Below are 115,343 nucleotides of genomic sequence, written 5' to 3'. Positions count from 1 at the left end.
TGCTTTCACGGCGCACGCGAGCGATACCGTCACCTTCCGGGATGGTGGTCTGTTTGCAGATGCAGGCATCCACCGGCTGGCGGCAATCAGGGCAATGACGACCGGCGTCGGTAGAAAATACCAGGCCGCCCAAGGCGGCGAAGGATGCGGCTTTTTTGGCCACCGGCAATCCTCTTGGGAGGACAAAGACTGGCCGGGCAAAAGTAAGTGCCCCGACCGCGAAGCCCCACTCAGGCAGGGGCAGCGCTACTGGATCGCAGACAGCGATTCAGCTTGAAAAGTCGCGCAGTGTAACGGCAAAAAGCTAACTTGCTAAGGGCCAATCGGCGCCAATTTAGCGCTTCTTTGCGACATCATCGCCATGGGCTCGCAAATAGCGCTCCAGTGCCGCCAGAGAGTCCGGGCAGTAAGGCTTGTGCTGGATTTCATCGAGCACCTGGTCGACCGCCAGGAAACGCGCCTCGAGTACCTCTTCAGGTTGCAGAATCAGCGGCCCGTCCCACACGGCCGAGAACGCCGAGCACCACAGGCGACTGCCGCTGTCTTCGAAATAAAAATGGTCATGGGCCGTCAGTTCGACGCCGCTCACGCCCAACTCTTCCGCCAGCTCTCGAGCCGCCGACTCGGCGTAGGTCTCGTTGGCCTGCACCATCCCGCCGGCCGCCACGTCCCAGAAACCCGGATAGATCGCCTTGCTCAGGGTCCGCCGATGAACGCACAACTCACCGGCAGAGTTGAACAGCATGATGTAGGTGCCGCGTCCGATCAGACCGCGCTCACGCAGGTCCGAACGCACCAGGCTGCCAAGCAGGTTGTCGTCTTTATCGACCCAAGCGATGAGCTCGGCATCCGAGGCCACTCGATGAGCGACCTCCCGCGGGCTTTCTTCCATCTGTCAGCCCTGGTTCAGCAGTTGCCGCAAGTCGATCACCGCCGCGTTGGCGCGGGAAATGTAGTTGGCCATCACCAGCGAATGGTTCGCCAATACACCGAAGCCGCTGCCGTTGAGGATCATCGGGCTCCAGACCGGCTCCTGGGAGGCTTCGAGTTCACGAATGATCTGCCGCACGCTGACCGTGGCGTTTTTCTTTGCCAGCACATCGGCGAAATCCACTTCGATTGCGCGCAGCAAATGCGACAGCGCCCAGGCCTGGCCGCGAGCTTCGTAGAACACGTTGTCGATCTGCATCCACGGGGTTTCGACCACCTCCTCGTCCACTTGCGGTACCTGGCCCGGGGCCGTGACTTCGGTTTTCAGCGAGGTGTTGAGCTTGACCCGGCCCACGCTGGCCGACAGGCGCTGGGACAGCGAACCCAGACGAGTGCCGACATCGCCCAGCCAATTATTCAGGTTATCGGCGCGGGCATAGAACAGCGCGCTTTTCTGGTTCGGATCGGACAGGCGCGCCTGATAGCGGCTCAGCAGAGTGATGCCTTCCTGGTACTCCGACTCACTGGAGGGCAGCACCCAGCTGCGGTTATCGAAGTTGAAGCGCGGCTCGGCCTTGGCCAGGTCGGCGTCCTCGGCGGACTGGGACTGGGATCGGGCGAAGTCCTTGCGCAGAGCGCGGCTCAGGTCGCGTACCTGCACCAGCACGCCATATTCCCAGCTCGGCATGTTGTCCATCCACAGGCCCGGCGGGAACCGGTCGTTGGAAATGTAGCCACCTGGCTTGGTCAGCAGCGTTTCGGCCACGGTCTTGAGGGTCTCGACGGTGGTGTAGCCGATCACCATTTGCCGGCCTTCCTTCTCCGCGGCCGCCTGGGCGTTCTGCTGCACGGGGAACAGGGCGGGCTCCTGGCTCCAGTACCAGCCGACGGCAATGGTCACCAGCAAGTACAGGCCGACCAGGGTGGCCAGTGCCCGGCTGAAAAAAAGCCCACCCAGGTAGCTGCGGGTGGCCGATTTCGGCTCGGCGGCACGTTCAGGCGCGCTGCCCGCGCGGTTTTTCCAGTCCAGCATGGCGATGTCCCTTCAATCACTTGAGTTCACGGTTCGACCACAACCCTACGCCATCGTGCCTGATTTGAAACGCGATAATGCGGCGCAAATCATGCCGACCACGACAGGGCAATCGAACGGCCACTATAAAGGAAGCGCTGTCACCAGCCTACGAAACTGACCGGTCATAAACTGAATACCCTCCCAAGACAGATTATTGACGTATGACACTCATGCGAATGAAAAGAGGTGCTAGCATAGAGCCACCAGTCGATCTCAGCATGCACCCTAACTAGTAGTCAGGATATGACCGAGCCAGAAGACCCCAGCCGTGAGCGCCTCAAGCACCACTTTGCCCAGCGGGTAATTCACCAGGCTCGTCAGATCCTGGAGATCTGGCAGCGCCTGCAACGCAGTGAATGGTCAGGCATCGACCTGTCGGAGCTCAGCGAAGCCAACCTGCGTCTGCTGCGCTTTGCCGAGCGCTTCGAGCAACCGGAGCATTGCCAGCTCGCCCAGGGCATCAGTCAATCGCTGCAAGCGGTGGAAGCCAATCGCGGGCGTCTGAGCAGCCACCTGATCACTGAAATCAATCGACTGATGCAGCGCCTGTCCCGCACCGGCCTGCGCCATGGCGATCAGCTCGAACAGACCTTCCTGCCGCCGCTGCGCAAACCCATCTACGTGATGTTGCAGGACCATGACCGCGCCGAGCGGCTGGCCAAGCAGTTGGAGTTCTTCGGCCTCAGCGCCCAGGCGCTCGACAGCGTGGCGGCGTTTCGGGCTTCGATGGTCGAGCGCCTGCCGGCCGCGATTGTCATGGACGTGGACTTCAGCGGCCCCGGCATCGGCCTGAAACTGGCCGCCGAAGCCCAGGAAGGTCTGGAGCAGCCGTTGCCGCTCTTGTTCTTCAGCCTGCTGGAAACCGACACGCCGACACGCCTGGCGGCGGTGCGCGCCGGCGGGCAGGAGTTCCTCACTGGCACCCTGGAAGCCTCGAGCCTGCTGGAAAAGATCGAAGTGCTGACCTGCGTTGCCCAGTACGAACCCTACAAAGTGCTGATCATTGATGACTCCCGTGCCCAGGCCCTGCACACCGAGCGCCTGCTCAACAGCGCCGGTATCGTCACCCGCACGCTGATCGAACCGATCCAGGCCATGGCCGAGCTGGCGGATTTCCAGCCTGATCTGATCATCCTCGACATGTACATGCCCGCCTGCACCGGCACGGAGCTGGCGAAGGTGATCCGCCACAATGACCGCTATGTCAGCGTGCCGATCATTTACCTGTCCGCCGAAGACGACCTGGACAAACAGCTCGACGCCATGAGTGAAGGCGGCGACGACTTCCTGACCAAACCGATCAAACCCCGGCACCTGATCACCACCGTGCGCAACCGAGCGGCCCGGGCGCGCAACCTCAAGGCGCGGATGGTCCGCGACAGCCTCACCGGTCTTTACAACCACACCCATATCCTGCAATTGCTCGAAGACTGCTGCTTCCGCGCTCGCCGCGAAGGCAAGCCGTTGAGCTTTGCCATGCTGGACATCGACCATTTCAAACGGGTCAACGACAGCCACGGCCACCCCATGGGCGACCGGGTGATCAAAAGCCTGGCGCTGTTTCTCAAGCAGCGTCTGCGCAAGACCGACTTCATCGGCCGTTACGGCGGTGAAGAGTTCGCCATCGTCATGCCGGACACGGATATCGATGCGGCCTATAAGGTACTGGATGAAATCCGCCAGCGTTTTGCCGAAATTCACTACCCGGCGCAGCCCCAGGACCTGTGGTGCACCTTCAGCGCGGGCGTGGTGCAGATGAGCGAAGAGTCCGACAGCCTGATGATGGCCAGCCAGGCGGACGAAGCGCTGTACCGCGCCAAGCACGCAGGGCGCAATCGGGTACAAAGCGCGCGGCAATCAAAGCAAAGTGCCACCTTTTCATCGGAATCCACCGATTCAGTCATAAACCTGTAACCCAAACGCAATAACTTCAAGCACTTACGATTCTGCCCTTGGTAGACCCTTGATGCGCCTGAAGCTGCTGACCAATCTCAATACCCTTCTTTTAGTTGCCGTGTGCCTTGGCCTGGCTTGCACCCTGTGGTGGTCGCAAATCGCCCTGGAGCGCCCCTATCTGTTGATGGAGCGCTACCTGAGCCTGTCGCGGCAGTTCCAGGGCGAGGTGGCGCGCAACATCGAAGATTACCTGGCCAGCGGCGACGCCTTGCGCCTCAGCGCAGCGACCCAGTCCATTGATACCTTGCAAAAGGACCTGGACCAATTTCCGCCCGAGTTGGCCAAGAGCTTGCGCCCAAGCCTGTCCAGCCTCGACGGCTTCAGCAAGACCGATCTGCTGGCCGCCGGTAAGCTGGCGGGCGATCCGCAAGCCCTGCTGTTGCAGGCCGAACGGGAGCTGAGCGCGAGCCTGGACCGCCTTGCGCAATACGCCAATGGCGCCCCGGCCTACCTGCCGCCGTTGTTCGCCGCTTCGCAACATCTGGGCCGACTGTCCCTCGCCCGGGACAAACTGGTCAGCAGCGGACGCAGCGAATTGGCCGCCGATGTCGAACGGGAACTGCAGAGCATCCGCACACAGGCCGAGAGCCTCGACAGCCTGCCGCTGCTGGGCGTGACAGCCAGCAACGAAGCGCAGGGCGATGATTTCGCTGCGCTGATGGGCTTGCAGACCCAGGAAGAAACCGTCGCCGAAGACGCCGGCATCGCCCTCAAGCGCGAACTCAACAGCCTGCTCGGCCGCTACCCTGCCGAACTGGGGCGCACTCGCGCATTGATCCAGAAGCGCACAGAACTGAGCAGCGCCACGCACTTGAAAATCGCCGATGTGCAACAGGCGATCGATGCCATGGAGTCGGCGGTTCGCGCCCAACATGGCCAGATCCAGGGCGAAGTTCGGCTGATTCAGGGATTGATGATCGGCCTGATCCTGCTGATCGCATTGCTCATCGACACCTTGCAGCGGCGCCTGGCCCGGACTTTGACGAATCTGGCACCCGCCCTGTCGACTTGGGCCGAAGGGGATTTCAGCCGCGACATTCATGTGGGCGCCAGCAACCGCGAGTTACAAGACATCCAGGCCTCGCTCAATCGCTTGCGGGCGTATCTGGTGGATCTGGTCGGCACCATTCGCCTGAATGCCGAGCAGGTCGCTGGCAGCAGCCGGGCACTGGCCGAGCTGAGTGGAGAATTGCACAGCGGCGCCGAGCACCAGGCCGGTGACACGGCGCTGATCCGCGACTCTCTCAGCGAACTGGAAGCGACCATTCAACAAGTGGCCGGTGACGCCAGCCAGGCCGCCGACGCCAGCCGTAGCGCCGGGCATGCTGTGGAGCAAGGGCAGAAAGTCATCGGCCTGAGCCTCACCGGCCTGCATGCGCTGGTGGGCGAAGTGCAAGGCAACGCACAAATGATCGAACAACTGGCCGAGGAATCGGCCACCATCGGCGGCGTGCTGACAGTGATTCGCTCGATTGCCGATCAGACCAACCTGCTGGCCCTCAACGCCGCCATCGAAGCCGCACGCGCCGGAGACATGGGAAGAGGTTTCGCGGTGGTGGCCGAAGAAGTCCGCTCCCTGGCCCAACGCACGGCGGGCGCCACTGCCGAGATCCAGGAACTGATCGCCCGCCTGCAACTGGCCGCGCGCCAGTCGGTGGACGGCATGCGCGCCCAGGTCGAACACGCCGAAGCCACCGCCAACCAGGCACAAGCGGCCGACGGCGCACTGGATAAAATCGTCGGGGCCATCCAGACCATTTCCGAAACCGCAGTGCGCATCGCCGACGTCACCGCCCAACAAAGCGGCGCCGTCAGCGAAATCCGCGATCACAGTGAGCGGATTCATCAACTGGGTGGGGATAATCTGCTGCGCATTGGTCAGGGGCGGGAACAGGGCGACAACCTGCTGGTGCTCGGTGGGCGCTTGCACACGGCAGTTCAGGCATTTCGGGTTTAAGCAGCACAGATCCCCTGTGGGAGCGGGCTCGCTCGCGATTGCAGTGGGTCAGCTTGCAGAAATATTGAATCTATCGCCGCCATCGCGAGCAGGCTCGCTCCCACACGGGTTTCGGGTTATTCCCAACATTGATGTTCACCACAGATCCCTGTGGGAGCGGGCTTGCTCGCGATAGCGGTGGGTCAGCTTGCATCAGTGCTGAATGTGCCGCCGCCATCGCGAGCAAGCTCGCTCCCACGCGGGTTTCGGGTTATTCCCAACCTTGATGTTCACCACAGATCCCCTGTGGGAGCGAGCCTGCTCGCGATAGCGGTGGGTCAGCTTGCATCGGTATTGAATGTGCCGCCGTCTTCGCGAGCAAGCCCGCTCCCACGCGGGTTTCGGGTTATTCCCAACCTTGATGTTCACCACAGATCCCCTGTGGGAGCGAGCCTGCTCGCGATTGCAGTGGGTCAGCTTGCAGAAATGTTGAATGTATCGCCGCCATCGCGAGCAGGCTCGCTCCCACAGGGTTTAGCGCAGGCATCCCAGGGGCGGGTGACCGGATCTTGGAGCATGGTCACAAATTTCGCGCAAACATCGGTCATCGTGCTGGCTATTGCAGAGAACTGGACAGTCATAAAGGCTTTGCGGCATAGTCGCCGGGTTCTGACACCTGCTCACAGATAACAAGGAACAGCAGATGGCGACCCTATTGGTCCTGCACGGACCCAACCTGAACCTGCTGGGCACCCGCGAACCGGGCGTCTACGGGGCCGTGACACTGGCCCAGATCAACCAGGACCTGGAACAGCGGGCCCGCAATGCCGGCCATCATTTGCTCTACCTGCAAAGCAACGCCGAATATGAATTGATCGACCGCATCCATGCCGCGCGTGGCGAAGGTGTGGACTTCATTTTGATCAATCCCGCTGCTTTTACGCACACAAGCGTCGCATTACGTGACGCGCTGCTGGCAGTGAGCATCCCATTCATCGAAGTGCATTTGTCCAACGTGCACAAACGCGAACCTTTCCGCCATCACTCCTACTTCTCCGATGTAGCGGTGGGAGTGATCTGCGGCCTTGGCGCCAGCGGTTACCGACTGGCTCTGGAGGCCGCCCTAGAGCAGCTTGAAAGACAGGCAACAGCTTGAACAACAAGCGTTAAACGCCCCTGACCGACCCTTGGGAGTTGATGATTCATGGATATCCGTAAAGTTAAGAAACTGATCGAATTGCTGGAAGAGTCCGGCATCGACGAGCTCGAGATCAAGGAAGGCGAAGAGTCCGTACGCATCAGCCGTCACAGCAAGACCCCGGCCCAGCAGTTCTACGCGCCGGCACCGATGCAGGCTCCAGCCGCCGCGCCTGCTCCGGCAGCAGCGCCAGTTGCCGCCGCTCCAGCAGCACCTGCCGCGCCAACGCTCAACGGCACCGTTGCCCGTTCGCCAATGGTAGGCACGTTCTATCGCAAGTCTTCCCCGTCCTCGCCGTCCTTCGTTGAAGTCGGCCAGACCGTGAAGAAAGGCGACACCCTGTGCATCGTCGAAGCCATGAAGATGATGAACCACATCGAAGCTGAAACCAGCGGTGTGATCGAATCCATCCTCGTTGAAGACGGCCAGCCGGTTGAGTACGACCAACCGCTGTTCACCATCGTTTGAACCGCGGAGAGCCTTTGATGACTGCGAAGTTGGAAAAAGTTCTGATCGCTAACCGCGGTGAGATCGCCCTGCGGATTCTGCGTGCCTGCAAAGAGATGGGCATCAAGACCGTCGCCGTTTACTCCAAGGCCGACAAAGAACTGATGCACCTGGGCCTGGCGGACGAATCCGTCTGCATCGGTCCGGCGTCGGCTGCGCACTCTTACCTGCACATCCCGGCGATCATCGCCGCCGCTGAAGTGACCGGCGCCACCGCCATTCACCCTGGCTACGGTTTCCTGGCGGAAAACGCCGACTTCGCCGAACAGGTCGAAAACTCCGGTTTTGCCTTCATTGGTCCGAAAGCCGACACCATCCGCCTGATGGGCGACAAGGTATCGGCCAAGCACGCCATGATCGCCGCCGGCGTACCTACCGTTCCAGGTTCCGACGGCCCGCTGCCTGAAGACGAAGAAACCGCCCTGCGCATTGGCCGCGAAGTCGGCTATCCGGTGATCATCAAGGCTGCCGGTGGTGGCGGTGGTCGCGGCATGCGTGTGGTACACAAGGAAGAAGACCTGATTTCCTCGGCGAAACTGACCCGCTCCGAAGCGGGCGCGGCGTTCGGCAACCCGATGGTCTATCTGGAAAAGTTCCTGACCAACCCGCGTCACGTCGAAGTCCAGGTGCTGTCCGACGGCCAGGGCCAGGCCATCCATCTGGGCGACCGCGATTGCTCGCTGCAACGTCGTCACCAGAAGGTCCTCGAAGAAGCACCGGCACCGGGCATCGACGAGCAGGCTCGCGCGGAAGTCCTGGCACGCTGCGTCAAGGCCTGCATCGACATCGGCTACCGCGGCGCCGGCACCTTCGAGTTCCTCTACGAGAACGGTCGTTTCTACTTCATCGAAATGAACACCCGTGTTCAGGTGGAGCACCCGGTTTCGGAAATGGTCACTGGTATCGACATCGTCAAGGAGATGCTCAGCATCGCCGCCGGCAACAAACTGTCGTTCACCCAGGATGACGTGGTGATCCGCGGCCACTCGCTGGAATGCCGGATCAACGCCGAAGACCCGAAAACCTTCATGCCAAGCCCAGGCACGGTCAAGCATTTCCATGCTCCAGGCGGCAATGGCGTTCGCGTCGACTCGCACCTGTACAGCGGTTATGCGGTTCCGCCGAACTATGACTCGTTGATCGGCAAGCTGATCACCTACGGCGCAACCCGTGACGAAGCCATGGCGCGCATGCGCAATGCGCTGGACGAAATCGTGGTGGACGGGATCAAGACCAACATCCCGCTGCACCGCGACCTGGTCCGCGACGAAGGCTTCTGCAAAGGTGGCGTCAACATCCATTACCTGGAACACAAGCTGGCTGATCAGGCTTGATGTCCCGAGTGATGTAAAAAAGACCCCGGTCCATTGGCCGGGGTCTTTTTTTGCCTGCCTTTCACAATGGCGGCGAATGACTCAGCTCAGCGCTACCGTAGGGAGTGCCTGTGCTTCGATCTGCGCCCTCGTCGCCGCCCTGCCCTGCTGGGTGCGAACGCTACCGTTGGCATTGGCTACCAACGGCTCACTACGCAAGCGCGTCATGAACCCACGCGCACGCACCGACACCGGGTCGGAACTCTGTTTCGCCCTCGCCAGCACCGGTATGTAGTAGCGCTCAACCTGACTCTGTGATGTCTTGAACACCGACGTCACCCCAGTGCGCAGATCCAGCGACACACCATAGGTATTACCGAAGCAGGAAGAATACGACCAGTGATCCCAGGTTGGCTGCAGCCCCTGGCGCCTCATCACCGATCTGACCGGCTCGCCAATATCAGCGCCTGTCAGCCAATCGCCGCCCACCAGAATGGCGCGAATATCCTTCGCTGCCCCTCCCAAACGCTGCTTCACTTCGCGAACACTGCGCTCGATCAGTGCGCGGATGTTGTGATCGAAATGAATGACCGCCCCGACCTTGGTGGTCGGGTTGTACAACGAAGCGATCACGCATGTCTGGGCGTTCAGGGAGAACAGATAGTTGTCTGCCGCCGTCTCGCTGAACTTGGCGACCACCGCCTCGCCCTGCAACGCGCCCCGCGCCACGTCCGGGAAGACATGCCCGGGAAACGCTTCGCGCAGATCGCTCACTCGCCCAAGGTTGCGCACATCATCATTGCCGCCACTCATTCCAACGGGTTTACGCGCCCACTTGCCATTCGCCATCCTGTACACAGGCGGTTTGTAAAAGGCGCCGGGATAACGGGCATCCACCAGGCACAGACCATCGAAGTAGATATTCCCCCTCACCTGGTAGTACCTGCCCTTGTCGAGTATGTAGAAAGCATTTCGCGGCTGCGTAGCGCTGGACGGGCTCAGATAGGTGCCTTTGAAAGCCCCCTCGGTCACCTGCTGCAAATTCTTCGGCGTTTCCCTGACCGCCTGTTTCGGATCGAAACGGATCGGCTGGATCAGCGGCCCGCTCTCCCTGGCAGCGACTGATGTCACCTGCCTCAGGCGCTGAGCGGCCAAGGACATGGGCCTTACGGCGAGCTTCAGACTCCTGACAGCCTGACCGAGCAGCCGGGTCATGCTCATTGCCCCAAGCATGCCGAACAACGCGCCCCAGGTCGCTTGCAGCCAATGGCCGAGGGCGCGATCGGTGTCGCCCTGCCCATGCGCCTCGATCGCCTGCCTGGAACTGAGGGCAATGAAGCCGGCATCCAGCAACAGGGCAAAGGGCGGGTAAACCATGCACACCGGCGCGGAGGCGAAGAGCAGGCCCTTGAGCACCTGATCCCTGATCACCTCGCCGCGACTTTTCGTGACATCTTCCACGTCCGTGACAGCACGCTCGATGTAGGCATCGAACTGCGACGAGATATCCATTACCCGATTGAATTCGCGCAATACTTCGAGGCCACGGGTCGTGGTCGCCAAAGCCGTCAGCGAGCGCCTTACCGCGGCACGAGCACCAACGGCCACCCGCTCCAGTACGTAATCACGCAGGCGTGCGGCGACCGCCCCGGGGAAGTCCTGGTATGGGCGAAATGTGACGCCGTCGGGAGCGTCGGGCGTGTACAGCCAATAGGCGCCTTTGGGATCAAAGTAGGCAAAGACATAGACGCCCAATACCACATGACCGCCGACGGTAAACCGGATCAGACCTTCGCGCTGCACCACCGCCTGCGAACTCACTGAGCCGATCACCGGCGTCGCCTCACTCAGCAGCGTGATTTGCCGGGTGAGCCACCAGAACTCACGGGCGTTCAACAAGGACTTACCCGTCGCGATCCGCAGGTCGCGATCCATCCGGGTCAGCAACAGGTTGCGGTAGGCATTACGCCGCTTGGTGTATTCGGCAGCGCTGGCATCAAGGAACCTGGCGCGGATCTGCCGCGCATACTGCTCGCCCACGTAGGCCCGTCGGATGTAGGTCGCCAGCTCCGCACTGCGAACCTGCCCCAGGTCCTGCCCGATCGATGAGCGCACGCCTTTTCTGGGGTTGTCGATGCCCGAGTTGTCGTCATACCCATGGATGGCCAGCTCCAGCAAGCTGGCAACCTGGGTCTTGCCACTCGCCAGACCGGGTGTGTAGTCGATGAGCACCGTGGCAGGATCGACCGGTTCCTGCACCCCCTTGCTACGCATGTACGGTGCGATGGCTTGGGTGACGGTACGTTTGGCAAAGTCCACAAAGACCTCATAGCCGGCGATCTGCTCGTTGAAGACCTGCTGATGAACCTGAAGCTCCTGGCTCAAACTGCTGATGATGCGTCGGGAGTCAAGCGGCAGGGCCGCGTACCACCGGGGCGATTCGTCCTGCTCAACCTGCGCCAGGTTGTTGGCCAGGCCCATTGCAACAGACGCCTCAAGGCAGGCTTTGAAGGCCATCGCAGTGCTCCTGAGGTCTTTGTTCAGATCCCATGCCGTCGGCTTGTCCGCCACGCCGGCAAAGTACTCCCGAGCCACATCACGCCCGGCGGCAGAGAGTTGTTGCAACAGGTATTCGCGACCCGCCTGGCTTTCAATCCAGGCGCCTATCTCTGCATTCACGGACCGAAGCGAGGGCAACTCGATCCACTCCTGCCCATCTGGCTTGCCGGGGGCGTACAACAACAGATCACTGACCTCGCCCGACCGGTCCTCGCGGTAGAACAACAGAAGATCGGAACACTTCAGTGCGTTTGGAAGCGCAAGGCAGGCCACACGCCAGGCACTGGCCGATTGCGCCGACGTCTCGTTTGCCCATAAGGTTTTGAGCGCCTCGTGATGGCTCACCTTCAAATGGCCCGCACAACGTGCCACGAACGCGCTTTGCTCCAGGCGCGCCACGAACCAATCGAGCATGGCGTCCTTCAGGTCTGCCCGGCCATATTGGCTGACCAATGCTGCCCCATACCCAGCGGGGGCATCCACGTCTGCCAGCAGTTGGGTAATGAACGCCGGCGAAAGAGGCTGGTTGCGCAGCATGGCGCCATTTTCCACCAGGAACACCGATATAGCGTCCGATCTTATCGGACCTGCCGCCAGCAATTCGCTCAGGCTATGGGTCTGCACCGGCTGGTCAATGATCCCTCGCCACTGCAACTGCACTCGAATGCCGTCAGGCTCGACTTCCATGTCCAGTTCACGCCTGACATAGTCCCTGGCCAGCCGCCGGGCAAACGCCTGCAGCGAGCCCAGGCCGTCGAGCAGCTCATCCACCAGCGCCTGCGCCTGCGAGGTCCGTGCCTCAAAAGCCTTCAACTGTTTACGCTCGACTTCACTCAGCGCCTTCAGCCAGCCAGGCAATTGCCCCCCAGCGATTGCCTGAAGACTCCGCCGTTCCTGAGCGGTTGCCAACGAGGTGATCTGGTTTGTGAGACGCCAGTGCGCCTGAAGGTTTTCAAGCTTCTCCCTCAGCTCATCGACGTCCACCCCCGCCAGTTGCTCCGGCTGGAAAATCCTATCGATCCGGGCCAGGTATTCAGCGAGCCTGTGCTTGACCACCTCCTCAAGAGAGGCGTCGCTCCCGGCCATGCGCCAGTGACGTTGCAGATAGTCTTTGTAGTGATGGGTAAAGCCCGCGGCGCTTGCTTCCACCACCTGCACGATGACTTCCCGACGCTCAACCGCAAACCCCGGATCAGTCCCGCCGGGCCAGCGATAAGGAGCATCCTGTTCTTCATCAAAAGCCACCGGCGTCTGGTCAATCATCCGTTGCAGCACCGCATCGAGCAGGGTGCCGATGAAGTACGGATCGATGTTGCCCTGGTAATAATGGGTGCGCAGTTGGACCAGCAGGTACTCTTCCAGCACCTCCAGCAAGGGCATCTGAGCGTGTAATCGCTGGTCGATAGCCGCCTGCCAACGTGCCAACTTCTCCAGAATGACTTGTGCTGTTTCCGCCTGCGGGGAAGAGACCGTCCCCGCGCCGCTCGTGTTGCTGTGCCGTTCGGCAGTGTTGTCCATCACATTCCTCCCTGTTGTGTGGACCCGCACCTTATCCGTCCTGCATTGCCCCCATGTCATACATATATATATCGAAACACCACGCCGGCGGCACGAGACTCGCTTATCCACTTTGATGGCGACCTGGCGTACACTGCGCGCCTTTGCAGCCCTGCGCTGCCTCCTGTAGATTTTTTTCCAAAGGTGCCCGCCATGCCTTGGCTGCAAGTACGTCTGGCCATCAGCCCGGAACAAGCCGAAACCTACGAAGACGCGTTTCTTGAAGTAGGCGCCGTATCGGTAACCTTCATGGACGCCGAAGACCAGCCGATCTTCGAGCCGGAACTCAATACCACGCCGTTATGGTCCCACACTCACCTGCTGGCCCTTTTCGAAGGTGGCACCGAGCCGGCCAGCGTGCTGGCACATCTGGAGCTGCTCACCGGCAGCCCGTTGCCCGAGCATCACAGCGAAGTGATCGAAGACCAGGATTGGGAACGCAGCTGGATGGATAACTTCCAGCCGATGCGCTTCGGTCAGCGCCTGTGGATCGTGCCGAGCTGGCATGCCGCGCCGCAGCCGGATGCAGTGAACCTGCTGCTGGACCCAGGGCTGGCGTTCGGCACTGGCACGCACCCGACCACCGCGCTGTGCCTGGAATGGCTCGACGGCCAGGACCTTAAAGACTGCAACGTGCTCGACTTCGGCTGCGGCTCGGGGATCCTGGCCATTGCCGCGCTGCTGTTGGGCGCCAAGGAAGCGGTCGGCACCGACATCGACGTCCAGGCCCTGGAAGCCTCCCGCGACAACGCCGGGCGCAACAACATTGCCCCAGAGCTGTTCCCCCTGTACTTGCCGCAAGACCTGCCACAGGTTCAGGCCGACGTACTGGTGGCCAACATCCTGGCCGGTCCGCTGGTGTCCCTGGCGCCGCAGTTGTCGAGCCTGGTCAAGCCGGGCGGACGCCTGGCGCTGTCGGGCATCCTGGCCGAACAGGGTGAAGAAGTCGCTGCGGCCTATGCCGCGGACTTTGATCTGGACCCCATCGCCAATCGCGATGGCTGGGTGCGCATCACCGGTCGTCGGCGCTAGAATGGCCGCCTGTATCAACCGGATTGCCGCATGACTGACAGTTTCGTCACCCAGTGCCCGCATTGCCACACCAGTTTTCGCGTCAGCCATACTCAATTGAGCGTGGCCCGCGGGGTGGTTCGCTGTGGCTCGTGCCTGCAAGTGTTCAATGCCGCACGGCAATTGCTGGAACAGCATACTGCCAAGGAAACCGTCACGCCCCTGACACCGCCAATCAAGACGCCCGCCGCCGAATCCCCGCCCCGTGCGATCAGCCAGAAGCAATGGACCGCCGCCGAGCTGGACCTCGATGATCTGGACAAGGAACTGGCTCGACTGGAGCGGCGTGACAAGCGTGCGCCGGATACCTTCGGCCGACGTCGTGAAGACAACCTGAGCGCGCAACGCGACCCGCTCTCGAACGATCAGGAGCCTTGGTCCGACAGCCTGTACAGCGAATCCGCCAGCGAGCGCGACGAAACGGCCCTACAAACCCCGGTCGAACCGTTCGAGCCCCATGAACCGGCCCGCCCACCGCGCACCGAACCGTCCTTGTCCTTGCCCCTGACCCTGGAACCGCTGGAACCGGACGACGAGCCGGTCACCCCGCTACGCCTGGAGCCGGACGACGAGCCCCACGAACACCTGGAAAGTCTGTCTGCCAGCGATGATCACGATGATCACGACGAAGCACCGTTGCAAGCGGTGCCGACGCGCAAGGCACGCGAGCGCCATGAACCCGGATTACGCGCCGAGGCCCTTCAGGACCTGGATGACGATCCGCTGCAACTGGACTGGCGCAAGCGTCGCTCGCCCTGGGGCCGGCGTTTGCTGTGGGGCCTGTTGATCCTGTTCGCCGCCGCGGCCCTGGCCGGCCAGTACATCGCCTACCACTTCGAAGAACTGGCCCGTCAGGATCAGTATCGCCCGTGGTTCCTGCAGATTTGCCCGACCATCGGCTGCGACGTGCCGTCCAAGGTCGACATCGGCAAAATCAAAAGCAGCAACCTGGTGGTGCGCAGCCATCCGGAGTTCAGCGGCGCCCTGGTGGTGGACGCAATCATCTACAACCGTGCGCCGTTCTCCCAGCCTTTCCCGCTGCTGGAGCTGCGTTTCGCCGACCTCAACGGGCATCTGATCGCCAGTCGCCGTTTCAAGCCCGGAGAATATCTGGGCGGCGATGTCGAAGGCCTGGGGGAAATGCCGCCGCAGACGCCCATTCATATTGCCCTGGATATCCTCGACCCGGGACCTAAAGCGGTGAACTACAGCCTGAGCTTTCATTCACCAGAGTGATGCACACCAGGGCCGGGCGATTGGCGGCAGCTTTCTGACTCAGCGCACCCGAACCAAACCGCTGGCGATAACAAAATAGCTGTTCAGATTTTATCCAATTCGACCTTTATCCAGTCATCGAGAGCGGGTATCATGCCAACCCTTTTTCGAAGTCTCATGATCCGGCCCCACTTCAGGGAAGTCCTATGTCGGCGGTACGCATCGGCCCATATACATTACAGAACGGCCTGGTTCTCGCCCCAATGGCGGGCGTCACCGACCAGCCCTTTCGTCAGCTGTGCAAGCGACTGGGCGCCGGGCTTGTAGTTTCGGAAATGGTCAGCAGCGACATGAGTTTGTGGAACACCCGCAAATCGCGTCTGCGCATGATCCACGAAGGCGATCCCGAGCCCCGCTCGGTGCAGATCGCCGGTGGCGATGCCCAGATGCTGGCGCAGGCGGCCCGGGCCAATGTCGAGCTGGGCGCACAGATCATCGACATCAACATGGGCTGTCCGGCGAAGAAGGTCTGCAACAAGGCTGCAGGCTCGGCACTGTTGAAGGATGAAGCGCTGGTCACCGAGATCCTGCAGGCGGTCGTCGCCGCAGTCGATGTGCCGGTGACCCTGAAGATCCGCACCGGGTGGGACCGGGAGAACAAGAACGGCCTGACGGTGGCCAAGATCGCCGAACAGGCAGGCATCACGGCGTTGGCGGTGCATGGCCGCACCCGTGCCGACCTGTACACCGGCGAGGCCGAGTACGACACCATTGCCGCGATCAAGCAGGCGGTGTCGATGCCGGTCTTTGCCAACGGCGATGTCGACTCGCCCGAAAAGGCCCGGTACGTGCTGGACGCGACGGGTGCCGACGGGTTGTTGATCGGCCGGGCTGCCCAGGGGCGGCCATGGATTTTTCGTGAAATCGAACACTTCCTGCGCACCGGCGAAAAGCTCGCTGCGCCGCAACTGTCCGAGGTGGAACGTATTCTGCTAGAGCATCTGGCCGCGCTGCATGCCTTCTACGGAGAAGTCATGGGTGTACGCATCGCTCGCAAGCATGTGGGCTGGTATCTCGCAACCCTGCCGGGCGCCAGGGAGTTTCGCGCCCGTTTCAATCGTTTGGATGGTACGCAAGCACAATGCGCCGACGTTCAGGCGTTCTTCGCTGAGCGTTACAAGAGCCTGACAGGGGACGAAGGGGTGGCCGCATGACGATGATGACCGAGACTTTAGTGAGTGGAATAACACCCGTGAGCGACAACGTAAATTTGAAACAGCACCTCAATACGCCCAGCGAAGAAGGTCAGACCCTTCGCGGGAGTGTCGAGAAGGCGCTGCACAATTATTTCGCCCACCTTGAGGGCGCTGCCGTCACGGATGTGTACAACCTGGTGCTTTCGGAAGTCGAGGCACCTCTGCTCGAGAGCGTGATGAACTACGTCAAGGGCAACCAGACCAAGGCCAGTGAGCTGCTGGGCCTGAACCGCGGCACCCTGCGCAAGAAACTCAAGCAGTACGATCTGCTGTAAGCATTCAATCAAACCAGAAAGGCGCCCGCGTAAAAAACGGTCGCCTTTTTTGCTGACTTCCCTTGCTTTTGATGGAAATTGAAATGACCGACCAGACCACCCGCCTGCCGATCCGCCGCGCCTTGATCAGCGTCTCCGACAAGACCGGGATCCTCGAATTTGCCCGCGAACTGCAACAGTTGGGTGTCGAGATCCTCTCCACCGGCGGGACCTTCAAGCTGCTGCAGGACAACGGCGTCGCCGCAGTGGAAGTCGCGGACTACACCGGTTTTGCGGAAATGATGGACGGTCGGGTCAAGACCCTGCACCCGAAGATCCACGGCGGGATCCTGGGTCGTCGCGGCATCGACGACGCCATCATGAACGAGCACGGCATCAAGCCGATCGACCTGGTGGCCGTCAACCTCTACCCGTTCGAAGCCACCATCAACAAGCCAGGTTGCGACCTGCCGACCGCCATTGAAAACATCGACATCGGCGGCCCGACCATGGTCCGCTCGGCGGCCAAGAACCACAAAGACGTGGCCATCGTGGTCAACGCCAGTGACTACGCCAGCGTGCTGGAAAACCTCAAGGCCGGTGGCCTGACCTACGCCCAGCGTTTCGACCTGATGCTCAAGGCCTTTGAACACACCGCCGCCTACGACGGCATGATCGCCAACTACATGGGCACCGTGAACCAGGCCGCTGAAACCCTGTCGACCGAAGGCCGCAGCGAATTCCCACGCACCTTCAACACCCAGTTCATCAAGGCTCAGGAAATGCGCTACGGCGAGAACCCGCACCAGAGCGCGGCGTTCTACGTGGAAGCCAAGCCGGCCGAAGTCGGTATCGCCACCGCCACCCAGTTGCAAGGCAAGGAACTGTCGTTCAACAACGTGGCCGACACCGATGCGGCGCTGGAATGCGTCAAGAGCTTCGTCAAGCCCGCCTGCGTGATCGTCAAGCACGCCAACCCGTGCGGCGTGGCCGTCAGCCCGGACGCCGAGGGCGGCATCCGCCAAGCCTACGAACTGGCCTACGCCACCGACACCGAATCGGCCTTCGGCGGCATCATCGCCTTCAACCGTGAACTGGACGCCGAAACCGCCAAGGCCATCGTCGAGCGTCAGTTCGTCGAAGTGATCATCGCCCCTTCGGTCAGCGAAGAAGCCCGTGCCATCGTCGCCGCCAAGGCCAACGTGCGCCTGCTGGCCTGCGGCCAATGGTCGGCCGACCGCGCGCCGGCCTGGGACTACAAGCGTGTCAACGGCGGCCTGCTGGTACAAAGTCGCGACATCGGCATGATCGGCAGCGAAGATTTGAAAGTGGTGACCAAGCGCGCCCCAAGCGAGCAGGAAATCAACGATTTGATCTTCGCCTGGAAAGTCGCCAAGTACGTCAAGTCCAACGCCATTGTCTACGCCAAGAACCGCCAGACCATCGGCGTCGGCGCCGGCCAGATGAGCCGCGTGAACTCGGCCCGCATCGCCGCGATCAAGGCTGAACACGCCGGTTTGCAGGTACAGGGCGCGGTCATGGCCTCCGATGCGTTCTTCCCGTTCCGCGACGGCATCGACAACGCGGCCAAGGTCGGCATCACTGCGGTGATCCAGCCGGGTGGTTCGATGCGTGACGCTGAAGTGATTGCCGCGGCTGATGAAGCCGGCATCGCCATGGTATTCACCGGCATGCGCCACTTCCGTCACTAACAAGACAACGGCCGCACTGAAGCCGGCATCTGCTGCGTTGGAGCCGACCTCGATGATGCTCATTGCCAAAAGGCAACTCCGCTCATCGAGGTCGACTCCGCCTTGCATCTACCGACTTCTATTGCGACCTCCTATGGCGCAAAACGCCCTAGGCTCCAAACAGAATCAGCGTCATCCGAGGTTTTTGAAATGAATGTTTTGATCATTGGCAGCGGTGGCCGTGAACACGCCCTGGCCTGGAAAGTGGCTCAGGATCCGCGTGTGCAGAAGGTTTTCGTGGCACCGGGCAATGCCGGTACCGCCATCGAAGCCAAATGCGAAAACGTCGCCATCGACGTGCTGGCCCTGGAACAACTGGCCGACTTCGCCGAGAAGAACGTCTCGCTGACCATCGTCGGCCCGGAAGTGCCGCTGGTCGCCGGCGTGGTCGATCTGTTCCGCTCCCGTGGCCTGGACTGCTTCGGCCCGACGTCCGGCGCCGCGCAGCTGGAAGGCTCGAAAGCCTTCACCAAGGATTTCCTGGCACGTCACAAGATTCCGACCGCCGACTACCAGAACTTCACCGAGATCGATCCGGCCCTGGCTTACCTGCGCGAAAAAGGCGCACCGATCGTGATCAAGGCCGACGGTCTGGCCGCCGGTAAAGGCGTGATCGTAGCCATGACCCTGGCCGAAGCCGAAGATGCCGTGCGCGACATGCTGGCCGGCAATGCCTTCGGGGACGCCGGTTCCCGGGTGGTGATCGAAGAGTTCCTCGACGGCGAAGAAGCCAGCTTCATCGTCATGGTCGATGGCAATAACGTCCTGCCAATGGCCACCAGCCAGGACCACAAACGTGTTGGCGATGGCGACAGCGGCCCGAACACCGGCGGCATGGGTGCCTACTCCCCTGCCCCGGTGGTCACTACCGAGGTCCATCAGCGGGTCATGGACCAGGTCATCTGGCCGACCGTGCGCGGCATGGCCGAGGAAGGCAACGTCTACACTGGCTTCCTGTATGCCGGCCTGATGATCGACAAGGCTGGTAACCCAAAAGTCATCGAATTCAACTGCCGTTTCGGCGATCCTGAGACCCAGCCGGTGATGCTGCGCCTGCAATCGAGCCTGGTGCTGCTGGTCGAAGCGGCCCTGGCCCAGGCTCTGGACAAGGTCGAAGCCCAGTGGGATCCGCGTCCGAGCGTCGGTGTGGTACTGGCAGCCGGGGGTTATCCGGGCGACTACGCTAAAGGTAATGCGATACAAGGCCTGGAGGCTGCAGCCGGGCTGGAAGGCAAGGTTTTCCATGCGGGGACCGCGCTGAAGGATGGCCAGGTGGTCACCGCCGGCGGTCGCGTACTTTGCGCCACTGCCATGGGGTCCAGTGTCGACGCGGCTCAGCAGCAGGCCTACAAGCTTGCCGCCGAGATCGACTGGGAAGGCTGTTTCTACCGCAAGGACATTGGCTACCGTGCCATTGCCCGCGAGCGTGGCGAAAATCTGGAATAACCCGGCCATTCAGACCGGCAAGCGCCCATGGCCCTTGCCTGTCTGCTCCGGCGCCGCGCATAGTTATAATCTGGCATCAACCTACGAAGGGATTTCGCCGTGCGCTGGCTCAGGATTGCCATAGGTTTAACCGTCACCCTGCTGACACTGCTCTGCACGCTCCCGGCCCAGGCCGCGCCAGGCAGTGGCTGGGCGGTATTGCTCGACGAACAGGGCGACCTGAAGCTGAGCGACATCCGTTCTGCCCGCTACACCAATCAATTCAGCCCCATCGACCTGGACCGCCTGAAGGCCGCCGAGCCGGGTGGGGCATTGTGGTTGCGTTTCCGGCTGGCCCCCGACCCACATGAACAAATACTGCGTATCTTTGCACCCGACCTGTCTCGCCTGAACCTCTATGTGCTGGACGGCGATACCCTGGTGGACCAACAGGTCGGCGGCGATGCCCTGCCCCGTATCGAACAACCCCTGCCCAGCAGCGATTACATGCTGGCCCTGCCGCGCAGCGACAAACAGCTGGACGTCTACCTGCGCCTGGCGTCCCGGCACGAACTGCGGCCCTATGTCACCCTGGAAACGGCGATTCAGGCGGCGGCCAACCAGAACCAGACGCTGATCTACGGGTTGCTGTTCGGCTGCATCGCGATGCTGATCCTGCACAACCTGACCCGCTACGCCTATACCCGCTCACGCAGTTGCCTGTGGCTGGCGGCCTGCGAAGGGTTGTTGATGCTCAGCCTGGTGCTGCTGTTGAACCTGGCTGGAGCCTGGCTGCCCGACTGGCCGGCCATTCAGACGCCGGGGGCCTATCTGGCCCTGCTGCTGACCGCGCCCTGCGGCCTGATGTTCGCCTACCGCTTCTTCGCCCCACTGGGGCCGCACCCGTTGAACCGGCTGCTGCTGGGAGACATCGTGTTCATCACGCTCTGCAGCCTGCTGCTGTTGTTCGTGAACACACTGCCGCTCAATATCATGACCTATGCCCTGGTCGCGCTGGCCGGCCTGAGCATGCTGTTTGTCAGCGCCTGGCACTGGCAAAAGGGCTATCGCCCGGCACGGCTGTTTGTCGCCGCCATGGTGGTTTTCAACCTGGGCACGCTGATCATCCTGCCGGCCCTGCAAGGGCTGACGGAAGTCGCTCCCCAGGGCCTGATCATCACCCTGCTGGGGTTCATCTGCGTCAGCGGACTGCTGATGAGTGTCGCCCTGGGTGAGCGCCAGCGCTCGATCAACGAGAGCCGTTTCAGCATCAGCCGCGACCTGGCGGCGAGCAATGCCGAGATCAATGCCAAGGCCGAGTTCCTGGCCAAGATCAGCCACGAAATCCGTACGCCGATGAACGGCGTACTGGGCATGACCGAACTGCTGCTGGGCACGCCGCTGTCGGTCAAGCAGCGCGATTACGTGCAGACGATCCACAGCGCCGGCAACGAACTGCTGACCCTGATCAACGAGATCCTCGACATTTCCCGGCTGGAGTCCGGGCAGATCGAACTGGACGACGTGCAGTTCGACCTCAATGCGCTGATCGAGGACTGCCTCAGCATCTTCCGCGCCAAGGCCGAACAGCAGAATGTCGAACTGATCAGCTTTATCCAACCCCAGGTGCCGCGAGTGATCAGCGGTGACCCGACACGGTTGCGCCAGGCGCTACTGAGCCTGCTGGAAAACGCCCTGAAAAAAACCGACGAGGGCGAAGTGTTGATCGTCGTGGCGCTGGACGAGCGCAGCAATCAGCCGCGCCTGCGCATCGCGGTGCAGGACAGCGGAACACCCATGGACGCCGAAGAGCGCGACACGCTGATGCATGCCGAATTGCACAGCAAGAACTTCCTCTCGGCCACCCGCCTGGGCGGCAACCTGGGCCTGGTCATCGCCCGTCAATTGATCATGCTGATGCACGGCGAGTTCGGCATCAAAAGCGGCAGCAACCAGGGCAGTACCTTGTGGCTGACCTTGCCCCTGGACCCGGATCGCCTCGAACATCCGACCTCCGACCTCGACAGTCCGCTGCAAGGGGCGCGGGTGTTGATCGTCGACGACAATGACACCTGCCGCAAAGTGCTCGTGCAGCAATGCAGCGCCTGGGGCCTGAACGTCAGCGCCGTACCATCGGGCAAGGAAGCCCTGGCGCTGCTGCGCACCAAGGCGCACCTGCGGGACTACTTCGACGTGGTGCTGCTGGACCAGAACATGCCCGGCATGACCGGCATGCAACTGGCGGCCAAGATCAAGGAAGACCCGAGCCTGAATCACGACATCCTGTTGATCATGCTCACCGGCATCAGCAACGCGCCGAGCAAGGTCGTGGCTCGCAACAGCGGGGTCAAGCGCATCCTCGCCAAACCGGTGGCCGGCTATACCCTCAAGACTACCCTGGCGGACGAACTCAACCAGCGCAACAAAGGCCAGGCGCCGAGCATTCCGATGGGCGCCGGTCCTGTCGTTCCGGTAAAAGTGCCCAGCGACTTCCGCATCCTGGTGGCCGAAGACAACAGCATTTCCACCAAGGTCATCCGTGGCATGCTCGGCAAGCTCAACCTGCAACCCGATACCGCCAGCAACGGCGAGGAAGCCCTCAAGGCCATGAAGGAGCAGCGCTACGACCTGGTCTTGATGGACTGCGAAATGCCTATCCTCGACGGCTTTTCCGCCACCCAGCAACTGCGTGCCTGGGAAATGGGTAACCAGCGAACCCGCACCCCCGTGGTCGCGCTCACCGCGCACATTCTGGCCGAACACAAGGAGCGCGCCCGTCAGGCCGGGATGGACGGCCATATGGCCAAACCGGTGGAACTGTCGCAACTGCGCGAGCTGATCGAACACTGGGTGGCCCAGCGCGACCAGCAGAATCGTACAGCGCAGACGTCCTGAGCCGACAGACACCAAAACGCCTGATAGACTCCCCGACGTCTTTCTCCGCCTTGAGCCTCGACCATGCTTCATGTGTTGTTCAGCGTTTATCTGAAGATGCTGGTGCTCTACAGCCCCTTCTTCGTGCTGTCGTGTTTTATCGGCCTGACTCGCGGCTACTCGCGCAAGGAACAACGGCGCCTGGCCTGGAAAGTCGCGATCGCGACGCTGGTGTCCAGCGTATTGCTGTATTTGTTCGGACGGGTGATTTTCAGCGTGTTCGGCATCACCGTGGATGCGTTCCGAATCGGCGCCGGCAGCGTGCTGTTCATTTCGGCGCTGGGCATGGCCCAAGGCAAATCAGCCGTACAGACAGATAATGTTCAGCAGGACGTGACCATTGTCCCGCTGACCATTCCGTTGACGGTCGGCCCCGGCACCATTGGCGCCCTGCTGGTGATGGGCGTGAGCCAGCCGCACTGGGACGACAAACTCATGGCCATCATCAGCATCGCCCTGGCCAGCTTTACCGTCGGCGTGGTGCTTTACCTGTCCAGCCGCATCGAGCGGATTCTCGGTGACCAGGGCTTACAGATTGTCAGCCGCCTGATGGGGTTGTTTGTCTGCGCGTTGGCCGCGCAGATCATCTTTACCGGGGTCAGAGGCTATCTGGTGCCCTGACACAGCAGCGGTCTGCTTGCGACGTAAGACCCCAGCGCGAATATCGGACCGTGGTCAACTCACCAGATTGCTTTCCTCCTCATACGATACGTGTGACAACTCTTTGAGCGCGACACCGTTGCTGGCATTCTGCAAAGCACCCAACTGCTCAATCAGTGTCGAGACGGTGTAATGCCGGTTTCCTCCAAAGCTGAGCACGACTTCTCCGCGCAAGTTGACATCCGCCGCATACACTTCACGAAAAATCACACTGTGCCCACTGTTCGGGTCGATGATCACCAGATGTTCATGGATGGGGCTCAGCAACAACTGGTCAGGCTCATCGTGCTCCCAGATCAACTTACCGGGGATTGTCTGCGCGCTGCCTAGCGAGTGCCGGCAATCGAGAATGACCGACTTGACTCTCAACCAGGCCGCTTTCGACAACCTGTAACTCACCGCGCCTTGTCCCATGCGCAGGACCAGAGTCGTAACATCGTCCGGCATCAGCGCAAGAAGATCATCAACCTTCATCTGGCCCTCAATAGCCAGAACCTCGGCATCACGCCGGATATAACTGAGTGGCCCAAGATGCTCCATACCCGGCAAGGTCAGCAGCTTTCCGTTCTTGCTTTCATGAAGCAGCACGTTGCTCCGCTGCTGGGTGCCCAATAGTTCAAAGGACTCTGGAATGACCGTCTTGGGAACCCGAATCACACGCTCGGTCTCGGCGACGAACCATTGCAGGTTACCGGGCTCCTCCACTGACAGCAGTGCGCTGCGAAATGGCTGGGCCGCCAGCTGTTTGAGGCCCTCGAGCTTCCGGCCACCTTGTGCGACGACCCATTCGTGAGTGACGCCGGTAATCAACGCCGGCTCCCGGTCTCGCAGCACAACCACCACGCCCTCGAATGTCACGCCACGCAGCCCCACTCCTTCGACCGTCAGTTCGACAAACTGCCAGGGCGCCCACGCACGCTCCGCGGGGGGTAACGCATCAGCCTGCAGCAACTGCGAACCCTGGCCAAAAGCGGACTCCAGTTTCTGCGGATCAATGAATGCCTGGCGATAGACTTCGCCACTCGATACATCGAACAGCCAGGCCGCTTCGCTATCCGGGGTAACGCCGAGCAGGCGCACTTGCTTTGCATGCCCCCATTCAGCCAGCAACAATCGGTTGCCGACGTACCAGGCACACAACCTCGCGTCACCGTTCAAGTGGGTCAAGCCGATCAGGGCAAAGCTGTCGGTTGCGTATTGCCGGGCCAAGGGCTCCAATGCGGACCACCAGTGCGCCCGATCCTTGAGCCACACTTCACTCAAACCGCCCAAGGCCAGTCTGCCCTGGCTCGTCAGGTTGAAGAACAGGCCCTCTGACGTCAGGGCGACGTAGCCGCCGTCAACCGCCATGACGTTTTCCAGCTTCTGCGGGCGCATCCATGTTTCGGACCAGTGTCCCTTTCCCGCCACCTCGGTACGTTGCTTGCGACACAGTTCCTGTCTGAGCCGGTCATAGATGACAAACACATCGCTGTCGCCCGCCGGTGTCAGCAACGTCAGGTCAGTCATGTGCTTGATCGAGTCGGCCCAGCCACGGTGATGGTTGCGGCGGGGTGAGGGACGGATGATCAAGTGATCGCTGCGGCGAACCCAGGCCATGTCCCGCCACTGCGCCTCGGGCTTCCAGCAAACCGAAACAAAGGGGGCAGGCCGCCAGTTGACGGTGATGAAGCTGTCCTTTTCGCTGGCGGACGGGGTAAAGGGGTAGCCGTTACCAAGGATCAGCGACCAGTCGGCCAGTGTTTCGCTGGCACTCAGGACCGACTCCAATGCCAGGTCCAGGTCCCGAGTGATCGAACTGAGCAGCAGTTGCCCCTCATGTATCACATAAACCAGAACATCGCGGGCCTGATCCTTGCGGGTGATTTGCTGAACGACATGAATCACCCCCTGAGCATCCTCCTCGACGCGCTTGATGGTGCTTGCGACATTGCTTGCGCCCCACAGCCAATAACGATGGCTCAACAGCCCGGTCACCGCGTCGACTTGCCAGATGATCAGGTTCTGCGGGTCGTAGAAGTAACAGGAAGCACCCGCCACCGCCCCCAACACAGCGCCATCGACACCCGGCATATCGTCACGGATGTACAGGAAGCGGTCCTCCTTCGCGTCGTACCAGGCCTTAACGTAGCGGGGTTCGTCCGGTGCCTCGAACGGAATCAGATAATGGTGCACCGCCGTATACGGCATCACCAGGCGGTGCTTTTGAGCCAGAGTCTTGAGGTGTCCCTGCAACGCCTGTCGACTCATGCCCGGAGGCACATCCTGCTCGACGAGGGTGAGTTTGCATGCCTGCAGCTCAACCTGAAACACTTGATTGTCGGAGATCTTGAGCACAATTTCATGGCTCCCCGTTCCCGTTAGCGTCACCTGGAGCTCACCGATAAACAGTTTCCCTGAACCCTCGAAACGGATGTCGCTCTCGCCGACCCAAGGGGCGTCCAATACCCAACTGGACTTCTGCGCAGGCCCCGACTCAAGGATCAGGCCCACGCCGGGATTGAGTCCCAACGCGCAGCGTTTTCCGGCACCCCGAATCCGATAGGCAACCTTTGCGTGCCAGACGGCAGGGAGAACGGGCACCACCAGCGAGCGATCGACGGAATCGAGCCACACATCGATCACTGTTGGCCGATAGTCAGGCACCATGCGGTAGAGGATGTAGTCGCTGGGAAACGAATAGAACGAAAACAGGAACAGCCAGCCACCATCCGCTTTCCTTTTTTCCAGACGCCGGGCCGTGTCGAAACCGGTGTCATGGCGCAGGCTCGCGAAGGGCAGCGCCTTGTACTCGTAGCGATAACAGGTTTGCGGTGTGCAAGGCAGGACGACGACCTGGTCTGCCGGCGGCGTGAACTTGACCCGACCTGGCAGATTCAGCTCTCGACGGATATCGATTGCCCGGCGGTAATCGTCATCAAAGGTCGGCACGCCGAAATGATCACGTAGCGGATACAGCCTGGGGCTGTCCAGCACGAGCTCGGAGCGGGTCAGGTCCAGCGTCTGAACGATCAACGAAGAACGCGGCAGCCATGCCCCACTGGGGGCATCAAAGTGATAAGGCTGAAGATGAGCTTTTGTAGCCTCATCGAAGAAAAGCCCGACTTGCTTGGCTTCCTCAGCAATGGTGGCGAAACCCTGGGCCAGCGCGGCCACCCCCACCGCCAGCCCGCCCAGCATCACCGCGGCGCCGCCCAGAAACGCTCCGGCGGTGGTGGCACCGGCGGCGTAAGCGCCTACCGACAACGCCAGACCGGCCGAGTCGAACGCCAGTTGGGTGCCGAACTGCGCGCGTTCCACTTCGTTTCGGGCAGTCGACAACTGATAGATGTCGAAGCCGACATTCGCCAGTTGCAGCAGCCCCCCTGTCGCTTCGCTCACGCTGCTTCCCACCGCCGCCTTCACCACTGGCGCGACGGTACGGGCAATCAGTTTTTCTTCAGCCAGTGCCTGACGCACCAGCCCCACCAGGCCCGCGATATCCACCACGTTGCCGTGAACCAATTGCGCGTAATTGACATAGCCATGCAAGCGCACCGCCAGCGTCAGGGAGCGATCAGGCCCTTCCTGCCGTCTCAATGCATTCATCAATGCCTGTATGGCGAAACCGGCGTTCAGGGTATGGACGCTGCCCACTTCGGTGGGATCGCTGGGCACGGACGGTTTATTGGCCAAGGCTGAAAAACGTTCCGAGAGGTAGCTTTTTATACGCAAGAGTCGATGGTCGTCAGTGACGACCCGTACCAGGTGCTCGGGACTCTCAGGATCGATCAGGCTTATGCGGTACGATCCGTTCGACATGACCTCCAGGGTTTCGAACAACGGCACAAGGCCTGATGCCAATTGACCCGCCTGCTGAAGATGGGCCGTTGCCTGCGCGATCTGTTGCCCCCACCACTGGCCATCCAGCGCGAGCAGACAGTTGCCCAGTCGAGGATTACTCTGCAGCGACTGCCCCCGGGCATTGGCCAGGCGCTGCCTGACCGGGCGCAGCGCCTGCCCGGGCAGCGCGCCGGGTTGCAGCAGTTTGGAAACATCAATTGCACCAGACAATGCCAGGCTCGCCACCTTGGCACCGTCCAGGTCGATGAGATCGAAGGTCGGGCGCGCCGCATCGCCATACGCGGCGTAATAACTGGCCATCTCGTGCTGAAGGAAGAACTGCTCCAAGGCTTGCCTGAAGCGTGTCGCCTGCTGGAACTCGAATACGCCAAAGTTCGGATCGTAGAAGTGATACGTACTGCGCTCCCCCTCTAGGGTCTTGGCCACCAGCATGGCGTGATTGTCGGAGTTGAGCATCAGCGTGCTGGTCGTTGTCCTGGCTTGCAGAATGTCCACCACCGCATTCAGATCCGAGCGCGCCAACCCACGGCCGACGTCGCCGATCTGCACATCGCGCAACGACTCCACGCAGTTGAGGAACGTCTGCGAATCACTGGCCTGAGGCTCGATCACCCCCAGGTAGAACCGCTCACGCAAGGTGTTGACCGCAACCTTGTCCTGCGACAAGGCTGCCGCCATTGCCAGGGCCAAGGGATAACAACGTCCGCCCACCCTGTCGCCATCGCCCTGGAGCAGCAGATCCTGAGGTACAAGCTTGATTGTGTCGGCATCGAAATCGTCCAGGACAGTACCGAGGCGTTCAACGACCCGGACACGGTATTCAAGCTTCGCCACCTGGCGGATCCGCGCGACGTGCTGGCCCCATTGGCACAATGTCAAAGGCTGCTCCAGGGCGTTTTTCTTCAGGGCCAGGGCGGTTTCCTCATGCCCTGGTGGATACTCGGCCGCACTGGCAAGCCCGGCCAGAAAAGCCGGCGCCTTACGTTGGTACAACGCATGCTCGATCGTTGCATAGCCGCCGGCGCTTCCCTGGTTCGCGACGTTGTTGGCCAGGTTATCCAACTGCGGGCGTACCGCATCGAAGCTGCGATTATCCAAGGCCGTCGCACCGGTCAAGCCCCCCAGCAGCAGACGTTGCAGGGGACTCAATTGAGCGACTTCAAAATCACCTTTGGCGAGGCGCTCCAGAAGCTCAACGACGGACAACCGGCGCGTTTGCTGATCGCTCAACGATGCTGGCGGCAACGCACTGGCGCTTTGGGCGAGGATCGACTGACGTTCATCAAAACCCAGCGGTATCGCCTTGTCGAAAATCACCGTCCCGTCATGGCCCAGACTCATCATCTGCATGAACGGCTTACCCAGCTCATCGGCAAGATGCTGCAAAAGCTCGGTGGACAACACATGTCGCCCCTCGATCACCGGCCAGCCTTCATCGAACTGGAGCGTACGGTATTTGAGCAGCTCGGCCATATCGCCGGCATAACGAGCCTTGAAACGGCCCTCTTGCCAGCGTTTTTTCTCGTTAACGAGCCATTGCCCGGTGTCACTTTCGTTTTCCTTCCAGGAGTGATCCAGCTCCTCCTCGGTGGCCCCATTGACGCTGCTGACGGCCGCGATGGCCGCCTCCGCGCGCCACTGCTCGGCGGTTCGCGGGGTGAAATGCGCCCGGTGGTAATCGGCCATCCCCTCGCGCATGGCGGCTGGGCCGGTCAGGTAGATCGTCACTTCGCTCTGGGGGCGGATACCGTCGCTGTAGTAAGTGGCGGCCGCCTCCACCAGAAACGCCGCGGCCATTTCCGCTTCCGGCGACATCTCGTGAAACGCACCGAAAACCTGCGTTGCGGCCTGACGCGCAAGGCCGATCATGCTCTGGGCATCGGTAAGGGCAACGTTTTGCTCATCGGCCAGGCGCGCGGTGGCATCGACGATTTCATAGTTGAGCCTGAAACGCTCAAGCACGGTTTTGAGCATCGCCGCCCCAGGGTGGCCCATCAAAAAAGCGTTGCTCAACGAGTTTCGCGCGGCAACGGCGCGCAGCTCGTACGGACGCGCCAGACGCTCCACCGGCGGGCGAAAAACGCGGTTCAACTCGGGCTGGCTTTTAGCGAACCGCTCCAGCGCATCGCGATGCTGCGACGGGATCGCGTGGAGATAATCCGTGTACTGGCTGCGCAATGCCTGACGGCCGGGCATCCAATCCGGGTTTCGATCAAGCAACAACTGCAACACCCCCAGGCGCGCGTCGGTCTTGAACTCACGAATGTCCACCTCCCCCAGTTTCTCCAGCAAGGGCGGCAGGTGATCGATATCGACATAGCTGCCCCCTTCGGCGAACAGGGCTTCGACACGCACAATGTCGGAGCCCCCGGCAAACATGCCACGCAGACTGATCTCGCGCTCGTAGATATCCCGCAAGTGAAGGGGTGCTTGACCGGCGGCAACGTCGCGCAGGCTCAGGCAACCCTCAGCCAAGGCCGTGAGGCTGAGGCGGTTATCGTTCATCAGGGTATTGAGCCGCGCCTTATCCTGGCCGTAGGCGCGAACCAGCAGATCGATTCGAGCCTCATCGGCACTGCCGCCGTTCTTCACAACCTTGGTGATATGCGCATACATCTGCTGCTTCAGGACGATGGCGCGTTCTTCATAACGGTCGCCCAACTCCAACGGATCGACACTGGCCTGCCCGCCATTGAGCATGGCATCGGCCTTCGCGGCTTCGACAATGATCCGGTTGGTCTCATAGGCCAGCAGCGCGTCGCTGTCATACCAGAGACTGAGGCGATAGCCCTGCGGGCCCATCACCTTTTTCCAGATATTGATGTAATCACGCTGAATCGCCCCGACGCCGCCCCCAAGCCAGACAAAATGCAGGTTTTTCGGCACTTCGGTAGCGGGTAGTTTCAACTGCTCGAAGCTGTTGTGCAGGCGCGCTTCGAAACCCTCGATTTTGTTTTGTATCTGCGCCAGGTTCGCAGGCCCGGCGCCATCGGTGCTCAGCGGCTCCGGCGCACGACGGCGCCGGCTGTTTCCCTGCAAGGTTCCCACCGCCTGCTTGAGCAGCCCCAACGGTTCCAACATGCGCGCAGAATCCAACAGGGCAATACAACCAAAGTAATACCGAAGCACCGAATCATATTGTTCGGAACCCTTGTACGGTATTAAGGCCTGTTCAAGATCCTTTAGTTTCAACAAACTCACAAAATCGACGTAGTCATCCGCCGATGAACGCTCAGGTTCACTCATAAACAATACTTCCATTTATCGTATATAACAGGACAGCCTTGCACGATGACCGCCGACAAGCGCTTCCAAGCACTCGGGCAGCCTCTGCATCAAGTCATCCAAAGAAATACTCTTGTCAGGAGAAGTTGCGTGCTCTCTCCTGCAATAGATAAGTAGCAGCCATCCGCAGTGCGCCCCAACAACAGCGTTCACTCAGGCCGCAAACAGCACTTTACAGTCCCAATCAATTTCAAAGCGGAAGCAAACATAGCCCACACTTCGAACGCTGTTCAACTCACAAGGAATTCAATAAGTTTCCGAACACAATGACTTAGCGCTCGCGCGTCGAATATTTATTTCATTATTCAAACAAACAGGTATTCGCGACGTCTACAGCGTCAAACAGCGGGTCGTCTTGTACCCACGAAGTCTCGAACATGACGAAGTCAGATAGAGGCGGCCCAGGCGGGCCGCCGGGTTTTATCAGAGCGGTTTGCTGCCATACCAACGCGGCGTGTACACCCAGTCGCCCCCTTCGGCGCGCGGGAATACACACGTGGTGGAGGAACCGATCAGCACCATGGTGCGCATGTCCACCTGGTCCGAGGTCAACTGTCCCAATGTCGTGACCCGCAGGGTCTGGCCCGGACGACCGATATCACGCCCCAACACCACCGGCGTGTGCGGCGTGCGATGTTGCGCAACGATCTCCAGCGCTCGCCCCAGCTGCCACGGTCGGGAACGGGAAATCGGGTTGTAGAACGCCAGGGCCAGGTCTGCTTCAGCCGCCAGATCCAGGCGTTTCTCGATGATCGACCACGGTTTGAGATTGTCCGACAGAGACATCACGCAAAAATCATGACCCAGCGGCGCACCGGCCTGGGCGGCGGTGGCGAGGGAAGCCGAGACGCCCGGAAGGATTTGCAGGTCGACGCTATGCCAATGGGCATCCGTCGACTCGTGCAGCGCTTCGAGCACCGCGGCGGCCATGGCGAACACGCCTGGATCGCCGGACGACACCACCACCACGGAACGGCCCTGGGCCGCCAGTTCGAAGGCATGACGGGCACGCTGCATTTCTTCGCGGTTGTCGGTGCAGTGCTGCACCTGATCGGACCGGAAGGGACCGGCCATGCGCACGTAGGTTTCGTAACCCAGCACATCGGTGGCACGGTCGAGTTCGGCGCGCACGGCCGGCACCATCAACTCGGCAGCGCCGGGGCCAAGGCCGATCACGGCAAGACGCCCGCGCGGGCGGCCGATCTGTTCGGGGTCAAGGGGCTGCTCGGCCACGGCGATGGCATGGCTGCCCATGACCTGTAGCGATGCCGGTTGGCCGAGGGCATCGCTCAACCCTGTTTCGAGGTTGCCATTGATTGCGGCAAAACGCAGTGGCACACCCAAGGCCGATGCCGTTTCGTGCAGCTCAGGACGGGCCATGTCGCTGTCCGCCGCCAACAGGCACGCCAGCGACTGCGGCGCGAGGCCGGCCTGCTCCAGTATCGCGCCGATGTCCGCCGACGCCCCTGCACTCAACGCCACCAGCACATTGCGCGGATAAATACGCAGCTCATCCGCCGCCGGTGTACCCGCAGCACTGTCGATACGGATCGCCAACCGTGCCCGTTCATCCTCGGGTAACTGCGCCTGAGCCAGCCACGGCGCGGCGCCTTCGATGCGCACCGATTCACCTGCCAGCAGATCGGATACAAAGCGCTTGCCCTGCTCCAGATCGTCAAGACGGTAACCGCTCGGCGGATTGAGCAGGCAAGTGCCAAAACGCAATTCACCGCTGGTGGTGATCGCCGGGGTGACTTGCAGCGCTGTGGCGATATCACGGGCCATGACATTGACCCCGCCCAGCCCGCCAAGCAGCGGCACCACCGCGCTGCCGTCCTCGGCCACCGCCAGCACCGGCGGCTCGACGCCTTTTTCCAGCAGCAGCGGCGCCAGCGTGCGGATGACGATGCCGGCCGCGCACAGGGCGATGATCGGCGTGTCCTGTTGATAGAGTTCGCGCAGCGTTGTGCCGAACTCGGTGTATTGACGATCCACGCCCTCGACCCGTCCGCTCAGGCCATGAATCAGGGCGTCAGGGTAGCGCTGCTGGATCTGTCGGGCGGTGGCGAGACTGCCCGGGCCGAGGATGACAATGGCCGGCACTTTGGAAGTCATCAACCCTGCCACCGTTCGCCGGGCACGATGATCAGCGAGAAGTACGGCGAGGACATCGGCTCGACGTCGTCCAGCGGCACGATCTTCTGGTTGGCCATGGTTGCCCGCTCGACGTACAACGCCCGACCGTCCAGGCCCAGTTCCTGGAGCACCTGCCGGACCTTGGGGAAGTTACGCCCCAGTTTCATGATGACCGCCGCATCGGCGTCGGCCAGGCGGCGCTTGAGTTCCTCAAAGGGCAGCACGCCAGAGAGCACCGACAGGCTCTGGTTGCGATAGACCAGCGGCGCACCCAGCACCGAGGCGCCACCGAGCATCGAGCACACGCCAGGAATCACCTCGGCGTCATAGCGCTCGGCCAGGCGATCGTGCAGGTACATGTAAGAGCCGTAGAAGAACGGATCGCCCTCGCAGATCACCGCCACATCACGACCGGCATCCAGATGCACGGCCAACTGCTCGGCAGCGGTGTCGTAGAAGTCGGCGATGACCTGTTCATAGGACAGCGGGGCCGGCAGCGCTTCGGTAGTCACCGGATAGACCAGCGGCAGCAACGTCTGCGCCTCCTGCAAATGCGCCTCGATGATGCCGAAAGCGTTGCCCTTCTTGCCCTTGGCGACAAAGTACGCCACCACCGGCGATTCGCGCAGCAGGCGCAGGGCCTTGACCGTAATCAGTTCCGGGTCACCGGGGCCTACGCCGAGGCCGATCAGACGTCCAGGCTGCTGCATCATTCAATCTCCGTAGCGAGGGCGTTGACGGCGGCGGCGGCCATGGCGCTGCCGCCGAGCCGGCCTTGCATGATCACGAACGGCACGCCACGGCTGTTGGCTGCCAGCATCGCCTTGGACTCGGCGGCCCCGACGAAGCCCACCGGGAAGCCCAGGATCAGTGCCGGTTTCGGCGCGCCGGCATCGAGCATTTCCAACAGGTAGAACAGGGCGGTCGGCGCGTTGCCGATCACCACGACACTGCCTTCCAGATGCGGTCGCCAAAGCTCCAGGGCGGCCGCCGAACGGGTGTTGCCCAATTCAAGGGCCAACGCCGGCACGCTCTCGTCGCGCAAGGTACAGATCACCGGATTGTTCGCTGGCAGGCGAGCCCGGGTCACGCCTTCGCTGACCATCCGCGCATCGCACAGGATCGGCGCACCGGCGGCCAGCGCCTGGCGTCCCGCCGTGCCGGCGCCCTCGGAAAACTGCAGGCCATCGACGGCCTCGACCATGCCGCAGGCGTGAATCACCCGCACCGCGAGTTTTTCCAAGTCGGCCGGAATGCGCGCCAGGTTGGCTTCGGCGCGAATGATCGCGAAGGAGTTGCGATAGATCTCCTGACCGTCGCGGATGTAATCAAGCATCAAGGGGGCTCCGGGGGCGAGCGTCGAGCCAGTGGCCGAGCGCTTCAATAGTTAGATCGTGCGCCTGCAACGCGCCGAAACCCGGCAGCGTCGCATCGCGAAAATACAGGTCGTAACGACCGGGGGCGACCGCCAGCAAGGTGGCGGGCGCGACATGGGCCGCTGCGCAGGAACGCGGACAGCCCGAGAGATGGATCTTCAGGGCACGGCCCTGGCGTTGCAGCAGCTCGGCCAATTGACGAGCATCGGCCTTGGTGTCGGCCAGGGCTTTGCCACAGCCACTGGAGCCGGTACACGCGATGAGTTGCGCCAGGGGTTGCTCGAGCGAGCACAACAGCCCCAACTCCTCGAGCCGCGCCAGCACATCGGGCGCATCCTCGCGGCGCACGTTGGGCAGCAACAGGCTCTGCCAGGGGCTGAAACGCAGGCTGGCGTCGCCCTTGTCCCGCGCCAATTGCGCCGCTGCGCGCAGCATGACGGCGTCGAGCCGGCCCAGAGGCGCCGCCGCGCCAACGTAGACCCGGTCGTCGTGCTGGGAATGGATGCCGATGTGCAATCCGTCGATGGACTCGCCCCGCCGCCAATCCGGAGGGGGCTGCAACGCCACGCGGCGGGCCAACTGGACGAGGAACTCACCCCTCGGGATTTCGGCCAGCACGTGACGCATGCGCGTCTGGTCGGGACGGGCCAGGTCGAGAAACAACTCCAGCACCGCCACCACCAAATCATGTCCCTGGGCCAGGCGCACAGCGCCGTCCGGCTTATCCAGCGGGGTGCCGGCCAGCCCGAAGGCCAGCCACGGTTCGCCGTTGCGAACCAGCGCCGAGAGCCACAGGTCATGGTGATGTTCAAGCATCGCCAACCCTTCCCCGCCGTCCAATTGCACGGCGAACTTGGCCGACAGCTCATGGAAGCGTTCATGGGTTTGCAGGGTGAAAAGAATCCGCGCGGCCAACGGACGGGTATCGAGCAGCATCTGCCGGTCGATCCCGGCCGTGGGGCTGAGCATCAGGTTGCGCACGTCATCGCCGGCTAGTTTGCGGGGGCCAAGTCCGGCGTTCAGCAAGGGCTCGATCAACGCATCGTGCTGGGGCCCAATCCCACGGATTTGCAGGTTGGCGCGGTTGGTCGCCTCGATGACGCCACCGGCGAACCGCTCGGCCGCCAACGCCACGGCGTCGGCCTGATCCGCCTGGATGGAACCACCGTCGAGCTTGATCCGGCAGATCCCTCCGTCCAGCGCCTGGACGACACGCAGCAACCCCGGACAACCCGAGGGGCGTATGACGCTGGATGATGGACGTTCGTTCAAGGGCAAACCGGTCGATAAGGCACGCCGCAACGGCGAAGGCCCGCCATTATGCCTGCTTTGCCGGGGGGCATGAAAAGCTTGCTGGTCGGATTGCGGGCATCGCGCTGCGCCAGGGAGCCGATCACGGCCACAAAACGGGGGGAGCGAGCCTGTTCGCGATAGCGGTCCACCTGAAAGGGTGATGTTGAATGTGCCAACGCCTTCGCGAGCAAGCCCGCCAAAGGGGTTCGGTGTCAGGCACGCTGACGTAAGTTTCCGGCGCCTTCCATGTAGGGATTTTTACCTTAAAAACAGGCACATATCTTGGAACACATGCTCATTTGAACAAGCCGCAAAACCCCGCTTTATTCAAAGGGCAGCCACTCACTTCACTTCATGGGAATCTTTGATAAGGACATCAGGATATGCCACACGCATCGAATTACGCCTACACCCCGGAACAGGTCACGACCGCATTCACCGGAATCACCGACACGCTGTTCAATGGCATTACGGTCGAGTCCGTCCCCAAAATGCTGATCGTCGCCGGATCGCAGGGATCGGGTAAAACCTATCTGCTGGAAAAAAGCCTCCTGCCCTCCCAACGCTACGACAATCATGTGCGCCTGTACCTGCCCGAGTACCGGGAAAAACACCCTCACTACGCCGAAATGATCAAACACGGTGTGCTGCATACTTATGAGCATACAGAGGCCTTTGTTCGAGAGGTTTGCTCGAAAATCTTCGCAGAGGCGTTCAGGAAAAAATACAACATCATCATGGAATGCGCGTTCGACAGCATCGATTTCGCGGCCTTCCCGGCGATGGCCGCGGCAGCGGGCTATCAGCTGGAAACTCACATCATCGCCTGCAAAAAAGAGTTCGCTCATCTATCGAGTATCAAAAGAGCCCTCAGAAGCCTGGAAAAACAGGAGCTGGAAAGGTTCGTCACGCTATCGGCGCTCAATGCCAGCCTGGGCAACGCCCAGCCGACCCTGCTGGCTATCGAGACGACGGCCAAAGCAGTCAGCGGCTCGCAGATATACTTGTACGAGCGCGGGTTCGGCCCTTTGAAGGAACGGATCCTGCGCACCCAAAGCACCTATACCCTCGATCCGGACGGGACTTTGCTCATCGCGGGACCGAAGGTGGTGTATGCAAATGCCTTCGAGATCATCACCAACAACCGCCTCCACCTCATCGGCGACCGCGAAGAAATGGTAAAGGAGTGCCACCTGACACTGCTCAAGACCAAGCCCCATGCTGAACACGTACCCGACTCGGTCTACAACGATCTGTATGCCTATATCCTCAAATACGTCTACCGATGAATCGGCTGCCTGCTTGAGAAGGTGATGTTGAATGTGCCGGCGCCATCGCGAGCAAGCTCGCTCCCACAGGGGACCTGTGGCAAACACAGACCTTGTGCCTCCCCCAATCAAAACTGTGGGAGCGAGCCTGCTCGCGATGGCGGTCTGTCTGAATCGGTGCCGCACGCCGGCAGGCTCCCAACGGCCCACGCCATAACCGAAGGCGCACGGTATGATGGCGGCCCGGTTCGCGTGCGCAACAAGCCCGCCGATCAAACCTATCCATTCGAGGAACAGAGATGACCCCCTGGCTGACCGTAGTGGGCATCGGTGAAGACGGCTTCAAGGGCCTGGGCCGAGCGGCTCGCCACGCTTTGCTGCAGGCCTCGCGTATTCTGGGCAGTGAGCGCCAGTTGGCGCTATTGCCGCTGTGCATCCGCGGTGAACGGGAGCTGTGGCCCAGTCCATTTTCCCTCGAACCGCTGCTGGCACGGCGCGGAGACCCCGTGTGCGTGCTGGCCAGCGGCGATCCCATGTTCTATGGCGTAGGCGCCAGCCTCGCCAAACACCTGCCTGGCGAGCAGATGCGGGTCATTCCAGCGCCATCGTCCTGTTCGCTGGCGGCGGCCCGCATGGGTTGGCCCTTGCAGGAGGTGGTCACCCTGTCGCTGGTGGCACGGCCCCTGGCGGCACTCAGCGCTCACTTATCCACAGGCGTCCGGCTGTTGCTGCTGAGCAACGACCGCCACAGTCCTGCCGCCGTGGCGGCGCTACTTCGCGAGCGCGGCTTCGGCCCCAGCCCCATGACCGTGCTCGAACATCTGGGCGGCGCCGCCGAACGGCGGATCGAAAGCTCTGCGGCACAATGGTCCGATCCCACCGTCGCGGACCTGAACCTGATCGCCGTCGAATGCCGCGCCGAACCCTCGGCGTTACGCCTGTCGCGCCTGGCCGGTTTGCCGGACACTGCGTTTGAACATGACGGCCAGCTCACCAAACGTGACGTGCGCGCCATTACCCTCGCCCGTCTGGCCCCGATGCCCGGTGAATTGCTCTGGGATGTGGGGGCGGGCAGCGGCTCCATCGGTATCGAATGGATGCGCGCCCACCCCAGTTGCCGAGCCCTGGCCATCGAGGCCGACGAAGGCCGCCAAGGGTTGATCGAACGAAACCGCGACACCCTAGGCGTGCCCGGTCTGCAACTGATCCGCGGGCGGGCACCGCAGGCTCTGGAAGGACTGGAGCCGCCGGACGCGGTATTCATCGGCGGCGGCGTAACCCGCGAGGGCGTGCTCGACGCTTGCTGGGCTCGACTCAAGCCCGGCGGACGGCTGGTGGCCAACGCCGTGACGCTGCAGAGCGAGATGACGCTGATGAACTGGCGCGAACTTCATGGCGGCGAACTGACCCGTATCCACATCGCCCAGGCCCAGCCATTGGGCGAGTTCGACACCTGGCGCCAGGCATTGCCAATCACCTTGCTCGACCTGGTCAAACCCTTCGATGCGTGACGAAACCGCCGAACAACCCGCGCCCCTGCGCAGCGGCCTGACCACCGGCAGTTGCGCCACCGCCACCAGTCTGGCGGCCGCCCGGCTGCTGCTTTGCGGCATCCAGGCCGATGCCGTGGAGATCGTGCTGCCCAAAGGCAAGCACGTGCAGATGCGCCTGGAATTCTGCCGCCTGACCGAGCAAGGCGCCGAAGCCGGGACGATCAAGGACGCCGGCGATGACCCGGACGTGACCCACGGCGCGCTGCTATTTTCCCAAGTGCGGCTGACAGCCGAGCCTGGGGTGCGCTTCATTGCCGGGCGTGGCGTGGGCACCGTGACGCGGCCAGGATTGGTATTGGACGTCGGTGAGCCGGCGATCAATCCGGTACCACGTAAAATGATCGGCGACCACCTGGGACGGCTGGCCGAGCAAGCCGGGTATGCCGGCGGCTTCGAGGTCACGGTCAACGTTGAGGGCGGCGAAGCGCTGGCGCTGAAAACCATGAATCCCCGGCTGGGGATCCTCGGCGGCCTGTCGATCCTCGGCACCAGCGGCATCGTCCGACCATTCTCCTGCGCGGCCTACATTGCCTCGATCCACCAGGGCATCGACGTGGCGAAAACCAACGGTTACCTGCACATCGCCGCCTGCACCGGCAACGCCAGCGAAGACACCATGCGCCGGGTCTACAACCTGCCGGAAATCGCCCTGATCGAAATGGGCGATTTTGTCGGGGCGGTGCTCAAGCATGTGCGAAAGGTGCCCGTGGAGAAGCTCAGCCTCTGTGGCGGCTTTGGCAAAATCAGCAAATTGGCCGCCGGTCACATGGACCTGCACAGCCGTCATTCAAGTATCGACCTGCCACAACTGGCGCAATGGGCAGCCGCCATCGGTGCCGATGAGGCATTGCAGCAAGGCATTCGCCAGGCCAACACCAGCCAGCAAGCCCTGGCGATGGCCAGCGCCGCTGGCATCGCCCTCGGCGACGCAGTCTGCGAACACGCCTTGGCCTTCGCTCGCGGCATCGTACCAGCCCAGGTCCAGGTCGAAGTCTTCGCCATCGACCGCCAGGGCGGCGTCGTCGGTCACGCCGGAGCTTTCAAATGAAACGCATCCTGCTGCTGGGGGGTGTCACCGAAGCCCTGGCCATCGCCCGCACCCTGGGCCCAACACACCTCTACAGCCTGGCGGGGATCGGCCGCGTTCCCACCGACCTGACCTGTCAGGTGCGCGTCGGCGGCTACGGCGGCGCCGAAGGGCTGACGCAATTCATTCGTGACCAAAGCATCGACCTGTTGCTGGATGCGACCCACCCCTACGCCGCACAGATCAGCCACAACGCCGCCCACGCAGCCCGCGCTTGCGGCATTCCCTGCTGGGCCCTGCGCCGTCCGGCATGGCAACCCCAGGCCGGGGATGACTGGCGCGAAGTGGCCGACTGGGCCGAACTGATCCAGGCCCTGCTGCCGTTCCACCGCCCCCTCTTCACCCTTGGCCGCGAGCCGCTGCAACACCTGCACGAAATCCCGCCCGAGCAATTCTGGACCCTGCGGGCCCTGGAGGTTTACCCCGGTAATGAGCGCTGCGAAGTCATAGGTGCCCGTGGACCGTTTCATATTGACGGTGAGCGCGAACTGTTCGAACGGCGGCGGATCGATGTGCTGATCAGCAAGAACAGCGGCAGCACGGCCACCGAGCCGAAGCTGGAAGTAGCGCGGGAGCGGGGGCTGCCGGTGTTGGTGTTGAAGCGGCCGGTGTTGCCGGGGGTGGATCGGGAGTTTGGGACGGTGGGTGAGGTGCTGCAGGGGCTTCGGCATTTGGTCTGACAGTCCCCTGCACCCAGGGCCGCTTCGCGCCCCAACGGGGATAAATCCCCTCGCCACAAAGAGTGCGCACACCCCTAGATTTTCAAAGGAATGCTATGGCCCTGACACGAAGCTATAAACACATGATGAAGCCCCTACTCTGCTTTTGAACGCAGAGCCGGAGATGATCAAAATCCCTTGCCATAAAAGCACTCCCTTGAAGATCTGTTGCTACTGTTAACCCAAGCCCTGCGACCCTACACCGCACGTGCTCTTTTTACTTATCAACCCCGATCAGGCTAAATACCGCCACCTGATCGACCATCGAGCGGATTGCCCCATGTCCCGACAACGGCTTGCATTTGCCTGGATCGCCTGCTTCGCAGTGCTGTTCAACATGCTTGCCATGCCGCTTTCCGGCAGCGGTGGTGCGATGGCACAGGCCCAGTCGCCAGCCGAGCAATTGCTGTGGGGCAGTTTCTGCTCTTCCAGCGGAACGAAACTGGTGGCGATTTCCCTGGGCAAGTTCGAGCAGAGCACGCCGCAGAACGACGATCACTCGACGATGCAGCATTGCTGGTGCTGTGCGGGGTCGCCGCCCTTGGTGGCGCTCACCGGGCACGAGCCGCAGTTGTACCTGAATGCTCAGCCGGCCCATCGCGGCGCTGCCCACCCACTGCTCGACAGCCCCACACCGCGCCAGCAATGGCCGAGCCTCAATCCCCGCGCCTCACCTCTGGCCTGATTCTTCCCGCATGCCCCTGCGCCCTGAATCGTTCCGGAGAATGACCCATGCTGAACAGACTTATCCTGCTGGCCGCCCTGCTGCTTCCCGTCGGCTTCGCCCAAGCTCACCAGTACAAAGCGGGCGAGCTTGAAATCGCTCATCCATGGTCCCAGGAGTTGCCGCCCAATGCGCCGACCGTGGCCGCGTATTTCGTGATTCACAACAAGGGCACAACCGCCGACAAACTGCTCAGCGTCGATTCGCCGATTGCCGACAAAGCCGAGCTCCACGAACACGTGATGCAAAACGACCTGATGAAAATGCAAGCGGTGCCCGTCGTTGATATCGCCCCCGGTGCGACTGTCACCTTCGCTCCGATGGCTTATCACGTGATGCTGCTGGGGCTGGAGGATCGCAGCCTGCTCAGCGACGGCAAACGCTTCCCTCTGACCCTGCATTTCGAAAAAGCAGGGGATGTCACGGTCGATGTCGCGGTGCAGAAAAAAGCCCCCGACAGCAGCAAAACCCAAACGCACGCCCACTGATCACCTTTGCCCATGCGAACGCCCCGCGCCAGGTCGGTCATGCCCCGCCGTCAGCTGATGAGCCTGACACGCGGCAGCTGGATCAGCCTGTTCGCCATGCTGATGATCTTTATCGGTCCGCTGATTTCTCAGTCGATGCCGATGGATCAGCGCATGTCTTCGTCCATGACCATGAACATGGAAATGGACATGTCGGCGGGCGTTCACGCCGAGCATGAAGCAGCGAAAGCCGAACATTGCCCGCCCCAGAGCGAGCATCACGTACTGTGGGAAAAGTGTGGTTATTGCAGCCTGCTGTTCAATTGCCCTGCGCTGACGGGGGGGCATAGCTTCGCCGTCTTCGATACCCCGCCACCCCACACCTACACCAGCCCCTCACCACGCCTGGGCCATGCCCGAACGTCATTCTTCCCCGGTGCCCGCACCCGCGCACCGCCCCTCGTCGCGTAGACCCCGACACTTACCTCACCCGGTCGCAAAAGACAGCCCCAGGTTGCCCGACCGTGTCGTTTACGTCTGTTCGATGGAATCATCATGTCCAGGTTTTCTGCCGGCATCGCATTGGGCGCAGCCCAGGTTCGCTGCTCCCCGAACGAGCCACGGGTTCGTTTTCGCTACACCGCCACCGCACTGTGCGGCCTGCTGCTGCTCACGCCCTGTGCGCTGGCCGACGAGCATGCTCACCACGAAGCTCAGATCGAAGAGCTGAGCCCGACGGTCATTACCGCCGTCGCTCCCAGCTCGCCCCTGACCGTGGTCACCAACCCCAAGGATCCGCGCCAACCGGTGCCGGCCAGCGACGGCGGCGATTATCTCAAGACCATTCCCGGCTTCGCCCTGGTGCGCAACGGCGGCACCAATGGCGACCCGGTACTGCGGGGCATGTTCGGCTCGCGGCTGAACATTCTCACCAATGGCAGCATGCTGCTGGGCGCTTGCCCGGGCCGGATGGACGCGCCGACGTCCTATATTTCGCCGGAAACCTACGACAAACTCACCGTTATCAAGGGCCCGCAAACCGTGCTCTGGGGCCCTGGTGCATCGGCCGGGACCGTGCTGTTCGAACGCGAGCCGGAGCAGTTCGGCGAACTGGGCACCCGGGGTCAACGCCAGCGTACTGGCCGGTTCCAACGGGCGCTTCGACAAGGTCGTGGATGCGGCCGCCGGCGGGTCTTTGGGTTACGTGCGGGTGATCGGCAACACCGCTCATTCAGACGATTATCGTGACGGCAACAACGACACGGTGCCGTCGCGCTACGACAAGTGGAACGGCGACGTGACGCTGGGCTGGACGCCGGATGCCGATACCCTGCTGGAACTGACCGCTGGCAAGGGCGACGGTGAAGCACGCTACGCCGGACGTGGCATGGATGGCTCGCAGTTCAAGCGTGAAAGCCTGGGCTTGCGTTTCGAGCGTTCGAACATGGGCGATGTGTTGGATACGCTCGAAGCGCAGGTCTACTACAACTACGCCGACCATGTGATGGACAACTACACGCTGCGCACGCCGTCCGGCACCGGGATGATGGCCGGCCCCATGGCGTCCAACGTCGACCGCCGCACCCTCGGCGCACGCATCAAGGCCACCTGGCGCTGGGCCGATGTGCAATTGATCAGTGGCCTGGACGCCCAGACCAACGAGCATCGCCAACGCAGCAGCATGGGCATCGACACCTACAAGGAACGGCCGCGCACCAAGGACGCCGACTTTCATAACTACGGCGTGTTCAGTGAGTTGACCTGGTACGCCGCCGACCGCGACCGGCTGGTCAGCGGCGCCCGCCTCGACCGCGCCTCGGCCAAGGATTACCGCCAAAGCATCGGCTCCGGCATGTCCGTCCGGCCCAATCCCACTGCCGACCAAACCCGCGCCGACACGCTGCCCAGTGGTTTCGTACGCTACGAACACGATCTGGCCGACAGCCCTACTACCCTCTATGCGGGCCTGGGCCACGCGCAACGTTTCCCGGATTACTGGGAGCTGTTTTCGGCCAACGCCGGCCCCGCCGGTTCGCTGAATGCTTTCGACTCGATCAAACCGGAGAAAACCACCCAACTCGACTTCGGCCTGCAGTACAAAACCGAAACCCTCGAAGCCTGGGCGTCGGGTTATGTCGGGCAGGTGCGCGACTACATCCTGTTCGACTACACGCCCGGCATGATGGGCACCACCTCCCGGGCCGAGAACATTGATGCACGGATCATGGGCGGTGAGCTGGGCGCGGCCTACAAGCTGACCGAGCGCTGGAAAGCCGATGCGACATTGGCCTACGCCTGGGGCAAAAACAGCAGCGATGGCAGCGCTCTGGCACAGATGCCGCCGCTCGACGCCCGTCTGGGCCTGACCTACAGCGAAGATCGCTGGAGCGCCGGTGCCCTGTGGCGCGTGGTGGCCGCGCAAAACCGTGTCGACGAGAACAAGGGCAACGTGGTGGGCAAGGACTACGGCAAGAGTTCCGGGTTCGGGGTGTTCTCCCTCAACGGTGCCTACCGCATCAATAAACACTGGAAGGTCAGCAGCGGCGTCGACAACCTGTTCGGCAAAGCCTACGCCGAACATCTGAACCTGGCCGGCAACGCCGGGTTCGGCTACCCGGCGAGTGACCCGCAAGCCATCAACGAACCGGGGCGCACGCTCTGGACCAAGGTGGATATGAGTTTCTGAAAGCATCGCGGGCAAGCCTTGCTCCCACAGGTAGTTCATTGCTGAGGGGCACAACTTGTCCCACTGCACTGACAAGTACTGTGGGAGCAAGGCTTGCCCGCGATCGGTTGCGCAGCAACCGCAAAAAACATAACGATCACATTTGCCCTGCGGAGCGCTTCTAAAATGAGCCAACCGAAACCCAACTTCTACAACCTGGCCTGGCGCTGGCATTTTTATGCCGGGCTGTTCGTGGCGCCGTTCATGGTGATGCTGGCCCTGACCGGCATCATTTACCTGTTCAAGCCGCAACTCGACCCTCTGATGTACGGCAGCCTGCTGAACGTGCCGGCCGGCCATCACACGATGGCGGCGGACGACCTGCTCAAACAGGTCCGCCAGGCCTACCCCGAAGGCCAGGTCAAACAGTACCTGCCGCCGATCAATGCCGAGCGCAGTGCGCAATTCGTGGTGATCGACAAGGGCCGCGAGCTTAACGTGTTCATTGACCCGTACCATGGCGATGTCCTCGGTGAACAGGACGCCAAGGACAACCTGCAAGCCATCGCCCGGGCCATCCACGGTGAGTTGATGATCGGCACCGTGGGTGACCGACTGGTGGAAATGGCCGCCGGCTGGGGCGTGGTCCTGGTGGTGTCGGGCCTGTACCTGTGGTGGCCTCGCGGGCAGTCGTCGGCCGGAGTGTTGTGGCCACGCTGGAGCGCTCGCGGTCGTTTGTTCTGGCGCGACCTGCATGGGGTCGTCGGCTTCTGGGGCGCGGCGTTTCTGCTGGTGATGCTGCTCAGCGGCATGACCTGGACCGGCTTCTGGGGCAAGCAATATGCTGACCTCTGGAACCGCTTCCCGGCTGCCATGTGGAACGACATGCCCAAGTCCGACGTCGCCGCCGGCAGCCTCAACAATGCGCACCGCCAGACCGTACCCTGGGCCGTGGAAAATACCCCGATGCCGATGTCCGGCGACCATGCCGAACACATGGCCCACGGCGGCGCCCATGAAGGTCCCGCCGCGCCGACCATAAGCCTGCAAGCGGTGCAGGACATCGCCACCGAACGCAAAGTGGAACATGGCTACAGCATCACCCTGCCGACCACCGCCACCGGCGTATTCACCATCGCTGTATTCGCCGACGACCCGCGCAACGACGCGACCCTGCACGTGGACCAGTACACCGGCAAGGTCCTGGCGGATGTCCGTTGGGAACATTACGGCGTCGTCGCCCGCGCCACCGAAACCGGCGTGATGCTGCACGAAGGCAAAATGTTCGGCCCGCTGAACCAGATCATCGTGCTGCTGATTTGCCTGATGATCCTGCTCAGCGCCGTCAGCGGCGTGGTGATCTGGTGGAAGCGTCGGCCCCAGGGCAAGTTCGGCGTACCGGCGCTGCGTCACGACTTGCCGACCTGGAAGACCGGGGTGTTCATCATGCTGGCCCTGGCGGTGGTGTTTCCGCTGGTGGGCGCGTCGCTGCTGGTGATGTGGTTGCTGGATCGGCTCGTCACCCGTTTCAATCGCCAGCCTGAGGTGGTTTCATCTTCAAGTTGAAGACAGTGCGTTAACGAAAGACGGCGCGAAACCTCTACAATCGCGCCCGCCTTGCGAATTGTGAACACGGTGTTCCTGTGGGAGCGAGCCTGCTCGCGATAGCGGTCTGTCAGCCACCTCTGCGCAGGCTGATCCAGCGCTATCGCGAGCAGGCTCGCTCCCACAGGGGGCTGTGTCTCGATCCAACCATTTGAGTAGCTGCATGACCGCACTAACCCTCTCCCACCTCGCCTGGACACCCCTGGGCCATGGCCACTGCCATCATCAGTTCCAGCTGCGTGACGCCACGTTGCAGGTGGGTGCCGGGGAGTTTGTCGGGTTGATCGGGCCCAATGGCAGCGGCAAGACCAGTCTGTTGCGCTGCGCCTATCGGTTCAGTCAGCCGGAGGCGGGCGAGGTGAAACTTGACCATCACAACGTCTGGAAACAGTCCTCGCGCTGGTGCGCCCAACGCATCGCTGTGGTGTTGCAAGAGTTTCCCGACGCCTTCGGTCTGACGGTCCAGGAAGTGGTCGCCATGGGGCGCACGCCACACAAAGGCCTGTTCGATGGCGACAATCAGCGAGACCTGAGCCTGGTCAGCCAGTCACTGGAATCGGTGGGGCTGCAAGGTTTCGGCGACCATGCTTTCGCCACACTCTCGGGCGGGGAAAAGCAACGGGTGATCCTGGCTCGCGCCCTGGCGCAGCAGCCGCAGGTGCTGATCCTCGATGAGCCGACCAATCACCTCGACCCGCGTTATCAACTCCAACTGCTGCAACTGATCAAACGCCTGGGGATCGGCACCCTCGCCAGCATCCACGACCTGAATCTGGCCGCTGCGTTCTGTGATCGGCTCTACGTCATCGACCACGGACACATCGTCGCCAGCGGCACGCCCAAGGAAGTGCTGACGGTCACGCTATTGCGCGACGTCTTTGGTGTGCAGGCGCTGATTGACGAACACCCCTTGGCCGCCCACCCCCGAATCACCTGGATAACCCAACCATGATCTTGCGTTCCCTGCTGCTTCTGCCGCTGCTGCTCGGCAGTGCACATGCTTTGGCCGAGGCCACCCGCTACCCATTGACGATCCAAAGCTGCAATCGCGAAGTCACCTTCAACCAAGCGCCGAAACACGCCGTCAGCCATGACATCAACATGACCCAGATGATGCTCGCCCTGGGGCTCAAGTCGCGCATGGTGGGCTACAGCGGCATCAGCGGCTGGAAGTCCGTGACGCCCGACATGGAGAAAATCCTCGATGGCCTGCCGGAGCTGGCGGCCAAATACCCGTCGGTGGAAACCCTGCTCAATGCCAACGTGGATTTCTTCTTTGCCGGCTGGGACTACGGCATGCGGGTGGGCGGCGACCTGACGCCGCAAACCCTGCAACCGCTGGGCATCAATGTGTACGAGTTGACCGAATCCTGCGCGTTCGTGATGAAACGCCCGCCGGCCACCCTGGAAGACACCTATAACGACCTGCGCAACCTGGGAAGGATTTTCGATGTGCAGGATCGCGCCAATGAGTTGATCGCCTCGATGCAGGCCCAGGTGACGCAAGTGCGCAAGCAGTTGCCTGCTGATCAGCCCCGAGTGTTCCTGTACGACAGTGGCGAAGACCGCGCCATGACCTCCGGCCGTCTCGGCATGCCACAGGCCCTGATCGATGCGGCCGGCGGGCGCAACATTCTTGATGACGTGCAGACCAGTTGGACCCGGGTGAGCTGGGAGAACGTGGTCGAGCGCAACCCCGAAGTGATCGTGATTGTCGATTACGGCGAAGTCAGCGCCGAGCAGAAGCAGCAATTCCTGCTGAACAACCCGGCCCTGCAATCGGTGGATGCGATCAAGCACCGGCGCTTCATCGTGATCCCTTACGTTCAGGCCACGCCGGGTATCGATAACGTATTAGCGGTGCAAACCCTGGCAAAGGGTTTTCACCGTCCATGAGCAATCGTCGCTATGGCGCGTTGCTGGTGTGCCTCGGTGCACTGATGCTGGTGTCGTGCGTGGTGTCCCTGGGGTTCGGTCCGGCGCGGGTGCCGGTGGCTGTGGTCTGGGACATCCTGCTGAACAAGGCTTTCGGTGTGGGTGACGTGTATTGGTCGCCCGGCCAGGAACATATCGTTTGGCTGATCCGCGTCCCGCGCCTGCTGCTCGGTGCCTTGGTGGGCGCGGGGCTGGCGTTGATCGGTGCGGTCCTGCAAGCGGTGACGCGCAACCCCCTGGCCGACCCGCACCTGCTGGGCGTCACGTCCGGCGCGACCCTGGGTGCGGTCATTGTGGTGCTGCATGTCGGTGAGATCATTGGTCTGCTGACCCTGCCGCTGGCCGCATTTATCGGCGCATTGTTGAGCATGTTGCTGGTACTGGCCATCGCCAGCCGCCAAGGCCGTCTGGAAAGCGATCGCTTGTTGCTGTGCGGCGTGGCGGTGTCATTCGTGATGATGGCGGCGGCCAACCTCTTGCTGTTTCTGGGTGACCATCGCGCCAGTTCCGCAGTGATGTTCTGGATGCTCGGCGGCCTGGGCCTGGCGCGCTGGGAATTGCTGGCGGTGCCGGCGGCCAGTGTGTTGCTGGGGCTGGGATTGCTGCTGGGCATGGCCCGGCCGCTGAATGCACTGATGGCGGGCGAACAGACCGCCGTGACCCTGGGCCTGAACGCGGCGAAGGTGAGGTTGTGGATTTTCCTGATCGCCTCGCTGATGACCGGCGTGCTGGTGTCCATCAGCGGCTCGATCGGTTTTGTCGGGCTGATGGTGCCGCACATTGCCAGGCGCCTGGTGGGTGCCGAACACCGTCGGCTGCTGCCTGCGTGTGTTCTGCTGGGCAGCCTGTTCCTGGTGTGGGTGGATGTGGCGGCCCGGACCCTGATCGCACCGGAGGACTTGCCCATTGGCGTCGCCACTGCCGCTATCGGTGGCCTGTTCTTCATCGGCCTGATGCGCCGTCGCTGAATCCACCCCTGTTTCCCTGACTTGCAAATAACAGGGGAACTGCAAGCCTTCGCCCCAATGTGGCGCATCTGATCGCACCAGCGCCTAGGCCGCGGTCGCTAGTGGTGCATTCGCACTTTTACCCCAGCGCGCCAACCCCGCATTCTCAATGCCTTTGCTCAACCGGGCACACCCCTTGCAAAAGCCCCTTCAGCGTCCGCATCTGCCATCGAAAAAAACTCATAATTGCACGGAGATCGCACAATGAAGCGTCGTAGCTTGATCAAGGCTTTTACACTCTCGGCAAGCATTGCCGCGATGGGCATGGCCTGGACCGTCCAGGCCGCCGAAACCATCAAGGTCGGCATCTTGCATTCATTGTCCGGCACCATGGCGATCTCCGAGACGTCCCTCAAGGACATGGCGCTGATGACCATCGACGAGATCAACGCCAAAGGTGGGGTCAACGGCAAGCAGCTCGAAGCGGTGGTCGTGGACCCGGCCTCGAACTGGCCGCTGTTCGCCGAAAAAGGCCGTCAATTGCTGACCCAGGACAAGGTCGCGGTGGTGTTCGGCTGCTGGACGTCGGTGTCGCGCAAATCCGTGTTGCCGGTGTTCGAAGAGCTCAACGGCCTGCTGTTCTACCCGGTGCAATACGAAGGCGAAGAGATGTCGCCGAACGTCTTCTACACCGGCGCGGCGCCGAACCAGCAGGCCATTCCGGCGGTGGAATACCTGATGAGCGAAGAAGGCGGCAGTGCCAAGCGCTACTTCCTGCTGGGCACCGACTACGTCTACCCGCGCACCACCAACAAGATCCTGCGTTCGTTCCTGCATTCCAAAGGTGTGGCAGACAAGGACATCGAAGAGGTCTACACCCCGTTCGGCCACAGCGACTACCAGACCATCGTGGCCAACATCAAAAAGTTCTCGGCCGGCGGCAAGACCGCGGTCATCTCCACGGTCAACGGCGACTCCAACGTGCCGTTCTATAAAGAACTGGCGAACCAGGGCCTGAAAGCCACCGACGTACCAGTGGTGGCGTTCTCGGTGGGCGAAGAAGAGCTGCGCGGCATCGACACCAAGCCGCTGGTGGGTAACCTGGCGGCGTGGAACTACTTCGAGTCCGTGGAAAACCCGGCGAACAAGAAATTCGTCGACGCCTGGAAGGCCTACGCCAAAGCCAAGAACCTGCCGGGCGCCGACAAAGCCGTGACCAACGACCCGATGGAAGCCACCTACGTGGGCATCCATATGTGGGCGCAAGCGGTTGAAAAAGCCAAGTCCACCGACGTCGACAAAGTCCGCGAAGCCCTGGCCGGCCAGACCTTCGACGCACCGTCGGGCTACACCCTGACCATGGACAAGACCAACCACCACCTGCACAAGCCGGTGATGATCGGCGAGATCCAGGCCGACGGTCAGTTCAACGTGGTCTGGCAGACCGAGGGCCCGATCCGCGCCCAGCCGTGGAGCCCGTTCATCGAAGGCAACGACAAGAAGCCTGACTATGCGGTGAAGAGCAACTGAGCCCGGGAAGAAGCCCCTAACCCTGCTGATCGTTCCCACGCTCTGCGTGGGAATGCCTCACCGGACGCTCTGCGTCCACCATGGGACGCGGAGCGTCCCGGGCTGCGTTCCCACGCGGAGCGTGGGAACGATCAAACACGCAAGGCCAAGCATATGCCCACCGCCCTCTACCGCCTCATCCTCGCCCTGGTGCTGCTGTTGCCACTGGAGGCCCACGCCGGTGATGCCGAAGATTTCCTCGCCGCCAAGCCGCCCCAGCAAGCCACGCTGCTGGAAACCTGGGCCGCGCAACCGGAACCTGAGCGTGTCGAACTGATCAACGCCTTGCAACAAGGCCAGTTGACCGTCGACGGCCAGCCCAAGACCCTGCGCCTGAACAACCGCTTGCGAGGGTTGATTGAAACCGCCCTGGCCAGCCATCAACTATTGGCCGCCGACGCCAGCGTGCGCCTGAGCGCCGCCCAACAACTGCAAAAAAGCGCCCGCCCGGCCCAACTGGCGTTTCTCGATCGGCAACTGGCCGGCGAGCAGGACGAAGACGTGCATGCAGCCCTGAGCCTGGCGTTGGCGAACCTGCAACTGGTGGACCCCAACCCGTCGGTTCGCCTGGCTGCCGTGCGGCTATTGGGAGAAACCGGCGATCCGTTGGCCCGCACCCGCCTCGAAGGCCTGCTCGAACCCGGCGTTGAAACCGACGCCACGGTACGCACCGCCGCCGAAACCAGCCTCGGCCAGGTCAAGCGCAAGCTGCTGATCGGTGAATTGCTGGGCCAGGCCTTCAGCGGCATGTCCCTGGGCTCGATCCTGCTCCTGGCCGCCCTGGGCCTGGCAATCACCTTCGGCCTGCTGGGGGTGATCAACATGGCCCACGGCGAGATGCTCATGTTGGGGGCCTATTCCACCTACGTGGTGCAGATGCTGTTCCAGCGCTTCGCCCCGAATGCCATCGAGTTCTACCCGTTGATCGCCCTGCCGGTGGCGTTTTTCATCACCGCCGCCATCGGTATGGCTTTGGAGCGCACGGTGATTCGCCATCTCTACGGAAGGCCATTGGAAACCCTGCTCGCCACCTGGGGCATCAGCCTGATGCTGATCCAACTGGTGCGCCTGGTGTTCGGCGCGCAGAACGTTGAAGTCGCCAACCCGGCCTGGCTGTCCGGCGGCATCCAGGTACTGCCGAATCTCGTACTGCCCTACAACCGCATCGTGATCATCGCCTTCGCCCTGTTCGTGGTGGCGCTGACCTGGCTGTTGCTGAACAAGACCCGCCTGGGCCTGAACGTGCGCGCGGTGACCCAGAACCGCAACATGGCCGCTTGCTGCGGCGTGCCCACCGGCCGCGTGGACATGCTCGCCTTCGGCCTCGGCTCGGGCATCGCCGGGCTTGGCGGCGTGGCCCTGAGCCAGATCGGCAACGTCGGCCCGGACCTGGGCCAGAGCTACATCATCGACTCGTTCCTGGTGGTGGTGCTCGGTGGCGTCGGTCAGTTGGCCGGCAGTGTGTTCGCCGCGTTCGGGCTGGGCATCGCCAACAAGATTCTTGAACCGCAGATCGGCGCCGTGCTCGGCAAGATCCTGATCCTCGCGCTGATCATTCTGTTCATCCAGAAGCGTCCGCAAGGCCTCTTCGCGCTCAAAGGACGGGTAATCGACTGATGAACCAGCCCCTGATGCTCACGGCCGCGCAAAAGGCCGGCCCGAAAGTCACCCTCGCCGTCGGCGTGGTGATCCTGGCAGTGCTGTTGAGCCTGCCGCTGCTGTCGCTGTTGGCGGTGGATAACCCGCTGCATGTCTCGGCTTACACCCTGACCCTGGTGGGCAAGATTCTCTGCTACGCCATCGTCGCCCTCGCCCTGGACCTGGTCTGGGGCTACGCCGGCCTGCTCTCCCTGGGCCACGGTCTGTTCTTCGCCCTGGGCGGCTATGCCATGGGCATGTACCTGATGCGCCAGGCCGCCGGTGACGGCTTGCCGGCGTTCATGACCTTTCTGTCGTGGAGCGAATTGCCCTGGTACTGGAGCGGCACCGACAGCTTTGTCTGGGCCATGTGCCTGGTGGTGCTGGCACCGGGGTTGCTGGCGCTGGTGTTCGGCTTCTTCGCCTTCCGCTCGCGGATCAAGGGCGTGTATTTCTCGATCATGACCCAGGCCCTGACGTTTGCCGGGATGCTGCTGTTTTTCCGCAACGAAACCGGGTTTGGCGGCAACAACGGCTTCACCAACTTTCGCTCGATCCTGGGCTTTGGCATCACCGAGCCGGGCACCCGAGCGGTGCTGTTCCTGGCCACGGTGCTGCTCTTGGTGGCGAGCCTGTTCATCGGCTGGCGCCTGGCCCGCAGCAAGTTCGGCCGAGTGCTGACCGCCCTGCGCGACGCGGAAAACCGCCTGATGTTCTGCGGCTACGATCCCCGTGGCTTCAAGCTGTTCGTCTGGGTATTGAGCGCGGTGTTGTGCGGCCTGGCCGGGGCGTTGTATGTGCCGCAGGTGGGCATTATCAACCCCAGCGAAATGTCGCCGACCAACTCCATCGAGGCCGCCGTGTGGGTGGCCCTCGGCGGGCGCGGCACGCTGATCGGGCCGCTGCTGGGGGCCGGTGTGGTCAACGGCATGAAGAGCTGGTTCACCGTGGCCTTTCCCGAGTACTGGCTGTTCTTCCTCGGCGCGCTGTTCATCGTTGTGACCCTGTATCTGCCCAAGGGTGTGATCGGGCTACTCAAGAAAAGGGGCGAATGATGCGAATCACACCCACAGCCGATTTCATGCTCGAACCCATACTGGATCCCAACAAAGACCAAGGCAGCAGTCGCGACGCCATCGGCCTCGGTCAGGCCGCCGGCAAGGGCCTGAACACCCGTCACGGCACCATCCTGACCCTGGAAGACATCAGCGTCAGTTTCGACGGTTTCAAGGCCCTGAACGCTCTGAACCTGTACATCGGCGTCGGCGAATTGCGCTGCATCATCGGCCCCAACGGCGCGGGCAAGACCACGCTGATGGACGTGATCACCGGCAAGACCCGGCCCAGCCACGGCAAGGCCTGGTTCGGTGAAACGCTGGACCTGACGAGCATGAGCGAAGTGCAGATCGCCCAGGCCGGCATCGGTCGCAAATTCCAGAAACCCACGGTGTTCGAAGCCTTGAGCGTGTTCGAGAACCTGGAGCTGGCGCTGAAAACCGACAAATCGGTGTGGGCCAGCCTGCGGGCCAAACTCACTGGCGAGCAACACGAGCGCATCAGCGAAGTGCTGGAGACCATCCGCCTCACGACGTCGGTCAATCGCGCCGCCGGGTTGCTGTCCCACGGGCAGAAACAGTTTCTGGAGATCGGCATGCTGCTGGTGCAGGACCCACAACTCTTGCTGCTCGACGAACCAGTGGCGGGCATGACCGACGCCGAAACCGAGTTCACTGCCGAGCTGTTCAAATCGCTGGCGGGCAAGCATTCGCTGATGGTGGTGGAACACGACATGGGCTTCGTCGGCGCGATTGCCGACCACGTCACCGTGCTGCACCAGGGCAGCGTGCTGGCCGAAGGGTCGCTAGCGCAGGTGCAGGACAATGAGCGGGTGATCGAGGTGTATCTCGGGCGCTGAGGCGCAAAATTGCTTTTTATGTGGGAGCGAGCCTGCTCGCGATGGCGGTGTGTCAGTCAGCATCCATTCTGAATGTTCTGACGCTATCGCGAGCAAGCTCGCTCCCACAGGGGTTCGAGGAGAATCTGGAAAATGCTGCAAGTCGACAAGCTGCACCAATACTACGGCGGTAGCCACATCCTGCGCGGCCTGTCATTCGACGTGAAGGTCGGCGAGGTGACGTGCCTGCTGGGCCGCAACGGCGTGGGCAAGACCACCCTGCTCAAATGCCTGATGGGCCTGTTGCCGGCCAAGGAAGGGGCGGTGAGCTGGGAAGGCAAACCCATCACCACCTTCAAACCGCACCAACGGGTGCACGCCGGTATTGCCTACGTGCCTCAGGGCCGGGAGATTTTCGGACGGCTGACGGTGGAAGAAAACCTGCTGATGGGCCTGTCGCGTTTTCCCGCCGCCGAGGCCAAAGAGGTGCCGGCGTTCATTTACGAATTGTTCCCGGTGCTGCTGCAAATGAAACAACGCCGTGGCGGTGACCTGTCCGGTGGCCAGCAACAGCAACTTGCCATTGGCCGGGCCCTGGCCAGCCGTCCGCGCCTGCTGATTCTCGACGAGCCCACCGAAGGCATTCAACCGTCGGTGATCAAGGAGATCGGCGTGGTCATCAAGAAACTGGCGGCCCGGGGCGACATGGCGATTTTGCTGGTGGAGCAGTTCTACGACTTCGCCGCCGAGCTGGCCGATCAATACCTGGTGATGTCCCGGGGCGAGATCGTGCAGCAGGGGCGCGGAGAAAATATGGAAGCCGAGGGTGTGCGCGGGCTGGTTACGATCTAGTCTGTAGCGCTCTAACGATAATCGGAAATCATGAACCTACCTGTCTCCTTACTGGCGCCTTCGGCCCTGTTCACCCCCAGCTGGCATGCCGAGCTGGAACTGGGTTATGCCCGGTTCGGTGACTGCACGCGTCCGGTGCAGCGCCGCCACAAAGGTCCGCTGCGGGTGCAAAAACACCTGTACGCCGAGGGCCCCGAAGTGTGCCAACACATCATCGTCCACCCGCCCGGCGGGATTGCCGGCGGTGATCGGTTGGACATCGCGGCCCACGTCGGCCCCACTGCCTGGGCGCAGTTGACCAGTCCCGGCGCGGCCAAGTGGTATCGCGCCGCCGGCCCGGCCTATCAGCAACTGAACCTGAGCGTGGCCGCGGGGGCGACCCTGGAATGGCTGCCCCAGGAAACCATCGTCTTCAGCGCCGCCCAGGCCGAACTCAGCACCAGCATCGACCTGCAGGGTGACGGGCGCCTGTTCTACTGGGACATGGTGGCCCTCGGCCGGCCGGCCAGCGGTGAACGATTTGACCTGGGGCACTTCCAGTCGCGGCTGGACATCCGCCGCGACGGGCAGTTGCTCTGGCATGAACGCCAGCGCATTGTGGGCGGTGACGGATTGCTCGACTCGCCCATCGGACTGGGCGGCGATCCGGTGTTTGCCACGTTGTTGGTGACCGGGGAAATCGATAGTGCGTTGCTGGAACAGTGCCGATCTCTGGGCCATGACGTGCGCGGCGACCTGACTCAATTGCCCGGCCTGATCGTGGCCCGGTGTCTGGCGAGCGAGGCGCTGCTGGCGCGGGGTTGGTTGATTGAATTGTGGCGTTTGCTCAGGCCTGCATTGCTTGGAAGAGAGGCCATGCCGCCCAGAATCTGGAGTACATGAATCTGCTTTCCTGTGGGAGCGAGCTTGCTCGCGATGGCGATGGAACATTCAACATTAATGTCGACTGACACACCGCTATCGCGAGCAAGCTCGCTCCCACAAAGGATCTCCCACAAGGAGATCTGTGTTTACAGCAAGAATTTTTTATCCGCCCTTATGGATTGCACATGGACCTGACCCCACGCGAAAAAGACAAGCTGCTGATCTTCACCGCCGGCCTCGTCGCCGAGCGGCGGTTGGCTCGCGGCTTGAAGCTCAACTACCCGGAGGCGATGGCCTATATTTCCGCCGCCCTGCTCGAAGGCGCCCGCGACGGCCAGACCGTGGCCGAACTGATGCATTACGGCACCACGCTGTTGACCCGCGAACAGGTAATGGAGGGCATCCCGGAAATGATCCCGGAGATCCAGGTCGAGGCGACGTTTCCCGACGGCACCAAACTGGTCACTGTCCACCAGCCGATCGCGTGAGGCCGCACCATGACCTATGACATTCGAGACGCCCGCCACGCCGACTTGCCAGCGATCCGTGACATCTACAACGACGCGGTGCTGAACACCACGGCGATCTGGAACGAACAGGCCGTGGACCTGGGCAATCGCCAGGCATGGTTCAGCGCCCGGCAATCGCAAGGCTATCCAGTGCTGGTGGTGGTCGATGACGAGGATAACGTCCTCGGCTATGCCTCGTTCGGCGACTGGCGACCCTTCGATGGTTTCCGGCACACCGTGGAGCATTCGGTGTACGTACGTGATGACCAACGCGGCAACGGCCTGGGCTCACTGTTGATGACGGCCCTGATCGAGCGCGCCAGGGCGTGCGGCAAACACGTCATGGTCGCGGCCATCGAAAGCGGCAACGCCGCCTCGATTCGCCTGCACGAGCGGGCCGGTTTCATCACCACCGGGCAGATGCCCCAGGTGGGCACCAAATTCGGCCGCTGGCTGGACCTGACTTTCATGCAGTTGATCCTCAACCCAGGGGCGCTACCGCCTGCCGTCGACAAGGAGTGATGCCTATGAACCCCGCCCAGTTGCGTCGAGTCCACGCCGAGAGCTTTGCACATTATCGCCAGGGCCTGATCGATCTGTTGCTCGACGCTGTCGGCTATGGCGCCAGCGTGGGGTTCATGGCCGATCTCGATGCGGTCCAGGCACGCGCCTATTTCGATGAGGTTCAGGCCAGTCTCAACCAGGGCCACTTGCTGCTGTGGGTGGTGGTCAAGGATGAACAGGTGCAGGCCAGCGTCCAACTTGCCCTGTGCCAGAAACCCAACGGTCTCAACCGTGCCGAAGTGCAAAAGCTGCTGGTGCGCGGCGAGGCTCGCCGCCGCGGCCTGGGCCAGCAATTGATGAGCGCCCTGGAACTCGGCGCCCGCCAGCACAAGCGCGGCCTGTTGTACCTCGACACGGAGGCTGGTTCCGAGGCCGAGGCATTCTACCGCGCCATGGGCTACACCCGCGTCGGTGAACTGCCCGACTACTGCCAGAGCCCGGACGGGACGTACACCCCGACCGCCATTTACTACAAGACTTTGGGGCAACCGCAATGATTCCAGGCCAATACCAGGTCCAGCCCGGCGACATCGAACTCAACGTCGGTCGCCGCACCCTCACCCTGAACGTCGCCAACAGCGGCGACCGGCCGATCCAGGTCGGCTCGCACTATCACTTTTTCGAAACCAACGACGCCCTGACCTTCGACCGCGCCGCCAGCCGTGGCATGCGCCTGAACATTCCGGCCGGCACCGCGGTGCGCTTCGAACCGGGCCAGAGCCGCGAGGTGGAACTGGTGGATTTGGCGGGGCATCGCCGGGTGTTCGGGTTTGCCGGGCGGGTGATGGGCGACCTGTAAGTCATAGGGTGCCAGCACCGGCCCCATCGCGAGCAGGCTCGCTCCCACAGGGGAATGCGATCAACTGTGGGAGCGAGCCTGCTCGCGATGAGTGAGCGAAGCGAACGGTTTCCACATTCAATTGAATTCCAAGGCAAGCACATGAAGATTTCGAGACAAGCCTACGCCGACATGTTCGGCCCCACCGTCGGCGACAAGGTCCGCCTGGCCGACACCGAACTGTGGATCGAGGTGGAAAAGGACTTCACCACCTATGGCGAAGAAGTGAAATTCGGCGGCGGCAAAGTGATTCGCGACGGCATGGGCCAGAGCCAGCTGCTGGCCGCCGAGGTCGTCGACACGCTGATCACCAACGCGCTGATCATCGATCACTGGGGCATCGTCAAGGCCGATGTCGGTCTCAAGGACGGGCGCATCAAAGCCATCGGCAAGGCCGGTAACCCGGACATCCAGCCCGATGTGACCATCGCCATTGGCGCCAGCACCGAAGTGATCGCCGGTGAAGGCATGATCCTCACCGCCGGCGGTATCGACACCCACATTCACTTCATCTGCCCGCAGCAGATCGAAGAAGCCTTGATGAGCGGTGTCACCACCATGATCGGCGGCGGTACGGGCCCGGCCACCGGGACCAATGCCACCACCTGTACCTCCGGGCCGTGGCACCTGGCGCGCATGCTCCAGGCCGCCGACGCTTTCCCCATGAACATCGGCTTCACCGGCAAGGGCAACGCCAGCCTGCCAGAGCCATTGATCGAGCAAGTCAAGGCCGGTGCCATCGGCCTGAAGCTGCACGAAGACTGGGGCACTACGCCGGCAGCCATCGACAACTGCCTGAGCGTGGCCGACCAGTACGACGTGCAGGTGGCGATCCATACCGACACCCTCAACGAATCGGGTTTCGTGGAAACCACCCTGGCCGCGTTCAAGGGCCGCACCATCCACACCTACCACACCGAAGGCGCCGGTGGCGGCCATGCGCCAGACATCATCAAGGCCTGCGGTTTTGCCAATGTGTTGCCCAGCTCCACCAACCCGACCCGGCCGTTCACCCGCAACACCATCGACGAACACCTGGACATGCTGATGGTCTGCCATCACCTGGACCCGAGCATCGCCGAAGACGTGGCCTTCGCTGAAAGCCGCATCCGTCGTGAAACCATCGCCGCCGAAGACATCCTCCACGACCTGGGCGCGTTCTCGATGATCAGTTCCGACAGCCAGGCCATGGGCCGCGTCGGTGAAGTCATCACCCGCACCTGGCAGACCGCCGACAAGATGAAAAAGCAACGCGGCGCCCTGCCCGGCGATGGCGAAGGCAACGACAATTTTCGCATCAAGCGCTACATCGCCAAGTACACCATCAACCCGGCGATCACCCATGGCATCAGCCATGAAGTGGGCTCCATCGAAGTGGGCAAGTGGGCCGACCTGGTGCTGTGGCGCCCGGCGTTCTTCGGCGTCAAGCCGACCCTGATCCTCAAGGGCGGGGCGATTGCCGCCAGCCTGATGGGCGACGCCAACGCCTCGATACCGACACCGCAACCGGTGCACTACCGACCGATGTTCGCAAGCTTCGGCGGCTCGCGGCACGCCACCAGCCTGACGTTCATCAGTCAGGCCGCCGCCGAGGCGGGGCTGCCCGAACAGCTTGGACTAAAGAAAAGAATTGCCGTGGTCAAAGGCTGCCGGAATGTGCAGAAAACCGACCTGATCCACAACGACTACCTGCCGAACATCGATGTCGATCCACAGACCTACCAGGTCAAGGCCGATGGGGTGTTGTTGTGGTGTGAACCGGCTGATGTGCTGCCGATGGCGCAGCGCTATTTTCTGTTTTGAATGGAGTGAGGACCTGAGAGCAAGACTTGTGGGAGCAAAGCTTGCTCGCGATACAGGTGCCTCAACTCTTGAGAACCGAGTTGAATTCATCGCGGGCAAGCCTTGCTCCCACAGGTTGGCGCTTGTTCATTGAGCGTTTTTTACTCCACCAACCGCCCCAACCGCTGCTTGAGCATGCGGTTTTCGCTGCGCAGTTGCTGCACTTCTTCCAGCAGGTCCAGCGCCAGGGCGACACCTTCCCATTCCAGTTCCAGCTCGCGGCGCAGCTTGGCCGCACGCCGGGCCAAGACCAGTTCGTAATCGGTGAAGCGCCAATCCGCCGGGGCCGCGCCATGGGGTTCGAGAATGCCATGCTCGACGATTTCGATCACATGGACATCCGCCAACGCAGCGGCCTCGCAAAATTCCATCAGGTTCAGTTCAATGATCGGGTTGTTCATGGTCTGCTTCTCCCAATGCTTTAACTGTCGAGTCTAGCGCCTCAAAACAGTCAGAAATTCTCCCGCGGATCGAACGCAGCCTTCTTCGCCAGCTCCGCCCACAACGCCTTGACTGCCTCGTCGCTGGCCTTGGGCATCACGGCCTTGAGCTGTACGAACAGGTAACCGCGCTCGCCGGCCTTGTTGCGCAGGCCGTGGCCCTTGGCGCGCATGCGCTGGCCATTCTGGCTGCCGGCCGGAACCTTGAGGTTGATCTTGCCGGTGAGGGTCGGCACCGCCACTTCAGTGCCCAGTGCCAATTCCCACGGCGCCAGGGGCAAGGTGATGATCAGATCCTGGCCTTCGACGTCGAACTTGGGGTGCGGGGCAAAACGAATGGTCAGGTACAAATCGCCATTGGCACCGCCGCCAATACCCGGCGCACCCTGGCCCTTGAGGCGGATGCGTTCGCCGTCGGTCACACCCAGGGGAATCTTCACGTTCAGGCTTTTGCTGGTATTGCTGACGTGCTGGCCGGCGGCGTTGTACTGCGGCACCTGGAAGCTGACCTTTTTCGATTCGCTCGACAGGGTCTCTTCCAGGAAAATCGGTAGTTCCATTTCCACGTCTTGCCCTCGACGGCCGGTGCTGCGGCCTGACTGTCCGCCACCGAAACCCGGCCCGCGATTACCAAAAATCGAGCTGAAGAAATCCGAAAAATCGCCGGTGTCCTGTCCACCGCCAAAGCCGCCCCGGCTTTGCCAGCCCGGCGGTCCCTGGAAAGGCTGGCCGTGCTGGCCATAGCGACGCAGGTCATCGTACTCGGCGCGTTTGTCGGCACTCTTCAGCGCTTCATAGGCTTCGGAGACGTCCTTGAATTTGGTCTCGGCATCCTTTTCCTTACTCACATCCGGGTGGTATTTGCGGGCCAGTTTGCGATAAGCAGCCTTGATCGTGGCGTCATCAGCCGTCGGCTCCACACCCAGAATCTTGTAATAGTCTTTGAAGTCCATCGAAGGATCACCATCCGTTATCGATATCGCACCGCCACCCGCAGCATGCTCGTGATACAAGTCCTGGGGTTTGACCGATCTCAAGGTTTGTGACCGGGCGGCGCTTCAGAAGTTTATCGGCAGCCGGTGGCGGTTCTTGTACTCGCCTTGTGGCTGCCAGGCCCATGCCAGCAAGTTTGGGGGTGCGACGCTGTCTTTCAAGGCCAGAGTTTACGAATTAGCAGATAACCGGCCTTCGAATCCGTGCCGCACTGACATACACTGCGCGGCCGTTTTTTCAACTGGAATCCGAAAGACATGAAAAACGCATCTCCGGCCCGTGCCTGCGGCATCGACTTTGGCACGTCCAACTCCACTGTCGGCTGGCTGCGCCCCGGCATGGAAACGCTGATTGCGCTGGAGGACGACAAGATCACCCTGCCCTCGGTGGTCTTTTTCAATCTCGAGGAACGCCGCCCGGTGTATGGCCGCCTGGCCCTGCACGAGTACCTGGAAGGCTACGAAGGCCGGCTGATGCGCTCGCTCAAGAGCCTGCTGGGGTCCAAGCTGATCAAGCACGACACCAGCGTGCTGGGCACGGCCATGCCGTTCAAGGATCTTTTGGGACTGTTCATCGGCCAGTTGAAGAAGCGCGCTGAGGCCACCGCCGGTCGGGAATTCGAAGAAGTGGTACTGGGTCGCCCGGTATTTTTCGTCGACGACGATGAAATGGCCGATCAGGAAGCGGAGAACACCCTGGTGGACGTGGCCCGCGCCATCGGCTTCAAGGAAGTCTCGTTCCAGTATGAGCCCATCGCGGCGGCCTTCGACTATGAGTCGACCATCGAGAGGGAAGAGCTGGTACTGATCGTCGACATCGGTGGCGGTACTTCGGACTTCTCCCTGGTACGCCTGTCGCCCGAGCGGCGCACCCATGACAACCGTCACGCCGACATCCTCGCCACCGGTGGCGTGCACATCGGCGGCACCGACTTCGACAAGCAGCTCTCGCTGGCCGGCCTGATGCCGCTGTTCGGCTACGGCAGCCGCATGAAAAGCGGCGCCTACATGCCCACCAGCCACCACATGAACCTGGCGACCTGGCACACCATCAACGCGGTGTACTCGCAGAAATCCACCCTGGCCCTGGGCAGCATGCGCTACGACATCGAAGACACCGGCGGCATCGACCGGTTGTTCAAGTTGATCGAACAGCGCGCGGGGCACTGGCTGGCGATGGAAGTGGAAGAAACCAAGATCCAGCTGACTCACAGCGACCAGCGCCATTTGCTCCTGGACCGAATCGAGGCAGGCCTGAGTGTGGACCTGAGCCGGGAACTGTTTGAATCAGCCATCGACGGCTTGCTGGAGCGGGTGCGCGGCAGCGTCACACAACTGCTCAACGATGCCAACGTACGCGTCGATCAGGTGGATACGGTGTTCTTTACCGGTGGCTCCAGCGGCATCCCGGCACTGCGCAACAGCGTCTCGGCGATGCTGCCCCAAGCGCGGCATGTGGAAGGCAATATCTTCGGCAGCATCGGCAGCGGGCTGGCGATTGAGGCGATGAAGCGCTACGGCACGCAGGTCTGATTCAAGTTCTGCGGCGCATCTATCGCGAGCAGGCTCGCTCCCACATTGAACCGCATTCCCTCTGAAGGAACTCGGTCAACGGTGGGAGCGAGCCTGCTCGCGATGGCGTCAGAACAGGCGACGCCGATCAGATCAAACCATCCCCACCTGCTTCAACTCACTCTTCAAGTAAGCATAATAAATCGGCCCCGCCACCACGCCCGGCAGGCCGAACGCGGCTTCGAACACCAGCATCGCCATGAGCAATTCCCAGGACTTGGCGCTGATCTGCCCACCGACGATGCGGGCATTGAGGAAGTATTCGAGCTTGTGGATCACGATCAGGTAACCCAGCGCCGCCATTGCCACCCAGATCGACAGCGACAAGGCGACGATGGTGATCAGGGTGTTGGACATCAGGTTGCCAATGACCGGCAGCAGCCCCAACAGGAACGTCATGACGATCAGGGTCTTGGTCAGCGGCAGGTGGATGCCGAACAGCGGCAGCACCACCGCCAGGAAAATCCCGGTGAAAAAGGTGTTGAGCAGGGAAATCTTGATCTGGGCGAACACAATGTTGCGGAACGCCTTGACCAACAGGCTCAGACGGTCGAACAGCGCCGCCGCCAGGGGCTTGCGCTTGGTCAGGTCGGGGATGCGCTGCAGGGCGACGATAGCCCCCAGGACCATGCCGATCAACAACGTCACGAACATGTGGGCCGCATCCTTGCCCACCAGTTGCAGGTCGCTCAGGTGCTTGCTCATCCAGTCGCCAATGGCCACCCGGAACTCGGCCGCGCTGGCCGGCAGGTAGGCGTCGATGAACGGTGGCAACTGCCCCCGGGCGCGGTCGACCACCGTCATGAACATGTCCAGGGATGCGCCAGGGTTTTCCGCCTCATGGAGCAGGAAACTGAAGGCCCCGGCGAAAATCAACGACAGCACACTGACCACCAGCGTGCCCAGCAGCGCCACCGCCAACCAGCGGGCCCGCCGGCCCTCGATCAGCCGTTGCAACTGCGGGGTGAGCATGTTGACCAGCTCGAACACCAGCAAACCGGCCAAAAGGCTCGGCAACAGGCGCAGTGGCAGCACCAGCAACAACCCACCAAAAATGATCACCCAACTGATCACCAACAAGACATGACGCTGAGAAAACGTTGGCATACAGCCTCAGAACAAAACGGCGTGAAAGGATCGGCAGTCTGCCAGCGTTCCACCAACAGCACTAGGGATTGTATCGGCTGACCTCGATCACAGTGCAGGTGTTTTTTTGTAGCGCCTTTGCCGGCCCCATCGCGAGCAGGCTCGCTCCCACAATGGACCGGGCAGTGCAAATCAACTGTGGAAGCGAGCCTGCTCGCGATGAGGCCTTCACCGTCTGAAAAAATCCCGGCGGTTATTTTTTCTTCAGACACTCACTCATGAACGCTTTACGCGCATCGCCTTTCAGTGCCTGGGTCGTGGCCGTGGCGTTGCAGGTTTTCATGCGTTCCTGCGGGGTGCTGGCATCGACGGGGGTGGCCTTGAGGCAGTTGCTCATGAAGGCTTTGCGCTCGTCGCCCTTGAGGGCCTTGGCGGTGGCGTCGGCATTGCAGGTGGTCATCTTGTTCTGTTGGGCCGTGGCGGCGAAACCCTGGGAAGACAGCAGCAACCCGATCACCAACAAAGGAACACGCAGCATCTTCATGATGTTTTCTCCTGGCTGCCGCACGATGGGTACGGCGATGAGGTGCAGTGTAGACAACGCCTGTTACACCTTCATCTGCGCGAATTTCCGTGCCTGATTGACCGTCATCGCGAGCAGGCTCGCTCCCACAGTTGACCGCACTCCGCCAGAAGAAACCCAATCCGAATGTGGGAGCGAGCCTGCTCGCGATGACGGACAACCCGACCTGAAGCCCTACACGCCGGCAGCCTTCAACCGCTGCGCATGCTCGACGAACAAGCGAACCGGCTCGGCGCCCTTGCCCACCAGCCCCAGCGACTGGTTGATGATATCGAAGTGATCCAGCGGATAGTCATCGCCGATCACCGTGCCCAAATGCGAGCTGTAACGCCCGACCATGCCGTCGCACTGCCCGGCCTCACGCACGAAAGTGCGGGCGAACAGCCGGCAGCTCCGGTGGGTGCCATCAAACAGGTTACGCCCCCTGTTGGTCTTGCCTGGCTGCAAGGTTCCGGACCAGGAGTAATAACGCACGCCATTGACCACTTCCGGTCCGTTCCCGCCCCACGTTTCTGGCAGGCCCTGGGGATATTGCTGGTTGAACAGGGCCACGCCCGCGGTAGTGAGAGAGGCGTGGGACGCCTGGATATCCACCGGCAACCGGGGCCCGCGATAACCGGTTTCCAGCAGGCTCATTAGGGCGCCGATCAACCGCAGCAAAGCACTGAGCAGGCGACCCTTGGCGCTGTTGGCCGGGTAATGGGCCTGCAGGTAATCAGCCAGCTCGGACCCATGGTTGGTGCCGGCCACCGAAGTGACCGATGCCACCAGGTCCGGGCGCTTGGCCGCCGCGTAGCGTGCCGTGAGGGCGCCCTGGCTGTGGCCGATCAGGTTGACCTTCTGCGCACCGGTTTGCGTGAGGATCTCCTCGATCCGCGCGAGCAACTGCTCGCCGCGCACCTCGGATGAGTGCAGCGGTGACACCTGCACAGCAACCACCACTGCCCCACCCCGGCGCAACGCCGAGACGATCCCGTACCAATACGGATACAGCACCAGACGAATGAACCCGAGCATTCCGGGGACCAGCACCAGCGGGTAACGAGTGGCGCACTGTTGTGACATGGCGACATCCTTGATCAATAGGTGGTCAGCATCGGTATCGATGATGACCAGTCTATGACACCCGCGCCATCAGAACGTCTGCGCCAACCCCAGCAAGCGTTGCTCGGCCTCGGCACAGGATTGGGCGAAACTGCGCTCAGCCGACTCCTCACCTTCGGCGGCAACCACCGTCACATCGGTGATACCGATAAAACCCAGCACGGTGCGCAGCAGCGTGTCGGCGTGGTTCATCCCTTCAAGCTGACCACCCGGCCCGAAACCGAAGTCGCCACGACTGGTCACGATCAGCGCTTTCTTGCCCAGTACCAGCGGTTCGTACTGCGACACACCGTTATCCAGGCTGTGGTTGAACGTCAGCCCGATCCGCACGATCTGGTCGATCCAGGCTTTTACACCGCTGGGCACGCTGAAGTTGTGCATGGGCGCGGAGATGACCAACCGATCATGGGCCTGCAATTCCGTCACCAATGCATCACTGAGTGCCAGATCCGCCTGCATGGTCAACGGTCGGGCTTGCGGTTCGGGGTAGAACGCCGCCGCGATGAACGCTTCGTTGACCGGAGGAATCACGGTGCGCCCCACTTCGCGCCGGCTCAACTGGGAGTGCGGATGGGCCGCCTGCCAGGCCGAGACAAAGCTTTCGGTCAAGCGTCGGGAGTGAGAACGCTCGCCACGAGGGCTGCCATGCACGACAAGAATTTTGCTCATCTGAATCTCCTTGGGTTGCGACTACAATCAATAGAACCTTTCGGCTTAAAGCTTGATGTCCAACGCGGTAGCCGGGCAAATGAGGGCTCGTCACGCAAGATGAGTTAATTTCACCCATGGCACTTCAGGAGATCAGTAATGTTTGCCACGCTGCCCCTCAACGCACTGCGGGCCTTTGAGTCTGCCGCACGGCTGCTCAGCTTCAAGGCTGCGGCGGCGGAGCTGTCGGTGACACCCACAGCGGTTTCCCATCAGATCCGCGCCCTGGAAACCTGGCTAGGTGTGCAGCTGTTCGAACGCCAGCCGCGCCAGGTGCGGCTCACCGACGGCGGCCAACGCTTGTTCCACAGCCTGCACGGGGCCCTGCTGGAAGTGGCGCAAAGCGTCGACACCCTGCGCCCGCAACGCACCAACACTCACCTGACACTGTCCACCACCGCAGCGTTTGCCACCCTGTGGCTGGTGCCGCGCCTGGGCCGGTTTTATGCGCGTCATCCGAATATCAACGTGCGCCTGGACACCCACTGCGAAGTGGTCGATCTGCATCAGGACGCCAGCGTCGATCTGGTGGTGCGCTACAGCCTGGACAGCTACCCGAACCTGTACGGCCTGTGCCTTTTCGATGAACACTTCGGCGTGTACGGCTCGCCGGAACAAGTGGCCCTGGCCGCGCAGAGGCAGCCCACGCTGATCAGCGTGCGCTGGCACAATTCCAAACTGTATGCCCATGGCTGGGAAGCCTGGTGCGCTCAGGCCGGCGAAACCTGGCTGGCCCGGCAACCTTGCATGCGCGAGTACGATGAGGAGCATTACGCCCTGCAAGCGGCGATAGCCGGGCAAGGCCTGGTACTGGCGAGCAACATCCTCGCTTCCGAAAGCCTCGCCAGTGGCCTGTTGGTGGCTTATCGGCCGCAGATTCAGGTCAACGGCGCTGGCTACAGTGCCCTGTGCGTTCCAGGCCGTGAACGCCATCCGCCGGTGCGGGCATTCTTCCAGTGGCTGGAGGAAGAGGCGCGGCAGTCCGCTCATGCACTGAAAAATTCGGTAAAACTTTTCGAGGATCGCGTCACTCAGATTTAGAGCGATCACGCCAACAGAGCGTGACGCCCTACCGGATCAGCCTCCAGGAGAATGCTATGAGTGACATGCACCTATCCGATGTAACCACCCTGCGCGAACGGGCACGGCAGAACGTGCAGAACGGCGCGGTGACCGAGGGCTACAGCGCCGATCGACCGGAAGTCATTCGCCTGCTCAATGAAGCGCTGGCCACGGAGCTGGTGTGCGTGCTGCGCTACAAGCGCCACTACTTCATGGCCACCGGCCTCAAGGCCAGCGTGGCGGCCAGCGAGTTTCTCGAACACGCCAACCAGGAAGCCGAACACGCCGACAAGCTCGCTGAGCGCATTGTGCAGTTGGGCGGCGAGCCGGAGTTCAACCCCGACCTGTTAACCCGTAACTCCCACGCCCAGTACGTGGCGGGGAACACCCTCAAGGAAATGGTCTACGAAGACCTGGTCGCCGAACGGATCGCCATCGACAGCTACCGGGAAATCATCCAGTACATCGGCGAAAAGGACCCGACCACCCGGCGAATCTTCGAAGACATCCTGGCTCAGGAAGAAGAGCATGCCGATGACATGGCCGACATCCTGGCCGATTTGTAATACCGCTATCGCGAGCAGGCTCGCTCCCCCATTGAATCGTGTCCTGTCGCGGTCGATGTGGGAGCGAGCCTACTCGCGATGGGGCCAGTAACCTCACCGCAAAGCCTGGCTAGCGGGTTGGTTTGACCGTCACCGGTGCCTTGCCGGCCTTCATCTGCTCCAGCAACGGCGCACACTGGTTCGGCTCGCCACCGCTGGGCGCAACCAGGGCCAACAACCCGGCCGCCGGCGCGGCAATGACGCCCAGCGCCACCATCCCGGCCCCACGCAGCATCAACGGCACGGCCTTGACGCCCGCCGCGGGCTTGGCGAAGGTGCCGCGCACGTACAAGGGCGAGCGCAGGGAAATCAAGCGCCAGCCCTTGGACTCCGGAGTGATGGTCAGGTCCAGTTGTTCGGTGGCCATGTTCGCCGTGCCATCGACATAAATGATCGCGTTCGCCGTGTCGAACACGAACAGGCGAGTGGTCGCCAGGCCGGTCTTGATGTCGAAGTCCGCCGCCGCGCAGTTGATCTTCACTTCCTCGTCGCCAAAGATTTTCCCCACCACATAGTTACCGACGTTCAGCCCCGCCAGTTCCATCAGCTCCCGACTGATGGCGCCGTCGTTGATGAGCATTTTCAACGTGCCGTTGGAGGTGCCCAGCAACGCCGCCACCGAATTGCCACGGCCGGTGATATCGGCATCGCCGTTCAGCTCACCGAAGCTGGTTTTCATCGGCGCGAAACCGGGGAACAACTCCTTGAGCTTGAAACCCCGCGCCGTCAGCTTCGCCTGTCCCTCAAGGGGCCGGGTGCGGCCGTTGAGGCGGATCTGCGCGTCGAGCCGGCCACCGGCCACACCGAAGCGCAGGGGCTCAAGGCTTAGTTGGCCGTCGTTGAGCACCAGATGCGTGTAAAGGTCGGTGAACGGTAACTGCTCACTGTGGACGATTCGTTTGCCAGTGAACTCCACATCGGCATCCATCACGCCCCAGCGCTCGGTACGAAACTCTTCCACGGGCAGCACTTTGTCGGACGGCTGTTTGCTCGCGCCGCCTCGGGCCTTTTGTTCGGCGTTGGAATCGGCGCCGATCAGGGGGGCCAGGTCGCTGAACAACAGTTGATTGGACACCAGCGCGCCACTGAGTTTTGGCCGCGGCTGGCTGGCAACGTAGGCCAGGTCACCGTGAATATCGCTATCGCCGATCTTGCCGTTGAAGGCCTCATAACGAAACAGTGCCCCGCCGGGCTCGTGGAGTTTGGCGATCAGGCGGCCATCGGTGGAATAGGGCGGCGAATCCGGCAGGGTCACGCCGGTCAGCGGATAAAGATTGGCCAGGCTGTTCCCGGCCAGCTTCAAGCGCAGATCCAGCGCCCCCAGGTTCATCGGGTCGGTCAGCGTGCCGGCCAGTTCGACACGGGTATCACCGATCTTCGCCTGAGCCTGCAACGGAAAAGGTTGCGAGGCATCCTGCAGAGCCAACAGGCCACCGACCTTGCCGGAGCCTGCCAGGTTCTGCCCGTGGTACTGGCCGTTGACCTTGAAGGCAAACGCATAATCCTGGGGAGCCGCACCTGCGTCCCGGGCTTTTTTCGCAGCATTGTCGCCGACGATATCGCTGAACGGGATGGGTTTGCCCAACGGGTCGATCAACAGGTCCAGGCGGGTTTTCAGCGTCTGGTCATCAATAGTGACATGGCCTTTGTCAAAGCCGATGGTACCAATGTCCACGACCCAGCTGGACGGCTCGGCGTCGGGGTCTTTCGGATCGAACTCGAACGTCCAGTTGGCGCGACCATCGGCCAGGCGTTGCAGGTTGGCGTCGGGCTCGGTCAGGTCGATGCGGGGAATTGCCACTCGCCGGGCCAGCAAGGCCAGGGGCGAAATGCGTAATTCGACGCGCTTGAGCGTGACCATTTGCGCAGTTTTCGACCAGTCCGGGTTGCCCAGGCTCAAGTCTTCGGCCACCACATGGGGCCACGGCACCCAGGCCCGCCAGCCGCCTTCCAGCGGTTCGCGCTGCCAGACCACCGCCAGGTTGCCATTGATGGCGAACGGGCGATGCAACTCTTCGGAAACCTTGGCATTGAGCGGCGGCTTTATCCGGTTCCAATCGAAGAACGCGATGACCAGCACCAATACGGCCAGCAGGAAAACAAGGCTGGCGAAGGTCCAGGCGAAGATTTTTGAGGTGCGCGTCATGCACAAGGCTCCTGATGACAAATCTGCGTCCGGACGGCGACGCCTTGGAAACACGAGCCTGTAATCGGCTCGTTGTGAAGAGTAGGACTGGCGATACGGCCAACTGGTTTAACACTTTGGGCGACGGGCGGTACAAAAAACTGAAAAAATCCTGACCAAACCGCCAACTACCTGTTACCGCCCCCGCACTTTTGCGTGGCATCAATGGGTACAAAATACCCACTGCGGTGCAAAACCACGCCTCGCAAAGGCCCGTTCTAGAGCCTTTCCACAGAACAATCAATTCCGTTGATTATTACCATTGCCTTTATGAACTTTTATATCGACTTATCGAGAGTAGCATTGCCTCCGTACCCACTTTATCGCCCTCCCAAGGAGCAATGATCATGAAACGCCAATTACTGATGAGCCTCACCCTTTCAATGCTGGCCTCCACTGCTTTCGCACTGCCAGCCTCCGAACAAGCCACGCCGCAGGTTAAAGACAGCCGTTCGGTCTATAGCCAGACCGTTGCTGAAGATGGCTTCGACCAGACCCGTCAAGGTCAGGAAGTGGCTGAAGGCGGCTACGAACGTACCCCTCAAGGTCAAGAAGTAGCTGAAGGCGGCTACGAACGTACCCCTCAAGGTCAAGAAGTAGCCGAAGGCGGCTACGAACGTACCCCTCAGGGCCAGGAAGTGGCTGAAGGTGGCTACGAACGTACCCCTCAGGGTCAGGAAGTCGCTGAAGGTGGCCGTGACCGCCTGGAAGAAAAAGGCCTGGTTGAAGGTGGCTACGAGCGCACCCCACAGGGCGCCATTGCCGAAGGTGGTGGTGACCGTGTGATCGAACGCAACAGCGCAGTGAGCTGAGCCCATGGTGGCCTGGAAAAAAGCCCGATTCCTGCAATCGGGCTTTTGACTTTCCGAGAACCTCGTTTTCCCCGCTATATCCCCCTCTACCGTTCGACGTCGGCAAAGCCGATTTGCTAGAGTGCGTCGCTTCCGTGAATCAGAAGTCAGCCCTGCGATGCTGCCCCGCGCCGAACAGAAACAACAGACCCGCAATGCCTTGATGGATGCAGCCCGTCATTTGATGGAGTGCGGCCGAGGGTTCGGCAGCCTGAGCCTGCGCGAAGTCGCCAGGACCGCCGGCATCGTACCCACCGGGTTCTACCGGCATTTCGACGACATGGACCAACTGGGCCTGGCTCTGGTCAGCGAAGTCGGTCAGACCTTTCGCGAAACGATCCGGCTGGTACGCCACAACGAATTCGTCATGGGCGGCATCATTGATGCCTCCGTGCGTATTTTCCTCGACGTGGTCCAAGCCAACCGTTCGCAATTCCTGTTTTTGGCCCGTGAGCAATACGGCGGCTCGCTGCCCGTGCGCAAGGCCATCGCCTGTCTGCGTGAAGGCATCAGCTCGGACCTGGCCGCCGACCTGGCATTGATGCCCAAGTTGCAGCACCTGGACCTTGCCGCTTTGAGCGTAATGGCCGACCTGATCGTCAAAAGCGTGTTCGCCACCCTGCCTGACATTATCGACCCACCCGCTCACGCTCTCCCCGAACACCTCACGCCCCAGGCGAAGATTACCCAGCAACTGCGGTTCATCTTTATTGGCCTCAAACATTGGCAAGGGCTGGGCAGTACCGAGTAGCCACCGAGACGTTTCCTTTGTGGGAGCGAGCCTGCTCGCGATAGCGGTGGGTCAGTCAGCGTTGATTTTCTGATGCACTGATATCGCGAGCAGGCTCGCTCCCACAGTGTTTCGCGAAAGCTGCAAAATGGTGCGCGATATCGACAAGCGCACCATAACGGCACGCAATCCGCCCCATCCTGAAACGCCATCCCAGCTATTTCCTACACCTTCTTCGATTGGCAAGCCCCTTGCTCTAAACACAGCACCGTTCATTGCTGGAAGCACTCCGATGCTGGTGATTCACCGCAGAATCGACACTCAACCCCGCTGGGACGCCGAGCTGCACCTGACCTTCGACGCCCGCAGCAAAAGCCGCCTGCGCTGTTTCAGTGCCGAGGGTGAAGATGTGGGGTTGTTCCTTGAGCGAGGTCAGCCGCCGTTATACGACGGCGAATGCCTGCAAGCTGAAGACGGACGCATCGTGCGCGTCTGCGCCCGCCCCGAACAATTGCTGCATGTCACCTGCGCCAATGCATTTGAACTGACCCGCGCGGCCTATCACCTGGGCAATCGCCATGTCGCCCTGCAAGTGGGCGATGGCTGGCTGCGCCTGCTGGACGATTACGTGCTCAAGGCGATGCTCGAGCAACTGGGTGCCAGTGCCGAAAACATAGAGGCTCCGTTCCAACCGGAACACGGCGCGTATGGCGGCGGCCATCATCATTCCCGACACGGCGACGAAGATTTCAACTACGCGCCACGCCTGCATCAGTTCGGCGTACGCACATGAACCCGGCGTGGGCGCTGCTGCGTCTGGCCAGCCCGCAATTGCCGATCGGCGGCTACAGCTATTCCCAGGGATTGGAGATGGCAGTGGATAACGGCCAGGTCAAAACCTGCGACGACGCCCGTCGCTGGATCAGCGATCAGTTGCTGTTGAACCTGGCACGCTTCGAGGCGCCTTTGCTACTGGCCCACTGCACCGCCGCCGCCGCCGACGACTGGGACGCCTTGCTGCAACACTGCGAGGAACACCGCGCCAGCCGGGAAACCCGCGAGCTGCATCAGGAAAGTCGGCAGATGGGTTATTCGTTGCAGCAGTTGCTGGGCGGCCTGCCGGAACTCGATGCCGCGGCACGGCGCTTTCTTGAACAACGTACTGAACCGCACCTGGCCCTGGGCTGGGCCTTGGCCGCCCGCGCCTGGAACATCAGCCCCCAGGACGCCCTGGCCGCCTGGTTATGGAGCTGGCTGGAAAACCAGTTGGCCGTCCTGATGAAGACCCTGCCCCTGGGCCAGCAAGCCGCCCAGCGCCTGACCAGCGAACTGCTGCCACTGCTGCAACAGGCTCAACACAACGCCTCGAACATTGATCCCGACCATTACGGCAGCGCCACGTTTGGCCTGTCCCTGGCGTGCATGGCCCATGAGCGCCAGTACAGCCGCCTGTTCCGTTCCTAGGAGACCCTCATGAATACACAACCTCTGCGCGTCGGTATCGGCGGCCCGGTAGGCTCCGGCAAAACCGCCCTGACCCTGGCCCTGTGCCTGGCCCTGCGTGAACGCTACAACCTGGCGGTGGTCACCAACGACATCTACACCCGTGAAGATGCCGATTTTCTGGTGCGTAACGAAGCCTTGGCGCCGGAGCGGATCATCGGCGTGGAAACCGGCGGTTGCCCGCACACGGCGATCCGCGAAGACGCCTCGATCAACCTTGAGGCCGTGGATCAATTGAACCGACGGTTTCCGGGGCTGGATCTGATCCTGGTGGAATCGGGCGGCGATAACCTTTCGGCGACCTTCAGCCCAGAGCTGTCGGACCTGACCATTTATGTGATCGATGTCTCGGCCGGCGACAAGCTGCCGCGCAAAGGCGGACCGGGCATCTGTAAATCCGACCTGCTGGTGATCAACAAGATCGACCTGGCGCCACTGGTGGGTGCGTCCCTGGAAATGATGGACAGCGACACCCGTCGGATGCGCAACGGCAAGCCGTTCGTGTTCAGCAACCAGAAAACCGGCCAGGGCCTGGAGCAGATCATCGCCTTCATCGAACGCCAGGGCCTGCTGACCGCCGCCTGATTTTTCAACTTCAACTGTTCACACGCTCAACAAGGAAGCTTATCCATGACATTCAAACGCCTGCTTGGCGCCCTCGCCCTGTTGCTGACCCCGGCCTTGGCCTTTGCTCACCCTGGCCATGGCGATAACGGCCTGATGGCCGGCCTCGGTCACCCCATCGGCGGGCTGGATCATCTGCTGGCCATGCTGGCGGTCGGCTTGTGGGCCGCCCAACAACAAGGCGCGGCGCGCTGGGCGCTGCCGTGCACCTTCGTCGTCAGCATGCTGATCGGCGGTTTGCTGGGCTTTGAAGGCCTGGACCTGCCTGCGCTGGAAAGCGGGATTGCCGCCTCGGTGCTGGCCTTGGGCCTGGCGGTGGCACTGGCGGTGCGCCCGCCGCTGAGCCTGGCGATTGGCGCGACGGCGGTGGTTCGCGCTGTTCCATGGCGTGGCCCATGGTCTGGAACTGCCGGACATGACAAGCCCTTGGGCTTATGCGGCCGGTTTTGTCGCGGCGACGGCGGCGTTGCATGGCGCAGGCTACGCCGTGGTTCGCGTCTTGCCGCAAGCGGCCGCCCCTCTGGTGCGTCTGGCCGGAGCGGGTTCGGCGGCGGCTGGAGTGTGGTTGTTGGCGGGTTGATTTTCAGCACCCATCAAGGCTAATCGCGAGCAGGCTCGCTCCCACAGGGTATGGCATACGCCAATAAATGTGGGAGCGAGCCTGCTCGCGATGACGGACTGGAAGGCCTCGCCTCTCTCGAACTTGCCACTCTGCTACCATGTCGCGCAATCACCCCTCCAGCCGTGACGACGTCCACCAATGCCCGATGCTTCCCGCCCCGCTCCTGCACCTGAACTGACTGCCCTGTTCGCCACGGTACGTCAGCACTTTCACGACGTGATCGTGCCGATGTGGCAAGGCCCGGGATGGAATGCCGAGCTGGCGCTGCCCTATGAATCCCTCGATACCCGGCACAAGCCGCTCGAGCCCCAGCGCTACCGGGCGATGGCCTGTGCGCGACAGCTATACGTGTTCGCCAGCCTGATCGGCGAAGCGCCACAGGCCGAAGAACGGGCTGGCGCACTGTTCCGCTCCCTGCAGCGGCACTTCCATGATGGCGAACATGGTGGCTGGTTCTACAGCATTGACCCCCAAGGCGTACCGCTGGACACCGGCAAAGACCTTTACACCCACGCTTTCATCCTGTTTGCCTGCGCCCATTACTGGAGCAAGGTTCGCGAGCCGCTGGTGGAGTCGGTACTCAACGCGGCCCTGGAAGTCATCGCCCGGCGCTTTGCGACCGGAGACGGCCTTTACGAGGCCAGCCTGGGACGCGATTGGTCGACCCGCGCATCCGGCCCGCTGCAAAACCCGTTGATGCACCTGGCCGAAGCCTTCCTCGCCACCCTCTCGGTTCGCGACGACATCAACGTGCGCCAGGCATTGCTGGCCCTGTGCGATGCCATGTTCAAGCACTTCATCGACCCGCAGCAGCGCGTCATGATGGAGAAACCGGTCAAGGCTGTGGATAACTGGTTTGAGCCAGGCCATCAGTTCGAGTGGTATTACTTGCTGGCCTCATCGCCCCTGTTGCGCGGCGGCAAGTTGCACACAGCCCTTGATAGCAGCTTCAGCCGTACCGAACAGCAAGGCGTGAGCCCGCAGTCCGGCGCGGTGTGCGCCATGCTGAGCCTGGGATCACAGGTACCGCGGGACGCCACCCAGCGCATCTGGGCTCAGGCGGAATATTTGCGGGCACTGACATTACGCCCGGGCAATCAGGGCGCATTGCTGCATCAACTACGGGCGTTGCAGCAGCACTTCCTGCATGCCAAAGGCTGGAACGAATGCCTGGACGCCGACGGCACTGTCAGCCGCCAGGACATGCCATCGACCACGCCGTATCACCTGCTGACCTGCTACCGCGGGCTGGCTGATTATCTGGCCTGACCGGTAAATCGCTATCGCGGGCAAGCCTTGCTCCCACAGACATTTGGCCGACCTTGCCCCCATAGATGAGCCAACTCTTTGGGAGCAAGGCTTGCCCCATAGATGAGCCAACTCTGTGGGAGCAAGGCTTGCCCGCGATGAACGATAACGCGGTCTTACGCCTTGTTGCGCTCAATGGCAAACCCGGCCCAGGTCTGGCTCACAGGCATCAATTCCAGGCTGTTGATATTGATGTGGGCCGGAGTGTTGAGCACCCAGAAAATGGTGTCGGCGATATCCTGCGGCTGGATCGGCTCGGCCCCGGCATAGGTCGCGTTGTAGCGTTCCTGGTCACCCGCAAAGCGCACCAGGGAAAACTCGCTCTCGCACAGACCCGGCTCAATGTTGCTTACCCGCACGCCAGTGCCTTGCAGATCGCAACGCAGGTTCAGGGAGAACTGTTTGACGAACGCCTTGCTCGCCCCGTACACGTGGCTGCCAGGGTACGGATAGTTGCCGGCGATGGACCCCAGGTTGACGATCCCGGCACCACGGCCATGAGCGATCAGCCGCGGCAACAGCAGGCGGGTGCTGTAGATCAAACCTTTCACGTTGGTATCGACCATCGTGTCCCAGTCATCGAGGTCGCACTTGGGCGCAGGATCAACGCCCAGCGCCAGACCGGCGTTGTTGATCAAGCCCCGCAATTTGGCGAAGGACGGTGGCAGGTTGGCGATCGCCTCCTCCATGGCTGTGCGGTCACGCACATCAAGCACCAGACCATGGACTTCAGTCTGCTTCGACAACTCGGCGCACAGGGCAGTGAGGCGTTCTTCACGACGACCGGTCAGCACCAGTTTCCAGCCTGCTTCGGCAAAACGACGGGCACAGGCTTCACCGAAACCGGACGTTGCGCCGGTAATAAACAGGGTGTTGGACATCGTGTTCTCCTTGGGGCTCAAAACAGCCAATGAATGGAAATCGGCCCACAGCATGCCCGGCCTGGCACAGCATGGGCAAGACTTCTGGAAGCGAGGTTTCATTCGAGCATTGCTCATAAAACAACCAATCGGCGCCAGGCCTTATGAAACAAGGGCCACAGGCGGTTGCCCGCACCTTATCCACAGGCGGGTCCACAGCAATCGGGGGCAAGTGCAAACTCCCCAAGCCGCTGTGCATAAGGCTTTGCGAGGGATTTGGAAAATTTTTTCCCTTGACCCTGCAATGCAGGTTGTGCAGATCGACTTATCTGCTATAAGCCGACAGTAAAAAGAACGATGGCTTCAAGCCAGCAAATTCGGCCCTCAGCGCGGTCTTTCCAGAGTTTAATCACAGACTTATCCACAGGCTTGCGCACAGATTTCCAAGCCTTTGGCGACCCTCATAAAAGTGTTGACAACCCTCGTACCCGCTTGACCGAAAACCCCTGATCAAAAAACAACCACACGCCTGAAAGCCACGTATTCAGAGGCTTGCAGCCAGCTACTCCCACGTTACCCACAGCCGGTTCCACAGCAAACGGGGACAAGTCAAAACCGTGACAAAACAACTGTTTGCGGCGACTTTATGTCGCGGTTTCGCAGGGGCTCAGGATTGTTGTCCACAATTCTCGGGCACAGCGCCAAACCCTGTGGGAGCGAGCCTGCTCGCGATAGGGCCATGTCCGATATAAAGAGGTTGGATGGTCCGGCGCCATCGCGAGCAGGCTCGCTCCCACAAGGGGAATGGTGGTGGCTTTGAAAGATAAAAAAACCGGCGATTCAATCGCCGGTTTTTTCATGGCTGGCCTTGTGTCAATGGCCGCCCAGATACGCGTTGCGCACCTCTTCGTTGACCAGCAGTTCCTTGCCGGTGCCGGTCAGGCGGATTTCACCGTTGACCATCACATAGGCCCGGTCCGACAGCCTGAGGGCGTGGTTGGCGTTCTGCTCCACCAGAAAGATCGTCATGCCGGTGGACGCCAGTTCCCGCAAGGTGGCGAAGATCTGTTTGACCACGATCGGCGCCAATCCCAGGCTGGGTTCATCGAGCAGCAACAACTTGGGCCGGCTCATCAGCGCCCGGGCGATGGCGAGCATCTGCTGCTCGCCCCCGGACATGGTCATGGCCCGCTGGTTGCGCCGCTCCTTGAGCCGCGGGAACAGCTCGAACATGCGCTGCATGTCTTCGCTGGCGTGCTTGTCACCGATGGGAATGGTGCCCATCAACAGGTTTTCCTCAACGGTCATGTCAGGGAATACCCGCCGTCCTTCCGGCGATTGCGCGATGCCGTTGGAGGCGATGTAGTGGGACGACTTGTGCGTGATGTCCACGCCCTGGTAGATAATCTGCCCACTCGCCGCCCGCGGCTGGCCGAAAATCGACATCAGCAACGTGGACTTGCCGGCACCGTTGGAGCCAATCAGGCTGACGGTTTCACCTTCCCCAATGTGCATCGAGACTTTTTTCAGGGCCTGGATCGGCCCATAGAATACGTCCAGCTCCTTGAGTTCGAGGATAGGTCCACTCATACCAGCTCCTCTTCATCGGCACCCAGGTAGGCCGCGATCACCTTCGGATCGTTGCGAATCGCCTCGGGACCGCCCTCGGCGATCACGTTGCCGTGGTCCAGCACCACGATGTGGTCGGAAATGCTCATTACCATGCCCATGTCGTGTTCGATCAGCACCACGGTCAGATCGTGCTCGTCGCGCAGCAGCCGGATCATCGCGCTCAGCGCTTCGGTTTCCTGAGGGTTTAGGCCGGCGGCCGGTTCGTCGAGACAGATGATCTGCGGGCGGGTGCACATGGCCCGGGCAATTTCCAAGCGCCGTTGCTGGCCATAGGAAAGTTCGCCCGCCAGCCGGTTGGCGCAATCCACCAGGTCCACCACTTCCAGCCAGTAGAAGGCGTGGTCCAGGGCATCGCTTTCTGCCTGGCGGTAACCCTTGGTGTTGAGCACGCCCGCCACCAGACTGCGATTGACCCACATGTGCTGAGCCACCAACAGGTTCTCCAGCACGGACATTTCCTTGAACAGGCGAATGTTCTGGAAGGTCCGCGCCAGGCCTGCACGGTTCACCAGGTGGGTGCCGCCGAACATCTTGTAGAACACCCGGCTGGCGAAGGATTTGGGGGACACGAAGTCAGTGGGACGAAACGGTTCGCCCAACAGCTTGATGACATCGGTCCGCTCGCCGCGCACATTGAGCTCGATTTTGCCGCCTGTGGCCTTGTAGAAACCGGTCAGGCAGTTGAACACCGTGGTCTTGCCCGCACCGTTGGGGCCGATCAGGGCGAAGATCGAGTTGCGCTTGACTTGCAGGCTGACGTCGCTGAGGGCCTTGATCCCACCGAATTGCATCATCAGGTTTTCAACGGTAAGCACGACTTCGCTCATGGCGCTACTCCCTTACGCGGCGTCACCCCGGTACGACTGATGCGAATCAGGCCGCGCGGGCGCCAGATCATCATCAACACCATCAGCACGCCGAACAGCAGCACCCGGTATTCCGAGAAGCTGCGCAGCAACTCCGGCGCCACGGTGAGGACAAATGCAGCGATGACCACGCCCACTGTCGACCCCATGCCGCCCAGTACCACGATCGCCAGAATCAGCGCCGACTCGAAGAAGGTGAACGACGAGGGGTTGACGAAGCCCTGGTAACTGGCAAAGAACACGCCTGCCAGGCCCGCCGTGGAAGCACCAATGGTGAACGCCGAGAGCTTGACCAGCACATGGTTCAGGCCCATGGAGCGGCAGGCGATCTCGTCTTCGCGCAAGGCTTCCCAGGCGCGACCGACCGGCATGCGGGTCAGGCGATGCTTGACGTAGAGCACCAGCAGCACGGTGATGAACAGGACGATGTAGATGAACAGGAATTTGACGTTGGGGTTGTAGGCCATGCCGAAGAACTCGTGGAACGGCACCCCGCCCTCCTTCGCTCGCCGGCCGAACTCCAGGCCGAAGAAGGTCGGCGACGGCACCGGCATGCCATTCGGCCCGCCGGTAAACGACAGCCAGTTGTTGAGCACCAGCCGGATGATCTCGCCAAAACCCAGGGTCACGATGGCCAGGTAGTCACCGTGCATTCGCAACACCGGGAATCCCAATATGCACCCGGCCATCGCCGCCGCAATCGCCGCCAGCGGCAGCACCGTCCAGAACCCCAGGCCCAGGTATTGGTAACCCAGCGCCAGGCCATAAGCGCCGATGGCATAGAACGCCACGTAACCCAGGTCAAGCAGCCCGGCCAGGCCGACCACGATGTTCAGGCCCAGGCCCAGCAATACATAAATCAGCCCGAGGATGACCACCGTGAGCACGTATTTGTTGGCAAAAAACGGGAACACGATGGCAATCACGATCAACGCCGGGATGATCCAGCGCAGGCGCGACTTGTAGTCTGGCGGCAGCACATGCACGCCGGAGCTGGTGCTTTCGAACCCCTGGAGAATCTTCAGACCCTTGGGGGTTTGCAGAAACAGGCTCAAGGCAAAGCGCCCGACCATCACGATCGCCACCAGCCAGCCCACGCGGGCCGGTTGCAGGTTGAAGCTGTAGCCGTCGAGCACCACGCCGACAATCGGCCCGAACACGATCAGCGAGATCAGGCCGGCCAGGATCGCGTCGATGACGCTCTTTTTGATATCAATCGGTTTATTGGCAGCAGACATACTTATACCTTCGCCACGTGTGGGCGACCCAACAGGCCTTGGGGACGGAAAATCAGAATCAGCACCAGCAGCGAGAAACTGAACACGTCTTTGTAGTCAGAGTTGATCAGACCGGCGAACAGCGACTCGGAGATGCCGAGGATGATCCCGCCCAGCATCGCCCCAGGCAGGGAACCGATGCCGCCGAGTACCGCTGCGGTGAACGCCTTGATGCCGATAATGAAGCCGGCATAGAAGTCGAAGGTGCCGTAGTTCATGGTGATCAGCACACCGGCCAGGGCCGCCATGGCCGCACCGATGACGAACACATAGGAAATCACCCGGTCGGTGTTGATCCCGAGGATGGAGGCCATCTTGCGGTCTTGCTGGGTCGCGCGGCACATGCGGCCGAGCTTGGTGTACTTGATGATGTAGGTCAGCAAGGCCATCCCGGCGAATGCGGCGACCAGGATGAAGATCTTGGTGTAGGTAAGCTGGACGAAGCCGCTGCCGATGTCCACGCGCATGGCGCCTTCGAGCAACGTGGGCACGCCCTGTTGGCGAGCGCCCTGGCTGATCTGGGCATAGTTCTGCAGGATCAGCGAAATGCCGATGGCACTGATCAGCGGTGCCAGGCGAGTGGAGTTACGCAGGGGTTTGTAGGCGACGCGCTCGATCACCCAGCCGTAGACGCCGGTCACCACCACGGTGAACACCAGCGTGCCGAGAATCATGAGGGGGAAGGATTCGATACCGAACCAGGCCAGCAGAGCCAGACTGATCGCCGCGAGGTACGCAGAGATCATGTAAACCTCGCCATGGGCGAAGTTGATCATGCCGATGATGCCGTAGACCATTGTGTAGCCGATGGCGATCAGACCATAGACCGACCCGAGGGTCAGGCCATTGATCAGTTGCTGCAGGAAAATACCATCCATAACGCAATCTCACGCATTTGAGAGACTGCACGCACACCGCTGCGACGGACCGGGGTTCAGCCGCCGACGCTGCACGATGTGCGCGCAGCTCTCGGGAGAAAAGACAGGTACTGCATGAACACGGGTAAACCGCCCGGCACCAGGGGCGCCGGGCGATTCAGCCGTTCATGTCACTTCTGTTTTTCCAGCTGATGGTATTTGCCGTCCTTGTCCCACTGGTAAACCACGTAGTCGGAGACTTTCAGGTCGCCCTTGGAGTCCCACTCCTTCTTGCCCATCACGGTCTGGACCGGATTGGCCTTGAGCCATTCGGCCGCGGCTTCGCCGTCATTTTTCTTGGCGCCGTTGAAACCGGCCGCCAAGGCCTGGACCGAGGCGTAGGCGTACAGGGTGTAGCCTTCCGGCTCGGTGCCCTTGGCACGGAACGCGTCCACCACGGCCTTGCTGTCTGGCAGCAGGCGTGGGTCGGCGCCGAAGGTCATGTACACACCATCCACGTATTGCGGGCCGCCGGCGGTGGTGACCAGTTCGTCGGTGACGATGCCGTCGTCGGACATGAATTTCACGTCCTTGAGGCCTTGCTCACGCAACTGGCGGACCAGTGGGCCGGCTTCCGGGTGCAGACCGCCGAAGTAGACCACGTCGGCACCGGCCGAACGGATCTTGGTGACCACGGCGCTGAAGTCTTTCTCGCCACGGGTCAGACCTTCGTACAGCACCGGCTCCACGCCACGCTTGGCCAACTGCGCCTTGGTAGCATCCGCCAGGCCCTGGCCGTAGGTGTCCTTGTCGTGCAGGACGACGACTTTCTTGCCCTTGAGCACGTCAACGATGTAGTCGCCGGCGACGATGCCCTGCTGGTCGTCACGACCGCACATACGGAACATCGCGCTCAGGCCACGCTCGGTGACCTGCGGGTTGGTGGAACCAGGGGTGATGGAGATGATGCCGGCATCGCCGTAGACCTCGGACGCCGGGATGGTGGACGAGGAACAGAAGTGACCGACCACGCCAAGAACCTTGTCCTGATCGACAAAGCGGTTGGCCACGGCCACGGCCTGCTTCGGTTCGCAGGCGTCATCGCCCTGCACCAGAACGATTTTCTCGCCGTTCACGCCACCCTTGGCATTGATCTCGTCTGCCGCCGCTTGTGCGCCTTTCATGTACTGCTCGCCAAATGCCGCGTTGGCACCGGTCATCGGACCCGCTACGCCGATCTTGACGTCGGCCTGAGCAAACGCAGAAACACCCAGCGCAGCTGCCACTGCGAGGGCCAGAAAGCCTTTCTTGTAAAACGTCTGGGACATGAGGTGGTGCTCCAAGGTTTTTTTTAGTTGGCACTGCGACTTCACTGAAAAGCTCAGAGCAAGCGCCGTGCCATCGGTTTTTTATTCTTAAAAAAGTCGCTGCTTTATTGTTATTTCGACTGTTTCGAGCCCTTTTTTATTGGGCGTGCAACCGTCTAAACCGCACAAGGTACAACCATAGAACCAAATGGGTACAACCCTCCCTGAGCCATCATTGCAACCATCACACGAAACGACGTGCAACCCACCTGTAACAACCCGCGTCACCGAACTGCACACTGGCGGTGCACAACTGCTACAACCCGCACCATAACAGGCTAGACGTTGTGGTGGAAAACGAGCGCTGCGGCAACATTTTTCAACATTCAGATCACAATTCGCAGGCACTGGCCGGCGTGATACAGCGAAAAACCCGCTTCATACAAGCAGCTGCGCAAGCCTGTCCCGGCCAGTGGCCGCATGGCGGCGAAGGGAATCGGCAGCGCGCTGGCGTCGCCGTGACACAGATAGTCGGCAAAGGCTTTGCCCACTACTGTGCCAGTCGTCACGCCGCGGCCGTTGTAACCCGTCACGGCCACCAGACCGGGGGCCGGCTCGAACAGGCGCATCAGGTGATCGGGGGTGAAGGCGATACACCCGGTCCAGGTGCATTCCCATTCCACCGGCTTGAGGTAAGGGAAGTAGTGCTGTTGCACCCGGTCGGCCCAGGCCTTGAGGAACCAGGCGGGTTTGCGATTGCCGTTACCCAGGCTGCCCAGCAACAGACGCCCGTCCTTGTCCCGACGAATGCTGCTCAACACCTGGCGGGTGTCCCACGAGCCCTGGCCGCCTGGCAGAATGCGCTGCGCCGCTTCGTCGGTCAGCGGAGCGGAGGCAACCTGATAGTAGTAACCGGGAAAGAAATTGCGCCGCAGCTCCGTCCAGTCACCTTCGGTGTAGGCATTGGACGCGATCACCACTTGCTCGGCCAGCACCGAACCCTGGGCAGTTTGCACCGACCAACGCTGGCCCTGGCGTTCCAGGCGCGTGACGGGGGAATGATCAAACAACTGGCCACCAAGGTCGCCGGCAGCCTTGGCCAGTCCACTGGTGTAGGCCATCGGATTGAGCGTGCCGGCACGCCGGTCGAGCAATGCCGCAGCGATTTTCGAGGTGCCCGTGGCCTGGGCACACGCCTGGCCGGTGAGCAACTCCACCGGGGCGCCACGGCGCTTCCATTGTTCTTCACGACTGCGCAGGTCCGCTTCGCCCCTGGCGTTGTGAGCCATGTGCAGCGTGCCTTCGCGTCGCAGCTGGCAATCAATGTTGTATTTATCGACGAGGCTGAACACCAGCGCCGGCGCCGCCCCGAGCATGCGATTGAGCTGACTGCCCACCGCTTCGCCGAAGCCGGCTTCTATCTCATCCGGCGGGATCCACAAGCCGGCGTTGACCAATCCGACATTGCGCCCCGACCCACCATGCCCGGCCCGATGGGCCTCCAGCACAGCCACGCGCTTGCCTTGTTCGAGCAAATGCACCGCCGCCGACAAACCGGTAAAACCTGCGCCGATCACGCAGACATCCACCGTGATTTCGCCGGTGAGGGCGGTATTTTCAGGTCTTTGCGGCGTCAGTTTTTCCCACAGACATTCTTCGCGTAACGGCATTGCCAGACTCCGGAAATGAAACCCAACCACTGCACATAAACTCATTGTGGGAGCGAGCCTGCTCGCGATGCGGTTTACCTTGCAACATCCATGTTGGCTGATCCGACGCTATCGCGAGCAGGCTCGCTCCCACAGGGGACACTCGTTGACACGACCTCAGTCGAAAGTAATCCCCTGCGCCAACGGCAGCTCCAGCGAGTAGTTCACGGTGTTGGTCTGGCGACGCATGTAACCGCGCCATGCATCGGAGCCTGACTCACGTCCGCCGCCGGTCTCTTTCTCGCCGCCGAACGCGCCGCCGATTTCCGCGCCGCTCGGGCCGATGTTGACGTTGGCGATGCCGCAGTCGCTGCCCACTGCTGACATGAATTGCTCGGCTTCACGCACGTCCGTGGTGAAGATGCAGGACGACAGGCCTTGAGGCACCGCGTTATTGAGTTGCAGGGCCTGGGCAAAATCCTTGTAGCCGACCACATAAAGGATCGGCGCGAAGGTTTCGTGGCACACCACATCGCTCTGCTCCGGCATCTCGACGATGGCCGGCGAGACGTAATAGGCATTCGGGAACTGGTCTTCAAGCTGGCGTTTGCCACCAAATACTCGCCCGCCTTCGCTCAAGGCCTGCTCCAGTGCATCCTGCATGTTGTCGAAGCTCTGCTTGTCGATCAGCGGCCCGACCAGGTTGCCTTCCAGCGGATGGCCGATGCGCACTTTCGAATACGCGGCCTTGAGCCGGCTGACGATCTCTTCTTTCACCGACTCATGGGCAATCAGGCGGCGCAGCGTCGTGCAACGTTGGCCGGCGGTGCCGACGGCGCTGAACAGGATGGCGCGCACGGCCATGTCCAGATCGGCGCTGGGGGCCAGGATCATCGCATTGTTGCCACCCAGCTCGAGGATGCTGCGGGCAAAGCGCGCGGCGACTTTCGGCGCCACTTCACGGCCCATGCGGGTGCTGCCGGTGGCGCTGATCAACGCGACGCGCGGATCGTCCACAAGCGCTTCGCCAGCATCGCGGCCACCGATGATCACTTGACTGAGGTACGGTGGCGCATCGCTGAAGTTCTTCAGCACACGTTCGAACAACGCTTGGCAGGCCAGGGCGGTGAGCGGGGTCTTTTCCGAGGGTTTCCAGATCACCGCATTGCCGCACACCAGCGCCAGCGTCGTGTTCCAGGCCCAGACCGCCACGGGGAAGTTGAAAGCGCTGATCACGCCGACCACGCCCAGCGGATGCCAGGATTCACGCATGTGGTGGCCCGGACGCTCGGAGGCGATGGTCAGGCCGTACAGCTGACGGGACAGACCGACTGCGAAGTCGCAGATGTCGATCATCTCTTGCACTTCACCCAAACCTTCCTGGGTGATCTTGCCGGCTTCCCAGGACACCAGCTCGCCGAGGTCGGCCTTGTACTCGCGCAGCAGATCACCAAATTGACGTACCAACTCGCCGCGGCGAGGGGCCGGCACCTGGCGCCACAGGTCGAACGCATGCTCGGCGCGGCTGACCTGCTGCTCAACCTCTGCGGCGCCCTCCCAGTTCACGGCGCCGATGCGACTGCCGTCGATGGGCGAATGCACCGGTTGTGTGCCGCTCTGGTACAAGGCCGGTTCGACACCCAGACGATCAAGCAATGCAGCAACCATGGTTAATTCCTCAAACAAAAGACAAAGAATTGGCAGCCGGACGATCACGGCTGATCAGACCTGTAGTTGTAGCTGGCCCGAGACTTGCCAACAAACGACCTTTAAGCGAGATATCATTCCGTTTATTCATGCTGGCCATGACCGGATAAGCAGCGCCACAAGAAATAAGGCCTCATCATGATCAATAAACGCTATTTGCCGTCGATCACGGCGCTACAGTGCTTCGAAGCGGTGACCCGACACCTGAGCTTCACTCGCGCCGCCGAAGAGCTGAACCTGACTCAGAGCGCCGTCAGCAAACAGGTCGCACAGTTGGAGGAACTGCTACAGCATTTGCTGTTTCGCCGCGTACGTCGACGCTTGCAGCTGACACCGGCCGGGGATTTGTACCTGGGGGAGGTACGAAAAATCCTTACGCAGGTGGAGATGTCGACCCACTACTTGCGCTCCTACGGCGGCGATACCGAAGTCCTACGGGTTTCCACACCGCCAACCTTCGGAGCTCGCTGGCTGGTCCCACGGCTCAAAGGCTGGCGCCTGCGGCACCCGAAAATTCATCTGGACCTGTGCAGCGAGCAGGAGGCCGACGACTTGCTTCAGGGGCGCAGCGACCTGGCGTTCTATTTCGGCCAGGGCTCACGGCCCGGCGCCGAATCCCTGAAACTGTTCGGCGAAGAACTGGTGCCGGTCTGCGCGCCTGGCAATCTGCCGGCCCAGCCCTTCAGCGACCCGACGCAACTGACCGATCTGGTGCTGCTGCAAAACGCCTCACGCCCCCAGGCCTGGCACGACTGGTTCGCCAGCCAGGGTTATCACACCGAACACAGCTACCACGGGCCGCGCTTCGAAACGTTCTACATGTGCATCCGGGCCGCCCAGGTTGGCTGCGGCGTCGCCCTGCTGCCGCGCTTTCTGGTGGAAGAAGAACTGGCTGACGGCAAGCTGGTGATCCCCTGGCACTATGCGATGCCCAGTACCGATGCCTATTACCTGGCCTATCCTGAACATTCGGCGGAAGTGCCCAAGGTCAGGCTTTTTGTGGAGTGGATGCTGGAGCAGAACGAGGTTTCGATGGCACCTTGAGCATGGCTATCGCGGGCAAGCCTTGCTCCCACAAGGGCATAGCAACGCTGTCAGTCGCACGCTCTTCTGTGGGAGCAAGGCTTGCCCGCGATGAGGCCCGTTGGCATATCCAGACACTCCAGCGGAGTACCCGCCGTTAAAAAATCGCTGGCAATACTCACCAGGGTTATGCGCCACTAGCCCCTTCACCACCAACCGCTGCACCCCGCTGCCCGCCGCAGCGGCCTGTCTGGAGATTCCCGCCATGAGCGAGAGTGTATTTGCCGATCGCATCGTGCAGAACCTGCTCGACACCGACTTCTACAAACTGACGATGATGCAGGCGGTGCTGCACAACTACCCCAACGTCGAAGTCGAATGGGAATTTCGCTGCCGCAACAGCGAAGACCTGCGCCCGTATCTGGCGGAGATCCGCTTTCAGATCGAACGCCTGGCCGAGCTGAGTCTGAGCGTCGACCAGTTGGGCTTCCTGGAGCGCATCAGCTTCCTCAAACCCGATTTCCTGCGTTTTCTGGGCCTGTTCCGTTTCAATCTGCGCTATGTGCACACCGGTATCGAGAACGGCGAGCTGTTTATCCGCCTGCGTGGGCCATGGTTGCATGTGATTCTGTTCGAAGTGCCGCTGCTGGCCATCGTCAGCGAGGTACGTAATCGCTATCGCTACCGCGAGATCGTTCTGGAGCAGGCGCGCGAACAGCTGTATCGCAAGTTCGACTGGCTGACCGCCAACGCCAGCGCCGACGAGTTATCCGAACTGCAGGTCGCGGACTTCGGCACCCGCCGGCGGTTTTCCTATCGCGTCCAGGAAGAAGTCGTCAACGTGCTCAAGCACGATTTCCCTGGACGCTTCGTCGGCACCAGCAATGTGCACCTGTCCCGCGAGCTGGACATGAAACCCCTGGGCACCATGGCCCACGAATGGATCATGGCCCATCAGCAACTGGGCCCGCGGCTGATCGACAGTCAGATCGCCGCCCTCGATTGCTGGGTGCGTGAGTACCGGGGCCTGCTGGGAATCGCACTGACCGATTGCATCACCATGGACGCTTTCCTCAAGGACTTCGATCTGTTCTTCGCCAAGCTGTTCGACGGCTTGCGCCATGACTCCGGGGACCCGGTCATCTGGGCCGAAAAAGCCATTGCTCACTACCACAAGCTCGGTATCGACCCGATGAGCAAGACACTGGTGTTCTCCGATAGCCTGACACTGCCCAAATGCCTGGAGATTTTTCGGGCATTGCGTGGTCGCATTAATGTCAGCTTCGGTATCGGCACCAACCTGACGTGTGACATCCCGGGTGTGGAGCCGATGAGCATCGTGCTTAAAATGATCAGCTGTGACGGGCAACCCGTGGCCAAGATTTCAGACGAGCCCGGCAAGACCCACTGCAAAGACCCGAATTTCGTCGCTTACATGCGACACGTTTTCCAAGTACCTGCCGCCCTTTGACACACCAAGCAAGGAGTGAATTCATGCAAGCCGTACAGCGTGAGATTGCTGAACAGCTCAAGGTTCAGCCACCGTTCGCCGATGACGCTGCCCTCAAGGCCGAAGTCGCTCGTCGGGTGGGCTTTATCCAGGATTGTCTGGTCAACTCCGGACTCAAGACCCTCGTACTGGGCATCAGCGGCGGGGTCGATTCGCTGACCGCCGGCCTGCTGGCCCAACGCGCAGCGCGTGAACTGCGGGAGAAAACCGGCAACGCCGCCTACAAGTTCATTGCCGTGCGCCTGCCGTACGAAACCCAGTTCGACGAACATGAAGCCCAGGCCTGCGTGGACTTCATCGAGCCGGACGAGCGCCATACCGTCAACATCGGTCCGGCGGTCAAGGCACTGGCCAAGGAAGTGCTGGCGTTCGAAGGCAAAGGGCCGGGCTCCCGGGATTTCGTGCTGGGCAATACCAAGGCGCGGATGCGCATGGTGGCGCAGTACACCATCGCCGGTGCCGAGCAAGGCCTGGTCATCGGCACCGACCATGCGGCCGAAGCCGTGATGGGTTTCTTCACCAAGTTCGGTGACGGCGCCTGTGACCTGGCGCCGTTGAGCGGCCTGGTGAAAAACCAGGTCCGGGCTATTGCCCGAGACTTCGGCGCGCCGGAATCGCTGGTGGAAAAAGTCCCCACTGCCGACCTTGAGGACCTGTCGCCCGGCAAGCCCGACGAAGCCGCCCACGGCGTGACCTATGGCGAGATCGATGCGTTCCTGCATGGGCTGCCGGTGCGCGAAGAAGCCGCTCGAATCATTTGCGAGACCTATCGCAAGACCGAGCACAAGCGGGTGATGCCGTACGCGCCGTGACCGGCAATCCCTGTGGGAGCGAGCCTGCTCGCGATAGCGGTGGGTCAGTTTGCATTGATGTTGAATGTGCTGCCGTCATCGCGAGCAGGCTCGCTCCCACAGGATGTGCGGTTATTGGCGAGGCACAAAAAAGCGCCCTGAAACGGGCGCTTTTTTTATGCCTGATGTGATTACTTCAGGGTAACCGTGCCTTTCATCATCGAGATGTGGCCCGGGAACGAGCAGAAGAAGCCGTATTTCTCATCGGCGCTCAGTTTCGACACATCGAAAGTCACCGAGTCCTTCTCCTTGGCCCCAATGAGCTTGGTGTGAGCGATGATGCGCGCATCGTCTTCTTTCAGGTAGTTCTTGTCGATGCCGGCTGCCAGGCCATCGGTAGCAATCGGCTGCATGTCAGCCTCTTTGCTCAGTACCCAGTTATGGCCCATGACGTTCTTCGGCAAGCTGCCTGAGTGAGTCAGTTCAACGGTGAAGGTCTTGCAGCTCTTGTCGATCTCGATGGCCTTGGTGCTGAAGGACATCTGGTCGGTCGAGTCGATGGTGGTCTTGCACTCGGCTGCCATCAGCTGGCTGCTGGCCAGCGTCAACAGGGATACTGCAGCAAGTTTGGCAAACATGGTGAATCTCCAAGGCATGGTTAGAAAAATTCCGTCAATGGGGAAGACTGCCTGAATTTCAGACAAGTTCCTATGACCTGAGTCAAAGATTGTATACAACTTAAGGCTATCAGCCTGATGAGCATAATCAACCAGCCAAAGGTATGAGGCGGCCATATGATCAGCTCCATCACCTCTCTGGAGTACCGCATCATGAACCTCAACGGCCTGCTGTGCAGCTTGCTTGCCGCCTACGCCTGCGGTGCCAGTGGCACCTACGAAAAACCCCGGCGCGAGGTTTAATTGCTTTGCGCAGCCAAAGCCAGGCTTTACTCTGGTCCAGTTACTGACCACGGAGTAAGGCATGTCTTTAGCGTCTGTTTGTGTATTTTGCGGCGCCAGCACCGGTAGCCACCCAGCCTATCGTGAAGCGGCGCAGGCCTTGGGGCGTGCGTTGGCAGAACGAAAACTGACCCTGGTCTATGGCGGCGGCGCGGTCGGCTTGATGGGCATCGTCGCCGATGCGGCCCTGGCGGCCGGCGGCGAAGTGATCGGTATCATCCCGCAGAGCCTCAAAGACAAGGAAATCGGCCACAGCGGCCTGACCCGCCTGGAAGTGGTGGACGGCATGCACGCCCGCAAGGCACGCATGGCTCAGCTCAGCGATGCCTTCATCGCCCTGCCCGGCGGCCTTGGCACGCTGGAGGAGTTGTTCGAAGTCTGGACCTGGGGCCAGCTCGGCTATCACAACAAACCGCTGGGGCTGCTGGAAGTGAACGGTTTCTACAGCAAACTCACCGGTTTTCTTGATCATATCGTCGGCGAAGGCTTCGTCCGTGGGCCCCACCGTGACATGCTGCAAGTGAGCGAATCACCCCACCACCTGCTCGATGCGCTGGACGAATGGCAACCGTCGGTGCAGCCAAAGTGGGCCGAACAAAAACCCAGCTAACGGCTCGACCCCGATACAGGGCAGAATACGCGCCGCTCAACCTCACCTTCGACCCCAGAGGATCGCCCATGGCCAAACCCAATTATTCCTTCGCCAAACGTCAGAGAGACTTGGCCAAGGAGCAGAAGAAAGAGGAAAAGCTTCAGCGCAAGAAAGCTACCGCTGAAGAAGAAGCAGCAGCACTGACCCCGGATACCGAAGGCGACGTGGCAGCAGACGTAGATGTTGATGCACCGAAAGATCAGACGCCCGACGCCTGATACCCTCAGGGCCCGATGATCTGATCCGGCCCCCCGGTTCTGTGTCCAGGGTCGGCAGCCTCGCTGCCGGCCCTCACAGCCCAGTCCGTTCCCACACTGGGATCTGTTTACGATTCAAGCGGCATCACCGTCACCCGCACTTCGGGGTCATGATCACCGCCGCCCAGAATGACTCCCCGCAACGGCGACACATCGGAAAAATCCCGGCCCCAGGCCAATGTGATGTGTTCCAGCGCCGGCTGAACGTTGTTGGTCGGGTCGAAGTCCACCCAGCCCAGCACCGGGCAAAACACCGAGATCCAGGCGTGCGAGGCATCGGCACCGATCAACCGTGGCTGACCCGGCGGCGGTTGAGTCAACAGGTAGCCGCTGACGTAACGCGCCGCCAACCCGCGGGAGCGCACGCAGGCCAGCATCAGGTGAGCAAAGTCCTGGCAAACGCCCCGCCGCCGTTCCAGCACCTCCACCAGCGGCGTTGCCACCTGGGTGGCTTCGGCATCGAAGGTGAACTCCTCGAATATTTTCTCCATCAGCGCCCGCACGCCGAGCATCAATGGGCGCCCCGGCGCGAAACAGCTTTCGGAAAACTCGACAAAGCTGCGCTTGAGGTGCACATAGGGTGACTCGAAACGATAGCGGCACGCATCCAGCAACGGAGCAGCCATTGGCCGGCCGCTGTAGGTCAACGCATGACGGGTTGACTCCCAGGCGGGGGACAAACTGAAGTCCAGCACAGGACGCGCCAACACTTCCACGCTCAGACGCGCGTTGACCAGCAACTCGTCATGGGGCCGTTCGAACGCCAGGCGGGTCAGTGGGTTGCCGAACACATCCAGCTCATCGCGGCGGGTCGTCGGCTCCGGGCTGATCAACAACTGCTGCTCGGTGCAACGCTGCCACTCACAGGGGCGCGGCCACAGGTGAGCAAGCTGCTGGGCCAGGGATACCGGGCTGTCGTAATGGTAGTGGGTGTCGTGGAAGATCTGGTAACGAGCGCTCATCAGACGGACACCGTACGCTGGCTGACGTCATCGACGTGAGCGAAATGACGCAAGGCCAGGCGATCGGACACCTGGCCGCTGACGTCGGCCACTTCCTGCAACAGATCGGCCAAGCCATCGAGGGCTGCGCGCAGGCTGGCCTCGCCGAACAGCGGACTCTCCAGGCAACGCAGGTCAAAGCATGACAGGCGAGCGACCAGCTCTGGCAAGGCGGTTTCCCTGGGCGCGCCGAAGTCATCGTTCAAGCGCTTGAGGGTACGGGCCACCAGTTTCAACTGGAAGAGCACCGCGTGAGGGTTTTGTTCGTCCAGCAACAGCAGGTCGAGCACCGGAATCAACTGGGCCACCGCCAGGTAACGCGAACGATAGGTGATGCTGCTGTTGCCCAGTTCCAGCAACCAGTCCAGCCCCGCCTGGTCGAACACCGCCTCGCCTCGCAGGAACGCCGCAAGGCTGCTGCTGAGAAATTGCAGGCGCTCCAGACGACGACCGATCATCAGGAAACGCCAGCCCTCGTCGCGGGTCATGTCGTCCAACGCGAATCCGGACAACGCCGCCAGGGACATCACCAAACGGTTGAGAAAATCCAGCAACTCACCGAAATCCGGCTCCGCGGTTTCCAGCTCCATGGCTTCGCGCTGCAGCTCCACCAGTGCCTGCCAGTTCTCCCGGGACAGCTTACCGCGAACCTGGGAGGCCGCCCACTGCAATCGCTGCAGGTTGGAACGCAGGCTGAACGACCAATCGTCCCCCAACAAGGCCGCCAGCAGTCGCTCGGGCAGCTCGCCCTCCTCCGGCAACAGCATCAGGCTTTCCCCCAGGGATACCGCCGACTGCAGCGCTTGCGGGTCGTCGCCATCGACATAGCGCGCCAGCATGATCCGCAGCAGCCGCGCACTGTCGTCACAGCGCTCGCAGTAGCGACCGAACCAGAACAGATTTTCCACGACGCGGGACGGCAGATAGGGATCACGCCGAACCAGATCGTGGACGCCCACGGTTCGCTGGGCCTTCCATTGTTCGCCACTGGGCGGCTGTTCTCCCAAGACCCAAGTGTCCTTACTGGCGCCGCCTCGCTGCATCGACACCACTTCGGCGTCGGCCTCGGCCGCCACGCGGGTCAGGCCGCCCGGCAGCACCCGATAGTCATCCTCCCCGGAAACGGCATACACGCGCATGCCGATGGCCCGCGGCTGAAGCTGACCGTCTTCGGCCTGCCAGACCGGTGCCTGGGACAGCTGCGCCAGCTCCTGGGCGACATAGGCATAGGGACGCGCCTGCATGCGCGCGGCCAGAAGTGCACGCTGTTGTTCGTTCAGGTCGCGCCCCAATACCGGGCTGAAACTTTGGGAAGGAAACGCCGGTTTGATCAGCAAGTGCGGCAGTTTTTCCAAGGCCTGGGCCAGCACCGGCGGCTCACCGCACCACCAGGTGGCGATGGACGGCAGTATCAGTTCCTCACCGAACAGAAACTGGCTGATCTTTGGCAAAAAACCCAACAGGCCCGGTGATTCCAGCACGCCGCTGCCCAAGGCATTGGCCACCAGAACCCGGCCCTGGCGCACCGCCTCCAACAATCCCGGTACACCCAAGGCCGAATCGGTGCGCAGCTCCAACGGGTCGCAGAAATCATCGTCGAGCCGGCGCAAGATGGCGTGAACCCGTCGTAGCCCGCTCAGGGTCTTGAGGTACACCGTGGCGTCGCGAACGGTCAGGTCGCTCCCTTCCACCAGCGGATAGCCCAGCTGGCGCGCCAGGTAAAGGTGTTCGAAATAGCTTTCGTTGAACCGTCCAGGCGTCAACAGCACCACCAGCGGCGACTCGCCATCACTGGGGGCCTGACGCGCAAGGGTCTGCTGCAAGGTGCGGAAGAAACCGGCCAGGTGCTTGACCTTCAGGTCACGATACAAATCGGGAAAGGCGCGGGAGACGATCATGCGATTTTCCAGCGCATACCCGGCCCCCGAAGGCGCCTGGGTTCGATCCGCCGTGACCCACCAGCGACCGTCGGGCGTACGGGCCAGGTCCACGGCATACAGGTGCAGGAAAATGCCGTCCGGCGGCGTGATGCCCTGGCACGGCCAGAGAAAATTGTTGTGCCCGAACACCAGTTCCGCCGGCAGCAGCCCCTCACTGATCAGCCGTTGCGGCCCGTACAGGTCGGCCAGTACTGCGTTGAGCAAGCGTGCACGCTGGGCGATGCCCGCCGACAGTTGCTTCCACTCCTGCGCATCGATCACGTGGGGCAGCAGGTCCAGCTCCCACGGCCGGTCGGCGCCCTTCGGGTCCGCATAGACGTTGTAAGTGACACCGTTTTCCTGGATCTGCCGGGCCAACAGTGCCTGACGCTGGAGCAGTTGGGCCGGCGTACTGCGCTGCAAATGGTCGAGCAGGCGGCGCCAGTGCCCGCGCACCGCGCCACTGTCGTCCATCAATTCGTGATAGGTGCCCGTCGTCAGCGGGTAACGGTCAAGCAGGTCAGGCATGGAAAGCTCGGCAGACAGCAATGAAACGTGAGACTAGCGCAAGCGCATGACACCCGGATAGTTGAAATATCCGGGTGTCGTGTACGACTTAGGGAGCGCTCTCAAAAACGTCGCAGATCGAGCGTGAGGGGAAACTCGTCGTCCACTGTCAGGTGAGGTATCGGAAGTTTCCCAGGCGTGTGTCCGAGACGGAAAAAACGCGCCATTCGCCGGCTCTCCGCCTCATTGGCATTGACCGGCAGGCTGTCGTAATTACGTCCCCCCGGATGGGCCACATGATACTGGCACCCCCCCACCGAACGTTGCGTCCAGGTGTCGAGTAAATCGAAGACCAACGGCGCATGGACCGCAATGGTCGGCTGCAGGCAGTTGGCCGGTTGCCAAGCGCGAAAACGCACCCCGGCGACAAATTCGCCGACCCGGCCGGTGGCTTGAAGCGGCACCGGAACACCGTTGCAGGTCAGCAGATACCGTTGCGGCGCCAGGCCGCTAAGCTTGACCTGCAAACGTTCAAGAGAAGAGTCCACATACCGCACGGTGCCGCCCGCTGCCCCCTCTTCTCCCAGTACATGCCAGGGTTCAAGGGCCTGGCGCAATTGCAGTTCGATGCCGCTGACCGCGTAATCACCCACCTTGGGAAAACGAAACTCCAGGTGCGCGGCGAACCATTCGGCCCGCAGCGGGTAACCGGCGGCGTTCAGTTCATTGATGACGTCGGCAAAATCCTGTTCGATAAAATGCGGCAACAGGAAGCGGTCATGCAGTTCGGTCCCCCACCGCGCCAGCTTCGCAGGCAGGTAGGGCTCACGCCAGAACCGCGCCACCAGCGCCCGCAGCAATAGCTGCTGGGCCAGGCTCATACGGGCGTGGGGCGGCATTTCAAAAGCCCGCAGCTCCAATAGACCGAGACGCCCGGTGGCGCCGTCCGGCGAATAGAGCTTGTCGATGCAAAATTCGGCACGATGGGTGTTGCCGGTCACGTCGATCAACAGATTGCGCAACAGCCGATCAACCAGCCAGGGCGGGCACTCTTCGCCAGGTTGCGGCATTTGTGCGAAGGCAATTTCCAGCTCATACAACGCATCGTTGCGCGCTTCGTCCACCCGGGGCGCCTGGGACGTCGGGCCGATGAACAAGCCGGAAAACAGGTAGGACAACGACGGGTGGTTATGCCAGTAGCTGATGAGACTGCGCAGCAGGTCAGGGCGCCGTAGAAAGGGAGAGTCGGCCGGGGTTGCGCCCCCTAGTACGAAATGGTTGCCACCACCGGTGCCGGTGTGCCGACCGTCGATCATGAATTTCTCGGTGGTCAGCCGGGTCTGTCGCGCCTCTTCGTAAAGAAACTCGGTGCGCTCGACCAGTTCATCCCAGGTCGCGGACGGCTGCACGTTAACCTCGATCACACCCGGATCGGGGGTGATGCGAAAGTTACTCAGGCGCGGGTCGCTCGGTGGCTCGTAGCCTTCCAACAGTACCGGGCAATGCAGCTCCTCGGCTGTCGCTTCGATGGCGCTGACCAGTTCCAGATAATCCTCGACCCGCTCCAGGGGCGGCATGAACAGGTACAAACGCCCCTCGCGAGCCTCGGCACAAAACGCCGTGCGGGTCAGCCAGTCGGCGGATTCGTCAATCTGCGGGGCACGATCCTGCTCGGTTGCCGGCTCACCATGACGGGCCAGGCGTTCGGCATCGGGCAGCACCGGCAGGTCCTGGTTCGGGTCGGTGGGATGAATGAAGGGGTATTCGGCCGCTGTCACCCAGGGCTGGGAAGCCAATGGCAGGCGGTAGCCCAAGGGCGAATCCCCCGGTACCAACCGGCAGTGACTATCGCGCAGGTACCATCGACCGCTTTGCCATTGATCGCCCTTGGCGGTACGCGCCAGCGGCAGGACCTGCCCGATCACTTTATCCAGGCCCTGACTGAAGACCTTGCGCAACCGTTCCCGCTCCAAAGCATCTTCCAGGCGGGGGTCCTGGGCCGTGACGTTCGATGGCAATGCACCTTCGCGCCAGAGGTAATAGAAATTGTCCTCGTAGGCTGGGAACACGAATCGCGCAGGAATTTTCAAACGCTCGGCAACGCTTGTCAGAAAGCGCCCGGCCATTTCGCCGTCGGCGCCGTAGTCCTGCTGCTCGTCGGCGATCAACGCACTGTTGTGCCAGATCGGCACTCCGTCACGCCGCCAATAGCAGTTGAGCGACCAGCGCGGCAACTGCTCACCGGGGTACCACTTGCCCTGGCCAAAATGCACAAGCCCCTGGGGCGCATAATGCTTGCGCATGCGCTGGAACAGCTCGGCGGAGAGGCGACGTTTGTCCGGCCCCAGCGCGGCGGTGTTCCATTCGGCGCCGTCCGGGTCATCAATCGAGACGAAGGTCGGTTCGCCCCCCATGGTCAGGCGCACATCGCCTTCCAGCAGGTCGGCATCAATTTTCCGGCCCAACGCCTGAATCGCCAGCCACTGCTCTTCGGTGTAGGGCTTGGTGACCCGTGGCGCTTCCCAGATCCGCTCGACGGACATTTCGTGGCTGAATTCGCACTCGCACGGTTCCACCAAGCCACTGATGGGCGCCGCCGAGGACGGATCGGGACTACAGGCCAACGGAATATGCCCTTCACCGGCGAACAACCCGGACGTCGCATCCAGGCCGATCCAGCCGGCACCGGGCAGGTAGACCTCGCACCAGGCATGCAAGTCGGTGAAATCCACCTCGGTACCGGACGGACCGTCGAGGCTTTTCACGTCGGCGGTCAACTGGATCAGGTAACCGGAAACGAACCGCGCGGCCAGGCCAAGGTTGCGCAACAACTGCACCAGCAACCAGGCCGAGTCGCGGCAGGAACCGGACGCATGCTCCAGGGTGTGCTCCGGGGTCTGGACGCCCGGTTCCATACGGATCAGGTAGTTGATGTCTTCGCTCAGGCGCTGGTTGAGCGCCACCAGGAAATCCACCGCCGGCAACGGCGTGCGGTCGATGCCGTCCAGATAGGCCTGGAATCTCGGCGTCAACGGCAGGGTTTCAAGGTAAGGCGCCAACTCCTTGCGCTCATCGGCGGCATAGGTGAACGGGATTTTTTCCGCGTAGGGTTCCAGGAAAAAGTCGAACGGATTGAACACCGCCATTTCAGCCAGCAGATCGACTTCAATGCGCAGCTCCCGGGTTTTCTCGGGAAACACCAACCGTGCCAGGTAATTGCCCTGGGGATCCTGCTGCCAGTTGATGAAGTGCTGGTCAGGCGCGACCTTCAGCGCATAAGAAAGAATCCGCGTGCGGCTGTGGGCCGCCGGGCGCAGGCGAACGATCTGCGGACCGAGCTCGACAGCGCGGTCGTATCGGTAATGCGTGACATGGTGCAATGCGACGTGAATCGACACGACGTACCTCCTGCGAGCCTGGGCGTTATCGAAAGCGGCGCAAGACTTATGCCATGCAGGCAAGCCGGACACTTTCTTCGTCTACTCAAGGCTAGAGCACTAAAAGCGCGCGATGCTCGCATTCGGGTGCAAAGCTAAGCACATAAATGTGGCAGCGGCGGTAGCGAATCGACTCAACGCCGTGAGCGGGAGGCTTTGGCGGCCTGGATGAAGAGTTCGCGTTGGCGGCGGACTTCTACCAGCTTGCTGCGCATTTCGCGGTGACGTTTGCTGTTGAGCAGTAGCAGCCCGAGCAATGGAAAAAACAGACCCGCCGCATAAACGAATCGATTCGGGCGATAACCAATAGTCGGCAAGACACAACAACAGACAGACCACAAAAAGCCCGGCAAACACCCAGACCCAACCCGCTCTGCCGCGCACGACCATAAAGTTGCTATGGACCAGAACCAACGTACAAATAGCAATGCATACAGCGGAAATTTTCGCTTGGCTCGACAACGTAGCGCGCACAAAAAAACTGTCGAGAAGAGCAAAGAGCGCCAGTAAACACGATATTTTCGCCACGAATATCGTTGCGATGAAGGTCGGAAAGTAGCGCTTCATAAAATGGATGAAAGTCGGATAGTTTTCCATCTAGCGTCCTTTCCTTTTCTTCTGTAAACGGACGGCAGACCTTATCGCCATACGCTCCTCGCGCAACTCCGACAATTTCTGGCGCATCTCTCGATGGCGCTTACTGTTGAGCAATAGCAGCCCCAGCAACGGGAACAACAACCCCGTCACATAGGCAAAAGGATGCGGCTTGTAGCCGTAGGTGGGGAGGACCGTGAAGAGACACGCCAGATAGAACACAACGATGGCACGAACACCCCATGACCGCCCCCTGATCATGACGAAATGGCTCAACGCCAAGAGCAGAGAGAGGATCAGCGCAACCAGAAAAGAATACTTGGCCCGTTCAGGATCGCCTCGAAAGTAAGTGCTAGAGACTAATGAAATTGAAGCGGAAACCGCGAAACAGGCTAGAAAAAAAGCGCAGATGAAGGTTGGAAAATAATGAGCGAGGAAAGCGTTCAATGAATGCTTGCGGTCCATTATTCAACTTCCTCATACAGCCCCACGGCAATTGTCTTCAGGTTCCCAGACAAGCTACTGCCCGTTAAGCCGATGGCTGCCCCCAGGGAGTCGCGAATCTGGGTCACGGTCGCGTGATTGATCTGGGTAGCCGTGAAACGCTTTGCAAGCGTCCCCGAACGCTGGCGAAGCTTTAATAGTTTGTTAGTCAGGCTTGGGTCCTTCAGTGTTAACAACTCTTTGGTCAATGCCTTTCTTTGCTGACGAGTCAAACCTTTGGAAAGCTCGTACCAACTCCTGCCAGTCGAGACCTTCCTCGCTTGCAAGAGTTTGAGCGTTGTTAAAGTGGATGCCCCGGCTCCCAGCAATGATGCGGCATCCAACACTGGCATTGCGTAGCGATACCAGTCCTCACTGTCCATATCATCATTAGCTGCTGGATCGTTGAGTTCGTTGTAGGTACGCATGCTCCCAACCACGCACTGCGCAGTACTGGCAGCGGCGGCGGTTGCCCCCACGGCTGTGACAACCAGGCTTGCACCCGCTGTAAATGGAACTGCGATCGTGCCACTGAAAACCACAATCCAGCCCAGAATGGCGCCAGCGCAGGATAACGTCGTATTGACAGCCTCTCCCACTAAACGAGACTCACGCGGGTTGTTCTTTACCTGATCAGCAAACTGAGCCGGCGCAATGTACTTCTGCGCCTCGCGCAAGATGATCCGCTTGGGCTTGATACTGCAAATCGGCTTGAACTCGCGCAGGGTCACCACGTTGAATTCGGCATCGATGTACACCACGCCAGCGCCGACGATACTGGGATCGGCGTCGATGGCCGCGAACAGGCGCGGCAGGTTGATCTGGCTTTCGATGCGTTGGCGGGCCATGAACTGGGAGGGGCTGTAGTCCATGCCGATACCCGGTAAAGGGGTACTCATATGAATCGTCCTTGAAAATCCGAGGGTGAGAACTTTATTGCCTGTGTGGCCGTGATTGCGGGCAAGCCGGGCTCTGCCAGGGCCAACACTGACATCTGTGGCGAGGGAGCAAGCTCCCTCGCCACAAGAGCGGTGTTTGGCTTTATTGCACGGAACTGACTGGCATTGGCGGTCGCCACGATAGCAAACGAGTAGCACAGCCGCTAGAAAGCAAAACGCCAGCTTTTAAGCTGGCGTTTGCAATGTGGCTTGGCGATCAGCGCGGTACGACTGGCTTGCGCGCCGGTTTCGGCCCTTTGCCCTTGGCGGCGTCCTTGCGCTCCTTGGCGGCCTGCTGGTTGCGGGCGAATGCCGCGGCCTTGGCCTGCTCGCGCTTGTCCCACGGGTTGCCGCCGTCGCTGGCGCGCGGTGGCAGACCGGTGTGCTGGGTCAGGATCTTGGTGGTTTCCTTGCCTACCTTGTGGCTGCCAGCCGGCGTCGAGTTCTTGCGACGGGCGCTCTGGTAGCTGTCGGTGGCTGGCTGGTGCAACGGAATCAATTGATTCTTGCCCGGCCCGATCAGGTCGGCGCGGCCCATGCGGGTCAGCGCTTCGCGCAGCATCGGCCAGCCCTTGGGGTCGTGATAACGCAAGAAGGCCTTGTGCAGGCGGCGCTGCTCCTCGCTCTTGACGATGGTCACCGCGTCGCTCTTGTAGGTGACCTTGCGGAGCGGGTTCTTGCCCGAATGGTACATGGCCGTGGCGGTGGCCATCGGCGACGGATAGAACGCCTGCACCTGGTCAGCGCGGAAACCGTTGCCCTTGAGCCACAGCGCCAGGTTCATCATGTCTTCGTCGGTGGTGCCCGGGTGGGCGGCGATGAAGTACGGAATCAGGTACTGCTCTTTGCCGGCTTCCTTGGTGTACTTCTCGAACATCCGCTTGAATTTGTCATAGCTGCCGATGCCCGGTTTCATCATCTGGTTGAGCGGACCTTCCTCGGTATGTTCCGGGGCGATCTTCAGGTAGCCACCCACGTGGTGGGTCACCAGTTCCTTGACGTATTCCGGCGACTCGACCGCCAGATCGTAACGCAGGCCGGAGGCAATCAGGATCTTCTTCACCCCAGGCAATGCCCGGGCGCTGCGGTACAGCTGGATGAGCGAAGAATGGTCGGTATTGAGGTTCGGGCAGATACCGGGGAACACACAGGATGGCTTGCGGCACGCGGATTCGATTTCCGGGCTCTTGCAGGCAATGCGGTACATGTTCGCGGTCGGGCCGCCGAGGTCGGAAATGACGCCGGTGAAGCCCGGGACCTTGTCGCGGATCTCTTCGATCTCGCGAATGATCGATTCTTCAGAGCGGTTCTGGATGATCCGGCCTTCGTGCTCGGTGATCGAGCAGAAGGTGCAGCCGCCAAAGCAGCCACGCATGATGTTCACCGAGAAACGGATCATCTCGTAGGCCGGGATCTTTTCCTTGCCGTACGCCGGGTGCGGAACACGCGCGTAAGGCATGCCAAACACGTAGTCCATTTCCTCAGTGGTCATCGGAATGGGTGGTGGGTTGAACCAGACATCGACTTCACCATGCTTCTGCACCAGAGCACGGGCGTTGCCCGGGTTGGTTTCCAGGTGCAGCACGCGGTTGGCGTGAGCGTAGAGCACCGCATCGCCACGAACCTTTTCCACCGACGGCAGACGAATCACGGTCTTGTCGCGAGTCATGCGCGGGCTCGCCAGAATCTGCACGACCTTGGCTTCGCTCGGGTCTTCAACCGGACCTTTCTCTTGCTCGATGGCGCAGGCAGCGGTGTCCTGGGTGTTCACATACGGGTTGATGATCTTGTCGATCTTGCCCGGGCGGTCGATGCGGGTGGAATCGACCTCGTACCAGCCTTGCGGGGTGTCGCGGCGGATGAACGCGGTGCCACGGACATCGGTGATGTCTTCAATCTTGTGGCCATAGGACAGGCGCTGGGCGACTTCGACAATCGCCCGCTCGGCGTTGCCGTAGAGCAGGATGTCGGCGCAGGCGTCGATCAGGATCGAGTTGCGCACCCGGTCCTGCCAGTAATCGTAATGGGCGATGCGGCGCAGGGAGGCTTCGATACCGCCGAGCACGATCGGCACATGCTTGTAGGCTTCCTTGCAGCGCTGGCTGTAGACCAGGCTCGCACGGTCCGGCCGCTTGCCCGCCATGCCACCCGGGGTGTAGGCGTCGTCGGAACGGATTTTCTTGTCGGCGGTGTAGCGGTTGATCATCGAGTCCATGTTGCCGGCCGCGACGCCAAAAAACAGGTTCGGCTCGCCGAGCTTCATGAAGTCGTCTTTGGACTGCCAGTTTGGCTGGGCAATGATCCCGACGCGAAAGCCCTGGGCTTCCAGCAGCCGACCGATGATCGCCATGCCGAACGACGGGTGATCGACGTAGGCATCACCGGTCACGATGATGATGTCGCACGAATCCCAGCCGAGCTGATCCATCTCCTCCCTGCTCATGGGCAGGAACGGCGCGGGGCCGAAACATTCGGCCCAGTACTTGGGATAGTCAAATAACGGCTTGGCTGCTTGCATGTCGATGACCGGTATGAAAGATGAAAAATCGCGGGCGCGGAATATAGCACAAAAATTAACCAATTCCGACGGCTATGGTCGGAAATCGGTGGCGCACCGCACATCAAATGTGGGAGCGAGCTTGCTCGCGAAAGGGCCAGCACATTCAATGCATGTGCTGACGGTTACACCGCTATCGCGAGCAAGCTCGCTCCCACAGGGGAAGTGCAACCTTCTGGAGAAGGGGCTCGCTCCCACAGGAGCCAAACAGGTTACTCGTCATCATCAAAATTGTAGCTACCCGGCGCCAGGTTCTCGAATCGGGTGTATTTACCGATAAAGGCCAGGCGAATGAAGCCGATCGGGCCGTTACGCTGCTTGCCGATGATGATTTCGGCGATGCCCTTGTGCTCCGTCTCCGGGTGGTACACCTCGTCACGGTAGACGAACATGATCACGTCGGCGTCCTGCTCGATCGCTCCGGATTCACGCAAGTCGGAGTTCACCGGGCGTTTGTTGGGGCGCTGTTCCAGGGAACGGTTCAACTGAGAGAGCGCCACCACCGGGCAGTTGAATTCCTTGGCCAGGGCCTTGAGGGAACGGGAGATTTCGGAAATCTCGTTGGTCCGGTTGTCGCCACTGGAGCCCGGAATCTGCATCAACTGCAGGTAGTCGATCATGATCAGCGCGATATCACCGTGCTCACGCACCAGGCGACGGGTCCGGGCGCGCATTTCCGAAGGGCTGATACCGGCAGTATCGTCGATGAACAGCTTGCGGTCGTTGAGCAGGTTGACCGCCGAAGTCAGGCGCGGCCAGTCGTCATCTTCCAGTTGGCCGGAACGGACCTTGGTCTGGTCGATACGTCCCAGGGACGAGAGCATACGCATGATCAGCGATTCACCTGGCATCTCCAGGGAGTACACCAGTACGGCCTTGTCGCTGCGCAGCACGGCGTTTTCCACCAGGTTCATCGCAAAGGTGGTTTTACCCATGGACGGACGGCCGGCGACGATGATCAGGTCCGATGGCTGCAGGCCGCTGGTCTTCTCATCGAGGTCGGTGTAGCCGGTGGACAGGCCGGTGATGGCGTTGTCGGTGTTGAACAGGGTGTCGATGCGGTCGATGGCCTTGGTCAGCAGATCGTTGACGCTCACCGGGCCACCGGTTTTTGGCCGGGCCTCGGCGATCTGGAAGATTTGCCGTTCCGCTTCATCGAGGATCTCGGCAGCGGTTCGGCCTTCCGGGTTGAAGGCGCTGTCCGCGATTTCGGTGCTGATACCGATCAATTGGCGCAAGGTCGCCCGTTCGCGCACGATCTGGGCATAGGCCTTGATGTTGGCGACAGACGGCGTGTTTTTTGCCAACTCACCCAGGTAACCGAGGCCGCCAACCTGAGACGTCTGGCCTTCCTTGTCCAATTGCTCGGCCAGGGTCACCACGTCGATCGGCATGTTCTGATCGGCCAATCTTGCGATGGCACGGAAAATCAGGCGGTGGTCATGTCGGTAGAAATCGCCGTCGGATACTTGATCGAGCACGCGTTCCCAGGCGTTGTTGTCCAGCATCAGACCACCGAGCACGGCCTGTTCGGCCTCGATGGAGTGCGGAGGCACCTTCAGGGCTGCGGTTTGCAGATCGTATTGCTCGGGAGCGGTGATTTCGTTCATGGCCACTTGATTCTTTTGGAAACGCAGGGGGTTTTGAAAATCAGCAATTGCAGAAAGACAAAGGGCACGACCTGTAAACAGGATCGTGCCCGATGTTACCGACTAGTACCCGAGGGTGCCAGCCGACAGGTATTGCTTAAGCTGCTACCACGACAACGCGTACGGTGGCTTCAACTTCGGCGTGCAGGTGCACGGCTACGTCGAATTCGCCTACGTTGCGGATGGTGCCGTTCGGCAGACGAACTTCGCTCTTCGACACTTCAACGCCAGAGGCGGTCAGTGCGTCAGCGATGTCGTGAGTACCGATCGAACCGAACAGCTTGCCTTCGTCGCCAGCGGTGGCAGTGATGGTCACTTCCAGCTCGGCCAGTTGGGCAGCACGGCTTTCAGCCGAGGTCTTACGGTCTGCTGCGGCTTTTTCCAGCTCAGCGCGACGCTCTTCGAACGCGGCCAGGTTGGCAGCGGTCGCAGCGGTGGCTTTGCCGTAAGGCAGCAGGTAGTTACGACCGTAACCGGCCTTAACGTTTACTTTGTCACCCAGGTTGCCCAGGTTGGTGACTTTTTCCAGAAGGATCAGTTGCATGTGAAAATCCTCTAACTTTTAACCTTCACCGTTCGCGTTGTCGGCGTCTTTCGGCGCCATACGACCGCGAAAATCAATCAGGCTGTCGACGATGGCCAGGACCACCAGCAACGGATAGATCAGCTGCATGAACAGCAACAACGTGACGTACAACCCCACCAGCCAGAACCTGGCCAGTCGCTTTTGCGCCACCAGCCCGTGAATCAGGGCCAGAGCGGCAAATACCAGCGGTACACTGCACAACGGCGTGAGCATGGCCATCTGCGGACCGAAGTTCGGCCCCAGAAGCATGCCCGCCAGCAGCAACATCGCCAGCCCAAGCGGGAAACGGATGGCGCGAAATTCGCGACCAAAACCACCCGGGTTGTACAACAACGCCTGCCAGTAGCGCCCGATAATCAGGCTCAGCACACTGACGATTTGTAACAAGGCCGCAATCAGGCCGGTCAGGACCGGTGCGATCAGGGACGCGAAACGCGCTTGCTCCTCTACCGACATCTGCTGGTAGAGATCACCGAGGGCCTCGGGCAGGATTTTTATCAAAGCCTGCGACAGCATCTCGATCTGGGGCGCGAAAGCCACCCCGAGCACCACTGAAAACACCACTCCCATCGCTATGCTGACCAGCAGCACGCGGTTCCAGGATTCGCTTGCGCGCAACACCAACGCCAGCGCCGAAGACCCCAGCAGCACCATCAGTGCCCGCGGGTCAGCGGAATACAACCACCAGAGCAAAGCCGGCAGCAGTCCCAGAGCAAGAACGCCAAGGGCGTCCTTCAATCCGCGCCGCAGGAGTACAAGACTCACCGCGGCAGCACCCAACCAATACAACAACGGCAATGCCGCGCATCCAGCCACTACCAGAGTGGCCTGCATACGACCGCGCATGATGAACTCAGCTAAGGCGCGCATGCATTCAATCCTTTGCTACGTGTCGACTGCCCGGTCTCAGCGGCCGTGGCTGTCGGTGTAGGCCAGCAGGGCCAGGAAGCGGGCGCGCTTGATAGCGGTGGCCAGCTGACGCTGATAACGAGCTTTGGTACCGGTGATACGGCTTGGAACGATTTTGCCGGTCTCGGATACGTAGGCTTTCAGAGTGTTGAGATCTTTGTAATCGATCTCTTTCACGTCTTCAGCGGTGAAGCGGCAGAATTTACGACGACGGAAGAAACGTGCCATGTGATTGGCTCCTTAAAAGGTCCGTGGATTACTCGTCAGCGTTATCGCTGTTGTCGCTGTCGCTATCGCTGTCATCGCCATCGGCGCTGTCAGAGTGCTCAGGACGGTCGCGACGCTCACGGCGCTCACTGCGGTTTTCTTCAGCCTTGAGCATCTCGGATTGGCCGGTGACGGCTTCTTCGCGACGGATGACCAGGTTACGGATCACTGCATCGTTGTAGCGGAAGTTGTCTTCCAGCTCGGCCAGGGCCTTGCCGGTGCATTCAACGTTCAGCATCACGTAGTGAGCCTTGTGAACATTGTTGATTGCATAGGCCAGTTGACGACGGCCCCAATCTTCCAGACGGTGGATTTTGCCGCCGTCTTCTTCGATCAGCTTGGTGTAACGCTCAACCATGCCGCCGACTTGCTCGCTTTGATCCGGGTGGACCAAAAAGATGATTTCGTAATGACGCATGAATGCTCCTTACGGGTTGTAGCCTGCCGCTCAAAAACGGTCAGACAAGGAGTGAATGACACTTATGGACTTGTGGACGCTAGACACATAAGTGCCTGCCATCACAGCAAGGGGCGCAATTGTAGAGAAGGGCCGAGGGCGGCGCAAGGTGATTGGTGATTATTTGAACAACCACCAATCCTTACCCACACAAACCAATGTGGGAGCGAGCCTGCTCGCGATGAGGGCGCTCCATTCAACATTTGCGTTGAACGGCACTCCGCTATCGCGAGCAGGCTCGCTCCCAAAGGAATACAACTGGATCAGGACTTCTTGGCGGCCGCAGCAGCCTTGACGCTACGCTGGCGCTGAGCCTCGAACAGACACACGCCGGTCGCGACCGAAACGTTGAGGCTGCTGACACTGCCGGCCATCGGCAGCTTGACCAGGTAGTCGCAATGCTCGCGGGTCAGGCGCCGCATGCCCTTGCCTTCGGCCCCCATGATCAGGATCGTCGGGCCCGTCAGGTCCTGGTCATAAATGCTGACCTCGGCCTCGCCCGCCGTGCCGACCACCCACAGGCCACGCTGCTGGAGTTTCTCCAGGGTACGCGCCAGATTGGTCACGGCCACCAACGGGATAACTTCCGCCGCGCCACAGGCGACTTTACGCACCACCGGCGTCAACGTCGCCGACTTGTCTTTAGGTACGATCACCGCCAATGCACCCGCCGCATCGGCCGAGCGCAGGCAAGCGCCAAGGTTGTGAGGATCGGTCACGCCATCCAGTACCAGCAACAATGGCGCGCCTTCGGTGCGATCGAGCAACTCGTCGAGCATCGCCTCGCCCCAGACCTGGCTCGGGCTGACCTCAGCCACCACCCCCTGGTGCACACCTTCAACCCAGGCGTCCATTTCCCGCCGTTCAGCCTGGCCGACCGCTACGCGATTCTCGCCAGCCAGCTCGATCAGGGTCTGGACCCGCGGATCACTGCGGCCTTCCGCCAGCCAGATCTGCTTGACCCGCTTGGGATGGTGACGCAGCAATGCTTCCACGGCATGCACACCGTAGATTTTTTCCAACTGACTCATGACTTGGCCTTGGGTTTACGCGCCCCGCCGCTCTTGGCTGGGGCCGAGCCCGCTTTCGGCGGGCCTTTACGGTGTTTGCTCGGCTTGCCGGTCGCCTTGTCCGGCGCCGACCGTCCGGTCTTTCCCCCAGACGCCGCTTTACCGCCGCTCTTGGCTTCGGCGAGCAACGCCTGTTTCATCTCACGACTTTTGCGCAGCTCGGCGTTTTTTGCCGCCGCATCGCTTGGGCGATAGGCTTCGACGGCCTTTTCCTTGGCCGGGCCGCGACGCCCGGACTTGGCCGCAGCAGGCTCGGCGGCGGTCTTGGCCGCAGGCGCAGAAGTTTCAGTGCCGCGCTTCTTGCGGCCAATCGGCGCGCTGATGGTTTTTTCCGCCATCTCGAAGTCGATCTTGCGCTCGTCGAGATCAACGCGCATGACCCGCACTTCGACCGTATCGCCAAGACGGAAGCTGCGGCCGGTGCGCTCACCCGCCAAGCGGTGATGCACGGGGTCGAAGTGGTAGTAATCGCCCGGCAGCGCGGTGACGTGCACCAGGCCTTCGACGTAGATGTCGGTCAGCTCGACGAACAGGCCAAAACCGGTCACGGCAGTGATCACGCCCGGGAACGACTCACCCACGCGATCCTTCATGAACTCGCACTTGAGCCAGTTCACTACGTCACGAGTCGCTTCATCGGCACGGCGCTCGCTCATTGAGCACTGCTCGCCGAGTTGTTCCAGGGCCGCCTCGTCGTAGGGGTAGATGCGCGCCTTGGGAATGGTCATCGCACCGGCACGTTTGACGTGCGGGGTGTCCATCTTCGAGTGGATCACGCTGCGGATCGCCCGATGCGTGAGCAAGTCAGGGTAACGACGGATCGGCGACGTAAAGTGGGTATAAGCTTCGTAATTCAGGCCGAAGTGGCCCTGGTTATCGGCGCTGTATACCGCCTGGCTCAACGAGCGCAGCATCACGGTCTGGATCAGGTGGAAATCCGGACGATCCTTGATACTGGCCAGCAGGGCCTGGTAATCCTTGGGCGACGGACCGTCCTTGCCTTTGTGCAAGGACAGGCCGAGCTCACCGAGGAAGGCCCGCAGTTTTTCCAGGCGCTCCGGCGGCGGGCCATCGTGGACCCGGTACAGCGCAGGAATCTCGTGCTTCTTCAGGAACTCAGCAGTGGCGACGTTGGCGGCCAGCATGCATTCCTCGATCAGCTTGTGGGCATCGTTGCGCACCGTCGGACGAATCTCGGCGATCTTGCGCTCGGAGCCGAAGATGATCCGGGTTTCCTGAGTTTCGAAATCGATCGCGCCACGCACGTGACGGGCCGCCAGCAGCACTTTGTAGAGCGAGTACAGCTCTTTGAGATGCGGCACGACATCGGTGTATTCGCCACGAAGCTTGCGCGATTCGGCAAGTTTCGGGGTTTCCAGCATCGCGCTGACCTTGTTGTAGGTCAGACGGGCGTGGGAATGGATCACCGCCTCGTAGAAGCAGTAGTCGGTCATCTCGCCGGATTTGGAGATGGTCATCTCGCAAACCATGGCCAGGCGATCGACGTGAGGATTGAGCGAGCACAAGCCGTTGGACAGTTGCTCTGGGAGCATCGGTACGACGCGCTCGGGGAAATACACCGAGTTGCCGCGCACCTGGGCTTCGGCGTCCAACGCCGAGCCGAGTTTCACGTAGCTGGAAACATCGGCAATCGCCACGTACAGCTTCCAGCCGCCGGAGAACAGGCGCAGCTTGCCAGGCTTGGCTTCGCAGTAGACCGCGTCGTCGAAGTCCCGGGCGTCTTCGCCATCGATGGTGACGAATGGCAGGTGACGCAGGTCGATGCGCTTCTCTTTGTCTTTCTCTTCGACTTCCGGCTTGAGCTTGGCGGCTTCTTTCAGGACCGCTTCAGGCCATACGTGCGGGATGTCATAAGTACGCAGGGCGACATCGATTTCCATGCCCGGCGCCATGTAGTTGCCGACCACTTCCACCACATCGCCCTGGGGCTGGAAGCGCGGGGTTGGCCAGTGGGTGATTTTCACCTCGACGAACTGACCGACCTTGGCGTTGGCATTGCGGCCCGGGGTGACCAGCACTTCCTGCTGGATCTTCGGGTTGTCGGCGACGACAAAGCCGATGCCACCTTCTTCAAAGTAACGGCCGACGATGCTTTCGTGGGCACGGGACACCACTTCGACGATCACGCCTTCACGGCGGCCGCGGCGGTCCAGGCCGGAAACCCGGGCCAAAGCCCGGTCACCGTCGAACACCAGACGCATCTGCGCCGGGCTCATGAACAGGTCGTCGCTGCCGTCGTCCGGGATCAGGAAGCCGAAACCGTCACGGTGACCGGCGATGCGGCCCAGGATCAGGTCAAGCTTGTCCACGGGCGCATAGGTGCCGCGCCGGGTGTAGATCAACTGCGCATCGCGCTCCATGGCGCGCAGACGGCGGCGCAGGGCTTCGAGCTGGTCTTCGGTGGTCAGACCGAACTCTTCGACCAGTTGCTCGCGGCTAGCAGGCGACCCCCGATCGGCGAGATGCGCCAGGATCAGTTCGCGGCTAGGAATAGGGTTTTCGTATTTTTCCGCTTCACGAGCGGCCTCGGGATCGAGGGACTGCCAATCGGCCATTAGAGAGTTTTCACCTTGTCTATATGCGGGTTAGTTTGGCATAGGCGTAATGAAACGGGAAATTTCAAGCATCCAATGCCTTTTTCTGAAGCCTTTTGACCCCTCTTGAAGCCCGGAAATGCACCGCTCGTGAAATTTAGCGGTTTTTTTCTCGTGAGGGGTTTACAGTTAAAAACACGCTCCGTATAGTGCGCGCCATCGACGACGCACACGCGTTGCCGATACTGCCCAGATGGTGAAATTGGTAGACACGCCAGCTTCAGGTGCTGGTGACCGCAAGGTCGTGGAAGTTCGAGTCTTCTTCTGGGCACCAATTTCGAGCGACAGATCAATGATCTGCCAGCTCCCCAAAAACCCGCGAAAGCGGGTTTTTGCATTTTCGGCCCCTGGAATCCGACTGGTAATTACTAAAACAAAAACAGGGGTTTACAGATCAAAACTCGCTCCGTATAGTGCGCCACATCGACAGCGGCAACGCTGAAGATGCTGCCCAGATGGTGAAATTGGTAGACACGCCAGCTTCAGGTGCTGGTGACCGCAAGGTCGTGGAAGTTCGAGTCTTCTTCTGGGCACCAATTCAAGCTTCAAGGTTACGGCCTTGAACTCACAAAAACCCGCGAAAGCGGGTTTTTGCGTTTCTGGGGTTGGCGATTTATTCGCTCACGACAAGATGCCTCTGAGCCACTGAAACCGCTATCGCGAGCAGGCTCGCTCCCACACGGGATCTCCAGCGCTCACAGATACTCTGTTCACAGTGGATCAATGTGGGAGCGAGCCTGCTCGCGATGAGGCCAGCCCATCAAGCCCGGAACTGCCCCAGGCTCGCCTTCAACTGCGCCGCCAGACTATCCAATACCTTGCCACTGGCCGTGGTCTCGACCACAGCCTGAGCCGCTTTCTCGGCCTGGGCGTGAATGGTTTCCACCCGCCCACGCACCGCTTGCGCACCTTGCGCCTGGTGAGCCGCCGCTTGCGTGGCCAGACCGATGGCCGCATGCACCTGCTCTACAGAGGTCTGTACCGACTGCTGCAAGCGCGCGCTGTCACGCAACACCAACAACCCCTCGCTGGCCTGACGCCCGGCCTGGCCGATGGCAGCCACCGCCTCGCGAGCGCCCTGCTGCAGCGCGACGATATGCGCCTGGATGTCGCCGGTCGAACTCTGGGTCTTGCTTGCCAGCGCCCGCACCTCGTCGGCCACCACTGCGAACCCACGCCCGGTTTCCCCAGCCCGCGCCGCTTCGATGGCCGCGTTCAAGGCCAGCAGATTGGTTTGTTCGGCAATGCCGTGAATGACCGTGAGCACCACTTCGATCTGCTCACTCTGTTGCGCCAGCCGCTCGATGACTTTTGCCCCCGTATCGACCTGCCCTGCCAGCGCTTCGATCAAACCACCGACCTTGGCCGAGGTTCGGGTGTTTTCGTCGGTAGCCTTGCGAATCTCCACCACCTGCTGCAAGGCAGCCTGCATCGCCTGGCTTTCCGATTGCGCTTCGTCGGCCATCTGCGACAGCGCCCGCAAGCTCTCGGCCACTTCATCACGCTGCATTCCGGCCGCCGCATCGGCACCGGAGTTACGCAAGGTCATTGCACCGATTTCCACACCGGTGCGCTGGGCCACATCACCCGCCTCTCGCACGATGGGCTGCAACTTATCCACAAAACGATTGACCGCCGAGGCCATCTCGCCGATTTCGTCCTTGCTGCTGATTTGCACGCGCTTGGTCAGGTCGCCCTCACCCGCCGCCAGATCGTTCATCGCGGCAATCAACAGCTTCAAACGATTGACCACTCGCCGCCCCAACACCACCGCCAGCAGCACCAGCACGCCAAACCCCACCAACGCCAGACCCAGGCCGATCCGCCAGCGCAAAGTGCCCGCAGCGTCCTGCACGGTGGTGGCGGTGCTGGCCTGCATTTGCGTCGCGGTGGACTGAGCCGACTCCAGGCGCCCGCGCATTGCCGTGGCGCTGTCGGCTGCCGCCCCCTTGAGGCTATCACCCACCAACTGGTCACCACTGGCGATCAAGGCCGAGAAGCGCTGGTCCAACGCCTCCAGGTCAGCTTCAACGGAGGCCGTGGAAACGCCCATCAACACCTTGCCGATCTCTACGCCGTTGGGGTTGATCGAGGCCTCAAGGTAATACACCGAAGGGTCGTTCTTCGCCGCGTCCAACACCTTGTCCAGCGCCCGGTCGCCCTGGCCTTTCTCCAACAAAGCCTTGTTGATCGGGTTCTCCCGATTCAGGTAGCGAGTCAGGTGCTGGCCGGTGGCGTCGTCATAAATGACGAAGAGTACGTTGGGATTGCGCTGGGCCCGGCGGGCAAACTCAGAGAGGGCCGGCACGTCGCTGTCCCACATGGCGCGGGGCGCAACCGAAGCCAGGAGTTGCGCCATATCATTGGCAGAGTCCTTGAGCGATTTTTCCAGCGTCGCCCGCAACTGTGCCTGCTCATCCTTCAGCCGCGCAGATAAACCGGCGGTGAGGCGCTGACGAGTGCTGGCAGACAAGCTGTCCAGGCTCGACGTCACTTCACGCCCGGCCTGCTCCAGCTCGCCAGACAACTTCTGGCTGTCGCCGCCGAGCCGCGCCTCCAGATCAGCCTCCAGCGCAGTAACCGTGCTTCGCGTCAGCGCGACAGCGACCAACACCTGCACCAAAAGGGCGACACCAAGAGTAACGAACACAGGCCGCAACAGGCGGCTTTGTAACAATGAGAGAACGGCCGACACAGGGAATCCCTCTACTAACGCCATTAATTTGATGGCACTTCACAAGAAGCACTTATTATTCATGGTGTATAGCAAGTGTCGTGCCGTCCGGCAGGCAGAAACGACAAAGGACCCAAGCGAGGGTCCTTTGTGTTTTACATCAACGACTTATCAGGCAAACGGGTGACGCAGAACGATGGTTTCGTTGCGGTCCGGCCCCGTCGAAATAATGTCGATCGGTGCACCGACCAACTCTTCGACGCGCTTGATGTAATTGCGAGCCGCTACTGGCAGCTCTTCCAGGGTCTTGGCACCCACGGTCGACTCAGTCCAGCCTGGCATCTGCTCGTATACCGGCTCCAGACCGATGTAGCTGTCAGCGTCAGTCGGTGCGTCGATGACCGCGCCGTCCTGATTCTTGTAGCCCACGCAGATGTTGATGGTTTCCAGGCCGTCCAGTACGTCCAGCTTGGTCAGGCACAGGCCCGAGATACTGTTGACGTCGATGGCGCGACGCAGGATGACGGCATCGAACCAGCCGCAACGACGGGCACGGCCAGTGGTGGCGCCGAACTCATGGCCGCGCTTGGCCAGGAACGCACCAACATCATCGAACAGCTCGGTCGGGAACGGACCCGAACCGACGCGAGTGGTGTATGCCTTGGTGATGCCCAGGATGTAATCCAGATACATCGGGCCGAAACCCGAACCCGTGGCGATGCCGCCGGCAGTGGTGTTGGAACTGGTGACGTACGGATAGGTACCGTGGTCGATGTCCAGCAGCGACCCTTGGGCGCCTTCGAACATGATGTCCTTGCCCGCGCGACGCAGCTCGTGCAGCTCGGCAGTGACGTCGAGCATCATCGGCTTGAGCAGCTCGGCGTACTCCATGCACTCATCCAGGGTCTTCTGGAAGTCGATGGCCGGCTCTTTGTAGTAATTGACCAGAACGAAGTTGTGGTAGTCCAGCAACTCGCCCAGCTTGGCGGCGAAGCGCTCACGGTGAAACAGGTCACCGATGCGCAGGCCACGACGGGCCACCTTGTCTTCGTAGGCCGGGCCGATGCCGCGACCGGTGGTGCCGATCTTCAGCTCGCCACGGGCCTTTTCGCGGGCCTGGTCCAACGCAACGTGATAGGACAGGATCAGCGGGCAGGACGGGCTGATACGCAGGCGCTCGCGCACCGGTACGCCTTTCTCTTCCAGCTTGATGATTTCCCGCAACAAGGCGTCAGGGGCAACCACCACCCCGTTGCCGATCAGGCACTGCACGCCTTCGCGCAACACGCCCGACGGAATCAGGTGCAGTACGGTTTTCTCACCGTCGATCACCAAGGTGTGACCTGCGTTGTGGCCACCCTGGTAGCGCACTACGGCGGCAGCATGTTCGGTCAGCAGATCAACGATCTTGCCTTTGCCCTCATCACCCCACTGGGTGCCCAGGACTACGACATTCTTACCCATAACACTTGTCCTCATTCGCGCAAACTTGGTGCCGGCCGCGGCCGGCAGGAAAACTCAAGAAGCCAGCGGCAATACTTGCCAAAGCCCGTTCTGCTGAATCAATTGCCGGTCGCAGTCCGCTTCACGGGCGGCGGCCAAAGGCTGCCCAGGCAAGGCCTGGACGACACGCTGACCCTCACTGCGCAACTGGCAAACCGTCTGCCAGAGTGCTGCATCCGTACTGTCAGGCATCCAGATACCGCCAGACGGTAGCTCGACTTCAGCACGCCCCAGGGTCACCAGGGTTTTCAAATCGGTAGAGAAGCCGGTCGCCGGACGGGCACGACCGAAGTCGGCGCCAATATCATCGTATCGACCGCCCTGAGCGATGGACTGGCCAACCCCTGGCACGAACACCGCGAACACCACACCGGTGTGGTAGTGATAACCGCGCAGTTCACCCAGGTCGAAATACAGCGGCAGCTCGGGGAAACGCACCGACAGTCGCTCGGCAATCGCCAGCAAATCGTCCAGTGCCGCGAGCACCGGCGCCGGCGCATGGGCCAGCCGCTCGCGGGCAGCGGCCAGCACTTCGCGACCGCCGCACAGATCCACCAGCGCCCGCAACATGCCGGACAGATCAGCCGGCAGGCCTTCGGTCAGACTGATCACTTCATCGATGGCCTTGCGCTGCAAGGCATCGAACAACTGCTGCTCCACTTCGCCGGACAAACCGGCCGCACGCGCCAGGCCACGATAGATGCCAACGTGGCCCAGGTCCATGTGGACATCCGGTACGTCGGCCAGTTGCAGCATGGCAAGCATCAGGCTGATGACTTCCACGTCGCTGCTCGGGCTCGCATCGCCATACAACTCGGCACCCAGCTGGATCGGACTGCGCGAAGACGACAGGGCGCGCGGCTGGGCGTGCAGCACACTGCCGGCATAGCACAGACGGCTCGGACCTTCACGACGCAGGGTGTGGGCGTCGATACGCGCCACTTGCGGCGTGATGTCGGCACGAAAGCCCATCTGCCGGCCCGACTGCGGGTCGATAACCTTGAAGGTGCGCAGATCCAGGTCCTGGCCCGCGCCGGTCAGCAGGGATTCCAGGTACTCGATATGCGGGGTAACGACGAATTCGTAACCCCAGCTCTGGAACAGATCCAACACCTGCCGACGCGCTACTTCAATACGCGCAGCTTCCGGTGGCAGTACTTCTTCGATGCCATCTGGCAGCAGCCAGCGGTCTACCGTTGCCATTACGCCATTCCCCTATGGTCCGGGCGGCCAGCCCTCGGGCAAGCCTTGAGTGAAGCAGAAAGTGCCCGCCCCATGCGCAAACCCCGCGCATGAGCAACGTGACGAATGGCCTGTAGTCGGCCTCGCCAAGCACTTTCCTCGAAAAACCTGTCGAGCCGTTCAACCCGACGCCTGCAACAAAAACCGCAATCGAACGTGCAGACGCAAAAAAGCCGGGAATTTCCCGGCTGCCGCATCATACACACGTTTTCCCAAAGGATCACCCCGCCCGACGCTTTAGCCGCCGGGCGGAGTGCTTCAGGTCAACGTCGCATCAAGGCTTGGACTTTTCCAGGTACTGGAAGAAGTCGCTGCTTGGGTCAAGGACCAGGACGTCGGATTTGTCCGCAAAGCTTTCACGGTAGGCACGCAGGCTACGGTAGAACGCGTAGAACTCCTGATCCTGACCATAGGCCTTGGCGTAGATCGCAGCGGCCTGGGCATCACCGTCACCGCGCAGCTCTTCCGATTCACGGTAGGCTTCGGCCAGCAATACGCGGCGCTGACGATCGGCGTCGGCACGGATGCCTTCAGCCAGCTCGT

92 protein-coding genes, 2 tRNA genes and 3 pseudogenes (2 of these 97 only partly in view) are annotated in these 115,343 nt (G+C 61.4%); 54 read left to right on the top strand and 43 right to left on the bottom strand.

Translation table 11 applies throughout. From position 1 onward, the window contains the following. The 3 genes from PSH91_RS03265 to PSH91_RS03255 all read right to left on the bottom strand — a co-directional run. A protein-coding gene (locus tag PSH91_RS03265) for a translation initiation factor Sui1 (RefSeq protein ID WP_047227396.1) crosses the window boundary here: on the bottom strand, positions 1-163 show its start. Its footprint begins 209 nt before the window's first position; only the first 163 of its 372 coding nucleotides appear in the window; it begins with the start codon at positions 161-163; the stop codon falls past the left edge of the window. 171 nt (positions 164-334) lie between these two features. Further along, positions 335-892 (bottom strand): NUDIX hydrolase, encoded by a 558-nt coding sequence (locus tag PSH91_RS03260; RefSeq protein WP_076382828.1) that lies wholly within the window; start codon positions 890-892, stop codon positions 335-337. Positions 893-895: 3 nt separating this feature from the next. Further along, positions 896-1,963, bottom strand: a complete 1,068-nt coding sequence (locus PSH91_RS03255) for a DUF2333 family protein (RefSeq protein ID WP_047227394.1) — start codon at positions 1,961-1,963, stop codon at positions 896-898. A 285-nt stretch (positions 1,964-2,248) separates the two neighbouring features. Between PSH91_RS03255 and PSH91_RS03250 the strand changes: the two genes are divergently transcribed. The 5 genes and pseudogenes from PSH91_RS03250 (at position 2,249) to accC (ending at position 8,936) form a co-directional block, all read left to right on the top strand. Next, on the top strand, positions 2,249-3,919 hold the full coding sequence (locus PSH91_RS03250) for a diguanylate cyclase (protein ID WP_076382830.1): 1,671 nt from the start codon (positions 2,249-2,251) through the stop codon (positions 3,917-3,919). Between the two features lie 1,492 nt (positions 3,920-5,411). Further along, a pseudogene (locus PSH91_RS26645) lies at positions 5,412-5,918 on the top strand (methyl-accepting chemotaxis protein); the annotation flags it as partial. 682 nt (positions 5,919-6,600) lie between these two features. Then, positions 6,601-7,053 (top strand): type II 3-dehydroquinate dehydratase, encoded by a 453-nt coding sequence (gene aroQ, locus PSH91_RS03240; protein WP_058543870.1) that lies wholly within the window; start codon positions 6,601-6,603, stop codon positions 7,051-7,053. A gap of 48 nt (positions 7,054-7,101) precedes the next feature. Continuing rightward, a complete protein-coding gene (gene accB, locus PSH91_RS03235) occupies positions 7,102-7,563 on the top strand; it encodes an acetyl-CoA carboxylase biotin carboxyl carrier protein (protein WP_047227391.1) in 462 nt (153 codons plus the stop codon). Positions 7,564-7,580: 17 nt separating this feature from the next. Continuing rightward, entirely contained in the window at positions 7,581-8,936 is a 1,356-nt protein-coding gene (gene accC / locus PSH91_RS03230; protein ID WP_047227390.1) for an acetyl-CoA carboxylase biotin carboxylase subunit, read from the top strand. A gap of 81 nt (positions 8,937-9,017) precedes the next feature. Here accC and PSH91_RS03225 read toward each other — a convergent pair whose 3' ends face one another. After that, positions 9,018-13,226 (bottom strand): dermonecrotic toxin domain-containing protein, encoded by a 4,209-nt coding sequence (locus tag PSH91_RS03225; protein WP_305467266.1) that lies wholly within the window; start codon positions 13,224-13,226, stop codon positions 9,018-9,020. Here PSH91_RS03225 and prmA point away from each other — a divergent pair. From prmA to PSH91_RS03185, 8 genes are all read left to right on the top strand, one after another. Next, entirely contained in the window at positions 13,185-14,063 is an 879-nt protein-coding gene (gene prmA, locus PSH91_RS03220) for a 50S ribosomal protein L11 methyltransferase (protein ID WP_047227388.1), read from the top strand. The genes PSH91_RS03225 and prmA overlap by 42 nt on opposite strands. A gap of 30 nt (positions 14,064-14,093) precedes the next feature. Further along, entirely contained in the window at positions 14,094-15,338 is a 1,245-nt protein-coding gene (locus tag PSH91_RS03215) for a DUF3426 domain-containing protein (protein WP_305467263.1), read from the top strand. A gap of 185 nt (positions 15,339-15,523) precedes the next feature. After that, complete coding sequence (gene dusB, locus PSH91_RS03210; protein WP_047227386.1) at positions 15,524-16,531, top strand: tRNA dihydrouridine synthase DusB; 1,008 nt, start codon at positions 15,524-15,526, stop codon at positions 16,529-16,531. Then, a complete protein-coding gene (gene fis / locus PSH91_RS03205; RefSeq protein WP_025211617.1) occupies positions 16,528-16,848 on the top strand; it encodes a DNA-binding transcriptional regulator Fis in 321 nt (106 codons plus the stop codon). Before dusB ends, fis begins: the two co-directional genes overlap by 4 nt. A gap of 83 nt (positions 16,849-16,931) precedes the next feature. Continuing rightward, positions 16,932-18,539: a bifunctional phosphoribosylaminoimidazolecarboxamide formyltransferase/IMP cyclohydrolase gene (purH, locus tag PSH91_RS03200; protein WP_047227385.1), complete on the top strand. Its 1,608-nt coding sequence runs from the start codon at positions 16,932-16,934 to the stop codon at positions 18,537-18,539. Between the two features lie 189 nt (positions 18,540-18,728). Next, on the top strand, positions 18,729-20,024 hold the full coding sequence (gene purD, locus PSH91_RS03195) for a phosphoribosylamine--glycine ligase (RefSeq protein ID WP_305467260.1): 1,296 nt from the start codon (positions 18,729-18,731) through the stop codon (positions 20,022-20,024). Positions 20,025-20,123: 99 nt separating this feature from the next. After that, on the top strand, positions 20,124-22,898 hold the full coding sequence (locus PSH91_RS03190; RefSeq protein ID WP_076382840.1) for a hybrid sensor histidine kinase/response regulator: 2,775 nt from the start codon (positions 20,124-20,126) through the stop codon (positions 22,896-22,898). A gap of 63 nt (positions 22,899-22,961) precedes the next feature. Beyond that, positions 22,962-23,558: a MarC family protein gene (locus tag PSH91_RS03185; protein ID WP_047227382.1), complete on the top strand. Its 597-nt coding sequence runs from the start codon at positions 22,962-22,964 to the stop codon at positions 23,556-23,558. 54 nt (positions 23,559-23,612) lie between these two features. Here the strand turns inward: PSH91_RS03185 and PSH91_RS03180 are convergent, their stop codons facing one another. The 5 genes from PSH91_RS03180 to cobG all read right to left on the bottom strand — a co-directional run bounded on the left by PSH91_RS03180 (position 23,613) and on the right by cobG (position 35,509). Next, complete coding sequence (locus PSH91_RS03180; protein ID WP_305467258.1) at positions 23,613-30,686, bottom strand: TcdA/TcdB pore-forming domain-containing protein; 7,074 nt, start codon at positions 30,684-30,686, stop codon at positions 23,613-23,615. Between the two features lie 462 nt (positions 30,687-31,148). After that, positions 31,149-32,840, bottom strand: coding sequence for a precorrin-3B C(17)-methyltransferase (cobJ, locus tag PSH91_RS03175; RefSeq protein ID WP_305467256.1), 1,692 nt, complete (start codon positions 32,838-32,840; stop codon positions 31,149-31,151). Next, positions 32,840-33,574: a precorrin-2 C(20)-methyltransferase gene (locus PSH91_RS03170; protein ID WP_160893698.1), complete on the bottom strand. Its 735-nt coding sequence runs from the start codon at positions 33,572-33,574 to the stop codon at positions 32,840-32,842. The genes cobJ and PSH91_RS03170 overlap by 1 nt, the downstream gene beginning before the upstream one ends. Continuing rightward, positions 33,571-34,197, bottom strand: a complete 627-nt coding sequence (locus PSH91_RS03165; RefSeq protein ID WP_047227378.1) for a precorrin-8X methylmutase — start codon at positions 34,195-34,197, stop codon at positions 33,571-33,573. Before PSH91_RS03165 ends, PSH91_RS03170 begins: the two co-directional genes overlap by 4 nt. Next, the gene (gene cobG / locus PSH91_RS03160; RefSeq protein WP_231990601.1) at positions 34,190-35,509 is read right to left on the bottom strand and encodes a precorrin-3B synthase; all 1,320 of its coding nucleotides are present in this window, start codon (positions 35,507-35,509) and stop codon (positions 34,190-34,192) included. The genes PSH91_RS03165 and cobG overlap by 8 nt, the downstream gene beginning before the upstream one ends. A gap of 404 nt (positions 35,510-35,913) precedes the next feature. Between cobG and PSH91_RS03155 the strand changes: the two genes are divergently transcribed. From PSH91_RS03155 to ureC, 23 genes and pseudogenes are all read left to right on the top strand, one after another. Further along, a complete protein-coding gene (locus PSH91_RS03155) occupies positions 35,914-36,819 on the top strand; it encodes a zeta toxin family protein (RefSeq protein WP_305467251.1) in 906 nt (301 codons plus the stop codon). A 278-nt stretch (positions 36,820-37,097) separates the two neighbouring features. Next, the gene (gene cbiE, locus PSH91_RS03150; protein ID WP_305467250.1) at positions 37,098-38,309 is read left to right on the top strand and encodes a precorrin-6y C5,15-methyltransferase (decarboxylating) subunit CbiE; all 1,212 of its coding nucleotides are present in this window, start codon (positions 37,098-37,100) and stop codon (positions 38,307-38,309) included. Then, positions 38,302-39,399, top strand: a complete 1,098-nt coding sequence (locus PSH91_RS03145; RefSeq protein ID WP_305467248.1) for a cobalt-precorrin-5B (C(1))-methyltransferase — start codon at positions 38,302-38,304, stop codon at positions 39,397-39,399. Before cbiE ends, PSH91_RS03145 begins: the two co-directional genes overlap by 8 nt. Next, entirely contained in the window at positions 39,396-40,118 is a 723-nt protein-coding gene (locus PSH91_RS03140; protein ID WP_047227373.1) for a cobalt-precorrin-6A reductase, read from the top strand. The genes PSH91_RS03145 and PSH91_RS03140 overlap by 4 nt, the downstream gene beginning before the upstream one ends. 319 nt (positions 40,119-40,437) lie before the next feature. Beyond that, on the top strand, positions 40,438-40,842 hold the full coding sequence (locus PSH91_RS03135; protein ID WP_076382856.1) for a DUF2946 domain-containing protein: 405 nt from the start codon (positions 40,438-40,440) through the stop codon (positions 40,840-40,842). Positions 40,843-40,889: 47 nt separating this feature from the next. Continuing rightward, positions 40,890-41,369, top strand: a complete 480-nt coding sequence (locus PSH91_RS03130; protein ID WP_047227371.1) for a copper chaperone PCu(A)C — start codon at positions 40,890-40,892, stop codon at positions 41,367-41,369. 12 nt (positions 41,370-41,381) lie between these two features. Continuing rightward, entirely contained in the window at positions 41,382-41,819 is a 438-nt protein-coding gene (locus tag PSH91_RS03125) for a DUF2946 domain-containing protein (RefSeq protein WP_370695172.1), read from the top strand. An 84-nt stretch (positions 41,820-41,903) separates the two neighbouring features. After that, positions 41,904-44,034, top strand: a pseudogene (locus PSH91_RS03120) (TonB-dependent copper receptor). Positions 44,035-44,199: 165 nt separating this feature from the next. Continuing rightward, positions 44,200-45,579 carry a PepSY domain-containing protein gene (locus PSH91_RS03115; protein WP_305467246.1) on the top strand — a complete coding sequence of 460 codons (1,380 nt, stop codon included), beginning with the start codon at positions 44,200-44,202 and terminating at the stop codon, positions 45,577-45,579. A 202-nt stretch (positions 45,580-45,781) separates the two neighbouring features. Continuing rightward, positions 45,782-46,570, top strand: coding sequence for an ABC transporter ATP-binding protein (locus PSH91_RS03110; RefSeq protein WP_173407438.1), 789 nt, complete (start codon positions 45,782-45,784; stop codon positions 46,568-46,570). Then, positions 46,567-47,514 carry an ABC transporter substrate-binding protein gene (locus PSH91_RS03105; protein ID WP_281459587.1) on the top strand — a complete coding sequence of 316 codons (948 nt, stop codon included), beginning with the start codon at positions 46,567-46,569 and terminating at the stop codon, positions 47,512-47,514. The genes PSH91_RS03110 and PSH91_RS03105 overlap by 4 nt, the downstream gene beginning before the upstream one ends. Continuing rightward, on the top strand, positions 47,511-48,521 hold the full coding sequence (locus tag PSH91_RS03100) for an iron ABC transporter permease (protein ID WP_092395852.1): 1,011 nt from the start codon (positions 47,511-47,513) through the stop codon (positions 48,519-48,521). Before PSH91_RS03105 ends, PSH91_RS03100 begins: the two co-directional genes overlap by 4 nt. Before the next feature lie 243 nt (positions 48,522-48,764). Beyond that, entirely contained in the window at positions 48,765-50,030 is a 1,266-nt protein-coding gene (gene urtA, locus PSH91_RS03095) for an urea ABC transporter substrate-binding protein (RefSeq protein ID WP_076382868.1), read from the top strand. Positions 50,031-50,183: 153 nt separating this feature from the next. Then, on the top strand, positions 50,184-51,686 hold the full coding sequence (gene urtB, locus PSH91_RS03090; RefSeq protein ID WP_160893716.1) for an urea ABC transporter permease subunit UrtB: 1,503 nt from the start codon (positions 50,184-50,186) through the stop codon (positions 51,684-51,686). Beyond that, positions 51,686-52,762, top strand: coding sequence for an urea ABC transporter permease subunit UrtC (gene urtC, locus PSH91_RS03085; protein ID WP_047227363.1), 1,077 nt, complete (start codon positions 51,686-51,688; stop codon positions 52,760-52,762). The genes urtB and urtC overlap by 1 nt, the downstream gene beginning before the upstream one ends. Next, a complete protein-coding gene (gene urtD / locus PSH91_RS03080) occupies positions 52,762-53,622 on the top strand; it encodes an urea ABC transporter ATP-binding protein UrtD (protein WP_047227437.1) in 861 nt (286 codons plus the stop codon). The genes urtC and urtD overlap by 1 nt, the downstream gene beginning before the upstream one ends. A 132-nt stretch (positions 53,623-53,754) precedes the next feature. Next, a complete protein-coding gene (gene urtE / locus PSH91_RS03075; RefSeq protein WP_047227362.1) occupies positions 53,755-54,453 on the top strand; it encodes an urea ABC transporter ATP-binding subunit UrtE in 699 nt (232 codons plus the stop codon). 30 nt (positions 54,454-54,483) lie between these two features. Then, complete coding sequence (locus PSH91_RS03070) at positions 54,484-55,335, top strand: urease accessory protein UreD (RefSeq protein ID WP_288911104.1); 852 nt, start codon at positions 54,484-54,486, stop codon at positions 55,333-55,335. A 167-nt stretch (positions 55,336-55,502) separates the two neighbouring features. Continuing rightward, complete coding sequence (gene ureA, locus PSH91_RS03065; protein WP_047227360.1) at positions 55,503-55,805, top strand: urease subunit gamma; 303 nt, start codon at positions 55,503-55,505, stop codon at positions 55,803-55,805. Between the two features lie 9 nt (positions 55,806-55,814). Next, a complete protein-coding gene (locus PSH91_RS03060; RefSeq protein ID WP_047227359.1) occupies positions 55,815-56,348 on the top strand; it encodes a GNAT family N-acetyltransferase in 534 nt (177 codons plus the stop codon). Between the two features lie 5 nt (positions 56,349-56,353). Further along, positions 56,354-56,887: an N-acetyltransferase gene (locus PSH91_RS03055; protein ID WP_003197345.1), complete on the top strand. Its 534-nt coding sequence runs from the start codon at positions 56,354-56,356 to the stop codon at positions 56,885-56,887. Next, on the top strand, positions 56,884-57,189 hold the full coding sequence (locus PSH91_RS03050) for an urease subunit beta (RefSeq protein ID WP_014336352.1): 306 nt from the start codon (positions 56,884-56,886) through the stop codon (positions 57,187-57,189). Before PSH91_RS03055 ends, PSH91_RS03050 begins: the two co-directional genes overlap by 4 nt. Before the next feature lie 141 nt (positions 57,190-57,330). Continuing rightward, a complete protein-coding gene (gene ureC / locus PSH91_RS03045; RefSeq protein WP_047227358.1) occupies positions 57,331-59,031 on the top strand; it encodes an urease subunit alpha in 1,701 nt (566 codons plus the stop codon). Positions 59,032-59,171: 140 nt separating this feature from the next. Here the strand turns inward: ureC and PSH91_RS03040 are convergent, their stop codons facing one another. Both PSH91_RS03040 and PSH91_RS03035 read right to left on the bottom strand, forming a co-directional pair. Continuing rightward, positions 59,172-59,471 (bottom strand): chaperone modulator CbpM, encoded by a 300-nt coding sequence (locus PSH91_RS03040; RefSeq protein ID WP_047227357.1) that lies wholly within the window; start codon positions 59,469-59,471, stop codon positions 59,172-59,174. A 50-nt stretch (positions 59,472-59,521) separates the two neighbouring features. Next, positions 59,522-60,463 (bottom strand): DnaJ C-terminal domain-containing protein, encoded by a 942-nt coding sequence (locus PSH91_RS03035; RefSeq protein ID WP_047227356.1) that lies wholly within the window; start codon positions 60,461-60,463, stop codon positions 59,522-59,524. Between the two features lie 297 nt (positions 60,464-60,760). On the opposite strand from PSH91_RS03035, the gene PSH91_RS03030 reads away from it, so the two are divergent. Then, positions 60,761-62,035, top strand: a complete 1,275-nt coding sequence (locus PSH91_RS03030) for an Hsp70 family protein (RefSeq protein ID WP_047227355.1) — start codon at positions 60,761-60,763, stop codon at positions 62,033-62,035. 132 nt (positions 62,036-62,167) lie between these two features. Here the strand turns inward: PSH91_RS03030 and PSH91_RS03025 are convergent, their stop codons facing one another. From PSH91_RS03025 to PSH91_RS03010, 4 genes are all read right to left on the bottom strand, one after another. Beyond that, the gene (locus PSH91_RS03025) at positions 62,168-63,181 is read right to left on the bottom strand and encodes an AI-2E family transporter (RefSeq protein ID WP_288911101.1); all 1,014 of its coding nucleotides are present in this window, start codon (positions 63,179-63,181) and stop codon (positions 62,168-62,170) included. Positions 63,182-63,413: 232 nt separating this feature from the next. Beyond that, positions 63,414-63,704: a PsiF family protein gene (locus PSH91_RS03020; RefSeq protein ID WP_047227353.1), complete on the bottom strand. Its 291-nt coding sequence runs from the start codon at positions 63,702-63,704 to the stop codon at positions 63,414-63,416. A gap of 213 nt (positions 63,705-63,917) precedes the next feature. Further along, the gene (locus PSH91_RS03015) at positions 63,918-64,808 is read right to left on the bottom strand and encodes a triacylglycerol lipase (protein ID WP_047227352.1); all 891 of its coding nucleotides are present in this window, start codon (positions 64,806-64,808) and stop codon (positions 63,918-63,920) included. A gap of 69 nt (positions 64,809-64,877) precedes the next feature. Continuing rightward, positions 64,878-65,516 carry an FMN-dependent NADH-azoreductase gene (locus PSH91_RS03010; protein WP_047227351.1) on the bottom strand — a complete coding sequence of 213 codons (639 nt, stop codon included), beginning with the start codon at positions 65,514-65,516 and terminating at the stop codon, positions 64,878-64,880. Between the two features lie 138 nt (positions 65,517-65,654). Between PSH91_RS03010 and PSH91_RS03005 the strand changes: the two genes are divergently transcribed. Next, positions 65,655-66,596 (top strand): LysR substrate-binding domain-containing protein, encoded by a 942-nt coding sequence (locus PSH91_RS03005; RefSeq protein WP_047227350.1) that lies wholly within the window; start codon positions 65,655-65,657, stop codon positions 66,594-66,596. A gap of 56 nt (positions 66,597-66,652) precedes the next feature. Further along, positions 66,653-67,183, top strand: coding sequence for a bacterioferritin (locus tag PSH91_RS03000; protein ID WP_047227349.1), 531 nt, complete (start codon positions 66,653-66,655; stop codon positions 67,181-67,183). Positions 67,184-67,292: 109 nt separating this feature from the next. Here PSH91_RS03000 and PSH91_RS02995 read toward each other — a convergent pair whose 3' ends face one another. Then, complete coding sequence (locus PSH91_RS02995; protein ID WP_076382880.1) at positions 67,293-69,368, bottom strand: AsmA family protein; 2,076 nt, start codon at positions 69,366-69,368, stop codon at positions 67,293-67,295. Between the two features lie 386 nt (positions 69,369-69,754). Between PSH91_RS02995 and PSH91_RS02990 the strand changes: the two genes are divergently transcribed. From PSH91_RS02990 to PSH91_RS02960, 7 genes and pseudogenes are all read left to right on the top strand, one after another. After that, positions 69,755-70,219 (top strand): hypothetical protein, encoded by a 465-nt coding sequence (locus tag PSH91_RS02990; RefSeq protein ID WP_047227347.1) that lies wholly within the window; start codon positions 69,755-69,757, stop codon positions 70,217-70,219. Between the two features lie 157 nt (positions 70,220-70,376). Then, entirely contained in the window at positions 70,377-71,009 is a 633-nt protein-coding gene (locus PSH91_RS02985) for a TetR family transcriptional regulator (RefSeq protein ID WP_047227346.1), read from the top strand. 271 nt (positions 71,010-71,280) lie between these two features. Further along, positions 71,281-71,781, top strand: a complete 501-nt coding sequence (gene ureE, locus PSH91_RS02980; RefSeq protein WP_047227345.1) for an urease accessory protein UreE — start codon at positions 71,281-71,283, stop codon at positions 71,779-71,781. After that, the gene (locus PSH91_RS02975; RefSeq protein ID WP_076382884.1) at positions 71,778-72,452 is read left to right on the top strand and encodes an urease accessory protein UreF; all 675 of its coding nucleotides are present in this window, start codon (positions 71,778-71,780) and stop codon (positions 72,450-72,452) included. The genes ureE and PSH91_RS02975 overlap by 4 nt, the downstream gene beginning before the upstream one ends. A 9-nt stretch (positions 72,453-72,461) precedes the next feature. Next, positions 72,462-73,076 carry an urease accessory protein UreG gene (gene ureG / locus PSH91_RS02970; protein WP_047227343.1) on the top strand — a complete coding sequence of 205 codons (615 nt, stop codon included), beginning with the start codon at positions 72,462-72,464 and terminating at the stop codon, positions 73,074-73,076. Between the two features lie 45 nt (positions 73,077-73,121). Next, a pseudogene (locus tag PSH91_RS02965) lies at positions 73,122-73,695 on the top strand (HupE/UreJ family protein). A gap of 180 nt (positions 73,696-73,875) precedes the next feature. Continuing rightward, positions 73,876-75,006, top strand: a complete 1,131-nt coding sequence (locus tag PSH91_RS02960; protein ID WP_047227341.1) for an AGE family epimerase/isomerase — start codon at positions 73,876-73,878, stop codon at positions 75,004-75,006. 155 nt (positions 75,007-75,161) lie between these two features. Here PSH91_RS02960 and PSH91_RS02955 read toward each other — a convergent pair whose 3' ends face one another. The 8 genes from PSH91_RS02955 to PSH91_RS02920 all read right to left on the bottom strand — a co-directional run bounded on the left by PSH91_RS02955 (position 75,162) and on the right by PSH91_RS02920 (position 85,161). Then, on the bottom strand, positions 75,162-75,926 hold the full coding sequence (locus PSH91_RS02955) for an SDR family oxidoreductase (RefSeq protein ID WP_047227340.1): 765 nt from the start codon (positions 75,924-75,926) through the stop codon (positions 75,162-75,164). Positions 75,927-76,778: 852 nt separating this feature from the next. Next, complete coding sequence (locus tag PSH91_RS02950; RefSeq protein WP_076382886.1) at positions 76,779-77,495, bottom strand: ABC transporter ATP-binding protein; 717 nt, start codon at positions 77,493-77,495, stop codon at positions 76,779-76,781. Further along, positions 77,492-78,364: an ABC transporter ATP-binding protein gene (locus PSH91_RS02945; protein ID WP_047227338.1), complete on the bottom strand. Its 873-nt coding sequence runs from the start codon at positions 78,362-78,364 to the stop codon at positions 77,492-77,494. Before PSH91_RS02945 ends, PSH91_RS02950 begins: the two co-directional genes overlap by 4 nt. Beyond that, the gene (gene livM, locus PSH91_RS02940) at positions 78,361-79,641 is read right to left on the bottom strand and encodes a high-affinity branched-chain amino acid ABC transporter permease LivM (RefSeq protein WP_076382888.1); all 1,281 of its coding nucleotides are present in this window, start codon (positions 79,639-79,641) and stop codon (positions 78,361-78,363) included. The genes PSH91_RS02945 and livM overlap by 4 nt, the downstream gene beginning before the upstream one ends. A 2-nt stretch (positions 79,642-79,643) precedes the next feature. Beyond that, the gene (locus PSH91_RS02935) at positions 79,644-80,558 is read right to left on the bottom strand and encodes a branched-chain amino acid ABC transporter permease (RefSeq protein ID WP_047227336.1); all 915 of its coding nucleotides are present in this window, start codon (positions 80,556-80,558) and stop codon (positions 79,644-79,646) included. Positions 80,559-80,728: 170 nt separating this feature from the next. Next, positions 80,729-81,865 (bottom strand): branched-chain amino acid ABC transporter substrate-binding protein, encoded by a 1,137-nt coding sequence (locus tag PSH91_RS02930; protein WP_047227335.1) that lies wholly within the window; start codon positions 81,863-81,865, stop codon positions 80,729-80,731. Positions 81,866-82,230: 365 nt separating this feature from the next. Beyond that, the gene (locus PSH91_RS02925) at positions 82,231-83,514 is read right to left on the bottom strand and encodes an FAD-binding oxidoreductase (protein ID WP_160893726.1); all 1,284 of its coding nucleotides are present in this window, start codon (positions 83,512-83,514) and stop codon (positions 82,231-82,233) included. 156 nt (positions 83,515-83,670) lie between these two features. Beyond that, positions 83,671-85,161: an aldehyde dehydrogenase family protein gene (locus tag PSH91_RS02920; protein WP_305467233.1), complete on the bottom strand. Its 1,491-nt coding sequence runs from the start codon at positions 85,159-85,161 to the stop codon at positions 83,671-83,673. Between the two features lie 177 nt (positions 85,162-85,338). Here PSH91_RS02920 and PSH91_RS02915 point away from each other — a divergent pair, with 177 nt between their 5' ends. The 3 genes from PSH91_RS02915 (at position 85,339) to nadE (ending at position 88,545) form a co-directional block, all read left to right on the top strand. Then, on the top strand, positions 85,339-86,244 hold the full coding sequence (locus PSH91_RS02915) for a LysR family transcriptional regulator (RefSeq protein WP_107321470.1): 906 nt from the start codon (positions 85,339-85,341) through the stop codon (positions 86,242-86,244). 244 nt (positions 86,245-86,488) lie between these two features. Beyond that, complete coding sequence (gene pncB / locus PSH91_RS02910) at positions 86,489-87,694, top strand: nicotinate phosphoribosyltransferase (protein ID WP_047227331.1); 1,206 nt, start codon at positions 86,489-86,491, stop codon at positions 87,692-87,694. Positions 87,695-87,717: 23 nt separating this feature from the next. After that, a complete protein-coding gene (nadE, locus tag PSH91_RS02905) occupies positions 87,718-88,545 on the top strand; it encodes an ammonia-dependent NAD(+) synthetase (RefSeq protein ID WP_047227330.1) in 828 nt (275 codons plus the stop codon). Between the two features lie 170 nt (positions 88,546-88,715). Here the strand turns inward: nadE and azu are convergent, their stop codons facing one another. Beyond that, complete coding sequence (azu, locus tag PSH91_RS02900; protein WP_047227329.1) at positions 88,716-89,162, bottom strand: azurin; 447 nt, start codon at positions 89,160-89,162, stop codon at positions 88,716-88,718. 156 nt (positions 89,163-89,318) lie between these two features. Here azu and PSH91_RS02895 point away from each other — a divergent pair, with 156 nt between their 5' ends. The 3 genes from PSH91_RS02895 to PSH91_RS02885 all read left to right on the top strand — a co-directional run bounded on the left by PSH91_RS02895 (position 89,319) and on the right by PSH91_RS02885 (position 90,353). After that, positions 89,319-89,444 carry a hypothetical protein gene (locus PSH91_RS02895; RefSeq protein WP_257220608.1) on the top strand — a complete coding sequence of 42 codons (126 nt, stop codon included), beginning with the start codon at positions 89,319-89,321 and terminating at the stop codon, positions 89,442-89,444. A 61-nt stretch (positions 89,445-89,505) separates the two neighbouring features. Next, positions 89,506-90,093: a TIGR00730 family Rossman fold protein gene (locus PSH91_RS02890; protein ID WP_047227328.1), complete on the top strand. Its 588-nt coding sequence runs from the start codon at positions 89,506-89,508 to the stop codon at positions 90,091-90,093. Positions 90,094-90,161: 68 nt separating this feature from the next. Continuing rightward, positions 90,162-90,353 carry a hypothetical protein gene (locus PSH91_RS02885; protein WP_047227327.1) on the top strand — a complete coding sequence of 64 codons (192 nt, stop codon included), beginning with the start codon at positions 90,162-90,164 and terminating at the stop codon, positions 90,351-90,353. A gap of 107 nt (positions 90,354-90,460) precedes the next feature. On the opposite strand, the gene PSH91_RS02880 is transcribed toward PSH91_RS02885, so the two are convergent. From PSH91_RS02880 to rnr, 14 genes are all read right to left on the bottom strand, one after another. Further along, positions 90,461-91,354, bottom strand: coding sequence for a transglutaminase family protein (locus PSH91_RS02880; RefSeq protein ID WP_047227326.1), 894 nt, complete (start codon positions 91,352-91,354; stop codon positions 90,461-90,463). Then, positions 91,354-93,840 (bottom strand): circularly permuted type 2 ATP-grasp protein, encoded by a 2,487-nt coding sequence (locus tag PSH91_RS02875; RefSeq protein WP_305467228.1) that lies wholly within the window; start codon positions 93,838-93,840, stop codon positions 91,354-91,356. The genes PSH91_RS02880 and PSH91_RS02875 overlap by 1 nt, the downstream gene beginning before the upstream one ends. 101 nt (positions 93,841-93,941) lie before the next feature. After that, positions 93,942-97,217 carry a DUF2126 domain-containing protein gene (locus tag PSH91_RS02870; RefSeq protein ID WP_047227324.1) on the bottom strand — a complete coding sequence of 1,092 codons (3,276 nt, stop codon included), beginning with the start codon at positions 97,215-97,217 and terminating at the stop codon, positions 93,942-93,944. Between the two features lie 99 nt (positions 97,218-97,316). Next, positions 97,317-97,853, bottom strand: coding sequence for a hypothetical protein (locus PSH91_RS02865; protein WP_305467227.1), 537 nt, complete (start codon positions 97,851-97,853; stop codon positions 97,317-97,319). Further along, positions 97,854-98,315: a hypothetical protein gene (locus PSH91_RS02860; RefSeq protein ID WP_047227322.1), complete on the bottom strand. Its 462-nt coding sequence runs from the start codon at positions 98,313-98,315 to the stop codon at positions 97,854-97,856. Next, the gene (locus PSH91_RS02855; RefSeq protein WP_047227321.1) at positions 98,315-99,232 is read right to left on the bottom strand and encodes a hypothetical protein; all 918 of its coding nucleotides are present in this window, start codon (positions 99,230-99,232) and stop codon (positions 98,315-98,317) included. Before PSH91_RS02855 ends, PSH91_RS02860 begins: the two co-directional genes overlap by 1 nt. A 256-nt stretch (positions 99,233-99,488) precedes the next feature. Next, positions 99,489-101,789 (bottom strand): YgiQ family radical SAM protein, encoded by a 2,301-nt coding sequence (locus PSH91_RS02850; RefSeq protein WP_047227320.1) that lies wholly within the window; start codon positions 101,787-101,789, stop codon positions 99,489-99,491. Between the two features lie 251 nt (positions 101,790-102,040). Then, the gene (dnaB, locus tag PSH91_RS02845; RefSeq protein ID WP_027911801.1) at positions 102,041-103,438 is read right to left on the bottom strand and encodes a replicative DNA helicase; all 1,398 of its coding nucleotides are present in this window, start codon (positions 103,436-103,438) and stop codon (positions 102,041-102,043) included. Positions 103,439-103,574: 136 nt separating this feature from the next. Then, positions 103,575-104,021, bottom strand: a complete 447-nt coding sequence (gene rplI / locus PSH91_RS02840) for a 50S ribosomal protein L9 (protein WP_047227319.1) — start codon at positions 104,019-104,021, stop codon at positions 103,575-103,577. Between the two features lie 18 nt (positions 104,022-104,039). After that, positions 104,040-104,933 (bottom strand): hypothetical protein, encoded by an 894-nt coding sequence (locus PSH91_RS02835; protein ID WP_047227318.1) that lies wholly within the window; start codon positions 104,931-104,933, stop codon positions 104,040-104,042. Between the two features lie 36 nt (positions 104,934-104,969). Next, complete coding sequence (gene rpsR / locus PSH91_RS02830; RefSeq protein WP_002551829.1) at positions 104,970-105,200, bottom strand: 30S ribosomal protein S18; 231 nt, start codon at positions 105,198-105,200, stop codon at positions 104,970-104,972. Positions 105,201-105,228: 28 nt separating this feature from the next. Next, positions 105,229-105,657, bottom strand: a complete 429-nt coding sequence (gene rpsF / locus PSH91_RS02825) for a 30S ribosomal protein S6 (protein WP_003186395.1) — start codon at positions 105,655-105,657, stop codon at positions 105,229-105,231. A gap of 302 nt (positions 105,658-105,959) precedes the next feature. Further along, complete coding sequence (gene rlmB / locus PSH91_RS02820; protein WP_047227317.1) at positions 105,960-106,727, bottom strand: 23S rRNA (guanosine(2251)-2'-O)-methyltransferase RlmB; 768 nt, start codon at positions 106,725-106,727, stop codon at positions 105,960-105,962. Further along, complete coding sequence (gene rnr / locus PSH91_RS02815) at positions 106,724-109,342, bottom strand: ribonuclease R (RefSeq protein ID WP_047227316.1); 2,619 nt, start codon at positions 109,340-109,342, stop codon at positions 106,724-106,726. Before rnr ends, rlmB begins: the two co-directional genes overlap by 4 nt. A gap of 226 nt (positions 109,343-109,568) precedes the next feature. On the opposite strand from rnr, the gene PSH91_RS02810 reads away from it, so the two are divergent. Both PSH91_RS02810 and PSH91_RS02805 read left to right on the top strand, forming a co-directional pair. Continuing rightward, positions 109,569-109,655, top strand: a tRNA-Leu gene (locus PSH91_RS02810). A 175-nt stretch (positions 109,656-109,830) separates the two neighbouring features. Continuing rightward, positions 109,831-109,917, top strand: a tRNA-Leu gene (locus PSH91_RS02805). 224 nt (positions 109,918-110,141) lie between these two features. Here PSH91_RS02805 and PSH91_RS02800 read toward each other — a convergent pair. The 4 genes from PSH91_RS02800 to hflC all read right to left on the bottom strand — a co-directional run. Then, positions 110,142-112,076 carry a methyl-accepting chemotaxis protein gene (locus tag PSH91_RS02800; protein ID WP_305467223.1) on the bottom strand — a complete coding sequence of 645 codons (1,935 nt, stop codon included), beginning with the start codon at positions 112,074-112,076 and terminating at the stop codon, positions 110,142-110,144. A gap of 150 nt (positions 112,077-112,226) precedes the next feature. Further along, a complete protein-coding gene (locus PSH91_RS02795) occupies positions 112,227-113,519 on the bottom strand; it encodes an adenylosuccinate synthase (protein ID WP_003186407.1) in 1,293 nt (430 codons plus the stop codon). A 54-nt stretch (positions 113,520-113,573) separates the two neighbouring features. Then, positions 113,574-114,761, bottom strand: a complete 1,188-nt coding sequence (locus PSH91_RS02790; protein WP_047227314.1) for an ATP phosphoribosyltransferase regulatory subunit — start codon at positions 114,759-114,761, stop codon at positions 113,574-113,576. A gap of 313 nt (positions 114,762-115,074) precedes the next feature. After that, positions 115,075-115,343, bottom strand: partial view of a protease modulator HflC gene (gene hflC / locus PSH91_RS02785; protein ID WP_047227313.1) — the end only. 601 nt of this gene lie beyond the right edge of the window; only the last 269 of its 870 coding nucleotides appear in the window; the start codon falls outside the window, past its right edge; the stop codon is at positions 115,075-115,077.

The organism is Pseudomonas sp. FP1154, assembly GCF_030687245.1.
Lineage (GTDB): Bacteria > Pseudomonadota > Gammaproteobacteria > Pseudomonadales > Pseudomonadaceae > Aquipseudomonas > Aquipseudomonas rhizophila.
The sequence above is the reverse complement of the archived record's forward strand: the minus strand, read 5'-3'. Positions and strand labels throughout refer to the sequence as shown.

What these genes read in the sequence shown, in the direction of transcription:
- PSH91_RS03260 (WP_076382828.1), bottom strand. Translation starts at nt 892, where the DNA reads ATGGAAGAAAGCCCGCGGGAGGTCGCTCATCGAGTGGCCTCGGATGCC.
- PSH91_RS03255 (WP_047227394.1), bottom strand. Translation starts at nt 1,963, where the DNA reads ATGCTGGACTGGAAAAACCGCGCGGGCAGCGCGCCTGAACGTGCCGCC.
- PSH91_RS03250 (WP_076382830.1), top strand. Translation starts at nt 2,249, where the DNA reads ATGACCGAGCCAGAAGACCCCAGCCGTGAGCGCCTCAAGCACCACTTT.
- aroQ (WP_058543870.1), top strand. Translation starts at nt 6,601, where the DNA reads ATGGCGACCCTATTGGTCCTGCACGGACCCAACCTGAACCTGCTGGGC.
- accB (WP_047227391.1), top strand. Translation starts at nt 7,102, where the DNA reads ATGGATATCCGTAAAGTTAAGAAACTGATCGAATTGCTGGAAGAGTCC.
- accC (WP_047227390.1), top strand. Translation starts at nt 7,581, where the DNA reads ATGACTGCGAAGTTGGAAAAAGTTCTGATCGCTAACCGCGGTGAGATC.
- prmA (WP_047227388.1), top strand. Translation starts at nt 13,185, where the DNA reads ATGCCTTGGCTGCAAGTACGTCTGGCCATCAGCCCGGAACAAGCCGAA.
- PSH91_RS03215 (WP_305467263.1), top strand. Translation starts at nt 14,094, where the DNA reads ATGACTGACAGTTTCGTCACCCAGTGCCCGCATTGCCACACCAGTTTT.
- dusB (WP_047227386.1), top strand. Translation starts at nt 15,524, where the DNA reads ATGTCGGCGGTACGCATCGGCCCATATACATTACAGAACGGCCTGGTT.
- fis (WP_025211617.1), top strand. Translation starts at nt 16,528, where the DNA reads ATGACGATGATGACCGAGACTTTAGTGAGTGGAATAACACCCGTGAGC.
- purH (WP_047227385.1), top strand. Translation starts at nt 16,932, where the DNA reads ATGACCGACCAGACCACCCGCCTGCCGATCCGCCGCGCCTTGATCAGC.
- purD (WP_305467260.1), top strand. Translation starts at nt 18,729, where the DNA reads ATGAATGTTTTGATCATTGGCAGCGGTGGCCGTGAACACGCCCTGGCC.
- PSH91_RS03185 (WP_047227382.1), top strand. Translation starts at nt 22,962, where the DNA reads ATGCTTCATGTGTTGTTCAGCGTTTATCTGAAGATGCTGGTGCTCTAC.
- PSH91_RS03180 (WP_305467258.1), bottom strand. Translation starts at nt 30,686, where the DNA reads ATGAGTGAACCTGAGCGTTCATCGGCGGATGACTACGTCGATTTTGTG.
- cobJ (WP_305467256.1), bottom strand. Translation starts at nt 32,840, where the DNA reads ATGACTTCCAAAGTGCCGGCCATTGTCATCCTCGGCCCGGGCAGTCTC.
- PSH91_RS03170 (WP_160893698.1), bottom strand. Translation starts at nt 33,574, where the DNA reads ATGATGCAGCAGCCTGGACGTCTGATCGGCCTCGGCGTAGGCCCCGGT.
- PSH91_RS03165 (WP_047227378.1), bottom strand. Translation starts at nt 34,197, where the DNA reads ATGCTTGATTACATCCGCGACGGTCAGGAGATCTATCGCAACTCCTTC.
- PSH91_RS03155 (WP_305467251.1), top strand. Translation starts at nt 35,914, where the DNA reads ATGCCACACGCATCGAATTACGCCTACACCCCGGAACAGGTCACGACC.
- cbiE (WP_305467250.1), top strand. Translation starts at nt 37,098, where the DNA reads ATGACCCCCTGGCTGACCGTAGTGGGCATCGGTGAAGACGGCTTCAAG.
- PSH91_RS03145 (WP_305467248.1), top strand. Translation starts at nt 38,302, where the DNA reads ATGCGTGACGAAACCGCCGAACAACCCGCGCCCCTGCGCAGCGGCCTG.
- PSH91_RS03140 (WP_047227373.1), top strand. Translation starts at nt 39,396, where the DNA reads ATGAAACGCATCCTGCTGCTGGGGGGTGTCACCGAAGCCCTGGCCATC.
- PSH91_RS03135 (WP_076382856.1), top strand. Translation starts at nt 40,438, where the DNA reads ATGTCCCGACAACGGCTTGCATTTGCCTGGATCGCCTGCTTCGCAGTG.
- PSH91_RS03130 (WP_047227371.1), top strand. Translation starts at nt 40,890, where the DNA reads ATGCTGAACAGACTTATCCTGCTGGCCGCCCTGCTGCTTCCCGTCGGC.
- PSH91_RS03125 (WP_370695172.1), top strand. Translation starts at nt 41,382, where the DNA reads ATGCGAACGCCCCGCGCCAGGTCGGTCATGCCCCGCCGTCAGCTGATG.
- PSH91_RS03115 (WP_305467246.1), top strand. Translation starts at nt 44,200, where the DNA reads ATGAGCCAACCGAAACCCAACTTCTACAACCTGGCCTGGCGCTGGCAT.
- PSH91_RS03110 (WP_173407438.1), top strand. Translation starts at nt 45,782, where the DNA reads ATGACCGCACTAACCCTCTCCCACCTCGCCTGGACACCCCTGGGCCAT.
- PSH91_RS03105 (WP_281459587.1), top strand. Translation starts at nt 46,567, where the DNA reads ATGATCTTGCGTTCCCTGCTGCTTCTGCCGCTGCTGCTCGGCAGTGCA.
- PSH91_RS03100 (WP_092395852.1), top strand. Translation starts at nt 47,511, where the DNA reads ATGAGCAATCGTCGCTATGGCGCGTTGCTGGTGTGCCTCGGTGCACTG.
- urtA (WP_076382868.1), top strand. Translation starts at nt 48,765, where the DNA reads ATGAAGCGTCGTAGCTTGATCAAGGCTTTTACACTCTCGGCAAGCATT.
- urtB (WP_160893716.1), top strand. Translation starts at nt 50,184, where the DNA reads ATGCCCACCGCCCTCTACCGCCTCATCCTCGCCCTGGTGCTGCTGTTG.
- urtC (WP_047227363.1), top strand. Translation starts at nt 51,686, where the DNA reads ATGAACCAGCCCCTGATGCTCACGGCCGCGCAAAAGGCCGGCCCGAAA.
- urtD (WP_047227437.1), top strand. Translation starts at nt 52,762, where the DNA reads ATGCGAATCACACCCACAGCCGATTTCATGCTCGAACCCATACTGGAT.
- urtE (WP_047227362.1), top strand. Translation starts at nt 53,755, where the DNA reads ATGCTGCAAGTCGACAAGCTGCACCAATACTACGGCGGTAGCCACATC.
- PSH91_RS03070 (WP_288911104.1), top strand. Translation starts at nt 54,484, where the DNA reads ATGAACCTACCTGTCTCCTTACTGGCGCCTTCGGCCCTGTTCACCCCC.
- ureA (WP_047227360.1), top strand. Translation starts at nt 55,503, where the DNA reads ATGGACCTGACCCCACGCGAAAAAGACAAGCTGCTGATCTTCACCGCC.
- PSH91_RS03060 (WP_047227359.1), top strand. Translation starts at nt 55,815, where the DNA reads ATGACCTATGACATTCGAGACGCCCGCCACGCCGACTTGCCAGCGATC.
- PSH91_RS03055 (WP_003197345.1), top strand. Translation starts at nt 56,354, where the DNA reads ATGAACCCCGCCCAGTTGCGTCGAGTCCACGCCGAGAGCTTTGCACAT.
- PSH91_RS03050 (WP_014336352.1), top strand. Translation starts at nt 56,884, where the DNA reads ATGATTCCAGGCCAATACCAGGTCCAGCCCGGCGACATCGAACTCAAC.
- ureC (WP_047227358.1), top strand. Translation starts at nt 57,331, where the DNA reads ATGAAGATTTCGAGACAAGCCTACGCCGACATGTTCGGCCCCACCGTC.
- PSH91_RS03040 (WP_047227357.1), bottom strand. Translation starts at nt 59,471, where the DNA reads ATGAACAACCCGATCATTGAACTGAACCTGATGGAATTTTGCGAGGCC.
- PSH91_RS03035 (WP_047227356.1), bottom strand. Translation starts at nt 60,463, where the DNA reads ATGGACTTCAAAGACTATTACAAGATTCTGGGTGTGGAGCCGACGGCT.
- PSH91_RS03030 (WP_047227355.1), top strand. Translation starts at nt 60,761, where the DNA reads ATGAAAAACGCATCTCCGGCCCGTGCCTGCGGCATCGACTTTGGCACG.
- PSH91_RS03025 (WP_288911101.1), bottom strand. Translation starts at nt 63,181, where the DNA reads ATGCCAACGTTTTCTCAGCGTCATGTCTTGTTGGTGATCAGTTGGGTG.
- PSH91_RS03020 (WP_047227353.1), bottom strand. Translation starts at nt 63,704, where the DNA reads ATGAAGATGCTGCGTGTTCCTTTGTTGGTGATCGGGTTGCTGCTGTCT.
- PSH91_RS03015 (WP_047227352.1), bottom strand. Translation starts at nt 64,808, where the DNA reads ATGTCACAACAGTGCGCCACTCGTTACCCGCTGGTGCTGGTCCCCGGA.
- PSH91_RS03010 (WP_047227351.1), bottom strand. Translation starts at nt 65,516, where the DNA reads ATGAGCAAAATTCTTGTCGTGCATGGCAGCCCTCGTGGCGAGCGTTCT.
- PSH91_RS03005 (WP_047227350.1), top strand. Translation starts at nt 65,655, where the DNA reads ATGTTTGCCACGCTGCCCCTCAACGCACTGCGGGCCTTTGAGTCTGCC.
- PSH91_RS03000 (WP_047227349.1), top strand. Translation starts at nt 66,653, where the DNA reads ATGAGTGACATGCACCTATCCGATGTAACCACCCTGCGCGAACGGGCA.
- PSH91_RS02995 (WP_076382880.1), bottom strand. Translation starts at nt 69,368, where the DNA reads ATGACGCGCACCTCAAAAATCTTCGCCTGGACCTTCGCCAGCCTTGTT.
- PSH91_RS02990 (WP_047227347.1), top strand. Translation starts at nt 69,755, where the DNA reads ATGAAACGCCAATTACTGATGAGCCTCACCCTTTCAATGCTGGCCTCC.
- PSH91_RS02985 (WP_047227346.1), top strand. Translation starts at nt 70,377, where the DNA reads ATGCTGCCCCGCGCCGAACAGAAACAACAGACCCGCAATGCCTTGATG.
- ureE (WP_047227345.1), top strand. Translation starts at nt 71,281, where the DNA reads ATGCTGGTGATTCACCGCAGAATCGACACTCAACCCCGCTGGGACGCC.
- PSH91_RS02975 (WP_076382884.1), top strand. Translation starts at nt 71,778, where the DNA reads ATGAACCCGGCGTGGGCGCTGCTGCGTCTGGCCAGCCCGCAATTGCCG.
- ureG (WP_047227343.1), top strand. Translation starts at nt 72,462, where the DNA reads ATGAATACACAACCTCTGCGCGTCGGTATCGGCGGCCCGGTAGGCTCC.
- PSH91_RS02960 (WP_047227341.1), top strand. Translation starts at nt 73,876, where the DNA reads ATGCCCGATGCTTCCCGCCCCGCTCCTGCACCTGAACTGACTGCCCTG.
- PSH91_RS02955 (WP_047227340.1), bottom strand. Translation starts at nt 75,926, where the DNA reads ATGTCCAACACCCTGTTTATTACCGGCGCAACGTCCGGTTTCGGTGAA.
- PSH91_RS02950 (WP_076382886.1), bottom strand. Translation starts at nt 77,495, where the DNA reads ATGAGTGGACCTATCCTCGAACTCAAGGAGCTGGACGTATTCTATGGG.
- PSH91_RS02945 (WP_047227338.1), bottom strand. Translation starts at nt 78,364, where the DNA reads ATGAGCGAAGTCGTGCTTACCGTTGAAAACCTGATGATGCAATTCGGT.
- livM (WP_076382888.1), bottom strand. Translation starts at nt 79,641, where the DNA reads ATGTCTGCTGCCAATAAACCGATTGATATCAAAAAGAGCGTCATCGAC.
- PSH91_RS02935 (WP_047227336.1), bottom strand. Translation starts at nt 80,558, where the DNA reads ATGGATGGTATTTTCCTGCAGCAACTGATCAATGGCCTGACCCTCGGG.
- PSH91_RS02930 (WP_047227335.1), bottom strand. Translation starts at nt 81,865, where the DNA reads ATGTCCCAGACGTTTTACAAGAAAGGCTTTCTGGCCCTCGCAGTGGCA.
- PSH91_RS02925 (WP_160893726.1), bottom strand. Translation starts at nt 83,514, where the DNA reads ATGCCGTTACGCGAAGAATGTCTGTGGGAAAAACTGACGCCGCAAAGA.
- PSH91_RS02920 (WP_305467233.1), bottom strand. Translation starts at nt 85,161, where the DNA reads ATGGTTGCTGCATTGCTTGATCGTCTGGGTGTCGAACCGGCCTTGTAC.
- PSH91_RS02915 (WP_107321470.1), top strand. Translation starts at nt 85,339, where the DNA reads ATGATCAATAAACGCTATTTGCCGTCGATCACGGCGCTACAGTGCTTC.
- pncB (WP_047227331.1), top strand. Translation starts at nt 86,489, where the DNA reads ATGAGCGAGAGTGTATTTGCCGATCGCATCGTGCAGAACCTGCTCGAC.
- nadE (WP_047227330.1), top strand. Translation starts at nt 87,718, where the DNA reads ATGCAAGCCGTACAGCGTGAGATTGCTGAACAGCTCAAGGTTCAGCCA.
- azu (WP_047227329.1), bottom strand. Translation starts at nt 89,162, where the DNA reads ATGTTTGCCAAACTTGCTGCAGTATCCCTGTTGACGCTGGCCAGCAGC.
- PSH91_RS02895 (WP_257220608.1), top strand. Translation starts at nt 89,319, where the DNA reads ATGATCAGCTCCATCACCTCTCTGGAGTACCGCATCATGAACCTCAAC.
- PSH91_RS02890 (WP_047227328.1), top strand. Translation starts at nt 89,506, where the DNA reads ATGTCTTTAGCGTCTGTTTGTGTATTTTGCGGCGCCAGCACCGGTAGC.
- PSH91_RS02885 (WP_047227327.1), top strand. Translation starts at nt 90,162, where the DNA reads ATGGCCAAACCCAATTATTCCTTCGCCAAACGTCAGAGAGACTTGGCC.
- PSH91_RS02880 (WP_047227326.1), bottom strand. Translation starts at nt 91,354, where the DNA reads ATGAGCGCTCGTTACCAGATCTTCCACGACACCCACTACCATTACGAC.
- PSH91_RS02875 (WP_305467228.1), bottom strand. Translation starts at nt 93,840, where the DNA reads ATGCCTGACCTGCTTGACCGTTACCCGCTGACGACGGGCACCTATCAC.
- PSH91_RS02865 (WP_305467227.1), bottom strand. Translation starts at nt 97,853, where the DNA reads ATGGAAAACTATCCGACTTTCATCCATTTTATGAAGCGCTACTTTCCG.
- PSH91_RS02860 (WP_047227322.1), bottom strand. Translation starts at nt 98,315, where the DNA reads ATGGACCGCAAGCATTCATTGAACGCTTTCCTCGCTCATTATTTTCCA.
- PSH91_RS02855 (WP_047227321.1), bottom strand. Translation starts at nt 99,232, where the DNA reads ATGAGTACCCCTTTACCGGGTATCGGCATGGACTACAGCCCCTCCCAG.
- PSH91_RS02850 (WP_047227320.1), bottom strand. Translation starts at nt 101,789, where the DNA reads ATGCAAGCAGCCAAGCCGTTATTTGACTATCCCAAGTACTGGGCCGAA.
- dnaB (WP_027911801.1), bottom strand. Translation starts at nt 103,438, where the DNA reads ATGAACGAAATCACCGCTCCCGAGCAATACGATCTGCAAACCGCAGCC.
- rplI (WP_047227319.1), bottom strand. Translation starts at nt 104,021, where the DNA reads ATGCAACTGATCCTTCTGGAAAAAGTCACCAACCTGGGCAACCTGGGT.
- PSH91_RS02835 (WP_047227318.1), bottom strand. Translation starts at nt 104,933, where the DNA reads ATGCGCGCCTTAGCTGAGTTCATCATGCGCGGTCGTATGCAGGCCACT.
- rpsR (WP_002551829.1), bottom strand. Translation starts at nt 105,200, where the DNA reads ATGGCACGTTTCTTCCGTCGTCGTAAATTCTGCCGCTTCACCGCTGAA.
- rpsF (WP_003186395.1), bottom strand. Translation starts at nt 105,657, where the DNA reads ATGCGTCATTACGAAATCATCTTTTTGGTCCACCCGGATCAAAGCGAG.
- rlmB (WP_047227317.1), bottom strand. Translation starts at nt 106,727, where the DNA reads ATGAGTCAGTTGGAAAAAATCTACGGTGTGCATGCCGTGGAAGCATTG.
- rnr (WP_047227316.1), bottom strand. Translation starts at nt 109,342, where the DNA reads ATGGCCGATTGGCAGTCCCTCGATCCCGAGGCCGCTCGTGAAGCGGAA.
- PSH91_RS02795 (WP_003186407.1), bottom strand. Translation starts at nt 113,519, where the DNA reads ATGGGTAAGAATGTCGTAGTCCTGGGCACCCAGTGGGGTGATGAGGGC.
- PSH91_RS02790 (WP_047227314.1), bottom strand. Translation starts at nt 114,761, where the DNA reads ATGGCAACGGTAGACCGCTGGCTGCTGCCAGATGGCATCGAAGAAGTA.